The organism is Pseudorhodoferax sp. Leaf265 (assembly GCF_001422365.1).
Classification (GTDB): domain Bacteria; phylum Pseudomonadota; class Gammaproteobacteria; order Burkholderiales; family Burkholderiaceae_C; genus Pseudorhodoferax.
Map to the genome: position 1 here is coordinate 54,802 of NZ_LMMT01000004.1, position 112,722 is coordinate 167,523.

Consider the following 112,722-nt stretch of genomic DNA (forward strand, 5'->3'; position numbering starts at 1 on the left):
CGCTGTTCGCGCGCCAGCCACGCGCGGTACTCGGGACTGGGGGGCTTGGCACTGGACGGGGTCTTTGCGGCGGATGGGGCGAGCGGCGCCGCGATGCCGCTGTGCGTGGTGCTTGTCATGATGGATCAGCCTTCGACATGGACATCCAGTTCATCCCACAGGGTCCTGAAGTAACGGTTGAACTCCGGCAGGCCGCGCACCGCGAACGGGCCGGGCCGGCTGCTTTCGTGGCCGGCAAAGCGCATCAGGTGCTGCGACTTGATGCGGCCGGGCCGACGCGACAACACCACCACGCGGTCGGTCATGGCGATGGCCTCGCCGATGTCGTGCGTGACCAGCACCACGGACTTGCCCTCGCTGCGCAGCACCTCGACGACCTCGTCGGCGATCGCCAGCCGGGTCTGCGAGTCGAGCGCGGAGAACGGCTCGTCCAGCAGCACCACGTCCGGGTTGGTGACCAGCGTGCGCGCCAATGCCACGCGCTGGCGCATGCCGCCCGACAGCTGGCGCGGGTAGTGGTGCAGGAAGTCGCCCATGCCGCACTTGTGCAGCAGGTGCGCAGCGCGCTCGCGCGCCTGGCGCAGGTCCAGGCCCTGGATCTCGGCACCGAGCACGGCGTTGTCCACGATGGTGCGCCACTCGTACAGGTAGTCCTGCTGCAGCATGTAGCCGATGCGCGGCGACGGGCCGGTCACGGGCTTGCCGTCGACGTGCACCGTGCCCGACGACGCAGGCAGAATGCCCGCGATGATGGACAGCAGCGTGCTCTTGCCACAGCCGGACTGGCCGATCAGGCTCACGAATTCACCGGCTGCGACATCCAGCGAGATGCGCTCCAGCGCCTGGGTCTCGCCCGCGTGGGTGAAGTAGCGCAGCGACACGTCACGCACCTCGATGCGCGAGGGTTTCAGCACAGGGGCCGACACGGTGCCGGCGCGGGGGCGTTCGAGGACTTCGCTCATCACTTGGCCTTCGCGGCGAACTCGGTCACGACGAACTGCTCGTACGGCACGCGCTTGGCGGACTCCAGCACGCCGCTGGCCACCAGCATGTCCTGCAGTGCATCCATGGCGGCCTTCTCGACCACCGGGTTGGTCTTCCACAGCCCGATGCCGCGGTAGCGTTCGATGGCGGCCACCAGTTCGGCCTGGCCCATGCCGGGGAAGAACTCGGCGATCTGCCGGGCCAGATCGGCCGCGGGTGCGCCGGCGACGTGCCTTTGCGCGCGCACGATCACGTTCGCCCAGGTCTGTGCGATGGCCGGGCTCTTCTTGAGGAAGGCGTCGGTCGCCGTGAACACGGTGTAGTCGACCGGCCCGACTTCGCGGCCGATGGACGCCACGGCATAGGCTTGGCCGGCCTTTTCGAGCGCGGTCGCCTCGGGTTCGAGAAAGATTGCGAAGTCGGCCTGACCGGCCGCCCAGGCACCGGCGCGCGCGGCCGGCCCGATGTTGTTGACCAGCTTCAGGTCCTTCTTCGGGTCCAGGCCTTTCTTGCGCAGAGCCGCCTCCAGGAACACGTCGGGATTGGACCCGGGCCTGAACGCCATGACGGTCTTGCCCTTGAGCTGGTTCCAGTCGAACTTCTCGATCTTGCTGCGCGACATCAACAGGAAGCCATCGGTGGCCGTCAGGCCCGCGAAGATCCGGGGCTTGACCGGTGACTCGCTGTTGGCCACGTAGACCGAGGCCTCGGGTCCGATCAGCACGACATCTGCGCTGCCGGTCAACAGCGCTGCCATGTCCTTGTCCGTGCCCTGGGAGGTCTTCATGCCGACGTCCAGGCCGGCCTCCTTGAAGAAGCCCTGGCTCAGCGCGACGTACATGGGCACGTACAGCACCGAGCGCACGACTTCTTCATAGCGCACCTTGACCGGTGCCGCAGTCTGCGCCCACCCAGGCAGGGCAAGACCCGCACCAGCCAAGGCGGGCACAGCCCTCAGGACACGACGGCGAGAAAGGAGCGGAGGGCGGGGCATCGGGGATCTCCTGGAAAAGCGGTTGAATGGCAAGAAAACATACAGTATGCAATTCGCATACCCGATCCGCCGCCGGCACGGCGAGACGGGCGCGCGAACGGCACCAGCCTGGGGAAACCGCTCGCAGATTAATTGGGATACTGTATTCCTACACCTGGGAGTTACCCAGGCTTTTGGACTGGCAATCTCAGCCAACGCAGGAGAAACGCCTCGCCCAGACCCCGTTTTGGAGCACGCAGCGCACCAAAACCATGCAATCCAAGGACAGGCGACCGCATCAGCAGCCGTTCATCCGGATTCAAGGGCTGTTCTACGGGTTCGCCCCAGGTACGCAACTTGCGTCATGCATCACTCTTGGAATACTGTATTCCAATACCCCGCGTGCTATTTGAAGGAGTGCCCATGAGTCCTGTTGCCCCCGTAGAAGCCGCCCATTGGGTGTACCTGGCCGGCGTCGCCGTCATCGTTCTCACGATGATCCTGCGTGCCAATGTGGTCGTCCCGTCCATCGTCGCCACGTTCTGCGTGGCGCTGGCGTGGACGGGAAGCCCGATCTCGGCACTCGGCAGCATCTTCAACGCGAGCTTCGTGGCCGCGAAGGAGTTGTTCAACATCTTCCTGGTGATCGCGCTCATGACCGCGCTGCTCAACGCACTCAAGACGCTGCAGTCGGACATCCGCATGGTCGAGCCGTTTCGCGCCGTCATGAAGAACGGCCACACGGCCTACTTCGTGCTGGCCGGCATCACCTACGCGATCTCGCTGTTCTTCTGGCCCACGCCGGCCGTGCCGCTGGTCTCGGCCGTGCTGCTGCCGGCCGCCATCGCCGCCGGCCTGCCGCCGCTGGCCGGCGCCGTGGCCATCGCCATCGCAGGGCAGGGCATGGCGTTGTCGTCGGACTACGTGATCGGCGTGGCGCCCGGCATCAGTGCCAAGGCCGCCGGTGCCGTGGCCTCGGTGGTGGCCGACCGCGCGCTGGTGCTGTCGCTCATCACGGGCAGCGTGGCGCTGCTGATCGGCTACTTCTCGCTGCGCGGCCAGATCGTGCCGGCGAGCAACGCCTTGCTCGCGCGTTGGCAAGCCCAGTCGTCCAGCAACACGCCCGCCGTCGAATCGGCCGGCACCTTCGACAAGGCAGAGCTCGCGCGCGGTACCAGCCGCGACGCGCCTTTGCTGAGCGCCGCACAGATCAGTTCCGCGCTGGGCGCAGACGCAGGCCGCGTGATGTGGTCCAAGGTGTTCGCCGTCGTGACGCCGCTGGCCTTCATGGCCGTGATCACCGCCATGGTGCTGCCCAAGGTCATGACCTCCATGCCCGACCTCAAGGGCGGGGCCGCCGCCACGCTGGTGGGCGGCATGGCGGCCATGCTCATGATGCTGGCCACGCTGGCGGCCGAAGGCCCGCGCAGGATGCTGGACACCAGCGCCGAGCACATCACCGATGGCTTCGTGTTCGCCTTCAAGGCCATGGGCTCGGTGCTGCCCATCGCGGGCTTCTTCTTCATCGGAGCGGGCGAGACCTCGGGCGCCATCCTGGGCGTGGCCGATGGCGTGAAGCCGCCGCACCTGTTGTTCGAGCTGATCCAGAGCGCGCAGCACCTGATCCCCAAGAGCCACGCCTTCGTTGCGTTCGGCGTGCTTCTCGTGGGCATGATCACTGGCATCGACGGCTCGGGCTTCGCGGGCCTGCCGCTGACGGGCACCCTGTCCGGCGCACTGGCGCCTGCCGCCGGCATGCAGGCCGAGACGCTGGCTGCCGTCGGCCAGATGGGAGCCGTCTGGACCGGCGGCGGCACGCTGATCGCGTGGTCGTCCTTGATCGCGGTGGCCGGCTTTGCGCGGGTGCCGGTGCTCGATGCCGTGCGCGCGTTGCTGATTCCGGTCCTCTCGGGCCTGGTGGTTGCCACCATTTGCGCGGTGCTGCTCTGGAGCTGAGCACGGCGCGCCTGCGCGGACCCTGAGTTCAGTCAGCCGCGCCGGCAACCACGCCCTTGTCGTGCAGCCGGCCGATGGCGCTCGCGTCCAGCCCCAGCACCTCGGCCAGCACCTCGTCGGTGTTGCTGCCGATGTAGGGCGCGGGCCGCGTCGGCGCGCGCTCCATGGCCGGTGCACGCACGGCGCTGCCGGCCACCAAGTGCTCGCCCATGCCGGGCGTGGTGGCGCGCTCGAACACCGGGTTCTCGCTGCTCACACGCCTGTCGCTCGCCAGCAGTTCGCCCACGGTCTTGTAGCGGCCCCAGCAGACCTTGTTCGCCTGCAGTTCGCGCTCGACCTCCGCCGTGCCGCGCGCAGAAAACCAGGGCGCGACCAGTTCGGCGATCGCGTCGCGGCCTTCGTAGCGCTGGGCCTCGTCGTCGAAGTCCAGCCCCAGGCGCTGCTGCGTGGCGGCCACGGCCTCGGCGATGCCGCAGGCCTTGACGAGGGAGCGCCATTGCCCGGCCGAGATCGCCGCGACCATGATGCGTTCGCCATCGGCCGTCGCGAAGTCGCGGCCGAAGGCGCCATAGATGTGATTGCCGATGGAGGGCCGCTCGGCGTGCAGCAACTCGGCCTCGGCCAGCACACCGAGGTTGGACAGCGTGGCGAACGCCACGTCGGACAGCGCCAGCTTGAGTTCCGCGCCCAGGCCCTCGCGCTGGCGCCGGTTCACGGCCGCCACGATGGCGAAGGCGGCCTGGTAGGCGCAGGCCACGTCCCAGGCCGGCATCACGTGGTTGACGGGCCGCGCGCGCGAACCGCCGCCGGTGGCGTACGGATAGCCCGTGGCGCAGTTGACCGTGTAGTCCACCGCCGTGCTGCCGTCGGCATTGCCCTGGATGGTGCAGCTGATCACGTCGGCGCGGCGCTGGGCGAGCACCTCGTGCGCGAGCCAGGGCGTGCCGATGTTGGTCAGCAGCACGCCCGCGTCCGGGCCCGGCGCCGTGGCCAGGGCCTGCACGAGCTCGCGGCCTTCGGGCTTGCGGATGTCGATGGCGACCGAGCGCTTGCCCTTGTTGAGCCCGGCCCAGTAGATGCTGCGCCCGCGCCCCTCGGGGTGCGGCATGCGCGGCAGCCGCGCGTAGTCGATGCCGCCGCCGGGAATGTCCACGCGGATCACGTCGGCGCCGAACTGCGCGAGCGTGAGGCCGGCCAGCGGCGCGGCGATGAAGGCGGAGCTTTCGACCACGCGCAGGCGGTTCAGGAAGGGATAGGTCATGTCAGTCGTCTCTGGTTGGAATGCGGTGCCCCGTCACCGAGCCGGAACACGGCCACGGTGCGCACCAGTTCGTCGGCCTGCTGCTGCAGGCTGCCGGCCGCGGCGGCCATCTCTTCGACCAGCGCAGCGTTCTGCTGCGTGGTCTGGTCCATCTGCACCACGGCCTCGCCCACCTGGGCCACGCCGGCGCTCTGCTCGGCGCTCGCGCTGCTGACATCGGCCAGCAGGCGCGAGACGCGGCCGATGGCAGCCACCACCTCCTGCATCGTCCTGCCGGCCTCGTCGACGAGGGCGGTGCCGGCCTCCACGCGCTGCACGCTGGAGCCGATCAACGCCTTGATCTCGCGCGCGGCCTGGGCCGAGCGCGTGGCCAGGTTGCGCACCTCGCCGGCCACGACCGCGAAACCGCGGCCCTGCTCGCCAGCGCGCGCGGCTTCCACGGCAGCGTTCAGCGCGAGGATGTTGGTCTGGAACGCAATGCCGTCGATCACGCCGATGATGTCGGCGATCTTGCGCGAGCCGGCGTCGATGTCGCGCATGGTGGCCACCACGCGCTCGACCGTGGCACCGCCCTGCTGCGCGATCTGGCTGGCGCTGCGGGCCAGCTGGTCGGCCTCGCGCGCGTGGGTGGCGTTCTGCGTGACGGCGGCACCCAGCTGCTCCATCGAGGTGGCCGTCTGCTGCAGCGCACTGGCCTGGCTCTCGGTGCGGCTGGACAGATCCTGGTTGCCGTGCGAGATCTCCGCGCTGGCATTGGCCACAGCCTCGGCGCCACGCCGCACGCGCGCGACCACGCCGGCCAGATCGGCCTGCATGCGCGCGAGTTGCGCCATCAGGCTGCGCTCGTCGCGGCCCTGCACGTGCACGGCCTGGCCCAGGTCGCCTTCGGCCACGCGCGCGCTGATCGCCGCGGCCTCGGCCGGCTCGCCACCCAGCGGCCGCAACACCAGACGCTGCAGCGCCACCGCCAGACCCAGCGACACCAGCATGACCGAGATGCCACCCAGCACCAGCGCCGTCCAGTTGAGCCGGCGCACCTCGGCCAGGATGCGGTCCTCGGGCACCGTGGCGACGAAAGACCAGGGCGTGCGCACGCTGCCCACCTGCACCGGCACGTAGATGCGGGTGGCGGGGCTTTGCAACCGCTCGTGGAAGGCCGTGGTCTCGAACGGCTTGCCCTCGCGCACGGCCGCCTGGGCATCGCCATGCGCGCCGGTGGAGGGCTGGCCCACGTTGGCGGCATCGCGGTCACCCACGTAGAGACCACCATTGGACAGCAGGCTCGCGTAGCCGTCGCCATAGATGCTGATCGCGCCGACCTTCTGCTGCAGCTCCGCCAGCGCGATGTCGACACCGGCCACGCCCAGCACACGGCCGTCCACGACGATGGGCGCCACCGTGCTCGTGATCAGCACCTCGCGACCGGCCACGGTGTACTTGTAGGGCTCGATGAGGGTCTCGACCTTGCCGTTGCGCGCCAGCAGGTAGTAGTCGCCCGGCCCGGGCTTGTCGTAGTCCACCAGCGGCTCCACGGCCAACTGGCCGCTGCCGCGGTTCCAGTAGGGGATGTAGCGGCCCGTGGCATCGTGGCCCGGCTGGCCGGCGAACTCGGCGTCGCGGTTGTCGAAGGCATTGGGCTCCCAGGCCGTCCACACGCCCAGGAAGCGCGGGTTGCCGCCCAGCACGCCCTTGAGCAGCGCATCGGCCGCCGCGCGGTCGGCGTGGCCCCCGGCCTGCAGGCCGCCCAGGGCCTGCGACACGGTGCGTGCGGCGAGCATGGCCTCGTCGAGATCGGCCTCGACCTGCGCGGCGTTGCGCGCGGCCAGCTCCTCGGCATAGTGCAGCGCGGTGCTGCGCTGCAAGGCCCCGGCCTGGCGCGTCAGCACCGTGACGGTGACGGCAAAACCCAGCAGCACGACGCCGCCAACGAGCAGCAGAAGTTTCGTGCGCAGGGGCATGGACGACGCGGGGGATGCGGGCATCGGTTCTCCGGTTTCGGCAAGTGGGAATGGCGCGCCCATTTGACCAGCCCGCCTCCCCGGCCCGCCCCGTAGCCACGTCAGTCTCAGGACATCCTTAGGCGATCTCCGCCTGCGCCTGCATGGCCAGCGCGCCTTCGTGGTCGCGCGCCCACAGCGTGAGCTTGCCACCGCCTTCGTCGCGGCCGCAGACGCTGAAACGGTGGATGTCGAAGATCGGCCGCACGGCCTTGAACGAGAAGCTGCGCACGTTCTGCCCGGGCCGCTCGCGCCGCACCAGGTCCAGCAGTAGCGTGGCGATCAGCGGGCCGTGCACGATCAAGCCGGGATAGCCCTCGACCTCGGTCACATAGCTGCGGTCGTAGTGGATGCGGTGGCCGTTGAAGGTCAGCGCCGAGTAGCGGAACAGCAGCACCGGGTCGGGCACGATGGCGCGCTCGAACTGGGCATCGGCCGGTGCGGCCTGCGGCGCCGGGGCCGGTGCGCCCGGCTGCGGCGCGTCGCGGTAGACGATGTCGTGCTGCTCGGTCAGCGCCACGCCGTCGGCATCGCCATAGCTGTGCTCGACCGTCACGAACACCAGCGAGCCGCTGCGGCCGCTCTTGGTGCTCACGTCCAGGATGCGCGAATGGCGCTCCACGCTGGCGCCCAGGCGCAGCGGGCGGTGGAACTGCAGCCGGCCGCCAGCCCACATGCGGCGTGGCAGGGGCACGGGCGGCAGGAAGCCGCCGCGGCGCGGATGGCCGTCCTCGCCGATCTCGCGCGCGGGCGCCAGCGGCAGGAAGTACAGCCAGTGCCACAGCGGCGGCAGCGCGTCGCCGGCAGCGGGGGCCGGGTCGTCGCGGTCCAGCGTGGCGGACATGGCGGCCACGGGCTGCAGCGTGAACTGGTCGTGGCGCGATTCGCTGCGGCCGATCCAGCCGCGCAGGTGGTCCAGGTCGGTCGAAGAAGAGGGCGTGGTGGTGCTCATGCCGCGATGGTGCGCGATCTGCGCACCGTCGGCCATCAGCTTTTGGCGAAGGGGCTGTTCGCCGCGCGACACGCGGCCACGGCGTCCAGGAAGTCCTTGAGCATGGCGGCGTCGTCGATGGTGTCCGAGCCGGGCTGGTGGAACTCGGGATGCCATTGCACGGCCGCAACATAGCTCTTGGCCGGATCCTTGCGCCGGATCGCCTCGATGATGCCGTCGCTGACGCTGAAGGCCTCGGCCTCGAAGGTGTCGGCCAGGCGCTTGATGGCCTGGTGGTGGATGCTGTTGACACGCACGCGCTCCACGCCCGGGTACAGCCGCGACAGCCGCGAGCCCTGCAGGATGTTGACGCTGTGGTAGTTCAGGTCGTAGGTGACGGCGTCGCGGTGCACGAAGGAATCGGGCACCTGGGTGTTGATGTCCTGGTACAGCGTGCCGCCGAAGGCCACGTTGAGCAGTTGCAGGCCGCGGCAGACGCCGAAGATCGGCTTGCCCACGGCCTCGAAGGCGGCCACCAGGGCCTTGTCGTACTCGTCGCGGATGCGGTCGCCGGCCCAGTTCTCGTGCAGCGGCTCCTCGCCGTAGCTGCCGGGCCAGACATCGGCGCCACCGTGCATGACCAGGCCGTCCAGCCACTGCGCATAGTGCTCGTAGGTCACGTCGCCGCGCTGGGTGCTGCCCGTGGGGCAGGGCACCATGACCACCATGGCGCCTGTGGACATCAGCCAGTGCGCGATGGACTGCTCGACGTACTGCAGCGTCTTGCCCGTGAACAGCGAGCGCGCGTGGTCGGCGTGGGAGAAGCAGGCTGACAGGCCGATCTTCAGGCGGCTGTGGACGGTGCTCATGGCGGCGCTGCGCAAAAGAAGGTCATTCTGCCCACGCAGGCGCCGCCGGTCACCTGCGCCCCGCAAGCCCTGGCGCGGGGCACGGGTTCGCTCAGGCGCGCCGACGCCAGGCCAGCAGCGCCAGGGCCCAGAGCGCGGCGCCCCACCACCAACTGCTGGCGCCACCGCCACCGCCCCCGCCGCCGCCGCTGCTGGAGCTGGCGCTGGCCGTGACGGCCAGGTTGGCCACGTCGCGCCGGCCGGCGTTGTCTGTCACGGTCAGGCTGAACACATAGGCACCCGCCACGGGCAGGGTCGCGCTGGTGTTGGCCGACGCGGCGTTGGCGATGGTGGCATTGGCCGGACCGGAGACCTGGGCCCAACGGTAGGCGACGATGCTGGCGCCCGCGCTGGCCGTGCTCGCGTTGCCGTTGAGGGCCACGGTGCTGCCCGCCGGCGCCGTGGCCACGGGCGCAGCCACGGCCTGGGGCACCAGCGACGAGCTCGCGGCCAACACGGCGCGCGCGCCGTCCAGCAGGCCGGCCCCGCAGGTGCTGGTGTCGCAGTTGCACGGCACGGTGCCGCTGGTGCTGCACCGCAGTGCGCCGGCCACCGCCACGTGCGGCCGCGCCGCATCCTGCATGCGCACGACGAGTTGCGCCGGTGTCAGCGCCGGGTTCACGGCCAGCATCAGCGCGGCCACACCGGCCGCCTGCGGCGACGAGAAGCTGGTGCCCAGCTTCAGGCCATAGGTGTCCACGCCCGGCGTGGTCGTGCCCCGGTTGTCCAGGGAATAGATGGCGCGCGTGTTGGTGCCGCCAGGCGCCACGATGCCGACGCGCGCACCGTAGTTGGAGTAGGCCGTCTTGCGCCCATCCTCCTGCACCGCACCGACGGCCAGCACGCCGTTGCAATCGGCTGGCCGGCCCACGGCACCGGCCTCGTTGCCGGCAGCCACCACCAGCAGGGCACCGGCCTCGGTGATCTCGTCGATCACGTCCTGGTAGCTGGCGCTGCAGGCCGCATCGCCGCCGAAGCTCAGGTTCAGAATGCGCGCCGGCGTGGTGTTGGTCGGCGCGCCGTCCACCGCCAGGCCGGCCGCCCAGCGCATGCCGTCCAGCAGGTCGGACAGCAGTGCGCCGCACTTGCCGGCGATGCGCACCGGCAGAATCTTCGCCTGCCAGTCGATGCCGGCCACGCCCAGGCCATTGTTGGTGGCAGCGGCGATCTGGCCAGCGATGAAGGTGCCGTGCCAGGAGCTGTCCTCGATGTCGCAGGTGGAGAACAGCGGCGAGCGCTTGTCGGCCGCATTGACCCAGTCGCCCGGGTCGCTCGGGTCGGCGTCACGGCCGTTGCCGTCGTTGGAATACTCGACCTCGCTCACGAAGTCGTAGCCTGCCACCAGGCGGCCGGTGAGGTCGGGATGGTTCAGGCGCACGCCCACGTCCAGCACGGCCACCACCACCGAGGCACTGCCGGTCGTGACATCCCAGGCAGCCGGCATGTTCATCGCCGCGGCATAGGTCGTGGGCGGCTGCAGATGCCACTGCTGGGCGTAGTCGGGGTCGCTCGGCATGGCCAGACGGCGCACGCGCACATCGGGTTCGACGTCCAGCACGTCGGCGTTCAGGCGCAGCCGGCGCACGGTGGCCTCGAGCTCGGCGCCCGACTGTGCGGCCGGCATGCGCAGCAGCCGGTGCTGCCGGCCGACGGGGCGCTCGTCCTCGAAGCCCACGCCCGCGCTGGTGGCCACGGCGCGCAGGCGCTCGCGCGCCGCCTGCGGCGCCTCGCGCGCCGACGCCGTGGACTCGGCCTGCGGCTTGAGCCGCACGATGAGGTTGCGGACCGGCTCCTGGCTGGCCTGGGCCGGCGCGAGCAACGGAACTGCGAGCAATGCAGCAGCAATGAATTTCAGCATGCGCGGCGTTGTAGCACGGCTTCGCGGCACTCCGCGTGGGAAATCGATGACGCCGCATGACGCCGCACCGGCTTGCACGACAATCGGCGCCCTCGCGCGCCCGCGCCATTCGACACCGCACCGCCATGAAGATCAGCAAAGACACCGCCGTCACCCTGCACTACAGCGTGACCGAAGCCAATGGCAAGCCGCTGGCCAGCCGCGAAACCACCGACTACCTGCACGGCGGCTACGGCAACACGCTGCCCAAGATCGAGGAAGCGCTGGAAGGCCAGGAAGCCGGCTTTCGCGTGACGCTGGAGCTGCAGCCCGAAGACGCCTTCGGCCGCCGCGAGGAGGCGCTTGCGCGCAGCATCTCCAAGAAGGACTTCCCGCCCGGCGTGAAGGTCGGCGGCCAGCTGCGCGGCATGACCGAGGACGGCCGCGAGCAGGTCTTCACGGTCATGAAGATCAAGGGCGACCAGGTGCTGCTGGACGCCAACCACCCCTGGGCCGACAAGGCGCTCAAGTTCACGCTGCAGGTGGGCGGCGTGCGCGCGGCGACCGCGGAGGAAATCCAGCACGGCCACGTGCACGGCGGCCACGGCCACCACCACTGATCAGCGCCGGCGCTGCTCCCGGTGCAGCATGTGGCGCGTGTAGACCGCGTCGCGGCTGGACGCCATCAGCGCCATCTTCTGCACCAGCCCATGGGTCTCGGCGGGCTGGCTGATCTGCGGCATCAGGCCCAGCATGCCGGCCAGCGCCATCGGCACCCAGCGCTGGCGCAGGCGCAGCGTGCGGCCCGCTGCCCAGGCGATCGGCAGCGCCGCCGCCATGGCGCCCAGCGCAAAGCCGGCCACGACCTCCGACACCGAGTGCGCCTTCAGCACCACGCGCGAGACGCTGACGAGCAGGCCCACCAACAGGCCGGCGACGATGCCCAGCACCTGCAGGCGCCGCGACCGGTCGGCCACCGCCAGCCAGACGCCCATCGTGAACACCGCGGTCGAGACCGTCGCATGGCCGCTGATGCCCGTGAAATCCAGCGCGGCGCTGCCGATGCCCCAGCCCATGAAGGCCAGCTTGGTGGCCAGCACCAGCAGCACGGCCGTGCCGAACGACAGCCCCCAGGCCAGCGCCAGCGGCGCGTGCCGTGTCTTGACCAGCCACAGCGCCAGCACCAGCGCGGCGGGCAGCAGCAGCGCGGAGTTGCCGAGGTGGGTGACGGTGGGCCAGAAATGCAGGGGCACCTGCCGATTGTGCGGTGCCGCAATGAAGCCCGCCCCGGCGCAGGGCTACAGGCCGCGTTCCACCATGTCGAGCAGGCGTTCGCGCAGCACTTCGGCCTGCGCGGACGGCAGGCCGCGCAACGGGCCGTCCAGCAGCAGCAGCGCGAGCCCGTGCACGGTGGACCAGGCCAGGAATTCGGCACCGGGTCGGCGCGCGGGCGGCAGCGCGCCAGCCGCCACCAGCGCGTCCAGCGCGGCGCCGAGGTGGCGGAACGGATCCAGGCCTGACCGTCCGGCCTTGGCCGGATCGGGTGTGGCAGCGAGCGCGAAGCGCCCGCCGAACGCGGTGCGGAACAGCCCGGTGTGCGCCTGCGCGAAATCCAGGTAGCCCGCGCCCACGGCGCGCACGCGCGCACGGGCCTGCGCCACGGCATCGCCCTGCGTGGGCAGCTGCGCCATGCGCACCTCCATCGCCTCGGCCACGGCGGCCACGGCGGCGGCGCGCACGGCATCGAGCAGGTCCTCGCGGTTGGCGAAATGGCGGTAGGCCGCGTTGGGCGCCACGCCGGCGCGGCGCGTGGCCTCGCGCAGCACCACGGCATCGGGCCCGCCCTCGGCGGCCAACGCCAGGCCGGCCTCCAGCAGCGCGCGGCGCAAGTCGCCATGCCGGTAGCGGCCGCGTGCAGGCAGGGTCCGGGTGCGGGAGGAGGATGTGTTTTCTGCCATGTGGACAGCGTCCATTATTGCTGCCAGAATATTTGTGAACACTGTTCACATTCATCCACAGGAGACACGCCGTGCAAGTCCAAGCCTATCTTTCCTTCGAGGGCCGCTGCCAGGAGGCGCTCGACTTCTACCGCGACCAGCTCGGCGCCCAGATCGGCCTCGTGATGCGCTTCAAGGAGGCGCCGCCCATGGACCAGCCCCCGCCCGAGGGCTGCGCTGGCGGTCCGCCGCCCGACGGCGAGAAGATCATGCATTCGGAACTGCGCATCGGCGATTCCACGCTGATGGCCACCGACGGCATGGCCAGCGGCAAGCCCAGCTTTGCCGGCATCTCGCTGTCGCTGCTGGTGGCCGACGAAGCCGAGGCGAAGCAGCGCTTCGACGCGCTGGCCGATGGCGGCCAGGTGCAGATGCCGCTCGCCAAGACCTTCTTCAGCCCGTCCTTCGGCATGGTGGCCGACCGCTTCGGCGTGCAATGGATGGTCGTGGCGCAGGATCCCAACCAGGCCCCCCGATGAGGAGCAGACACCGATGGAACCCACCAAGCCCCTCGAACAACACCGCTGGCTGCAGCAACTGGTCGGTGAATGGACCATGGAAGGCGAGGCCGACATGGGCCCCGGCGAGCCGACCAGCCACAGCACGGGCACCGAGAGCGTGCGCATGCTCGGCGAACTCTGGGCGGTGCTGGAAGGCCAGGCCCAGATGCCCGCCGGCGGCGACACCGGCCACATGCGCATGACGCTGGGCTACGACCCGGACCGCCAGGCCTTCGTCGGCAACTGGGTCGGCTCGATGATGACCCTGATGTGGGTCTACCAGGGCCAGCTCGACCCCGCCGGCAAGGTGCTCACGCTGGACACCGAGGGCCCGAGCTTCGCCGGTGACGGCAGGACCGTGCGCTACCAGGACGTGATCACGCTGGTCGACGCGAACACGCGCACGCTGCATTCGCAGACGCTCGGCGAGGACGGCCAGTGGAAGCGCTTCATGACGGCGACCTACAAGCGACAGTAGCCGCGCGCGGGCTCGGGTAGGCTCGCGCCCGCCATGTCCACGCCCCCTCTGCTTTCTCCGCGCGCCGCCTGGCCCATGCTGCTGGCGCTGACGGCCGCTTTCGCCATGAGCCAGGCCTTCCGCACGCTGGCCGCCATCCTGGCGCCGCCGCTGCAGGCCGAGTTCCAGATGTCGCCGCAGCAGCTCGGGCTGTTCGCGGCGAGCTTCCACTTCGCGTTCGGCGCGCTGCAGCTGTTCATCGGCATCGGCATGGACCTGCACGGCCTGCGCCGCACGGTGCTGGCCGCCTTTCCGCTGGCCGTGGTGGGCGCGGCCGTGTCGGCCACGGCCGGCGGCCAGGGCCAGCTGATCGTGGGCCAGGTGCTGATCGGCGTGGGCTGCGCGCCGGCCTTCCTGGCCTGCACCCTGTTCATCGCGCAGAACTTCCCGGCCGAGCGCTTCGCCATGCTGTCGGGCCTGGTGCTGATGCTGGGCGGCACCGGCATGCTGTTCACGGGCACGCCGCTGGCCTGGCTGATCGAGGCGCATGGCTGGCGCTGGGGCATGTGGCTGCTGGCGGCCGGTTCGGTCGTGGCCTGGGGGCTGGTGTGGTGGAAGGTGCCGCACCAGACGCCGGCCGGCGCCGCCGGCGGCGCCCCACGCGAATCGCTGGGCCAGGCACTGCGCGGGGTCAAGGCGCTGTTCCTGATGCCGCACACCTGGGGCATCGTCTGCATGGCGGCCGTCAACTACGCCTCGTTCCTGACGCTGCGCGGCCTGTGGCTGGGGCCCGTGCTGGTCGAGCGCCACGGCCTGTCGCTGCTCGTCAGCGGCCATGTGGCGCTGCTGGTGTCGGTGGTTTCGCTGGTCAGCCCGCCGCTGTTCGGCCGCTTCGATCCCGGTGGCATCGCGGCGCGGCGCCGGCGCATCGTCCGCTGCACGCTGGGGATGGCGGCGCTGTTCGTGGCGATGGCCTTGCTGCGCGGGCTGGTGGCCGACGTGCTGCTGGCCGTGGCCGTGGCCTGCCTGTCGGGCTACATGGTGCTGCAGTACGCCGACGTGCGTGCCGCCTACCCGCCGGCCATGATCGGCCGCGCGCTGTCGGTGTTCACCATGGCCATGTTCATGGGCGTGGCGTTCATGCAATGGGGCACCGGCTGGGTCGCCGCACAGGCCGCCGGCTGGGGCGTGGAGACCTTCACGGCGCCGCTGCTGGCGATCGCGGCGGCGCTGCTGCTGGGCGCGCTGGCCTACCGCAGGCTGCCGCAGCCACCTGGCGCCTGAAACTCAGGCGTGGCCGACCTGCAGGTCGGCATACGACACCGCGTACTTGACCAGGGCCGCTTGGCCATCGATGCGCAGCTTGCGGCGCAGGTGCAGCCGGTGCGTCTCCACCGTGCGCACCGAGGCGCCCAGCGCGTCGGCGATCTCGCGGTTCGAGCAGCCATCGGCCAGCAGCGAGAGCACGGCCGACTCCTTGGGCGTGAGGTGGCCCCAGGCGCGCGTGACGGGTGGCGGCGCCGGCTCGGTCGGCAGCGGCAGGCCGGGGCTGAAGTAGCGCTCGCCCGCGTGCACGGCGTCGATGGCCTCGACCAGGTGGTGGCCCGGCCCGTCCTTGAGCACATAGCCGCGCACGTCCAGCGCCACGGCGCGGCGCACGTACTCGGCGTCCTGGTGCATGGACAGCACCAGCAGGCGCAGGCCCGGAAAGCGGTCGCGGAACTGGGTCGCCAACTGGATGCCGCTGGCATCCGGCATGCGGATGTCGGTGACCACCAGGTCGGGCTGCAGCGCGGCGGCCAGCGCCTCGGCCTCGCGCACGCAGCCGGCCTCGCCCACCACGCGGATGTGGGGCGTGGCGTGCAGGCGCATGCGCACGCCGTCGCGCAGCAGCGGATGGTCGTCGACAAGCAGCACGCGGATGGGGGCGGGGTCAGGGGTCATGGAGCGGAACGGGCAATGGCGATGGGATGCGGTGCGCGCGTGGATACGGGTGCCGGCGCGGCGGCCTGTGGCAAGGGCAGCCAGGCGGCGAGACGCGTGCCATGGCGGCCGGAGTCGATGGACAGCGTGCCGCCCAGGCTCTCGGCACGCTCGCGCATGTTGCGCAGGCCGATGCCGCGCGTGCCGTCCCCGGACACCCCGCGCATGTCGAAGCCTTGCCCGTCGTCGATGACCTGCAGGCCCACACCATGGCGCGTGCCATGCAGCACGAGTTCCACCCGCGTGGCCTGGGCGTGGTTGCGGCAGTTCTGCAGTGCCTCCTGCGCGATGCGGAACAGCACGGTGCCGTGCTCGGCCGGCAGCTGGCCCGGCACACCCTGGCGCACCAGGCCGACGGGGAAGGCCCCGCTTTCCTGCACCTGTTGTGCCAGCAAGGCGAGGGCCGGCTCCAGCCCGAGGTCGTCCAGCAAGGCAGGGCGCAGCCCGTGCGACACGCGCCGGATTTCCACCAGCGCCGTGCCCAGCCGCGCCAGCCCCTGGTCCAGCGCCTGGCGCGGCGCCGCGGGCGTGGCGGCGCCCGGATCGGCCAGCTGCAGCTGTGCCGTCTCGAGCAGGAACTTGGACGAGGCCAGCACCTGCACCACGCCATCGTGCAACTCGCGGGCCACGCGCACGCGCTCGTCTTCCTGCGAACGCACCACGCGACGCGCCAGCCGGCGCAGCTTGTCGCTGGAAACGCGGTGGTCCTTGAGGTTGAGCGCCAGGCCGCCCAGGCCGATCAGCACCACGCAGACCGCGGCGATGGCGTACAGGCGCTGGCGCGTGGCCTCGATGTTGGTGCGCGCGCCGGTCTCGATGGCCTGCAGCGCGCCCTGCACGTCGTCCAGGTAGATGCCGGTGCCGATGACCCAGTTCCAGCCCGGCACCGTCAGCACGTAGCCCAGCTTGGGAACGACCGACTGGGAGCTGGGCTTGCTCCAGCTGTAGCGCACGACGCCGCCGCCGTGGCGTGCGACCTTGAGGATGCGCTGCGCCGAATCGGCGCCCGCCGGATCGTTGGGGTCGCAGAACGCCACGCCCTGCATGGGCAGCGTCTTCGGGTCGATCAGCAGCTGGCCGTGCTGGTCGTAGACGAAGAAGTACCCGTTGTCGCCGAACTGCATGCGCGCCAGCGTGGCCAGTGCCAGTTCCTTGCGCTCGCCGAGCCCGCCCGGCCCTTCGGCGATGCGCACGAGGGTGTTGCGCGCCAGCTCGACATAGTGCTTGAGTTCGGCCTCCTTGCTGTGCATGAAGGCTTGCTGCACGAGGGCCTGTTCCTCGCGCACGAGCTTGTAGGTCTGCTGCTGCATGGTGGCCCCCATGAGCAGCAGCGCGACCACGATGGGCACGCCCGACAGCAGCACCAACTTGAGGCGGAGCTGCATGTCAGCGCCCCACTCCGGGGTCTGTCTGCACCAATGTTCTGGAATGTGTTGCGGTGTGCATGGCGGGCCTGAATGTGCAGAGCAATCCCGATGCCAGCCAGTGACGTTTCATTTTGAAACACTGCTGCAGTGCGGCGAAATCGGCGGCCCAAAGGCTCCGCTGCGTACTACCACGTAAGGGAAATGAAACCGTCACACACCGTGATGCCATTCCTAGAATTCATCGCAAGTTAGACCGCATTGCACTGCAGCAAACATCCCGGGAGGGTCTGGCTTCTTGTCGCTCCGCATGGCCGAAATGCCGTGCGTGGTTCTTGATTCCAGAAGAAGGAAAGGTGGCTCCATGCCCAACCATATCTGTGCCGGCCGCTTCACCAAGGTGGTGGCCGGCTGCGCTGCAGCATTGCTCATGACAGCCTGCGCCATGCCCGCCAAACGCACGGTACTGTCCACCACCGGCGTGCCGCCGGCGATCGGTCCGTACTCGCAGATGGTCTCGCACGGCAACACGCTGTACCTCTCGGGCGTGATCCCGCTCAACGAGGCCGGCAACGCCGTCGTCGGCGGCACCATCGAAGAGCAGACGCATGCCGTGCTGCGCTACATCGGCACCATGCTCCAGTCGCAGGGACTGGACTACACCGACGTGCTCTCGTCCTCGGTGTTCATGAAGGATCTCAACGAGTTCGCCGCGATGAACAAGGTCTACGGCGAGTACTTCAAGCCGGGCAACGCGCCGGTGCGCGCCACCGTCGAAGTGGCACGTTTGCCGCGTGACGTGAAGGTCGAGATCGCCGTCATCGTCGGTCGCCGTTGAACCATCCCGGAGTACAGACACCATGCAAGACCAACAGATCCTCACCGCCCGCGCCGCCGAGCTGAACGCACTGGCCGCGACCGACACCACGCGCTGGCCGTCCAAGCGACGCGACTTCCTGCGCATGCTGGGCTACGGCGCCGGTGCGGCTGCCCTGGGCCCGGCCCTGATGGCCTGCGGCAGCAGCAACTCGGCCACGGCGGCCGCCGAACTGCGCGCGCAGCTGGTCGCCGACGAGGCCTTCTGGACGAACGTGCAAGGCATGTTCACGCTCGACCCGGCGCGTACCTTCATGAACATCGGCACGGCCGGCTCCATGCCCAAGGTGGCACTGGACCTGTTCGACACCGAGAACCGCAAGAAGGCCAGGGAGTCGGGCAACGGCTACTCCGACCACAACGCGCTGCGCGCGCTGGTGGCGCCCGCCTTCGGCGTGGACACCGACGAGCTGGCCTTCTCGGCCAACACCTCCTCGGGCATGTGCCACGCGATCCTGGGCATCCCCTGGCAGGCCGGCGACGTGATCGTCACGACCAACCACGAGCACGGCGGCGGCAACACGCCGCTGAACATCGCGGTGGACCGCTACGGCGTGGAGATCTCGCGCATCGAGATGCCGACCGGCAACAACCAGACTGCGGCAACCTACCAGAACCTGTTCGACGAGCGCATCCGCGCGCTCAAGAACGCGGGCAAGCGCGTGCGCGCCGTGATGTGGTCCTCGCCGACCTACGTGACCGGCACGCTGCTGCCGATCGCCGAGATCATGGAGGTGGTGAAGACGCACGGGCTGATCAGCATCGTCGACGGCGCCCACCTGCCCGGCATGATGCACTACGACTACGGCGCGCTGGGCATGGACTTCATGTCGGGCGCCGGCCACAAGTGGCAGTGCGGCCCGGGCTCCACCGGCATCCTGATCATCCGAAACAAGATCCGCGCCTCCAACCCGCTGCCGTTGCCCAAGTGGTACCCGGTGCACACCAGCACTTATTCCACGCGCGAACGCACGACCAACGGCACGGCCACCTACGACATCGCCGCCAGCGTGACGAGTTGCGGCAGCACGCACACGCCGCTGTTCCAATCGCTGGTGAGCGCATGCCAGCTGTGGGACCAGATCGGCCGCAAGAAGATCGAGACCTACGACCTCACGCTGTCGGCCTACCTCAAGGAGAAGATCGTCGAACGCTGGGGCGTGGATTCGCTGTACTCGCCCAAGGACGACCCCAAGCTGGTGTGTGCGCTGACCTCGTTCAACGTGTTCCGCAACAAGGACGACGCGATGAACTCGGCCAAGGCCACGCAGTTCGTCTCGCGCCTGCAAGCCGAGTACCCGCAGGGCCTGGTCATCCGCAACGCCAGCTTCCCGGTGATCGGCGCGGCGTCGAACCACTACGCGATGCGCATCTCCACACACCTGTGGCACGACGCCAACGACATCGACGCGCTGGTCGATGCCATGTGGGACCTGTCGGGCAAGATGGCCTGATGGTCTCAGGCGCCCGGGCTTCAGCCCAGCTCGGGCGCCAGTCCCGGCGCCTTGTCCATGTCGGCCCCGTTGTACAGCTTGTGCTGGGCAGCGGGGCTGCCCACGTCGGACACCACCGCCAGGCGCCACTGCGGATCGCGCCGCGCGAAGGCGCGCTCCTCCGCTGTCAGCGCATAGCCGGTCGCGCCCGTGGCCGTGCCCTTCACGACGAGCTTGAGCAGGGTCTTGCCCTTCTTGTCGCGCACTTCCGCGGCGTAGCCCGGATTCGGCGTGTCCAGCATTTCGGTCTTGTAGCCGTAGCCTGCGAAGTGGCGCGTCAGGTGGTCCAGCGCGGCCGACTGCAGGTCGCCGCCACCGACGGCGATGGCTGCGGCATCGGGCGCGGCATCCACGATGCCGGCACGCGCGCGGGCGGCCTGGATCTCGGCCTCGTTCGGAACCCAGCCGCGCGGGCCGCGCACCAGCACCACATGGCGCTGCTCGGGGCTCCAGACGGCCACATGCCATTCCTGCTCGTCGGGCACGCGCACCGACATGCGGGCGGCCTTGTCGGTCTCCAGGTCGGCAATCGCCACGCGGTTGGTCTGCAGCACGGCGCGCACGCCCTGGTCGGCGTCGAGCGCGCGCTTGATGAGCTGGATCCGATCCTTGGTGCGCTGGATGCGCAGGTCGGTGCGTTCGCCGCCGCCGATGCGGTGCAGCGGATCGAGCGACTCGAGCAGGAACCAGCGCCCGCCCTCGCCGACGCTCACCAGCTCGGCCCAGATGGTCACGATGATGTTGTCGCCGCTGGCCAGCCAGGCCATGTCGGAAGCCTTGTCGCGCGCGTCGAACACGCCCATCTTGGTGATGATCTCGACCGGCGTGCGCTTGTCGCCCGACAAACGCTTCTCGTTGATGACCGCCAGGACGGCGGGTGCGACTTCTTTGTCCATGGAAAGCAGGAGGGCCGGTCTCGACCGGCCCTTTTTCGTGGGATGGAAAGGATGCGGCTCAGCCGCGCGGTACCGGCGCGGCCGCCTTGTCCAGCGCGGTGTTGACCTCGTCCAGCGTCTCGGCCGACTTGGTCAGCGTCTTCTCGACGGCACCGGTGTGGCCCAGCGCCTGGTCGACCTCGCGCGTGCGCGCTTCCTCGCTGAGGTGGGTGTCGAGCACGGTATTGGCCACGGCCAGGTCGTCGGCCGCCTGACGGATGTCGGCGGCGACCTCCTTGGCCTTTTCGATCGCCTGCTCCAGGTGCTTGGCGGCCTGGGCATCTTTGGAAGGCTGGGACATGTTGGAACTCTTGCGAGACAAGGCGGGCGCCCATCGTAGCGCGCCCAGGGGCACCCGCAAGCGCCGGGCAAGTCACCCGGCCCTCTTGCGCAGCGCGTTTACTTGGCGACGACGCGGACCATCTCGAGCACCTTGTTCGAGTAGCCCCACTCGTTGTCGTACCAGGAGACGAGCTTGACGAAGGTGCCGTCCAGCGCGATGCCGGCTTCGGCGTCGAAGATCGAGGTGCGGGCATCGCCGCGGAAGTCGGTGGCGACGACCTTGTCCTCGGTGTAGCCCAGCACGCCCTTGAGCGCGCCTTCGGACTGGGCCTTGAACTCGGCGCAGATCTCCTTGTAGCTGGCTTCCTTGACCAGTTCCACCGTCAGGTCGACCACCGACACGTCGGAGGTCGGCACGCGGAAGGACATGCCGGTCAGCTTCTTGTTCAGCTCGGGGATCACGACGCCCACAGCCTTGGCAGCGCCCGTGCTGGAGGGAATGATGTTTTCCAGGATGCCGCGGCCGCCGCGCCAGTCCTTGTTGGACGGGCCGTCCACGGTCTTCTGCGTCGCGGTGGCGGCGTGCACGGTGGTCATCAGGCCACGCTTGATGCCCCACTTGTCGTTCAGCACCTTGGCCAGGGGAGCCAGGCAGTTGGTGGTGCACGAGGCGTTGGAGATGATGGCCTCGCCCTTGTAGGTCTTGTCGTTCACGCCGAAGACGAACATCGGGGTGTCGTCCTTGGAGGGGGCCGACAGGATGACCTTCTTGGCGCCGGCGTCGATGTGCTTCTGCGCGGTTTCCTTGGTCAGGAACAGGCCGGTGGACTCGATCACGATGTCGGCGCCGACTTCGTTCCACTTCAGCGCAGCCGGGTCACGCTCCTGCGTCAGGCGGATCTTCTTGCCGTTGACGATCAGGGTGTTGCCGTCCACGGCGATGTCGCCCTTGAAGCGGCCATGCACCGAGTCGTACTGCAGCATGTAGGCCAGGTAGTCCGGCTCGAGCAGGTCGTTGATGCCCACGACTTCGATGTCGGAGAAGTTCTGCACCGCCGAACGCAGCACGTTGCGGCCGATGCGGCCGAAGCCGTTGATACCGATCTTGATCGCCATTGCTTTTTCTCCTGAGGTTGAAACTTACTTGGACAGAACCTTGCGCACGGTCGCAGCCACGTTCTCGGGCGTGAAACCGAAGTGCTTGAACAGCACGGGCGCGGGGGCCGACTCGCCGTAGGTGTCGATGCCGACCACGGCCGCGCAGCCGTACTTCCACCAGCCGTCGGTCACGCCCATCTCGACCGCGATGCGCGGCAGGCCTTCGGGCAGCACGGCCTTCTTGTAGGCCAGGCTCTGGCGGTCGAAGGTGGTGGTGCTGGGCATGGAAACCACGCGCACGGCGATCTTGGCCGCGGCCAGCAGCTTCTGCGCAGCCAACGCCAGCTGCACTTCGGAGCCGGTGGCGATGATCACGGCGCGGGCCTTGCCCTTGAGGCCCACGTCGGCGGGTTCGCTGAGCACGTAGGCGCCATTGGCGATGTGGTCCAGCGCGTCTTCGCTCTTGGGCGCGTAGGGCAGGTTCTGGCGCGACAGCAGCAGCGCCGTCGGCCGGTTCTTCTGGGCCAGGGCCACGGCCCAGGCGATGGCCGTCTCGGCCGTGTCGGCGGGGCGCCACACGTCCAGGCCCGGGATCAGGCGCAGGCTGGCCGCATGTTCGATCGACTGGTGCGTGGGACCGTCTTCGCCCAGGCCGATGGAGTCGTGCGTGAACACGTGCACGATGCGCTGCTTCATGAGCGCGGCCATGCGGATGGCGTTGCGGCTGTAGTCGCTGAACGTGAGGAAGGTGCCGCCGTAGGGGATGTAGCCGCCGTGCAGCGCGATGCCGTTCATGATGGCGGCCATGCCGAACTCGCGCACACCGTAGTTGATGTGGCGGCCGATCACGCCGTGCGGCGGTTCTTCCACCGGGGCGGCCTTCTCGTCCTCGGCACCGGCCTTGCGGTCCGGCGCGGCGCCCAGCACCACAGCGCCGGTCTCGGCGTCGAAGCGCAGTGCCGGCGTATGGCTGGTGTTGGTCAGGTTGGAGCCGGTCAGGTCGGCCGAGCCGCCCAGCAGTTCGGGCAAGGCCGCCGTGAAGCCTTCCAGCGCCAGCTGGCTGGCCTTGCGGCTGGCCACGGTGGCCGCCTGGTCATGGGCTTCGGAGGCGATGCGCGCGGCAGTCTCGGCGAAGCTGGCGGGCAGCTCGCCCTGCATGCGGCGCGTCAGCTCGGCGGCCAGCTGCGGGTGGGCCGCCTTGTAGCCCGCGAACAGCACGTCCCAGTCGGCCTCGGCGGCCAGGCCCTTGGCCTTGGCGTCCCAGCCGGCGTAGACGTCGGCGGGAATCTCGAACGGCGCAGCGTCCCAGCCCAGCGCTTCGCGCGTGAGCTTGATTTCCTCGGCACCCAGCGGCTCGCCGTGGGCCTTGGCCGTGCCGGCGCGGTTCGGCGAACCCTGGCCGATGGCGGTCTTGCAGATGATCAGCGTGGGCTTGCCCTTCGAGGCCTTGGCCTCCTCGATGGCCTTGGACACGGCTTCGGCATCCTGGCCGTCGACCGGGCCCAGCACCTGCCAGCCGCTGGCGACGAAGCGCAGGGCCGTGTTGTCGATGAACCAGGGCGCGACCTTGCCGTCGATGGAGATGCCGTTGTCGTCGTACAGCGCGATCAGCTTGTCCAGCTTCCAGGCGCCGGCCAGGGCCACGGCCTCGTGGCTGATGCCTTCCATGAGGCAGCCGTCGCCCAGGAACACGTAGGTGCGGTGGTCGACGACCGGGAAGTTCGGGCGGTTGAACTCGGCCGCCAGCAGCTTCTCGGCCAGCGCCATGCCCACCGCGTTGGTGATGCCCTGGCCCAGCGGGCCAGTGGTGGTTTCCACACCGGGCGTGATGCCGTGCTCGGGGTGGCCGGCCGTCTTGCTGTGCAGCTGGCGGAAGTTCTTCAGTTCGCCGATGGGCAGGTCGTAGCCCGTCAGGTGCAGCAGCGCGTACAGCAGCATGGAGCCGTGGCCGTTGGACAGCACGAAGCGGTCGCGGTCGAACCAGGCCGGGTTGCGCGGGTTGTGCTTCAAGTGCTGGCCCCACAGCGCCACGGCCATGTCGGCCATGCCCATGGGAGCGCCAGGGTGGCCGGAATTGGCCTGCTGCACGGCGTCCATGGCCAGCGCGCGGATGGCGTTGGCCAAGCGGCTGGCGGGCGCGGCGGCCTCTGCGACGGGGGTGGAAGAGGCCAGCGTGTCAGTGTTCGCCATGGGTGGGCAGCTCCGGTCGGAATCGGGGGAAACCCGGGATTTTAGCGAGGCGGGCCGCACCCGTCCTTGGTCTACAGTCGCCGGCAGCACATGGCCGCCATCGAACTCCCCCCCGGCGTCGCGCTGTTCGAGCGCGGCTGGCTCTCCTCCAACAACCTGTTGCTGCGCGATCCGCAGGGCACCGGGCCCACCGCGCTGGTCGACTCTGGCTACTGCACGCACGCCACGCAGACGCTGGCGCTGGTGGGCCAGGCCCTGGGTGAGGCGCCGCTGGAGCGGCTGCTCAACACCCACCTGCACAGCGACCACTGCGGCGGCAATGCGGCCTTGCAGCAGCAGTACCCGCAGCTGCACTCGGCCATCCCGCCCGGCCAGGCGCAGGCCGTGCGCGACTGGGACGCCGACGCGCTGAGCTACGCGCCCACGGGCCAGCTCTGCCCGCGTTTCGGCATCGACGGCCTGTTGCAGCCGGGCCAGGAGGTCGCGCTCGGGGCCGGGCGCTGGCAGGTGCATGCGGCGCCGGGCCACGACCCGCATGCCGTGCTGCTGTTCGAGCCGGCCTGGGGCCTGCTCGTGGCCGGCGACGCGCTCTGGCAGAACGGTTTCGGCGTGGTGTTTCCCGAACTCGAGGGCGAGTCGGCCTTTGCCGAGGTCGGCGCCTCGCTGGATCTCATCGAACGGCTGGCGCCGCGCCTGGTCGTGCCGGGCCATGGCAGCGTGTTCGACGACGTGGGGCCGGCACTCGAACGCGCGCGCCGCCGGCTCGAGGGCTTCGTCGCGGCGCCACGCAAGCACGCGCTCTACGCGGCCAAGGTGCTGCTCAAGTTCAAGCTGCTGGAGTTGCAGTCCATCGCCGAGGTCGACCTGCTGGCCTGGGCCCGGCGCACCCCTTATTTCCAGACCCTGCATGCGCGGTATTTCGCCGACGCCGGGGCCATCGCTGCCTGGGGCGAGGCGCTGGTCGAGGATTTGCTGCGCTCTGGTGCGGCCGCGCGCGAGGGGGCGCTGCTGGTCAACCGCTGAGGTCACGCGGCTGTCATCTGGGGCCATCAGGCTCGCGGGCTTGTCTTTTCACCGAGCCGACAACGCATGTTCCGCCTGACCCTCGCCGCGCTCGCCTGCGCCGCCACCCTGTCCCCCGCCGCATACGCCCAGCAGGCCTACCCCGCCACCCTGGCCGGCCACGCCGTGCTGCCCGCCCTCACGCTGATCGCGCCGCCCGCCGACGCGCCGGCCGACCTGCGCATGGCCGGCAAGTTCACCACGGCCCAGCGCACGGACAAACCCGGCGCGGTGATGGGCCTGTCGGGTGGCCGGCCCACCGGCATCGGCCTGCCGTTCGAAGGCCAGCCCGCGCAAGGCCATTCGGGCATCAAGCGCATGGCCGACGGCAGCTTCTGGGTCCTCACGGACAACGGGGCCGGCAGCAAGGCCAACTCGCCGGACTTCATGCTCTACCTGAACCACTACGCGGTGGACTTCCAAAGTGGCCGCTTCGAGCGCAAGAAGACCGTGTTCCTGCACGACCCGGACCGCAAGCTGCCGTTTCGCATCGTCCAGGAAGGCAGCGAGAAGCGCTACCTGACCGGAGCGGACTTCGACCCCGAGAGCTTCCAGTTCGCCGGCGGTGCGCTGTGGATCGGCGACGAGTTCGGCCCCTGGCTGATCCAGGCCGACCTGGACGGCAAGGTGCTGGCCGTGTTCGAGACCCAGGCGGACGGCAAGACCGTGCGCTCGCCCGACCATCCCGCCATCGCCATGCCGGGCGCACCCGACGCCGCGCTGCCGGCCTTCGAGGTGCGCCGCTCCAAGGGCTTCGAGGGCATGGCGGCCTCGCCCGACGGCAGCAAGCTCTACGCGCTGCTGGAAGGCCCGCTGTGGAACGCCGCTGCCAAGGCCAACGAGACGGTGGACGGCAAGACCGCCCTGCGCGTGCTCGAGTTCGACGTGCAGAAGAAGGCCTGGACCGGCCGCCACTGGAAATACCCGCTGGAAGCCGGCCACTACGCCATCGGGGACTTCAACATGGTCGATGCCACCACCGGCCTCGTCATCGAGCGCGACAACGGCGAAGGCACGGCGGACAAGGCCTGCCCGGCCGGCGAGAAGCGCAGCGATTGCTTCCACGACCTGGCGAAGTTCAAGCGCGTCTACAAGATCGACATGACGGAAGCCAACGTGGGCCAGGCCGTGCGCAAGGTCGGCTACATCGACCTCATGGCCATCCAGGACCCGAACAAGCTGGCGAAGAAACCACTGACCAACGGCGTGCTGACCTTCCCGTTCTTCACGATCGAGAACGTGGACATCGTGGACGCCACCCACATCGTGGTCGGCAACGACAACAACCTGCCCTTCAGCAGCAGCCGCGTGCCCAGCCAGGCCGACGACAACGAGCTCGTGCTGCTGGAGGTGGGCGAGTTGCTGCGCGCGAAGTGAGGGCCTTCATTCAAAAGGCTTGAACGCTGCCTTCACCTTTGGGTGGGGCGCAGCGGGGGTGGCCGCACCAACAATGCAGCCATCCCTTTCCATCCAACAGGAAGTCAACATGGCCAAAGTCCTCGTTCTCTACTACTCCACCTACGGTCACATCGAGACCATGGCCGGCGCGATCGCCGAAGGCGCGCGTGCTGCGGGCGCCCAGGTGGACATCAAGCGCGTGCCCGAGACCGTGCCCGAAGAGATCGCCAAGAAGAGCCACTTCAAGCTGGACCAGGCTGCGCCCGTGGCCACGGTCGAGGACCTGGCCAACTACGACGCCATCGTGGTCGGCACCGGCACGCGCTTCGGCCGCATGTCCTCGCAGATGGCGGCCTTCCTCGACCAGGCCGGCGGCCTGTGGGCCCGCGGCGCCCTGAACGGCAAGGTCGGCGCGGCCTTCACCTCCACGGCCACGCAGCACGGCGGCCAGGAGACCACGCTGTTCTCCATCATCACCAACCTGCTGCACTTCGGCCTCGTGATCGTGGGCCTGCCGTACAGCCACGGCGGCCAGATGACGCTGGACGAGATCGTCGGCGGCGCGCCCTATGGCGCCACCACCATCGCCGGCGGCGACGGCTCGCGCCAGCCCAGCGAAATCGAACTGGCCGGCGCCCGCCACCAGGGGGAACTGGTGGCCAAGACGGCTGCCAAGCTGTTCGGCTGAGGCTGGCGCCGGTCCCGATAATCGGGACCATGCCTTCCCCGACCTCCCCCGCGCAGCCCGTCCGCTGCGCCATGGTGCTCGCCGCCGGCCGCGGCGAGCGCATGCGGCCGCTGTCCGACCGCACGCCCAAGCCGCTGCTGCCGGTGCACGGCAAGCCCATGATCGTCTGGCACCTGGAGGCGCTGGCGCGCGCGGGCGTGCAGCGCGTGGTCGTCAACACAGCCTGGCTGGAAGAGCAGATCCCGGCCGCGCTCGGCGACGGCAGCCGCTGGGGCCTCACCATCGATTACTCCATGGAAGGCCGCGACCACGGCGGCGCGCTGGAGACGGCCGGCGGCATCGCCAAAGCGCTGCCGCTGCTGGACGAGTGCTTCTGGCTGGTCTCGGGCGACATCCATGCGCCCGATTTCGCCTATGACGCCGCGCGCGCCGCCGCCTTCGTGGCGCAGCCCGGGCGCCTGGCCCACTTGTGGCTGGTGCCCAACCCGGACTTCCACCCCGCAGGCGACTTCGGCATCGCAGCCGACGGATTGGCCCTGGCCGACGCCGGCCCGGATGGCCGGCGCTGGACCTATGGCAACTTCGCATTGATGCGCAAGGCCCTGTGCGCCGGTGTGCCCGTCGGCCAGAAGGCCGCGCTGGGCCCGCTGCTCCAGGCCGCGGTCCGCGACCGCCAGGTCGGCGCCGAGGTCTACCGCGGCGCCTGGCACAACATCGGCACGCCGGCCCAACTGGCCGCGCTGGACGGAGCCGCGCCGTGAACGTGCTGCTGGCCGGCGCCACGGGCCTGGTCGGCCGCGAAATCCTCGCGCTGCTGCTGGCCGACCGGGGCGTGGCCGCGGTCCACACGCTGGGCCGGCGCGCGCCGCCCACGCCGCACGCCAAGCTGCACCACCACCCCTGCGACCTGCGCAGCATCCCGGCCCTGCCGCCGCTGCACACCGCCTTCATCGCGCTGGGCACCACGATCAAAGTGGCCGGCAGCCAGGAGGCCTTCCGTGCGGTCGACCACGACGCCGTGCTGGCCGTGGCACGCGCCGCGCGGGCCGCAGGCGCCCGGCGGCTGGGCCTGGTCAGCGCCATGGGAGCGGATGCCGGCTCGCGCGTGTTCTACAACCGGGTCAAGGGCGAGGTCGAGCAGGCGATCGCGCAGATCGGCTTCGAAACCCTGGTGATCGCCCGGCCCTCGCTGCTGGTCGGCGACCGCGGCCCGCTGGGCCAGCCCGCGCGCCGCGGCGAGATCGTGGGCAAGGCCATCAGCCGCTGGCTGCGGCCGCTGATCCCGGCCAACTACCGCGCGATCCGCGCCGGCGACGTCGCCCATGCACTGGTCTCTACCGTCGCGCGCGGCGCGCCGGGCCGCAGCCTGCTGCTGTCGGGCCAGATGCAGCGCGGCGCGCGGCGGTAGGATCGTGGCATGACCACGCCCTACGCCCAACGCCGCGCCGAAGTCGCCCGCCAGATCGGGCGCGACGGCATCGCCATCGTCCCGACCGCGCCGGAGCGCCAGCGCAACCGCGACAGCGACTTCCTGTACCGGCACGACAGCTACTTCTACTACCTGACCGGCTTCACCGAGCCCAACGCCTGGCTGGTCATCACCGGCGACGGCAGGAGCACGCTGTTCTGCGCGCCCAAGGACCTGGAGCGCGAGATCTGGGACGGCTACCGCCTGGGGCCCGAGGCGGCGCCCGAAGCGCTGGGCGTGAGCGCCGCCCACTCCGTCGCCCAGCTGGACGCCCAACTGCCGAAGCTGCTGGAGAACCGCGGCACGGTCTGGTTCCCGTTCGCGATCCACAAGGGGCTGGAGTCGCGCATCGACGGCTGGCTGTCCTCGGTGCGCGCGCGCGTGCGCTACGGCGCGCTGTGCCCCGAATCGCAGCGCGACCTGTGCGGCGTGCTCGACGAGCTGCGCCTGGTCAAGGACGCGCACGAGCAGGACATCATGCGCCGCGCCGCGCAGATCAGCGCCGAGGCCCATGTCCGCGCCATGCAGACCAGCGCGCGCATGCTGCGCGCGGGCCAGGAGGTGCGCGAGTACCACCTGGACGCCGAGCTGCTGCACGCCTTCCGCATGGGCGGCTCGCAGTACCCGGCCTATGGTTCCATCGTGGCGGCCGGCGCCAACGCCTGCGTGCTGCACTACCGCGCCGACGCCGCGCCCGTGCGCGACGGCGAGCTCGTGCTGATCGACGCCGGCTGCGAACTCGATGGCTACGCCAGCGACATCACGCGCACCTTCCCGGCCAACGGCCGGTTCACGGGCCCGCAGCGCGCGCTGTACGACCTGGTGCTGGCCAGCCAGGACGCGGCCGTGGCCGCCACGCGCGCGGGCAAGCGCTTCAACGACCCGCACGAGGCCACCGTCCAGGTGCTGGCCCAGGGCATGCTGGACCTGGGCCTGCTGGACAAGAACAAGGTTGGCCACGTCGACGACGTGATCGAGAAGCGCGCCTACTTCGCCTACTACATGCACCGCACCGGCCACTGGCTGGGCATGGACGTGCACGACTGCGGCAGCTACGTGGAGCCCAGCGAGATCGGCAACGGCAGCGAGCGCAAGGACGCGCTGTCGGGCGAGACCATCCTGGACCGGCCCAGCCGCATCCTGCGCCCCGGCATGGTGCTGACCATCGAGCCCGGCATCTACGTGCGGCCCGGCACCGCGGCGCCGGAACAGTTCCACGGCATCGGCATCCGCATCGAGGACGACGCCATCGTCACCGCCGATGGCTGCGAGCTGATCACGCGCGGCGTGCCCGTGAAGGCCGACGAGATCGAGGCGCTGATGCGCTGAGTCCGGCAGGCGGCGTAGGCGTGCGCTGACATATGCGGGACGTCAGAAGAGGAAGATGAAGTCCATGCGTACAACCAAACGCCGCCTGACCAAGCTCGCCTTCGCGCTGTACGGCTTGGGACTCGGCGCCTCGGCGGGGGCGCAGACCATGCCATTGCAGCCCGGCCGCGGGGCGCCCCAGCAACGCGTGTCCACGGCCGTGGACACGCGCTGGAAGGAGAGCTTCGACGCCTTCGCCGCAGCCGACCTCAAACAGGCGCCGCAAACCGGCGGCGTGCTGTTCGTCGGCAGTTCCTCGATCCGGCTCTGGGACGACCTGGAGATCCAGTTCGACAAGATGCCCGTGATCAAGCGCGGCTTCGGCGGCTCGCGCATGCTCGATGTTGCCGCCCACGTCGAGCAACTGGTCGTGCCTTACAAGCCACGCCTGATCGTGGTCTACGCTGGCGACAACGACCTGGCCGAAGGCCGCACGCCCCAGCAGGTGCTGGACAGCTTCGTGGAATTCGTCGAGCGCGTGCTCGCCGAACTGCCCGACACGCGCATCGCCTACCTGTCGATCAAGCCCAGCCCCTCGCGCGTGGCGCTGTTGCCGCAGGCCATGCAGGCCAATGCACTCATCGCGGGCTACAGCGCGAACACGCCCAACCTCGATTTCATCGACATCTACTCGCGCATGCTGGATGCCGAGGGCAAGCCGCGCACCGACCTGTACTCGGCCGACGCGCTGCACATGAACCCTGCCGGCTACGCGATCTGGAAGACCACGATCACGCCCCACCTGCTGCCGCAGCAGCCCCAGGCCGCCGGGCTCAACGCGGCAGCGCTGCAGAAGACGGCGGTGTCGGCCCGGCCTGCACCTTGACCTGGCCCGCCGCGCGCGCCTTGCGCCGCGCGGCCGCCTGCCGGTCCAGCTCCTGGCTCAGCAGCGCCACGCCGTACAGTGCGGCGAACGAGACCACCACGATGCCCACGTCGATCCACGCGCTGCGCGCGGGCGTGGGCGCACCGAACAGCGCCAGCGCCAGCAGCGCCAGCACCAGGTGCGCGCAGAACACCGGCAGCGAGGCCGCACCCAGCGTCTCCAGCGCGCGCACGCGCGGCAGGTGCGTGGCCAGCCAGGGCGCGAAGTGCATGGCCAGCACCAGCAGCGCAAACAGGTTGAACAGCCGCAACGGCGCCAGCTGCCACTTGTCGAACAGCATGTTGAGGCCAGCGTCCTGCGGGATCGGCACCTGGCCGACCACGTGGCGCCAGACGAAGCACACCGCGGCATAGACGATGGCGGTCTGCAGCAGCCAGCGCGGAAACACGACGGGCGGGCGCTGCGCCGTGCGCTCGGCCCCCAGCCACAGCCCCATGATCCAGAGGAACTGCCAGGCCAGCACGTCGAACGCGCCGGTTTGCACCAGCGGCACGCGGATGCCAGCGGCGGGCGCCAGCGCCTCGTAGAGCCAGGCGCCGACCTTGAACTGCGCCACCAGCCACAACGCCACGCTGCAGGCCAGGATGCCGCCCCAGCCGTGGCGCAGGCCGTGCAGCAGGACCATGGGGCTGATCAGCATGAACAGCACGTACAGCGGCAGGATGTCCAGCAGCGGCGGGCTGTAGATCAGCAGCAGCGCGCCGACCAGCGCGTGCAGCGGCTCGTGCAGGTAGTACTTCATGAGGCCGGTGATGGCGTCCTCCTGCAGCACCACGGCGATCAGCGCCACCACGCTGAACAGGAACACCAGCATGGCGGCCTGGCACAGGTAGATCTTGACCACGCGCCGGTAGAAGGCCGCGCGCATGCGGTCTTCGCCCTCGCGCTGCTCGCGCGCCGCGTAGACCATGCCGGCCATGAAACCCGAGAGCAGCACGAAGCCCTCGGCCGCCGAGACGAAGCCGAAGGGCTGGCCCGTGGGCGAGGCGAAGAGCGTGGGCAGGTGCGTGAAGGTCATCAGCACCAGCATCAGGCCGCGCAGCGCATCGATCTGCCACAGGCGCTGGCTGGACTGGCCAGGAGAAGGCGCTGTCATCCGGCGAGCCTACCCGTGCGAGGCGCGCGGCGTCCGAAAACCCGCAGCCGCGGCGGGTTCACCGCTGCCCAGCCGCTCGAACTCGGCGATCACCTGCGCACCGAGCAGCAGCAGCGCCGCCGCGAGCTCCAGGCTCAGCAGCACGGCAATGGCCGTGGTCAGCGAGCCGTAGACCTGGCCGATCTGCGACAGCGTGGCCATGTACCAGACCAGCACGCGGCGCGAGATCTCCCACAGCGCGGCCGCGGCCACCGCGCCCAGCAGCGCGTGCGTGGGCTTGAGCCGCCCCACCGGCAGCACCATGTAGATGGCGGTCAGCACGAACACCTCGCCGGCGAAGCCCAGCAGGTACAGCAGCACGGTGGAGACATGGTCCAGCGACCAGTTCAACCACAGGAAATGCAACTCCTCGCGGCCGATGGCCTGCAGCGCGCCCGACACCAGCGTGACCACGAGCAGGCCGGCGCCCAGCGTGAGGATGCAGACATAGGGCAGGGCGGCCGAGACGACGACATGCCGCCGCCGGATCGCCACGCGGTGGTGGAACACCACCGACATCGCGTTCTCCAGCACCGTGAAGGCCAGCGAACTGAAAAACAGCATGCTGGCCAGCAGCACCCAGCCCAGCACCTCGCGGTGCGCGAGGAAGTTGCCCAGCTCGGCCACGATGGCACCCGACTGGCCCGGCAGCAGCCAGGCCAGGTAATGCCGCAGCGTGGCCAGCAGCGCGGCCTCGTCGATGAAGTGCGAGAGCGCGATGACCGTCAGGATCAGCATGGGCACGATGGACAGCAGCGCGTAGTACGCCACCGCACCGGCCAGCAGCAGGCCCTGGTTGGCCTTGAAGGCCTTGAGCACGCCCCAGAGGAAGCCGGCGGGATCGGCCAGCAGCAGCGCGAGCCGGTCGGGCGCGGCTTGCGCCTCAGGGCCCGGGCTGCTGCGGCGCATCGGCGTCGGGCTCCGCAGGCCGGCCGGGCTCGGGCGCGCCGTCGCCCGGCTCCACGGGCATGCCGCCCGGTTCGGGCTCGCCGTCGTCTTCACCGTGGCGGCGTGGGGGGCGGTGGGACAGGGTCATGGCGCTCTCGGGGTTCAGGCCGCCATGTTCGGCCGCTGGCGCGCCGGTGCCGCCCGGCCGCTGCCGCGAAGCGCTGTAGTCGCGGACCGACAGCGGACGGCCTGGCTCGCCACAACCCGCTTGCGCGCACGGCGCCAGCGGTCATCTGGCGTCAGCGCCAGACTTCGGTCACAAGGTCGCGCAGCGCGGCGATCGCGGGCTCCTCGTGCGGCGTGTCGCGCTGCAGCCAGCACAGCCACGTGGCGCCTTGCCAGTGCGGCCAGATGCGCAGTTCGCCGGCACGCTCGGCGGCTTCGGCCTGGTCGCGCCGCAGCAGGCCGAGGCCAAGGCCGCTGGCGACCATGCCGCGCACCGCGCTTTCGGTTTCGGCCATCAAGCCCTGTGGCAGCTCGCGCGACTGGGCACCGAACAGCGCCTCCATCGCCGGTCGCAGGCCGCAGTCCGGCGGCGTGGCGATCCACGGCAGCGCCAGCAGCTGCCCCAGGTCCCGCGGCCAGGCCGAGGCCGCAAGCCGCGTCGGCAGGACGACGGCCAGCGCGAGCTGGCCCAGGCGCTGGATCCGCACGCCTTCGACCGCGTCCTGCCCGTTGAGGACATAGGCGCAATCGACGTCCCCCCGCTTGAGCGCCTGCACGCTGTGCAGCGACAGCCGCTGGTGCAGTTGCAGCGCCACCTTGGGATGGCGCTCGGCGAGGCGCACCATCACCTCGCCCAGGCGCAGCGAGATGGGATCGCTGACCGTGCCCATGCGCAGCACGCCCTCGACTTCGCCCCGGATCTGCGCCGCCGCCTGCCGCAGGCGCTGTGCAGCGTCGAGCGTGCGGCGGGCCTCGTCGGCCAAGCGCTCGCCGGCGGGCGTCAGCGACATGCCCCGCGAGCTGCGCTCGAACAGCTGGATGCCCAGTTCCTCCTCGAGCGCCTTGATCTGGGCGCTGACAGCGGGGCCGCTGGTGAAGACCTTCTCGGCGGCGCGCGTGAGGTTGCGCTCGGCCACCACGGCCAGGAAACTTTTCAGCTGGTAGAGCTCCATGGCGGCGATTGTGTGGCGCGGCAGCCCGCGCTGCATTCGGATTCCTCGAACGCCCGTTCGAAACAAACGCATGGCCGGCGCGGGGCCTGCGCGGGAGACTGCGCAGCCTTCCGTCTCCTCCTGCCACCACCTCCGCCATGGATTCCACCCCTGTTCGCACCACGCCGGGCATCGCACCGGTGCTGGCCCTGCTTTTCGCCGCCTGCTCGTGGGGCAGCATGTTCCTGGTCAGCAAGCCGGTCGTCGCGCACGTCTCTCCCCTGTGGTTCACCACGCTGCGCTACGCCATCGCGGTGCTGCCGCTGTCGCTGCTGCTGTGCTGCCTGGGCGAGCAACCCTGGCGCAAGCTGCGCCAGCACTGGCCTGGCCTGTCTGTCCTGGGCTTGCTGGGCTACGGTTTTTTCGGGGTGGCCACGATGACGGGCCTGTCGCTCTCGCAGCCTTCGCACGGCGCCGTGCTGATGGCGACGGTGCCCCTCACCACGCTGCTGCTGCGCTGGGTGCTGGACGGCCAACGGCCCGGTCCGCGCGTGGCCGGCGCGGCGGCGCTGGCGTTGGTCGGCGTGGTGCTGGTCTCCGGGCTGGCCGGAGGCGCCGCGACCACACGCCGCGCAATGGCGGGCGACGCGATCATGCTGCTGGGCACCGTCGGCTGGGTGCTGTACACCCGCGGCGGCGCCCGATGGCCGGCCTTCAGCACGCTGGAGTATTCGGGGCTGACGGCGGTGACGGCGGCGCCGGTGCTGCTGCTGGTCGCGGCCAGCGCCACGGCGACCGGCGTGGTGGATGCGCCGCGCTGGTCGGACCTGTCCGCCGTGCTGCCGCAGCTGCTGTACATCGCGGTGATCCCCACCGTGGCCGCGGTGCTGGCCTTCAACTACGGCGTGCGGCAGCTGGGCGCGGCGCGGGGCTCGCTGTTCCTCAACGGCGTGCCGGTCTCCGCGCTGCTGATGGGCGCCGCACTGGGCCAGCACCCGGCGGCACAGGAGTGGCTGGGCGCCCTGTGCGTGATGGGCGCCCTGACCTTGAGCAACCGCGCCAGCGCCCCGGCTCCCCGCCGGGCCTAGAGGGCGGCCGCTGCCGGCCGCTCAGGCCTTGACTTCGACCACCTGCTCGAACCCGCCGAAGATCATGCGCTTGCCGTCAAAGGGCATCGGCGGGTTGCCCGGCGCGGACGGGTCCATGCGCGGGTCTTCCATCATCTTCTTCATGCCGGCGTCGCGCGTGGCCTTGTCCGGCCATTCGACCCAGGAGAACGCCACCGTCTCCTCGGCCGTGGCCTGCACGGCACGGTGGAAGTCGGTGAGCTTGCCGTGGGGCACGTCGTCGCCCCAGCCCTCGATCACGCGCAACGCGCCCAGCTCCAGGAAGATCGGATCGAGCTGGCGGGCATGTTCGATGAACTTCTGCTTGTTGGCGGTGGGGACTGCGATCACGAAACCATCGATGTAGGACATGTCTTCACTCCGGTTGGTTGATGTAGCGGCGCGCCCATCCAGGAACGCCCCGTCCCCATCGACGAACGACGGGACGCCGGATCGACATGCCCCGCGCGTTCAGCGCCGCGCCGCCACCAGTTTCATGCCCGGCATGAGTTCGGCCGCCAGCTCGGGCCGCTCCAGCGCGTAGTCCAGGTTCATGCGCGCGATCTCCACATGCTCCTCGCCCAGGGCCTGGGCGCGGTAGCCCTGGCCCTTCTCGATGGCCTGCACCATGGCGTGGTGCGTGCGGTGCGCCTGCTGCATCCACTGCTGGCCCTCCTGCATGGACGACTGCATGGGCAGCATGGCGCTGGGCGCGGCGAAGGGCTGGCTGTCCAGCATGTCCATGATGCGCTTGACGGCCGCGTTGCCGCAGCCCTCCACCACCAGGCGGTGGAAGCGGTCGTTCATCTCCACGTAGCCGGCGTAGTCGTCCAGCTCCATGGTGGGCTTGCCCACCACCTTGTCGCCCTCGTCCAGGCAATCGTGCAGCTCGCGCAGCAGCTGGCGCGGCGCACCGTCCTCGGCCAGCAGGCGCAGCGCCAGGCCCTCGATCACGCCGCGCACGCGGATCGCGTCGGCGATTTCCTGCGAGGTGAAGCGCCGCATCTGGTAGCCGCCAGCTGGCGAGGGCTCGATCAGCCCCTCGTGCTCCAGGCTGGCCAGTGCCAGCCGCACGGGCGTGCGCGAGGCGCCCAGTTTCTCGGCCAGCGGGATCTCGGCCAGGCGTTCGCCGGGGCCGAATTCGCCCTTCAGGATCATGTCGCGCAGCTGGACGAGCACGCGGGATTGTTGGGAGTCCATGGAAGAGCCTCGTTGCATGCAGGAGTCGGCGGCGAATTGTAGAAGCCCGCTTCGCTGCACGCATCAGAAACGCATTGGCCCGATTTCTGCATGCATATGTTGCAAATTGCAGTGAACCAAGCCGGCATGCACTGTTTTGATGTCGGACAAACCCCTAGATGGCCGGCAAATCCCGAGCAATACAGTGTGGCAAAGCTTTGACACAGGTCAGAGGATACCGACAATGAATCCAATTGCATGCAACGGCGTGCAGACCTGCAATCACCCCTGGAGCTCACGATGATCAGCGCCGAACAGAACGACTTCATCACCCGCGTTGGCCGCGGCACGCCAGCCGGCACGCTGCTGCGCAAGTACTGGCAACCCGTGGCCCTGTCCGAGGAACTGCGCGGCCCGCGCCCGCTCAAGCCGGTGCAGCTGATGGGCCAGCACTTCGTGCTGTTCCGCGACGAGAGCGGCCGCGCCGCCCTGCTCGACCGCGACTGCCCGCACCGCGGCGCCGACCTGGCCTACGGCCGGCTGGAGAACGGCGGCCTGCGTTGCGCCTTCCATGGCTGGCTGTTCGACGCCAGCGGCCAGTGTCTGGAGACGCCGGCCGAACCCACCGGCAGCAAGCTCTGCACGCGCATCCGGCAGGGCGCCTACCCGGTGGTGGAGAAGAGCGGCACCGTGTTCGCCTACATCGGCGAGGGCGAGCCGCCCGCCTTCCCCGATTTCGACTGCTTCGTCGCGCCGGACAGCCACACCTTCGCGTTCAAGGGCCTGTGGGAATGCAACTGGCTGCAGGCGCTGGAGGTCGGCATGGACCCGGCCCACGCCTCCTTCCTGCACCGCTTCTACGAGGACGAGGACACGGCGGAGAGCTACGGCAAGCAGTTCCGCGGCGCCTCGGCGGACTCGGACCTGGCCATCACCCAGGTGCTGCGCGAGTACGACCGGCCCGAGATCCGCGCCGAGGCCGCGCCCTACGGCATACGCCTGACCACGCTGCGCACGCTGTCGCCCGAGCAGACCCATGTGCGCGTGACCAACGTGGTGTTCCCGCAGGCCTTCGTGATCCCCATGAGCACCGAGATGACGATCTCGCAGTGGCACGTGCCCGTGGACGACCACCACTGCTACTGGTACGCCATCTTCACGAGCTTCACGGGCCCGGTGGACAAGGAGCAGATGCGCGCGCAGCGCTTGAAGACCATCGACCTGCCCGACTACACCTCGCGCAAGAACAAGCGCAACCAATATGGCTACAGCGCCGAGGAACAGCGCACCAAGACCTACACCGGCATGGGCGAGGACATCAACGTACACGACCAGTGGGCCTGCGAATCCATGGGCAGCATCCAGGACCGCACGCGCGAGCACCTGGGCACGACCGACAAGGGGATCATGCTGTACCGCCGCCAGCTCGTGAAGGCGATCGAAGCCGCGCAGGCTGGCGAGCCCGTGCCGATGCAACCGACGGCCGCGGAGGCTCGCAGCTTCACCGGCCCGCCCTCCATTGACGGCGTGGCCGCGGCAGACAAGACCGACAGCTACTGCGTCGACGCCGACCTGGCGCGCCGCCGGGGTTCCGACTGGGCCAGTGCCCGTCTGGCCGCAGCCTGAGGCGCCACGCGATGAGCACTTTCGCCGAACGCTTCGGCCTCTGGAGCGCCGAACAACAGGCCCAGGCCACCGACATCATCGGCCGCATCGACGCGGGCGAACTCGACGTGCTGCGCTTCGCCTGGCCCGACCAGCACGGCGTGCTGCGCGGCAAGACCCTGGTGGCCGAGGCCGCGCGCGGCGCGCTCGCACGCGGGGTCAACCTCACGAGCACGCTGCTGGCCAAGGACACCTCGCACCGCTCGGTGTTCCCGGTGTTCTCCGCCGGCGGCGGCTTCGCGCTCGAAGGCCTGCAGGGCGGTGCCGACTTCGTGGTGCTGGCCGACCCGTCCACTTTCCGCATGCTGCCCTGGGCACCGCGCACGGGCTGGGTGCTCTGCGACGCCTACATGAAGGACGGCCAGCCCTGCCCCTTCGCCACGCGCCGCATCCTGCAGCGCGCGATCGACCGGCTCGGCACGCGCGGCCTGGAATTCGTGGCCGGCCTGGAGGTGGAGTTCCACGTCTTCAAGCTCGACCAGGCGCACATGGCGCTGGCCGACGCGGGCCAGCCCGGCACGCCGCCCGCCGTCTCGCTGCTCACGCACGGCCACCAGTACCTGACCGAGCTGCGCTACGACCGCGTGGACGGCCTCATGGACCTGCTGCGCACGCAGTTGCAGGCGCTCGGCCTGCCGCTGCACTCGCTGGAGATCGAGTTCGGCCCCAGCCAGTTCGAACTCGTGTTCGGCCCCACGGTCGGCATGGCGCCGGCCGACACCATGGTGCTGCTGCGCAGCGCCATCAAGCAGATCTGCCAGCGCAACGGCTACCACGCCACCTTCATGTGCCGGCCGAAGATCCCCAACGTGATGTCCAGCGGCTGGCACCTGCACCAATCGCTGCAGCATGCGAAGGGCGGCGGCAACGCCTTCATGCCCGAGGCCGGCGGCAGCGTGCTGAGTCCGCTCGGCATGCACTACCTGGCGGGCCTCAAGGCGCACGCCGTAGGCGCCGCCGCGCTGGCCAGCCCCACGCTGAACGGCTACCGGCGCTACCGGCCGTTCTCGCTCGCACCCGACCGCGCGATCTGGGCCCAGGACAACCGCGGCGCCATGCTGCGCGTGCTGGGCGCGCCGGGCGACAACGCCTCGCGCATCGAGAACCGCGTCGGCGAGCCCACGGCCAACCCCTACCTGTACCTGGCCTCGCAGCTGTTCGCCGGCCTGCACGGCATCGCCGAGCGCCTGGACCCGGGTCCCTCGGCGGATGCACCCTACGAGACCCCGGCCGAACAGCTGCCGCGCTCGCTCGACGCGGCACTGGCTGCGCTGCAGGCCGACGCCGTGCTGGTCGAAGGCCTGGGCAAGCCCTTCGTCGACTACTACTGCCACATCAAGCAGGCCGAAATCGCACGCTTCAACCTCGAAGTCACCGAGTGGGAGCACCGCGAATACTTCGACATGTTCTAGGAACACGCCATGCCCACGATCCACTACATCCTCAAAGACGGCAGCACGCGCAGCGTCGAGGCCAAGCCTGGCGCCAGCGTGATGGAGACCGCCATCCGCCACAACATCCGCGGCATCGACGCCGAATGCGGCGGCAGCTGCTCCTGCGCGACCTGCCATGTCTACGTCGACGAGGCCTTCCTCGCCAAGCTGGTGCCGCCCGACGCGATGGAAGACGAACTGCTGGACGGCACGGCCAGCGCGCGCGCCGCCAACAGCCGGCTCTCCTGCCAGATCACCGTGACGGCAGACCTCGACGGCCTCACGGTGCGCGTGCCAGAGACGCAGGTCTGATGGCCGAGGCACTCGTCATCGTCGGCGCCTCCTACGCGGGCGTGCAGCTCGCGGCGTCCGCACGCGAACTCGGCTTCGACGCACCCATCGTGCTGCTCGGCGACGAGACGCATGCGCCCTACCAGCGTCCGCCACTGTCCAAGGGCCTGTTGACCGGCAAGACGGCCGTGGACCAGCTCGCGCTGCGCGGCCCCGACTTCTTCACCGAGCAGAACATCGACCTGCGCCTGGGCACGCGCGCCACGGCGCTGGACCTCGCGGCCCAGCGCGTGCAGCTGGCCGACGGCAGCCACCTGGACTACGGCTGGCTGGCCCTGGCCACGGGCGCGCGCTGCCGGCCGCTGACCGTGCCCGGCGCATCCCTGCAGGGCGTGCACGAACTGCGCACGCTGGACGACGCGCTGGCCGTGCACGCGGCCGTCTCCAGCGCCAGCCGGGGCACGCGCGCCTGCGTGGTCGGCGGCGGCTTCATCGGCCTGGAAGTTGCGGCCGCGCTGACGGCCGCCGGCGCCCAGGTCACCGTGCTCGAAGGGCAGACGCGCCTGCTCGCGCGCAGCTTCCCGCCCGCCATGTCGGACTACGTGGCCGCAGCGCACCGCCAGCGCGGCGTGGCGCTGGAGCTGGGCCGTGGCGTCCAGGCCCTGCTGGCCAACGCGGCAGGCCATGTCGAGTCGGTCCTGCTCGACGACGGCCGCCAGCTGGCGTGCGACCTCGTCGTCCTCGGCATCGGCGTGCTGCCCAACGTGGAGCTGGCCGAGGCGGCCGGCATCGCCTGCGCGGGCGGCATCCTCGTCGATGCCTGCGGCCGCACCGGCGCGCCGAACGTCCTGGCCGCCGGCGACGTCGCCAACATGGAACTGCCCCATGGCCGCCTGCGCCTCGAATCCATCCAGGCCGCCAACGACGGCGCGCGCGCCGCAGCCTCGGTGCTGGTCGGCCAGCCGCAGCCGCTCTCGGCCGTGCCCTGGTTCTGGAGCGAGCAGCACGACCTCAAGCTGCAGATGGCGGGCATCCCCGCCCATGGCGACCAGACCGTGTTGCGCGGCGACATGGCCGACGACCGCTTCACGCTGTTCTACCTGCGCGACGGCGTGGTGGTGGCCGCACACTCGGTCAACCGGCCGGCCGAGCACATGCTGGCGCGCAAGCTGATCGCCGGCCGGGCACAGATCCCCGCCGAGGCCCTGGCCGACCCCGCGGCCGACCTCAAACCGTTTTCCATCCTCCAGCCTCGCGGCTGATCCTTCCCACGGAGTTCCCCACGATGACGATGACCAAACGCTCCCTCCTCGCCGCCTCCGCCATGGCGGCCCTGGCCTGCATCGCCGGTTCCGCCCATGCCCAGGATGCGCTCAAGATCGGGCTGATCGGCACCTACTCCGGCCCCTACGCCGACTACGGCCGCCAGTTCGACGCGGGCGTGGCGCTCTACCTCAAGGAGCACGGCGGCAAGATCGCGGGTCGCACGGTGGAGGTGGTCAAGAAGGACACGGGCGGCGCCAACCCAGACGCCTCCAAGCGCATCGCCCAGGAGCTGATCGTGCGCGACAAGGTGCAGATCCTCACGGGCCTGGACTTCAGCCCCAACGCCTACGCCGTGGCCGCCGTCGCCACCCAGGCCAAGATTCCGACCGTGGTGATGAATGCGTCCTCCTCGGGCATCACCGCCGCCTCGCCCTACGTGGCGCGGCTGTCGTTCACGGTGCAGCAGGTCTCCGACCCGATGGCGCGCTGGATGCTCAAGAACGGCACCAAGGAGGCCTATGTGGTGGTGGCCGACTACGCGCCGGGCACCGATTCGCTGACCGCGTTCAAGAAGGCCTTCGAGCAGGGCGGCGGCAAGGTCGTCGGTGAGCTGAAAACGCCCATGAGCAATCCGGACTTCTCGGCCTACGTGCAGCGCATCAAGGACGCCAAGCCGCAATCCGTGTTCTTCTTCTTCCCCTCGGGCGTGATGCCGCCGGCCTTCCTCAAGGTCTGGAAGGAACGCGGCATGGACGAGGCCGGCATCAAGCTCTACGCCACCGGCGAGGCCACCGACGACAGCTACCTGGACGCCACCGGCGACGTGGCGCTGGGCCTCGTCACCAGCCACCACTACTCGTTCGCCCACCCGTCGGCCAAGAACCAGAAGTTCGTGAAGGACTTCGAGGCGCAGTTCGGCAGCACGATGCGCCCGAGCTACTTCGCCGTGACGGCCTACGACGCGATGGCGGCCATCGACCTCGCGCTCAAGAAGACCGGCGGCGACGCCAGCGGCGACAAGGTGATGGAAGCGCTCAAGGGCCTGCAGTTCGAAAGCCCGCGCGGCCCCATCGAGATCGACGCCGCCACGCGCGACATCGTGCAGACGGTCTACATCCGCAAGACCGAGAAGGCCAATGGCAAGCTCGTGAACGTGGAGTTCGACAAGTTCGACCGCGTGAAGGACCCGGCCAAGGAAGCCAAGTAAGGCGACGCGGGACAAGTTTCGCGAGTGCGCGCGCCCTGGATCGGGATGAGATGCAAGGCGCAAACCGCAGCGATAGCCCAAGCTATCGCGAGGATTTGCAACGAAGCAGATCGCCCGATCCAGGGATGCGCGCGCCGCGAGGACTTGTTCAGCGTTGCCTTCCGCCTGCGCGCAAGGCGCTGACCTCGGCACGCGGCGCCCCTTCGGGCGCCGCGTGCCCCGCATCGGGAATCCCATGGGCATCGTGTTATTCGATGGAGCGGCCTACGGCATGCTCCTGTTCCTCATGGCGGTGGGCCTGTCCATCACCATGGGCTTGATGAACTTCGTCAACCTCGCGCACGGCAGCTTCGCAGTGGTCGGTGGCTACACGGCCGCGGTGCTGATGAACCAGCTCGGCCTGCCGTACGCGGTGGCGCTGGCCGCGGCCTTCGTGGCCGCCGCGCTGCTCGGTGCCGTGCTGGAGTTCGCGTTCTACCGCCGGCTGTACCGCGCACACCCGCTGGACCAGGTGCTGCTGTCCATCGGCGTGGTGTTCGTGTCGATCGCGGCGCTGACCTGGTTCTTCGGCCCGACCATGTTGCCGTTCAACCTGCCGCCGGCGCTGCAGGGCCAGTTCGGCGTTGCGGGCCTGGAGCTGAGCCGCTACCGCGCCTTCCTGATCGTCTGCGGCGTGGCCGTGCTGGTGCTGCTGATGCTGGCCATGGGCCGCACGCGCTACGGCGCCATGGTGCGCGCCGCGGTGGACAACCAGCGCGTGGCGGGCGGCACGGGCATCCATGTGCAGCGGCTGTTCTTCCTGACCTTCTCGCTGGGCTGCGGCCTGGCCGGCCTGGGCGGCGCGCTGAGCCTGGGAATGCTGGGCCTGGAGCCCTCGTTCCCGCTCAAGTACATGGTGTACTTCCTGATCGTGGTCTGCGTGGGCGGGGCCGGCACCATCACCGGGCCCTTCATCGCCGCGCTCTTGGTCGGCATCGTCGACGTGGCGGGCAAGTACTACCTGCCCGAAGCCGGCGCCTTCCTGGTCTACGTGTTCATGATCGCCATGCTTCTGCTGCGGCCCAACGGCATCGTGCCCAAGAAGGGGATTGCATGAAACCCGTCACCCTGAGCCCGGGCCAGCTGCGCGCGGCCGAGGTTCTGTTCTGGCTCGCGCTGGCATCCAGCTTCTTCCTCGCGCCCGACCACCTCACGCTGCTGTCGCAGATCCTCATCTTCGGCCTGTTCGCGGTGGCGCTGGACATGGCCCTGGGCTACGCCGGCATCCTGACCGTGGGCCACGCGGCCTTCTTCGGCGCAGGTGCCTACACGGCGGGCCTGCTGGCCAAGCACGGCTGGGGCGAGCCCTTCAGCGGCCTGCTGGCCGCGCTGGTGGTGGCCGGCGCGCTGGGCTACGCGCTGAGCTACCTGATCGTGCGCGGCGCCGACCTCACGCGGCTCATGATCACCATCGGCGTCTGCGTGCTGCTCTACGAACTCGCGAACCGGCTCTCGTCCATCACGGGCGGCAGCGACGGGCTGCAGGGCATGAACGTGTCGCCGGTGTTCGGCGTGTTCGCGTTCGACCTGTTCGGCAAGACCGCCTTCCTCTATGCCTTCGGTGTGGTGCTGGCCATGTTCCTGCTTGTGCGCCTGGTGCTGCGCTCGCCGTTCGGGCTGGCGCTGCGCGGCATCCACGACAACCGCAAGCGCATGCTGGCCATCGGCTCGCCGGTGGAGGCGCGGCTGCGCATGGCCTACGGCTTCTCGGCCGCGGTGGCCGGCGTGGCCGGTGCGCTGCTGGCGCAGACCACGCAGTTCGTGGGCATCGAGTCCATCGGCTTCAACCGCTCGGCCGAGGTGCTGATCATCCTGGTGCTGGGTGGCACGGGCCGGCTGTACGGCGGCCTCGTCGGCGCCATCGTCTACATGCTGGTGCACGACTGGTTCGCCGACATGAACCCCGAGTACTGGATGTTCTGGCTCGGCATCTTCCTGATCGCGGCCGTCATGCTAGGCCGCGGCGGCATCATGGGCGCGCTGTCGCGCCGCATCCGCACCAAGGAGCACGCGACGAGCACCGCCGGGCCGCCCCAAGGTGCTCGCACCGCAGGCCGTCAGGCTGGAGGTTCTCTATGACTACCGCTTTGCAGACGCAGGGCCTGGGCATCAGCTTCGGCGCCTTCCATGCCGTGGCCGATGTGAACCTCTCGCTGGCGCCCGGCGCACGCCAGGCGCTGATCGGCCCCAACGGCGCCGGCAAGACCACGCTGATCAACCTGCTCACGGGCATCTACAAGCCCAGTGCCGGCAGCATCCGCATGAACGGCGAGGACATCACCGCCTGGCCAGCCGACCGGCGCGCGCGCAGCGGGCTGGCGCGCACCTTCCAGATCAACACGCTGTTCCCCAGCCTCACGCCGCTGCTGTCGGTGGTGCTGGCCATCCACGAGCGCGAGGGCCAGGGCGCGACCTGGTGGCGCCCGTTCGGCCGCAGCAAGGCCGCCTTCGACGAAGCCCACGCGCTGCTGGCCCGGCTGCGGCTGGACGCGCTGGCCAACGTGCCCGTGGCCGAACTGGCCTACGGCAAGCAGCGGCTTCTGGAGATCGCGCTGGCCCTGGCCGCGCGGCCGCGCATCCTGCTGCTGGACGAGCCGGCCGCCGGCGTGCCAGAGGACGAGAGCGGCGAACTCTTCGACGTGATCGCCGAGCTGCCCGACGACATCAGCGTGCTGTTCATCGAGCACGACATGAAGCTGGTGTTCCGCTTCGCGCGGCGCATCTCGGTGCTGGTGGCCGGCCGCATCCTGACCGAAGGAACCCCCGCCGAGATCGGCCACGACCCGCGCGTGCGCGAGGTGTATCTGGGCAAGACCCACGTCAGTATCCGCAAGGAGGCCACCCATGTCTGAACTGCTGGCCTTCGATGGCGTGACCGCCGGCTACGGCAACGCCGTGGTGCTGGACCGCCTGGGCTTTTCGCTGCGTGCCGGAGAGAGCCTGGCCATCCTCGGCCGCAACGGCGTGGGCAAGACCACCACGCTCGAGACGCTGATGGGCAACACGCGCGTGACAGGCGGCGCGATCCGCTGGCGCGGCCAGGACATCACCAGGCTGCCTGCCCACCAGCGTGTGCGCGCCGGTCTGGGCTGGGTGCCTCAGGAACGCGAGGTCTTCCCCTCGCTGACCGTGGAAGAGAACCTGACCGTGGTCGCCCGCCCCGGCGCCTGGAACCTGGACCGCGTGTACGGCCTCTTCCCGCGCCTGCGCGAGCGCCGCGGCAACTACGGCAACCAGCTCTCGGGTGGCGAGCAACAGATGCTGGCCATCGCCCGCGCGCTGATGACCAACCCGCTGCTGCTGCTGCTCGACGAGCCCATGGAGGGCCTGGCGCCCATCATCGTGGAGGAACTCGCCGAAGCGATCCGCCGGCTGTGTGAGAGCGAAGGCCTGGCCTCCATCGTGGTCGAGCAACACCCGGTGCTCGCACTGGAGATGACGCACCAGGCCATCGTGCTGGAGCGCGGCACCGTGGTGCACGCCGGCCCCAGCGCTGCGCTCGCCGCAGACCAGGCCTTGCTCGACAAGTTCCTCGGCGTCGGCATCGAAGAAGAGCCCGCCTGATCCCCCTTCCAAGGAGTCCTCCATGTTCCACCGTCGCCACCTGCTCGCCGCCAGCGCCCTCGGCCTGGCCCTGCCACGCGCCTTCGCTGCGCAGGACCCCATCCGCATCGGCCTCATCGCCGAGATGTCGGGCCCCTTCGCCGAGTTCGGCCGCCAGATGCAGGCCGGCATCGCGGTCTACCAGAAGCAGTTCGGCGACAGCGTCGCGGGCCGCAAGGTCGAGGTGATCGTCAAGGACGTGGCCGGTCCCAACCCCGAACTGGCCAAGCGGCACGCGCAGGAACTCATCGTGCGCGACAAGGTCAGCGTGCTGGCCGGCTTCGGCTTCACGCCCAACGCGCTGTCGGTCGCGCCGATTGCCACGCAGGCCAAGGTGCCCATGGTGGTCATGAATGCGGCCGCGGCCAAGTTGACCGAGAAGTCGCCCTTCATGGTGCGCACCTCGTTCGACTACCCCAACACGGTGCCGCCGATCGCGCAGTGGGCCGCGCAGAAGGGGTCGAAGAAGGCCTATGTCATCGTGGCCGACTACGCGCCCGGCCACGACGCCGAGGCCGCCTTCCTGGCCGCTTACAAGGCCGCGGGCGGCGAGATCGTGGGCAGCGTGCGCACGCCGCTGGTCACGCTGGACTTCTCGCCCTACATGCAGCGCGTGAAAGACGCCAAACCCGACCTGTTGTTCGCCTTCGTCAACGGCGGCGACGTGGCGCCCGCCTTCATCCGCGAGTACCGCGAGAAGGGTCTGGAGCAAGCCGGCATCCAGCTCGTGGGCACGGGCGACATCGTCGACGAGGCCATCATCGAGACCATCGGCGAGCGCGCGCTGGGGCTGACCACGGTCTACCCGTACTCCATGCACCACAAGTCGGAGCTGAACGCGCGCTTCGTGCGGGACTTCAAGGCCCAGCGCGACGCCAAGGCCCGGCCGACCATCATGGCCGTGGCCGCCTACGACGGCATGGCGGCCATCTACGCCGCGCTCCAGAAGACCGGCGGCAAGAGCGACGGCGCCGCGCTGCGGCAGGCCATGCAGGGCCTGCAGCTGGACAGCCCGCGCGGGCGCATCGCCATCGACGCGAAGACCCGCGACATCGTGCAGGACCAGTACATCCGCCGCGTCGAGAAGGTCGGCGAGGTGCTTGCCAACGTGGAGTTCGAGACCTATCCAGCCGCAAAGGGATGAGCGCCGTGCCGGGCCGCCCCAAACAAGCTCGCTCCCGCCTGGCGGGACAGGCCGCAGGCCGAAGGGTGCACCAGTGAGCGCGCAAGCCCTGAAGCTCGACATCGGCGGGCTGACCGCCGCCTACGCACGCGGCGTGCACGAGCCAGTGGCCGTGCTGCAGGCCTTGCTGGCCGAGGTGCATGTGGACACGCGAGGCCTCAACGCCTTCTGCCACCTGGACGGCGAAGGCGCGCTGGCCCAGGCGCAGGCCTCGGCCGCGCGCTGGCAGGCCGGCCGTGCGCTCGGGCCGCTGGACGGCGTGCCGGTCTCCATCAAGGACCTGCTGCCCGTGGCCGGCTGGCCCACGCGGCGCGGCTCGCTGTCCACGGCCGGCGACCCGCCCGCCACGCAGGACGCACCGCTCGTGGCCCATCTGCGCGCGGCCGGCGCCGTGCTGTTCGGCAAGACCACGACCACCGAGTTCGGCTGGACCATCGCCAGCCACAACCCGCATGCCGGCACCACGCGCAACCCGCGCGATGTCACGCGCGGCGCGGGCGGCTCCAGCAGCGGCGCGGCCGCGCAGATCGCCGCCGGCTGGGGCCCGCTGGCCGTCGGCAGCGACGCGGGCGGCTCGGTGCGCATCCCGGCCGCCTGGTGCGGTGTGGTCGGCTTCAAGCCCACGTTCGGCGCGATCCCGGCCGCGCCGCAGAGCGCCTTCGCCGAGTTCGCGCACTTCGGCCCGCTCACGCGCAGCGTGGCCGACTGCGCACGCGCCATGGCCGTGCTGGGCCAGCCCGACCCGCGCGACCCGGCCTCGCTGTACCCGCGCATGCCCGCGCAGCGGCCCGCCCAGCTGCGCATCGGCTGGAGCCTGGCGCTGGGGGCGCCCACCGTGCTGGACCCCACCATCGCGCAAGCCATGCAGGCGCTGCTGGAACGCCTGGCCGCGGCCGGCCACCAGCTCGTGGCACTGCCGGCGCTGGGCCTGGACGCGGACCAGGCCATGTGGACCGTCTGGCAGTCGCGCGTGCACGAGTCCTTCGTCGACTGGAGCGACGCCCAGCGCGCCACGCTGGACCCGGCGCTGCAACGCCTGTGGGAACAGGGCGCCGACCTCTCGCCCACGCGGCTGGCGCGCGCCCGCGCCCAGCTGCGCGGCCTGGCCGGCGCGTTGTCGCAGCAGTTCGCCGGCATCGACGTGCTGTTGACACCGACCGCGCCGACCGTTGCACCGCCGCTGCCAAACGTTCAGGAGGCGCCGGACACGCAGCCGCGCAACTGGTTCGCCGGCAACGGCTACTGCTACCCGTTCAACCTCACGCAGCAGCCGGCGCTGAGCCTGCCGCTGGGCCGCGACGCGCAGGGGCTGCCGTTCGGGCTGCAGGTGGTGGGGCGGCGCTATGCGGATGAACTGGTGTTGCATGCGGGGCGGCTGGTCGAGGGGATGCTGGCGGCGGGGTGAAACGGACTGGCGGGAGGCCGGTGGATGACAATCCCACCATGCGTCCCCGCCAGCCGGCATCCAAGAATCCTGTTGCAGTTGCGACTCCACCCGTGGAGTCGGCCTTCGCCGAAGTGGTGCGGCTGATCGAACAGGCGCGCCAGCGCGCCTACCAGGCCGTCAACACCGAGCTGGTGGGCCTGTATTGGCAGATCGGGGAGTACATCAGCGGCAAGCTGGCCGCCGCCGAATGGGGCGAAGGCGTGGTGGACAAGCTGGCGGCCCACCTGGCGCGCACGCTGCCCGGACAGCGCGGCTTCACGCGCCGCAACCTGTTCCGCATGCGCCAGTTCTTCGAAACCTACCGCGGCGACGAAGTGGTGTCAGCACTCCTGACACAACTTCCGTGGACGCACAACCTTCTCATCCTGAGCCAGGCCAAGCGCGCGGAAGAGCGCACCTTCTACCTGCGCATGGCGATCCAGCAACGCTGGGGTAGCCGCGAGCTGGAGCGGCAGCTGCGTCTGGGCGCTTTCGACCACGCGGTGCTGGCGCCACCAAAAGTGTCAGCGGCGCTGACACAAATACACGGAGATGCAGCGGTCAGTGCATTCAAGGACGCCTACGCCGTCGAGTTTTTGAACCTGCCCGCCGGCCACACCGAAGCCGACCTGCACCGCGGCCTGCTGGCCGAGTTGCGCAGCTTCCTGACCGAGCTGGGCCGCGACTTCTGTTTCGTCAGCTCGGAATTTCCCCTGCAGGTGGGTGGGCGCGACTTCGCACTGGACCTGCTGTTCTTCCACCGCGGCCTGATGCCTGGTGGCCATCGAGTTGAAGGTCGACCGCTTCGAACCCGAACACCTGGGCAAGCTCAACTTCTACCTCGAAGCGCTGGACCGCGACGTGAAGAAGCCGCACGAGAACCCGGCCATCGGCCTGCTGCTGTGCGCCAGCAAGGACAGCGAGGTCGTCGAGTACGCCCTGAGCCGCACGCTGTCGCCTGCGCTGGTGGCGCAGTACCAGACACAGCTGCCGGACCGGCAGATGCTGGCGGCCAAGCTGCACGAGTTCTATGCGCTGAGTGCGCCTGAAACGGCGCCGCCGGCCGATCCGCCCTCAAAGCGTCCGAGAAAGCGGCGCTCGCCCTGACCGCCGCACCCTGCAGAGCCTGAGCGCAGCGCAAGCCGATCCCAGCAGCGCCACAATCGCGGCCCGCACCTCGTCTCTGCTGGCCCGCCCAGCCGCCTCCCGCATGTCCGCCGCGCCCGCCCCCCCGTCCGAGTTCTCCTTCCGCCGCATCGCCATCCCCGCCTTCGGCCCCTCGCTGCTGTTCGGCCTGGGCGAGGGCGCGATCCTGCCCATCATCCCGCTCATGGCGCGCGAACTCGGCGGCTCCGTGCCCATGGCCGCGCTGATCGTCACGCTGATCGGCCTGGGTTCGCTGCTGTCCAACATCCCGGCCTCGCTGATCACCATGCGCTGGGGCGAGCGCGGCGCCATCGTCGCCGCGGGGCTCTGGAGCGCCGTCGGCATGGCGATGTGCGTGTTCACGGGCCACCTCGCGCTGTTCGCGCTGGGCTGCTTCATGGTGGGCATGTCGCAGGCGGTCTACAACCTGGCGCGCCAGAGCTACATGACCGAGGCCGTGCCCATGCAGTACCGGGCGCGCGCACTGTCCACGCTGGGCGGGGTCATGCGCATCGGCATGTTCATCGGGCCCTTCCTGGGTGCGGCGGCCGTGCACGCCTTCGGCCTGTCGGGCGCCTTCGGTGTCGGCATCGCGGGCGTGCTGGCCGCGGCCGCCCTGGGTTCGCGCGTGCCCGACCTCGCCGTGCCTGCGCCCGCGCCCGGCCAGGCCGCACCGGCGGCCACCAGCATCGCCTCCACGCTGCGCGACCACCGCCGCACCTTCCTCACGCTGGGCCTGGGCGTCACGCTGCTGAGCGCCGTGCGCGCCTCGCGCCAGGTCGTGATCCCGCTGTGGGCCGACCACCTGATGCTGGCACCGGCCGTGGCCTCGCTCGTCTACGGTCTGGCCGGCGGCATCGACATGCTGGTGTTCTACCCGGCCGGCAAGCTCATGGACCTCAAGGGCCGGCGCTGGGTGGCCGTGCCGTCCATGGTCATCATGGGCCTGGGCCTGCTGGCGATGCCGTTCACCACGGGCTTCAGCACGCTGCTGGTCGCGGCGCTGGCCATCGGCTTCGGCAACGGCATCGGCTCGGGCCTGATCATGACGCTGGGCGCCGACCACTCGCCACGCCACGGCCGCGCGCACTTCCTGGGCGTGTGGCGGCTGATGGCCGACATCGGCTCGTCCAGCGGGCCGGCGCTGCTGTCCTTCCTGGCCGGCGCGCTGTCGCTGGGCTGGGGCATCGGCGCCATCGGGCTGGTGGCCTTCGCGGCGGCCGGCGTGCTGTCGCACTTCATCCCGGCGCGCGTGCCACGCTAAGGCCGTACCGCATCAGCGCTCGCGCGACTGCGCGCGCAGCATCTGGACGAAGGCCTGGGCCGCTGGCGACAGCGCGAGGCTGCGGCGCTGGTAGACGAAGAACTCACGGTTCAGCGCCGGCGCGCGCAACGGCAGGAAGCGGATGCCGAAGTTGGTGGCGAAACTGCGCGCGTAGTCGGGCACCATGGCAACGCCGAGCCCCGCGCCGACCAAGGCCAGCGCGGTCGTGAGATAGCGCACCTCGGTGGCGGTCTGCATCGAGAGCGAGGCGTCGTGTTCCTGCAGGCGCTGCTCCACATAGCGGCTGAAATCGCCCGAGTACACCACCCAGCGCTCGCCCTGCAGTTCGCGCCACTGCACGGCCTCGCGGCCGGCGAGCGGGTGCGCAGCGGCGCAGACCAGGCGCATCGGCACGTGCATGAGGAAGCTGCGCGTGACGTCCTCGCCGATGGCGCGCTCCGGCCCGATGCCCAGCTCGGCGTCGCCGCGGCGCACCGTGCCCACGATGTCGTCGGCCGAGCCGTCGACGATGCGCAGGCCCACCTGCGGGTGCGCGCGCTCGAACCGCGCCAGCGCACCGGCCACCCAGGTGCAGGCCATGAGCTGGGGTGCCACCACGCGCAGCACACCGCTCTTGAGTGAGCGCAGGTCGCCCGCGCCTTCCTCGATCTGGCGCAGGTCGTCGAGCATGCGGCGCGCCAGCGGCAACAGCTGCTGGCCGGCCTCGGTCAGCGTGACGGCGTGGCGTGTGCGGTCGAACAGTTTCACGCCCAGCTCTTCCTCGAGCTGCTGCACCAGCATGCTGACGGCCGACTGGGTGAGGTGCAGCTGGCGCGCGGCCAGCGTGAAGCTCGCGCTGCGCGCCACGACCGAGAACGCACGCATCTGGCGGAGGGTGATGTTCATGGCTGCACCATTGTGGCGCGGACGCGGCCCACGAATCAGAGAACCTGATGCACAAATCAAATGAATTCGTTGGCCTGATGCGCACGCTCCCCGCACAATCCGCCGCCTATGCATGTCGTCGTCATCGGGACCGGCATCGTCGGCACCTGCACCGCCGCCTGGCTGCAGCGCGACGGTCACCAGGTCACCTTCTTCGATCCGCTGGAGCCTGGCGAAGCCTGCTCCTTCGGCAACGCGGGCTCGCTCTCGCCCAGCGCCTGCCTGCCCGTGGGCATGCCGGGCATGTGGAAGCGCGTGCCCAATTGGCTGCTCGACCCGCTGGGCCCGCTCACCGTGCGCTGGCGCCATGCGCCGCTGGTCCTGCCCTGGCTGGTGCGCATGCTGCGGCATTCCTCGCGCGAGGAGGTCACGCGCATCGCCACCGCACTGCGCAGCCTGCTGGTGCCCATCTTCGACTGCTACGGCCCGCTGCTCCAGGACGCCCAGGCGACGGACCTGGTGCGCCGCAGCGGCTGCCTCTACGTCTACTCCTCGCGCGAGAAGGCCGCGCAATGGGCCTGGGGCATGCAGCTGCGCCGCTCGCTGGGGGTGCAGATGCGCGAAGTAGAGCAGGACGAGCTGGAGCAGCTGGAGCCCGACCTCAAGGGCCGGTTTCGCTTCGGCATCCTGGCGCCCGAGAACGGCTCCACCACCGATCCCTCGGCCCTGGTCAAGGCCCTGTACGCGCACTGCATGGAGCAGGGCGCCGTGCACCTGCGCAAGCGCGTGGCCGGCTTCGAGCGCCAAGGGCGCCGCATCACGGGCGTGCGCACCGACGAAGGTGCCAGCCTGCCCGTGGACGGCGTGGTGGTGGCGGCCGGTGCCTGGTCGGGCCCGCTCGCGGCACAGCTGGGTTCGCGCGTGCCGCTGGAGACGCAGCGCGGCTACCACGTCACGGTGCGCAGCTCCAACCTGCAGCTGCGCCACACCGTGATGGCCGTGGAGAACAACCTCATGGTCAACCCCATGGCCATGGGCCTGCGCCTGGCCGGCACCGTCGAGTTCGCAGGCCTGAAGGCCGCGCCGCGCTACGAGCGCGCCCAGGCCCTGCTGCGCCTGGGCCAGCAGCTGTTCCCGCACCTGGACACCAGCGAAACCACGCAGTGGATGGGCCACCGGCCCTGCCTGCCCGACAGCCTGCCCGTGGTCGGCCGCGCGCGCCACGCCGACAACGCCTGGCTGGCCTTCGGCCACGGGCACATGGGCATGTGCATGGGCGCGAGCACGGGGCGCGAGGTCGCGCACCTCGTGGCGGGCCGGCCCACGCAGGTCGATCTCACGCCGTTCCGGCCGGACAGGTTCTGAGATGCCGGACATCGCGCTGATCTGCACCGCAGGCTTCGCCGACGTGTTGACCCTGGCACGGCAGAACCGCGCCGACCCTTACGCGCTGCACGTGCCGGCCTCGCCCTGGCCGCAGCTGCTGCCGGCCGCCTGGCGCATCGAGGCGCGCGGCCGCATCGACGCCGCCGGTGCCGAGGTCGAGGCGCTGGACCTGGCCGGCGTGCTCAACGCGCTGGCCGCGCTCCCGCGGCCGCCTGCCGGCATCGCGGTCTGCCTGCTGTTCGCGCAGCGCAACCCCGCGCACGAACTGGCGCTGGCGCAACGCATCGCGCAGCTGTGGCCCGATCTGCCCGTGGTCTGCTCGCATGCGGTGCTGGCGCAGGATGGCGAGTACGAGCGCACGCTGGCGACCGTGCAGGCGCTGGGCCTGCACGCGCCAGCGTCGGCCGCAGAGTCTGCGCGCGACGACGGCCTGCCGCAGCAGCTGGAGGCTCTTGCCGACCGCATGCAGCAGCGCCTCGTGCAGGACGCCGTCTCCAGTGTGGTGCGCGAGGCCATGGACTGCGCGGCCGCGGTGTTCCTGCCCGACGGCCGGCTCGTCGCCCAGGCGCGCACGCTGCCGCTGCTGTTGGGCAGCCTGTCGCCGGCCGTGGCCGGGCTGCTCGCGCTGTACCCGGCCGCCAGCATGGCCGAGGGCGACGGCTACCTGCTCAACGACCCCTGGCATGGCGGCACGCACCTGCCCGACCTCACGCTCGTGCGGCCGGTCTGCGTGGCCGGCCGCACGGTGGCGCTGCTGGCCTGCGTGCTGCACCACCAGGACGTGGGCGGCATCGCGCCGGGCTCGGTGCCGACCCACGCCAGCAGCATCCAGCAGGAGGGCCTGCGCATCCCGCCCACGCCGCTCTACCGCGCAGGGGCGGTCGACGCCGCGCTGCTGCGCCTGCTGCGCGCCAACAGCCGCATGCCCGACAACCTCGCGGGCGACCTGGCCGCGCAGTGGACCTGCCTCGCACAGGGCGCGCAGGAACTCTCGGACCTGTGGCAGCGCACACCCGATGCGGCCGCGGGTTGCGGGGCGGCACTGGCAGCATCGGAAGCCGCGGCTCGCGCCGCGCTAGCGGCCGCACCCGATGGCGACTACGCCTTCGAGGACGCGCTGGACGGCGACGGCATCACCAACGCGCCCGTGCGCGTGGCGGTCTGCATCCGCAAGCGCGGCGACCGCGCCGAGCTGGACCTGACCGGCTGCGCCGACCAGACCCAGGGCCCCGTGAACGCCGCGCGCGGTGCCGTGCAGGCCGCAGTGGCCTACTTCGCGCGCATGCTCGCGCCGCAGGCCGCCCCGAACGACGGCAGCCTTGCAGCGCTCACGCTGCGCACGCGCCCTGGCAGCATCGTCGACCCGGCCTTCCCGGCCGCCGTCAATGCGCGCACCAACCTCGTCAAGCTGCTGGCCAATGCGCTGCTGGGCGCCTGGGCCCAGGCCCTGCCGGCGCGCATGCCGGCCCCCAATGCGGGCGAGGCCGTGGTGCTCTCGCTGGGCGGCTCGCGGCCCGATGGCACGCCCTGGCTGCTGACCGAGATCATCGCTTCGGCCGCGGGTGGCGCGCCCACGGGCCCGGGTGGGTCGGGCGTCTCCACCGATGTGGGCAACGCGCGCAGCACGCCGGCCGAGGCCATCGAGGCCCAGGCGCCGCTGCGCGTGGAACGCGTGGCGCTGCGCGCGGGCTCGGGCGGCGCGGGCCGCCACCGCGGCGGCGATGGCGTGGTCCGCGTCTACCGCCTGCTGCATGGCAGCGGCAGCATCTCCTACCGTGGCGAGCGCCACGGCATCGCGCCCCAGGGCGCGGCCGGTGGGCTGCCCGGTGCCTGCGCCGCGGCGCGCATCGAGCGTGCCGACGGCCGCGTCGACCTCCTGCCCGCCAAGGCGCGCGCGCAGTGGCAGGCCGGCGACCGGCTCGTCGTCGAGACCGCGGGCGGCGGCGGCTGGGGGCCGCCAGCGCCCGAGCACACCGCATGACACCCGCCCTGCACGTTTCCTGCATGGCCGCCCTGGTTTCCTTCCATCTCCGAAAGTGCCCATGACCCAGCCCCTCTCCCGCCGCCAGTCCCTGCGCCGCCTGGCCGCTGGCACCGCCCTGGCCGCCGCGCCGCTGCTGTCCCGCGCCCAGGCCGGCAAGACCTTGCGCATCGTCGTGCCCTTCCCGCCTGGTGGCAGTACCGACCTGCTGGCGCGCCGCATCGGCGAGAAGCTGTCGGTGGCGCTGGGGCAGACCGTGATCGTGGAGAACCGCGCGGGCGCGGGCGGCACGGTGGGCGCCGACTACGTGGCCAAGTCCGCGCCCGACGGCATGACGCTGCTGATGGGCGTGACCGGCAGCAATGCGATCGCGCAGGCGCTGTACCCCAAGCTGCCCTACGACGTGGTGAAGGACTTCGCGCCCGTCTCCATGGTCGTGAGCTCGCCGCTGGTGGTCACCGTGAACCCGACGGTCAAGGCCGAGACCCTGGCCGAGTTCATCGCGCTGGCCAAGGCCAGGCCCGGATCGATCAGCTACGGCTCGGCCGGCAACGGCACCTCCATGCATCTGACGGGCGAGATGTTCAAGCAGGCCACCAGGACCTCGATGGTGCACATCCCCTACCGCGGCAGCGCCGGCATGCTGCAGGACCTCATGGGCGGGCAGATCGAAGCCACTTTCGGCGACCTGTTGGTGGTGATGCCGCAACTCGAAGCCGGCAAGCTGCGTGCGCTGGCCGTGACCTCGAAACAGCGCCACCCCATGCTGCCCAAGGTGCCGACCGTGGCCGAGAGCGGCTACCCGGGCTTCGAGGCGCTGTCCTGGCAGGGTCTGTTCGCCCCGAGCGCCACGCCGGCCGAGCTGGTCGAGAAGATCAGCGTCGAGGTCAACAAGGCCATCAAGACGCCGGAGATCGCGGACTTCTTTGCCTCGCGCGGCTTCCTGATCGATGGCACCTCGCCGGCCGCCTTCAAGGGCCTGATCGAGGCCGAGGTGAAGAAGTGGGGCGCCATCGTCAAGACCTCGGGCGCCAAGGCGGACTGATGGACGCGCCCATCGAACGCATCGGCGCCGTGGTGCGCGCCGGCCAGCGCCAGCCGATCTCGGCCGCCGTGGCCTGGGACCGGCTGGTGTTCGTCTCGGGCCAGGTGCCCATGACGCCGGCCGGCCCGGCCGCGCCCGACATCGCGGGCCAGACCCACGCCACACTGGACCACATCGAACGCATCCTGCGCGAAGCCGGCTGCACGCTGGAAGACGTGGTCAAGACCACCGTCTGGCTCACCGATGCGGTGGACTACCCGGCCTTCAACGCGGCTTACGCGGAACGCTTTCCGGCCGAACAGGCGCCCGCGCGCTCGACCGTGATCGCCGGCCTCATCGCGCCCGTGAAGGTGGAGATCGAGGCCGTGGCGGTGCGGCCCGCCACCTAGGCCGGCAGACGCCAGGCCTGGGTCCAGGCCCACAGCCCATCGAGCAACTCTTCCATCGCCTCGTCGTCGGTGCGCCCGCTGCGCCGCAGCACATGGAAGCCGTGGTCGGCCTCGGCGATGGCCAGGTGCGTGGCGATGCCACCCAGCTGCCCGACCAACTCCGCATAGGGGCCGGCCTCTGCCAGCGCGTCGCGCGTGCCGCGGACGAACAGCATGGGCAGGTCGATCTGCGCCAGGTGCGCGGCGCGCTCCGCCCCGGGCCGGCCGGCCGGGTGCAGCGGAAAGCCCAGGAAGACCAGGCCCTCAACGCCGGGCAGGGCTTCGGCGGCCTGGGCCTGCGAGCTCATGCGTCCGCCGAAGGACTTGCCGCCCGCCAGCAGCGTGGCCCCGGGCCAGCGGGCCTGCGCCCAGGCCACCGCGGCACGCACCGTGGCCTGCGCGACCGGCGCCGCGTCCACCCGGCGCGAACCCGCTTGCATGTAGGGGAACTGGTAGCGCAGGCAGGCGATGCGGCGCTCGGCCAGTCCCTGGGCGACGCTGGCCATGAAGGGATGTGCCATGCCGGCGCCAGCCCCGTGGGCGAACACGTAGGCGGCATCGACAGCGTCCGGCGTCGTGGCGATGGCATCGACGCGGTGGCCGAGCGCCGTGGTGAGGGTGAGGGACTCGGTCTGCATGCCCACCGCATTCTGCGCGTCCGCGTGCTCAACGTGGCCGGCGTGGTGTCTTTTCGGCACAGAGCGCGTGCAGCGTCTCGCGCAGCCAGCGCTGGCCGACATGGCCGTGGTTGCGCTCGTGCCAGACCATGCCGACCGCAAAGCCCGGCACGGCGAACGGCGGTGCCACGGTGCGCAAGGGCTGCTCACTGCCCGCGGCCAGGCGGCGCGGCACGAGTGCCACGAGGTCCGATGCGGCGACCAGTTGCGGCACCAGCAGGAAGGAGGCCGCAGACACCGCCACACGGCGCTGCAGGCCCAGCGCCGCCAGCGCATCGTCCACCGGTGTGGCGAAGTCTCCACCGCGCAGCGCCACCACCACATGTTCCAGCTGCGCATAGGCCTGCGCGTTCAGGCCCCTGCGCAGGCGCGGATGCCCCTGCCGGCCGATCAGCACGTAGTCCTCGTCGAACAGGTGGCGCGTGCGCAGGCTGGGCGGTGCCGCCGCGGGCGTCATGAGCGCGAGGTCCACGTCCCCGCGCGCCATCTGCGCGTCCAGGGTCTGCAGCTCCAGGTGGCACATGGCCACCCGCACGCCCGGCGCACGCTGGCGCAAGGCCAGGCACAGCGGTTGCACCGCCACCGCCTGCAGGTAGTCGGTGCAGGCGATCGTCAGCGTGAGTTCGGCGCGCGCCGGATCGAAGTTCGCCTTCTCGGCCACGGTGGCCCGCACCTGGTCGAGCGACTGGCGCAGCGGTGCCAGCAGTTCCAGCCCCTTCGCGGTCGGCGTCATGCCACGCTGCGCCGGCACCAGCAAGGGATCGTCGAACAGCACGCGCAGCCGCGCCAGCTGTGCGCTGACGGCCGGCTGGCTCAGGTGCAGGCGCGCGGCCGCACGGGTCACGTTCTGCTCGACCAGCAAAGCCTCCAGCGTCACCAGCAGGTTGAGATCCAGCCGCTTGCCATCCATGGCGTCGATGGTAGGGCAGAGATCACGCGATTTCACAGATGGCAGGCCAGCGGCCAGACTGGCGGCTTCTCCTTTCCACAGCGCCAATCGCCATGTCCAAGAACATCCTCATCGTCCACGCCCATCCCGAGCCGACCTCCCTCACGCGGCAACTGGTCGAGGTGTCGCGCGACAGCCTGCGCGCCCAAGGCCACACCGTCGTGGAGTCCGACCTGTACGCGATGCGCTGGAAGGCCGTGTTCGACGCCGACGACTTCCCCGCGCGGTCGGATCCCAAGCGCCTGTCCTTCATCGGCGAATCAGGCCACGCCTACCGCAGCGGCCGTCAGACGCCCGACGTCGCCGAAGAGCAGCGCAAGGTGCTGGCCGCCGACGCCGTGCTGTTCCAGTTCCCGCTGTGGTGGTTCGGCATGCCCGCCATCATGAAGGGCTGGATCGACCGGGTCTGGGCCCATGGCCTGGCCTACGGATACCGGGATGCGGGCAACCTGCACCGCTACGGCGATGGCGCCTTCCGTGGCAAGCGCGCGCTGCTGTGCGTCGCCGCGGGCGGACCGGCCGTGGACTATTCGCCGCGCGGCATCAACGGTCCGATGGAGCAGTTGCTCTTCCCCATCACCCATGGGTCCCTGTTCTTTCCCGGCTTCGACGTGCTGCCCACGCACGCTGTCTATGGCGCTGGCGGACTGGATGCGCAGGCGCTGGACCGGGTGCGGCAGGACTGGCAGGGTCGTGTGCAGTGCCTCTTCGAGCAACCCCCCATCGCGTTCCGGCGCCAGAACGGCGGCGACTATCCCGATCGCCACGTGCTGGCGGCGCATGTCGCCGTGGGCCGGGCCGGGCTCGTGGCGCACATGGCCGGCGATCCGTGCGCCACGAGCCCGGCAACAGCCTGCGCCTACCAGCCGATCTGACCGCGGCCCGTGTCCATGACCATGCGCGCGGCCAGGTAGAGCCGCGGCCCGACGTTGGACACCAGCACGTACTCGTCGTCGTTGGAATGTGCGCCGAAGCCGCGCAGGCCGAAACTTTCCAGCACGCCGCCGCGCGGGCGCAGGCCGGCGAAGGCGGCATCCGTGCCGCCGCCGGTGGCACGCTCGCGGATCTCCAGCGGCATGCCCAGCCCGCCGTACAGACCCGTGGCGTGCTGGGCCAGCGCGCGCGAGGCCGCGTTGGACACGAAGGCCGGGCGGCTGCGGTAGAAGCTCAGGTCGATCTTGGTGTCCGGAATCAGCTTGTCCTCGATGGACTTCTTCAGCGATGCTTCCATCAGGTCCAGGTCGGCGTTGGTCAGCGAGCGCACGTCGGCGATGGCCGTGGCCTCGGCCGGGATCACGTTGCGCGAGTTGCCGGCATTGGCCACGGTCCAGTTGATCTGCAGGCCCTTGGCCGGGTCGCCGAACTGCCGCGACTTGAGCATCTGGTGCGCGAGCTCGTACAGCGCGTTGCGGCCCTGCTCGGGCGCCGCGCCGGCATGGCTGGCCTTGCCGGTCACCTTCATCTCGACGATGGCGATGCTGCTCGTGGCCAGGCGCACCATGTCGCCGCCCCGGGCCGTGGCACTGCCGCCGCCCTCGAACGAGAACACCGCGTCGTAGGCGCCGCCCAGCTCCGTGAGGAAGGGGCCGGAGCCCGGCGAGCCGACCTCCTCGTCGCCGTTGATCAGCACGCCGAGTTCGGCGTAGTCGTTGAAGCCATTGCGCGCCAACAGTTCCACCACGTGAAGGATCAGCGCCACGCCCTGCTTGTCGTCGGCGATGCCGAGGCCATAGGCGCGGTCGCCGTCGATGCGGAAGGGCTGCTTGGCGCCCATGCCGCGCGGGTAGACCGTGTCCATGTGGGCGATCAGCAGCACCTTCTTGGCGCCTGTGCCCTTGCGCGTCGCATACACCATGCTGCCCAGCTCCGCGCCCTTGAGCTGCGGGTGGAAGCCCGGCGCGCGCGTGGGCCTGGTCTCCACCTGCATGCCGGCTTGGCGCAGCCGCTCGGCCACGGTGCCGGCGAGCTGGCGCAGGCCCTCCAGGTCGCGGCTGCCGGACTCGATGCCGACCAGCGTCTCCAGCGTCTTGAGGTAGGGGCCGACCTCGGCCTGCGTCTGCGCACGCAGCGCGGCGTCCACGGGCAGGGCTGCCTGTGGGGGCGGGCTGGCGGGGGCCGTCGCATTCGGCGCCATCGGCGCGCAGGCGCCGAGCAGCAGCGCCGAAGCCAGCGCGCCGGCCAGCAGGGAGGGGCGACGCAGAGAAACGAGAGACATCAGGAACTCCTGGAACCGTGAAAGGCGCGCAGTGTAGGACGCAAGGCGCTCATGCGAACGTGCGCCGCAGCCGCTGCACGCGCCACAGCAGCATGGCCGTGATGCCGAGGTTGAGCAGGTTGAAGGCGATGCCGTTCAAAAAGGCCGCGTGGTAGCTGCCCGTGAGGTCGAACACCTTGCCCGACATCCAGCCGCCCAGCGCCATGCCGAACAGCGTGGCCATGATGACCGTGCCCACGCGCGCCCCGGCCTCCTGCGGCGGGAAGTACTCGCGCACGATGATGGCGTAGGACGGCACGATGCCGCCCTGGAACAGGCCGAACAGCGCCGAGATCACGTACAGCGGCACCAGACCGTCGAAGGGCAGGAACAGCAGCAGCGCCACGCCCTGCAGTGCCGAGCCCAGCAGCAGCGTGCGCAGGCCGCCGATGCGGTCGCAGATCCAGCCCGAGACCAGCCGGCTGACCACGCCGAAGCCCAGCATCAGCGCCAGCATCTCGGCACCGCGCGCCGCGCCATAGCCCAGGTCGCCGCAGTAGGCCACGATGTGCACCTGGGGCATGGCCATGGCCACGCAGCAGGCCAGGCCGGCCACGCAGAGCAGGCCCTGGGCCGAGCCCAGCGACAGGCCGAACGGCCGCCCGGTGACCAGCGCCGCCGCCGCGGCCGCGGCCGGCCCCTGTGGCGCCACGGCCACCGCGGGCGGCCGCTGGCGCATGCACAGCGCCAGCGCGCCCACCGTGAGGCTGCAGAACACGGCCATGCCCAGGTAGGTCTGGCGCCAGCCCACGGTCTCGATGAAGTGCTGGGCCACCGGTGGCCACACCGTGCCGGCCAGGTAGTTGCCGCTGGCGCACACGCCCACGGCCATGCCGCGACGGCGCTCGAACCACAGGGCCGTGTCGGCGATCAGCGGCGCGAAGCTGGCCGAGCAGCCCAGGAAGCCGACCAGGAGGCCTTGCGCGAGCGCGAAGCCGAGCAGGCTGTCGGCCGTGGCGCTCGCCCAGTAGCCCAGGCCCAGGCACAGGCCGCCCAGCAGCAGCGGCCAGCCGATGCCGAAGCGGTCGGCGAGCTTGCCCATCAGCACGCCGCCGACACCGAAGCCCAGCATCAGCAGCGTGTAGGGCAGCGAGGCATCGGAGCGGGCCACGCCGAACTCGGCCTGCACCGCAGGCAGCGCGACCGACACCACGTACATGCCGCCGTTGCCCACGGCCATGAGCAAGAGCGCGATGCCCAGGCGGAACAGCGCGTAGCGCGAATCCACGCCGGGGGCCGGCGGGTGGTGTGTCTCCATGGCTTGTTCTTTTGGGTTCGAGCGAAGCCCGAACCCTACACCAAGCCGCCAGCTCTCACAGGCCCAGCAGCCCCAGCGCCAGCCGGTGCGCACGCGCGGCCGGGTCGGCCAGCTCGTGCAGCACGTTCATGTGGTTGCGGCCCGGCACGGTCTCGCAGACCGGCACCGCGGCCTCGCCCCAGCGTTCGCGGATCAGCGCGTTCTGGCGCTGGAACTCGGCACTCTCCTCGCCACCGACGAGGGCCAGCAGCGGCCCGGCGGGCGCCGGCATCCAGGCCGGGCTCAGCTGCAGCGCCGATGCCTCGGTCAGCTTGAGGTCGGGCGCCAGGAAGGGCGCATGGCGCAACGGCTCCAGTTCATAGAGGCCCGACAGCGCCAGCGCGCCGCGCAGCGGCTGCGCCGGCATGCGCCGCTCGACGTCGCGCCAGTTGCAGGCCAGCAGCATCGCCGCCAGGTGGCCGCCCGCGCTGTGGCCGGCCAGCGCGATGCGCTGGCGGTCCACGCCGAGCGCATCGGCCTCGCGCCAGATCCAGGCGACGGCCTTGACCATCTGCTGCACGATCTGCGCGATGCTGGCATAGGGCGCCAGCGCGTAGTTGGGCAGCACCACCGAGACGCCGGCCGCGACGAAGGGCTCGGCCACAAAGCTGTGGTCGCGCTTGTCCAGCGCGCGCCAGAAACCACCGTGGATGTAGACCAGCACCGGCGCGTTCGGCTGCGCGGCCGGGAACAGGTCCAGCGTCTCCTTGGTGCCCTCGCCATAGCGCAGGTCGAGCTTGCCGCGCAGCTTGCCGCGCGTGGCCTTGGACGCATCGGTCCAGTACTGCAGGATCTGCGGGTGCTCGGGGATGGCGGCACGGGTGTGGTACTGGGCGTCGTACCAGGCGGGGTCGTGTTCGGGCATGGGCGTCATTGTGCGGGCTTCTTCTTCGCCGCAGCCGGCGAGCCGGCCTCGCGCAGGGCGGCATCGACCATGGCATCGGCCATCCACAGCGCGGTGCGCTCGACCTCGCGGTCGCTCACGCCCCAGATGTCCTTGAGGATCACATAGGGCTCGATGCCGTAGATCACCGACAGCGCGCGGTGCAGCCGGTCGTAGACGGCCTGCGGCAACTGCGGCGCGAGCGGCTCGAGCGCGTGCTCGAGGATGCGCACGCGGTGGCCGCGGCGGAACGGCTCCTCCTCCAGCAGGCCGGCACGCTCCTGCGCCCACTGCTCCAGCGACAGCAGCGCGGCGGCGCGCAGCTGCGGCTCGAACTCCTTGAAGCGCGGGAAGGTCTTCTTGAACAGCTCGTGCAGCCGCGCATGCCCGTCGGGCAGGTCGGACGCGTGGCTGCGCACCGGTCCCAGCGAGGCCTCGATGACGGCCGTCAGCAGCGCGCTGCGGCTCTTGAAGTAGCGGTAGGCCGTGGCGCGCGACACCTTGGCGCGCACCGCGGTCTCGGCCACGGAGGGAATGTGGCCACCGTCCTGGATGATGGCCATGGCCGTCTCCAGCAGCAGCTTGAAGGTGGCCGCCTTGACGCCGCGTTCGGGCGGCTGCGGTGGAGGACTGTGCGGGAACTTGGGGCGCGCCATGCGGGTTTGTCCGGGTCTGGGTGTGTTGTTTGTGTCTTGCGCGGCGAGACCCGCTCATTATGATGCGCCCATCCCGTTGTGAGACACCCGTCTTAAAACGGACATTCGATCTCACAGCCAGGGCAAGGCCCTGCGACATGTGCGGCACCAGGAGACAACCAGATGCGGCTTGCCAGCTGGCGTTGGGGTGGTACGGACCACGTGGGGCTGATCTCGCCCGATGGACGCGAGGCCACGCCGCTGGCGTGCGCAGACGCCAGCCGCGGCGTGCAGCCACTCATCGAGGCACTGGTCGAAGGCCGGCGCTTGCCGCGCGAAGCCGGCACGCGCCTGCCGGTCTCGGCCATCAGCTTGCGCGCGCCGCTGCCGCGCCCGCACCGCAACCTGTTCTGCGTGGGCCGCAACTACCGCGCCCATGCGGCCGAGCTCGCCGGCACGGTGTTCCGCGACAGCCTGCCCAAGGAAGACGACTGGCCCATCGTCTTCACCAAGACGCCGCAGACCGTGATCGGCCCCTTCGACACGGTGCGCCTGCCGGGCCGTGCCGTCACCGAGCAGATCGACTACGAAAGCGAGCTGGCCATCGTCATCGGCCAGCCCGGGCGCGACATCCCCAAGGGCCGCGCCATGGCGCATGTGCTGGGCTACACCGTGGTCAACGACGTCAGCGCGCGCGACGTGCAGACGCGCCACCAGCAGTGGGACCTGGGCAAGAGCTTCGACACCTTCTGCCCCATGGGCCCGTGGATCGTGACGGCCGACGAACTGGACGGCCGCAGCACCCGCGTGCGCGGCTGGGCCAACGGCGAACTGCGCCAGGACGGGCGGACCGAAGACATGATCTTCGACATCCCCACGCTCATCGAGACCTGCTCGCGCGGCATCACGCTGCTGCCCGGCGACATCATCGCCACGGGCACGCCCTCGGGGGTGGGCATGGGTTTCAAGCCGCCGCGCTGGCTGAAGGCGGGCGATGTGTTCAAGGTCGAGATCGATGGCATCGGCGCCATCGAGAACAGGTTCCAATGAGCACGCTCCTCACCATCGAACGCATGGTGGCCGAGGACGAAGGCGAGGGCGATGCTGTCGTCTGCATCCACGGCCTGGGCGGCAGCGCCAACACCTTCGGGCCGCTGCTGCCGGCGCTGCAGCGCCACCGCGTGCTGCGGCCGGACCTGCCGGGCAGCGGGCGCTCCCAGCGGGCCGAGGGCGCGCTGTCGATCGGCCGCTACGTGGATGCCGTCCAGGCCTTCTGCGACCGCGCTGGCATCGCGCGTGCCCACGTGGTCGGGCACTCCATGGGCACCATCGTGGCCCAGCATCTGGCCGTGCGAAACCCCAAGCTCGTGCGCAGCCTCGCGTTGTTCGGCCCGCTGATCACGCCACCCGATCCCGCGCGCAAGGCCATGCGCAGCCGCGCCGACAAGGCGCGCGAAGGAGCTGCCGGCCTGCACGAGATCGTGGACCAGCTGACCCAGGTGGCGGTGTCGTCGGAAACGCGGCAGAACCATCCGCTGGCCGTGGCCTTCGTGCGCGAGAGCCTGCTGCGCCAGGAGCCCGAGGCCTATGCGCGCAGCTGCGAGGCACTGGCCGGCGCCGAGGCGGCAGCCGTGGACCGCATCGCCTGCCCGGTGCTGCTGGTCACGGGCGACGAGGACGGCGTGGCGCCACCGCAGAACGTGCGCGCGATGGCCGAGAAGATCGCCGGCGCACGCGCGCTGGTGCTGCCGCGCTGCGGCCACTGGACGCCCGTGGAGAAGCCCGAGGACTGCCAGCGCGCGCTGCGCGACTTCCTGGCCAGCGTGAGGAACTGAGCATGGCGGATGTCCACTTCACCAACGTGCGCATCTTCGACGGCGGCGGCGAGCAGCCCTTCATGGGCGAGCTGATGGTGTCGGGCAACCGCATCCACCGCGTCGTCAAGACGGGCTTCGGCCAGCGCAGCCAGCCCGTGGCCGGCGCCACGGTGATCGACGGCGGCGGTGCGTTCCTGATGCCGGGCATGGTGGAGGCGCACACGCACTTCAGCTGGAACGACCAGCCCAGCCTGGACGCGATCCAGCGCATGCCGCCGGAAGAGCACATCCTGTGGTGCGCCGAGGTGGCCAAGCGCTACCTGGACATGGGGTGGACGAGTTGCGTGGGCGCGGCCTGCGCCAAGCCGCGGCTGGACGTGGTGATCCGCAACGCGATCAACGACGGCACCATCGTGGGCCCGCGCTACCTCGCCGCCAGCCAGGAGATCACGGTCCCCGGCGGCCTGGGCGACACCACCCAGCCGCATCTGCCGCAACCGGAGTTCGCGTTCGGCGCGGTGGTCAGCGGGGCCGAGGAGATGCGCCGTTGCGTGCGCATGTTCGCCAAGTACGGCGTGGATTCGCTCAAGATCAACCTGTCGGGCGAATCCATCACGGGCATGTCGTCCGAGATGAGCCAGTTCACCGAGGAGGAGATCCGCACCTGCGTGCAGGAGGCCAAGGCCTGGGGCAAGCGCGTGGCCGCGCACGCGCGCAGCACCTGGGCCATCAAGCAGTGCGTGAAGCAGGGCATCGAGGTGATCTACCACGCGAGCTTTGCCGACGAGGAAGCACTGGACCTGCTGGAGGCGCACAAGTTCGAGCACTTCGTCGCGCCCGGCCTGGCCTGGCTGATCCGCACCGTGAACAACGCGAGCGAGTACGGCCTCACGCCCGAGGTCACGAAGAAGATGGGCTACCACCGCGAGCTGGAGGCGGCGATCGCCAGCATGCAGGCCATGCGCAAACGTGGCATCCGCATCCTGCCAGGCGGCGACTACGGCTTTGCCTGGACACCGCACGGCACCAATGCGCGCGACCTGGAGTACTTCGTCAGGCACGTGGGCATGAGCACCATGGAGGCGCTGCTGTCGGCCACGGCCTGGGGCGGCCCGATGATGAAGATGGGCAAGCAGATCGGCTACCTGCGCGAAGGCTGCCTGGCCGACATCCTGCTCATCGACGGCGACCCGCTGGCCGACATCACCATCCTGCAGGACAAGGCGCGCATCCTGGCCGTCATGAAGGACGGCGAATTCCACCGCGCGCCGCCCGTGCGCGAAGGCACGGGCGGCGCCTACCTGCGCGAAGTGCGCCCGATGAACCGCTGGGCGGCTTGAGGAGACGACGATGGCTGAAGTCCTGTTCACCAACGTGCGCATCCTCGAAGGCGGCACGCAGCAACCCTACCAGGGCAGCGTGCGCGTCAGCGGCAACCGCATCCGCGAGGTCGGCCGCAGCCTGGCGCCCGTGGGCGGCTTCAACAGCGGCGTGCAGATCATCGACGCGGCCGGTGCCACCTTGATGCCGGGCATGTGCGAGGCCCACACGCACTTCAGCTGGAACGACGCCGCCACGCTGGCCGCCATCCAGGCCATGCCGCTGGAAGAACATGTGCTGTGGTGCGCCAAGGTGGCGGGGCGCTACCTGCAGGCGGGCTTCACCTCCTGCGTGGGAGCGGCCTGCGCCAAGCCGCGGCTGGACGTGGTCACGCGCAACGCGATCAACAAGGGCCAGATCCCGGGCCCGCGCTACCTGGCCGCGAGCCAGGAGATCACGGTGCCCGGTGGCCTGGGCGACGAGACGCTGCCGCACCTGCCCTTCCCCGAGTTCAGCTTCGGCGTGAACGTGAACGGCGCCGAGGACATGCGCAAGGCCGTGCGCCGCTTCCTGGCCTACGGCGTGGACTCCATCAAGCTCAACCTCTCGGGCGACAACTTCACGCCGCAGTCGCCGGCCGGCACCACCTGGATGACCGACGCCGAGGTGGCCGCCGCCATGCAGGAGGTCAAGATGCGCGGCAAGCGCGGCGTGGCCCATGCGCGCTCGGCCGACAGCGTCAAGCAGGCGCTGCGCCACGGCATCGAGCTGATCTACCACGCCAGCTACACCGACACCGAGACGCTGGACCTGCTGGAGGCGGCCAGGGACCAGGTGTTCGTCGCGCCCGGCATCGCCATCCTCTACGCCATGCTGCACGAGGCCGAAGCTTTCGGCATCACGCACCAGATGGCGGTGGACATGGGCTACCAGGACGAGTGGGACAACGCCATCGAATCATTGAAGGCCATGCACAGGCGCGGCATCCGCGTGCTGCCGGGCGGCGACTATGGCTTCGCGTTCACGCCCCACTGCCAGAACGCGCGCGACCTGGAGTTCTTCGTCAAGTACCTGGGCATGACGCCGCTGGAGGCGATCCGCTCGACCGCCGAGTTCGGCGGCCCGGTGATGAAGATGCCGCACGACCTGGGCCTCATCAAGCCCGGGTACCTGGCCGACCTGCTGCTGGTCGACGGCGACCCGCTGGCCAACCTGTCGATCCTGCGCGACCCCAAGCGCATCCTGGCGGTGATGAAGGATGGCGTGTTCGCGAAGCTGCCACCGGTCGCCAGCGAACGGCGTTGGGAACGCGCGGCATGAGCAGGACAGGCCGCATCCTGCTCGGGCTGCTGGTCGGCGGCCCCATCCTCGTGTTCTCGCTCTGGGCGCTGTTCGACAACGCGCGCCTGTACGTGGTCACCATGCTGAACGGGTTGACGCTGGCTTCGCTGTACTTCATCGTCGCCAGTGGCTTCACGCTGGTCTTCGGCCTCATGCGCAACGTGAACCTGGCCCACGGCTCGCTGTACCTGCTGGGCGGCTACGTGGGCTACGTGGTGGCCGACAAGACGGGCTGGTGGCTGCTGGCGCTGGCCGCGGGCTTCGCCGCGGCCGCCGTGGCGGGCCTGTTGATCCAGGTGCTGGTCCTGCGCCGCATGCAGGGCCAGGACCTGCGCCAGACGCTGGTGACCATCGGCCTGTCCATCGTGATCGCCGATGTGCTGCTGTGGATCTTCACGGGGCAGGTGCACCAGATGGAAGCGCCCGCGTGGCTGCAAGGTCCGATCCGCGGCCTGCCCCTGATCAACGCCTACGGCGCCTTCCGGCTGAGCCTGCTGGGCTTCGGCCTGGCCATCGGCCTGGGTCTGTGGTGGCTGCTGAACAGGACCCGGGTGGGCGCGATGATCCGTGCCGGCGTGGACGACCGCGGCATGCTGGCCGCGTCCGGCGTCAACGTGAACCTGGTGTTCGCCATCACCTTCATGCTGGGCGCCGGGCTGGCCGGCTTCGGCGGCGTGATCGGCGCAGTGGAGCTGTCCATGGTGCCGGGCGAAGACATCCGGCTGCTGCTGGCCTCGCTGATCGTGGTGATCGTGGGCGGCATGGGCAGCGTGGTGGGGGCCGCCATCGGGGCCGTGATCCTCGGCCTGGCGGAAACCTATGGGCTGGCCTACGCGCCGACCTACAGCGTGGTGTTCACCTTCGTGATCCTGATCCTGGTGCTGGCATTCCGGCCCAGGGGGATCATGGGGAAGGCTGCTTGAAATGCGGATGCAGGCATTCCAGCCATGCGGAGGTGGCGCCCAACCACGCCGACGGTGTACTCCACTCCGCGAATGTCCCCCGCCCAGGGCCGCAGGCGGCCCAGGGCTCCTCCTTTATTTCGCTGCGTGGAACACACCATCGTCGTGGTCCGGAGCTGTCGTGTCGCACGACACAGCGCGACGCGGCGTTCCCAGGCCGAGGACATCGGGTGGCCTCTGCAGCGAAATAAAGGAGGAGGCCGCCAGGCCGGGGGACATTCGCGGAAGAGGCTACCCGGTGGCGTCGGCCCACGCACCAAGCGTTGCAGGGGACCACTGAAATGAGCGCATCCCAATGGCGTCGCGCCATGAACCGCCAGCCGATGGCACCAGTGGCGCGGCCACGTCCCGGTGCAGCGCCTGTGACAAGCGCACCACCTGCACGCGCGGCCTGGGCCCGTCTGCGCCCGCGCCACGGCATCGTGCTGATCCTTGCCCTGCTGTTCCCCTTCGTCGCCACGCCCTTCTTCACCTACCAGGTGGCAGCCCAGTCGCTGGTGCTGGGCCTGATCGCGCTGTCGCTGACCTTCCTGGGCGGCTACGGCGGCATGGTCTCGCTGGCGCAGATGACGGTGGCCGGCATCGCGGGCTACGCCATGGCCGTGCTGGGCACCAGCAGCAGCGCGGCCATCAGCCTGGGCTGGCCCTGGTGGGTGGCAGCGCCGTTCGCGCTGCTGATCGCGGTGGCCTGCGCCGCGCTGATCGGCTGGCTGTCGGTGCGCACCGAGGGCATCTACACCATCATGATCACGCTGGCCATCGGCGTGGCGTTCTACTACCTGGTGCTGCAGAACTACAGCATCTTCAACGGCTTCCAGGGCCTGCGCGAGCTGCACCCGCCCGATGTGTTCGGCGTGGACTGGCGCAAGCCGGTGCCGTTCTATTTCCTCGCGCTGGGCTGCGCGCTGGCGGGCTATGGCGCCGTGAAATGGATCGTGCGCGCACCCTTCGGCATCGCGCTGCAGGGCGTGCGCGACAACCCGCGCCGCATGGCCGCGCTGGGCTACAGCGTCGTCGCGCACCGCGTGGCGGCCTATGCCTTCGCCGGACTGCTGGCGGCCGTGGGCGGCATCCTGCTGGCCTGGTACAACGGGCTCATGACCCCGGGATCGGTCGGCACCAGCTGGCTCATCAACATCCTGGTCGTCGCAGTGCTGGGCGGCATGCGCCACCCGATCGGCGCCTTCGTCGGCGCGGTGCTGTTCGTGCTGCTGCAGACCTTCGCCATCGACCTGGTCGACCGCGAACGCTTCAACCTCGTGATCGGCGGCGTGTTCCTCGCCATCGTGCTGTGTTCCCCCGACGGCCTGCTCGGACTGTGGGCGAAGGCGCGTGCGCGCTTCGCACCCAGGCAGACCATGACAACGCCAACCCCAAGGAGACAAGCGTGAACCTCAAGCAAACCCTGCTGGCCGCTGCGGCCACCTGCGTCGTGACCGGTGCCTGGGCCCAGGGCGGTCCCATCAAGATCGGCCTGCTGGCCACGCTGGAAGGCCCGTTCGCGGCCGGCGGCGCGGACGGCATGCGCGGTGCGGAGCTGGCCGTCAAGGAGCGTGGCGGCATGGTGGCGGGCCGCAAGATCGAACTCGTCAAGGCCAGCTCGGACGCCAAGCCCGACGTGGCCGTCAACGCCACGCGCAAGCTGGTGGAACAGGACAAGGTCGAGATCATGGTCGGCCCGCTGTCGGGCGGCGAAGGCATCGCCGTGAAGGACTACTCCAAGACCCAGCCGCAGGTGACCTTCATCAACGGCGCCTCGGGCGCGCAGGGCACCACGCTGGACAGCCCCAGCCCCAACTTCTACCGCTTCAACACCGAGGGCGCGCAGTGGATGGTGGGCCTGGGCCAGGCCGCGCTGGACAAGGGCTACAAGCGCGTGATGGTGATCGCCGAGGACTACGCTTTCCCGTATTCGCAGGTGCAGGGCTTCATGTCGGAGTTCTGCGCCAAGGGCGGCAAGGTGCCGGTCAAGGCCTGGGTGCCGCTGGGCGGCAAGGACTACAGCTCGGTCATCGCGCGCATCCCCAAGGACGTGGACGCGCTGCTGGTGGTGCTGGGCGGCGCCGACGCGGTGAACTTCCTCACGCAGTACGAGAACGCCGGCGGCGACAAGCCCATGCTGGGCGGCTCCATCACCGTGAGCCAGGACGTGCTGAACTACCGCGGCAAGCGGCGCGATTCGCTGGTGGGTACCTTGTCGGCCGGCCCGGTGGCCGACAGCTACGACGGCGCCGGCTGGAAGGCCTTCGTGGCCGACTACCAGAAGACCTACCCTGTTTCTTCCGGCGCTTTCCCCAGCCCCAGCCTGTTCGCCTACGTCTACTACACCAACATGAAGGCCGCGCTGGACGGGCTGGACGCGGTCAAGGGCGACCTCTCGGGCGGCCAGGCCAAGTACCGCGAGGCGCTGCAAAAGATGGTGCTCAAGACGCCCACCGGCGACGTGCGGCTGGACGGCAACCGCCAGGCCATCGGCACCACCTTCGTGACCGAGGTGGTCAAGGACGCGCAGGGCAACCTGACGACCAAGGTGGCCAAGAAGGTCGACAACATCGACCAGCTGCTGGGCATGAAGAAGGAAGATTTCAAGATGGGCACGCGGGACGTTCCCGCCTGCCCCTGAGAAGGGCTGAACGCGTGGCCACCGTCACCTCGCTCCGCCCTCCCACGGCCCGCGCCGGCGCCGCGCCACGCGCGCTGGCCTCGGGCGACGCGCTCGCGCTCGAAAGCGTCACGCGCGCCTTCGGGGCGCTGCGCGCCGTGGACGACGTGAGCTTCTCGGTGGCGGCCGGCCAGCGCTACGCCGTGCTGGGCAGCAACGGCGCGGGCAAGACCACGCTGTTCAACGCCATCACGGGCGACTTCCCGCCCACCAGCGGGCGCATCCGCTTCTTCGGCGAGGACATCACAGCGCTGCCGCCGCACGAGCGCATCCGCAAAGGACTGCGGCGCACCTACCAGTCCTCGCTGCTGTTCCGCGAACTCAGCGTGCGCGACAACCTGTTCCTGGCGGTGCGCGGCGTGGCCAACGGGCGCTTCAGCCTTCGGCGTGCTGGCGCCGGCCACGGCTCCACGCAGGCGACGGACGAGCTGCTGGAGCGCGCACGCCTGGCCCACATCGCCGACACCCTGGTGGCCGACCTGGCGCACGGCCAGCAGCGCCAGCTGGAGATCGGCATGGCGCTGGCCGGCGCGCCGCGGCTGATCCTGTTCGACGAACCGGCCGCGGGCCTGTCGCCGGCCGAACGCCGCGAACTGGTGGCGCTGCTCAACGCACTGCCGGCCCACATGGGCTTCGTGATCATCGAGCACGACCTGGACATCGCGCTGCGCGTGACCGAGAAGGTGACCGTGATGCACAACGGCCGCGTGCTCAAGACCGGCACGCCGGCCGAGATCGAGAACGACGCCCAGGTGCAGGCCATCTACATGGGCGGGAGGCATTGATGGACGCACCGCTGCTGCAGATCGACGGCCTGGACGTCTACTACGGCCGCGCCCATGCGCTGCAGGGCGTGAACCTGGGCCTGGACCGCGGCGTGCTCGGCATCGTCGGCCGCAACGGCATGGGCAAGACCACGCTGTGCAACGCCATCTGCGGCCTGCTGCCGCCCGTCGGCCGTGCCACCGGCAGCGTGCGCCTGCTGGGCGAGGAGATGCTGGGCCTGCCGCCCGAGCGGCGCACCAAACGCGGCATCGCCTACGTGCCACAGGGTCGGCGCGTGTGGCCGTCGCTGACGGTGGACGAGACCTTGCGGCTCGTGGCACCGAAACGCCGCGACGTGGACAAGGTCTACGCCATGTTCCCGCGCCTAGCGGAACGCAAGGGCAACGGCGGTGCGCAACTCTCTGGGGGCGAACAGCAGATGCTGGCCATCGGCCGTGCACTGTTGCTGGAGCCGCGGCTCCTGGTCATGGACGAGCCGACCGAGGGCCTGGCCCCGGTCATCGTGGAGCAGGTCGCGCGGGCACTGCGCGACCTGGCGGCCGACGGCAAGATCGGCGTGCTGCTGATCGAGCAGAACCTGGGCGTGGCCATCGAGGTGGCCGACCGCATCGGCGTGATGGTCAACGGCCGCATCGCGCAGCTGATGCCCGCGGCCGAGCTCGGAGCCGACCGCGCGCTGCAGGAGCGGTTGCTGGGCGTGCGCACCGGGCCGGACGAAGAGACCGAAGTGCCGCAAGCGGCGCAGAGCCGGCCCACCACCGTCCTCACGGTGGCGCGCATGCACGGCGACGGCGCGCCCTCGCTCGATGCGCTGCTGCCGCGCACGGTGCGCGGCTTCAACCGCTGGAACAGCGGCGACACCGCCGCGCCCGTGACCGACATTCCACGCGTGGCACCGCCAGCGCCCAGTCCCGTGACCGCGCCGGTACAGCGCGCCGCCCAGGTGCTGGAGTTTCCTGTCGCCGCCAGCAGCGAACGCTGTGCCTACGTGGCCGGCACCTTCGACACCAAGGGCCGCGAACTCGCCTACCTGCGCCAGTGCCTCGAAAAGCTGGGCCTGCGCGTGGTGACCGTCGATCTGGCCACCAGCGGCAAACCCTCGCCCGCCAGCGTGCACCCGCGCGAGGTGGCGCGCCACCACCCGCAGGGTGAGTCGGCTGTGTTCAGTGGCGACCGCGGCACGTCCGTCACCGCCATGGCACTGGCCTTCGAACGCTACGTGCTCACGCGCCGCGACCTGGGCGGCCTGATCTCGGCCGGCGGCTCGGGCGGCACGGCGCTGGCCACGCCGGCCATGCGCGCGCTGCCCATCGGCGTGCCCAAGCTCATGGTCAGCACGGTGGCCAGCGGCGATGTGCGGCCCTACGTGGGGCCCAGCGACATCTGCATGATGTACTCCGTCACCGACGTGCAGGGCATCAACCGCATCAGCGAGCGCGTGCTTGCCAACGCTGCCCACGCGCTGGCCGGCATGGTGACGCACCCCATGCCCGAGGGCGAAGCGCGCAAACCCGCGTTGGGCCTGACCATGTTCGGCGTGACCACGCCCTGCGTGCAGATGGTCACCAAGCAGCTCGACGAGGCCTACGACTGCCTGGTGTTCCACGCCACCGGCACCGGTGGCCAGAGCATGGAGAAGCTGGCGGACTCGGGCCTTTTGGCTGGCTGCATCGACGTCTCCACCACCGAGATCGCCGACGAGATCGTGGGCGGCACCATGTCGGCCGGTCCCTCGCGGCTGGACGTGTTCGCACGCCAGGCGCTGCCCTGGGTCGGCTCGGTCGGCGCACTGGACATGGTGAACTTCGGCGCGCGCGACACCGTGCCCGAGCGCTTCCGCGCACGCCGCTTCTACCAACACAACGCCGGCGTGACGCTGATGCGCACCACGCCCGACGAGTGCCGCGCCATCGGCGCCTTCCTGGCCGCCAAGTGCAACGCCATGCGCGGGCCGGTGCGGCTGCTGCTGCCCGAGGGCGGCGTCTCGGCCATCGACAAGCCCGGCCAGCCCTTCCACGACCCCGAGGCCAACCGTGCGCTGTTCGACACGCTGGCCCAGAACTTCCGCAGCAGCAGCGACCACCAGCTGGTCCGCCTGCCGCACCACATCAACGACGAGGCCTTTGCCGACGCGCTGGTCGCCGCCTGGCGCGCCGTGGCCCGCAACGAGGAACGCACCCATGCCACGCATCGCCAGAGATGAACTGCTGCGGCGCTTCCGCGCCAAGATCGCCGCGGGCCGGCCACTGATCGGCGGCGGCGCCGGCACCGGCCTGTCGGCCAAATGCGAGGAAGCCGGCGGCATCGACCTGATCGTGATCTACAACTCGGGCCGCTACCGCATGGCCGGGCGTGGCTCGCTGGCGGGCCTCTTGGCCTACGGCAACGCCAACGAGATCGTCTGCGACATGGCGCGCGAGGTGCTGCCCGTGGTGAAGGACACGCCGGTGCTGGCCGGCGTGAACGGCACCGACCCCTTCATGATCCCCGAGCAGTTCCTGCGCCGGCTGATCGACCTCGGCTTCTCGGGCATCCAGAACTTCCCCACCGTGGGCCTGATCGACGGCAGCTTCCGCGCCAACCTGGAAGAGACCGGCATGGGCTACGGGCTGGAGGTGGAGATGGTGCGCCGCGCCCGCGCGATGGACCTCCTGACCACGCCCTACGTGTTCTGCGAGGCCGATGCGCGCGCGATGGCGCAGGCCGGTGCCGACATCGTGGTCTGCCACCTGGGCCTGACGACTGGCGGCAGCATCGGTGCCGAAACCGCGCTGCAACTCCCGGACTGCGTGGCCCCCATCAAGGCCTGGGCGGCCGCCGCCAAGGCCGTGAACCCCGACCAGCTGGTGCTGTGCCACGGCGGCCCCATCGCCACGCCCGAGGACGCGCGCTGGATCCTGGGCCAGTGCCCCGAGTTGCACGGCTTCTACGGCGCCAGCTCCATGGAGCGGCTGCCCACCGAGATCGCATTGACTGAAACCACCCGACGCTTCACGGAGATCGCACTATGACCGGCGCTGAATTCGGCAGCTTCCTTCTCGGCCTGATCGTGGTGGTCATCGCCGTGGCCATCGTGGTCTGGCTGTTCCACTGGCTGTACCTGCGCAGCAGCAAGGAGCGCGCCTTCGTGCGCACCGGCATGGGCGGGCAGAAGGTGGTGCTGGGTGGTGGTGCCTTCGTGCTGCCCATCGTGCACGACGTGATCCCGGTGAACATGAACACGCTGCGGCTGGAGGTGAGCCGGGGCCGCGACAAGGCCCTGATCACCAAGGACCGCATGCGCGTGGACGTGATCGCCGAGTTCTACGTGCGCGTGGCCGCCGAGCCCGAGGCCGTGGCCGCCGCCGCGCAGACGCTGGGCCTGCGCACCATGGAACCCGAGCAGCTCAAGGAACTGGTGGAAGGCAAGTTCGTCGATGCGCTGCGCACCGCCGCGGCCGAGATGACGATGGAGGAACTGCACGAGAAGCGCGGCAGCTACGTCAAGCGCGTGCGCGAGGCCGTGGCTGGCGACCTGACCATGAACGGCCTGGAGCTCGAAGCCGCCTCGCTCACGCAGCTGGACCAGACGGCGATGGAGTACTTCAACCCCAGCAACGCCTTCGACGCCGAGGGCTTGACGCGCCTGACCGAGCAGATCGAGCGCCGCAAGAAGCAGCGCAACGATGTGGAGCAGGACACGCTGATCGCGATCCGCAACAAGAACCTGGAAGCCGAGAAGCTGAGCCTGGACATCGACCGCGAGGCCGAGCACGCGCGGCTGCACCAGCAGCGCGAGGTTGAGATCGCCCGCGCGCGCCAGCGTGCCGAGCTGACCAGCGAGCGCGCCCAGAGCGAGCAGAACGCCGAGGGCGCGCAGATCACCGCCAAGCAGGCCATCGACATGGCCCGCATCCGCAGCGAGCAGAGCCTGGAGCAGGAGCGCATCACCAAGGAACGCACGTTGCAGGCGGCCGAGATCGCGCGCCGGCAGTCGCTGGAGCTGGCCGAGCAGCAGCGCGCGATTGCCGTGGCGCGCGAGAGCGAGGCCCTGTCGAACGCGCAGGCCGGTGCCGAGGCCGCCCGCGCGCTGGCGGTGGCGGCGGAAGAGAAGGTGTTCACCGCGCGCGAGGTCGAGATGGCCGAGCGCAAGAAGGCCATCGACCTGATCGGCGCCGCGCAGGCGGCCGAGCGCGAGGCGCTGCAGCTGACCACCGCGGCCCAGGCCGAGAAGGCCGCCAGCGCCGACCGCGGCGCCGCCATCCGCGCCCAGGCCGAGGCCGATGCCGACGCCGACCGCATCCGCGCGCTGGCCGTGCGCGTGCGCGCCGAGATCGAGGCAGAAGCCCAACGCTGGATGAACGAGGCGCAGAACGTGCTGTCGCCCGACGCCCGCACCTCCGCGCTGCGCATGCGGCTGGTGGAGAAGGCCGAGGGCATCATCCGCGAGTCGGTGCGGCCGATGGAGCGTATCGAGGGCATCAAGATCCTGCACGTGGACGGCCTGGGCGGTGGCGGCGGCTCCGCGGGCGGCGATGGCGGTGGCGGCGGCTTCGCCGACGGTGTCGTGAACTCGGCGCTGCGCTTCCGTGCCCAGGCACCGCTGGTGGACCAGCTGCTGCGCGAGATCGGGCTGGACGGAAGCGACATCCAGCGGCTGGCCGGCGCGAGCTCGGGCGCCAATGCGGCGCTGCCACCGGCCCAGCAGAAGTCTGAAGCATGATCCGCCTGTACGTTTCCAGCGTGGTCGAGGCCAGCGCCGACAACGTCTGGGCGCGCATCCGCGACTTCAACGGGCTGCCCCAGTGGCACCCGGGCATCGCGGACAGCCGCATCGAGAACGGCGAGCCCGCCGACCGCGTGGGCTGCATCCGCCATTTCCACACCCGCGACGGCGGCACCATCCGCGAGCGCTTGCTGGCCCTGTCCGACTTCGACTACACGCAGACCTACGAGATCCTGGAAAGTCCCATGGGCGTGGACCACTACGTGGCCACGCTCAAACTCACCCCCGTGACCGACGGCAACCGCTGCTTTGCGGAATGGAGCGCGGAGTTCGGCTGCGACGAAGGACGCGAGCAGGAACTGACGCGGACCATCGCCGACGGCGTGTTCCAGACGGGCTTCGACGCCCTCAAGCGTCTGTACCGATGACGCTGCAGAAAGTCGTCCGCTCCACGGTGATCGACGCGCCCATCGAGCGCGTCTGGGCCGTGCTGCGCGACTTCAACAGCCACGACCAGTGGCACGACGTGGTGGCCGAAAGCCGCATCGAAGGGGGAGAGCGCAGCGACCAGGTCGGCTGCGTGCGCAGCTTCTCGCTCAAGGACGGCAACCGCATCCGCGAGCAGCTGCTGACCTTGGACGACCGCCAGTACAAGAGCACCTACTGCATCGTCGAGGCGACCGTGCCGCTGCTGCGCTACGCCGCTACCGTTACGCTCAAGCCCGTGACCGACGGCAACCGCACCTTCTGGCATTGGGAATCGACCTTCGCCACACCGCCCGGGCGCGAACGCGAACTGCGCGACATGGTGGCGCAGGGCGTGTACGAGGCCGGCTTCGCCAACCTGCGCCGGCACCTGCAGCGCGGCGGCGACCTGCGCGCGCCGGGGCAGGCCGCGATGCCGGTGGCCATCGCGCTGCCCACACGGCACGTGCGGCTGCAAGGCTATGGCGACGCAGCCCAGCTGCGGACCGAAGACACCGAGGTGCCACCGCCCGCACCCGGCGAGGTGCGCATCCGCCAGCGCGCCATCGGCCTGAACTTCATCGACGTGTACCAACGCCGCGGGCAGATCCCTTCAATGCTCGCGCCCGGCGGCACGCCCGGCATGGAGGCGGCCGGCAGCGTGCTGGACTGCGGCGAGGGCGTGCATGGTTTCCTGGCCGACGAACGCGTGGCCTACCTGTGCCCGCAGCCGGGTGCCTACACGGGCGTGCGCAACGTGCCAGCCCCATGGCTGGTGCGGCTGCCGCCCGCGGTGGACGACGAGGTGGCTGCCGCATTGCTGCTCAAGGGCCTGACCGCCGACGCATTGCTGCACGACGTGGCGCCTGTGCAGCCCGGCGCGCGCTGGCTGGTGCATGCCGCCGCCGGCGCGCTGGGCCAGGTGCTGTGCCAATGGGCCAGCCGCCTGGGCGCGCAGGTCATCGGCACCGTCTCGACCGAGGCCAAGGCCCGCATCGCGCGCGCCCACGGCTGCGCGCAGGTGATCGTCACATCCGACTACCGATTCGCCGACGCCGTGCAGGCCCTGGGCGGTGCCGATGTCATCGTCGACGGCCTGGGCCAGCAGGCCCAGCAGGAGAACCTGGCCGCGCTGGCCCCCTGCGGCCACTGGATCAGCCTGGGCCAGGCCAGCGGCCCGCTGGCGCCGCTGGACCCGGACGCACTGCTGATGAAGTCGGCCACGTTCTCGCGCCCCATCGTGTTCGCCTACGTGGCGCAGCCGCAGACCCTGGCGCGCCGTGCAGCACGCGTGTGGGCGGCGCTGGCCGATGGCAGCATCACCATGCCCACCATCGAACGCTTCACGCTGGAGAGCGCGGCCCAGGCGCACGAGCGGCTGGAATCGCGCGAGCGCAGCGGCGCCCTTGTCCTGATCCCCTGAAGGAGCCTCGACCATGATCCTCGGCATGAACCACTTCACCGTGATCGCGGAGGACCCGCAGGCCACGATGGATTTCTACACCGGCATGGTGGGGTTGACGGAGGGCTTCCGGCCCGACTTGGGCTTCCCGGGTGCCTGGCTGTACGGCGAAGACACCAGGCACGCCATCCTGCACATCTACTTCGACCGGCCCGTGCCGGCCCAGCGCGCGGGCGTGATCGACCACATGGCGTTCACGGCCAAGGGCCTCAAGGAAGTCAAGGCCCGCTTCGACGCGGCCGGCTGGAAGTACGACCTGCGGCGCCAGGCCGGGGCGCTGTGGCAGCTGTTCTGCCACGACCCGAACGGGGCCAAGGTGGAGCTGGATTTCGACAAGGCGGAGGAGCCGTAACGCGTCCGGGTGCGGGGAAGGCGGGCGCAGCGAGAATCGCCCCTCGCGCGCGCCACTCCAGGCCGGCGCAACGGGCCCACGCCCTGCCACCCGACCCATGATCGACACCATCAAGAAAACGCTTTGGGCCACCGCCGACAAGCTGCGGGCCAACATGGACGCCGCCGAGTACAAGCACCTGGTGCTCGGCCTGATCTTCCTGAAGTACATCTCCGACACCTTCAGCGCCAAGCATGCGGAACTGACGCAACGCCTGGCCGACCCTGACGACGAATACTTCTATGGCGACGCCGCGCCCGAGGACATTGCGGCCGAGCTGGAAGACCGCGACTACTACCTGGAGGCCAACGTCTTCTGGGTGCCCGAAGCCGCCCGCTGGGAGGCGGTGCGTTCCAACGCCAAGCAGACCGACATCGGCAAGCGCATCGACGAGGCGCTGAGCCTGATCGAGGCCGAGAACCCCAAGCTCAAGAACATCCTCGACAAGCGTTTTGCCCGCGCGCAATTGCCCGACGGCAAGCTGGGCGAGCTGGTGGACCTGGTGTCGACCATCGGCTTCGGCGCCACGGCCAGCGAGGCGCGCGATGTGCTGGGTCAGGTGTACGAGTACTTCCTGGGCATGTTCGCCAGCGCCGAGGGCAAGCGCGGCGGCCAGTTCTACACACCGCGCAGCATCGTCAAGACGCTGGTGGCCATCCTCGCGCCACACCACGGCAAGGTGTACGACCCGTGCTGCGGCTCGGGCGGCATGTTCGTGCAGAGCGAGGAATTCATCGAGGCCCATGGCGGAAAGCTGGGCGACGTGGCCATCTACGGCCAGGAGGCCAACCCCACCACCTGGCGCCTGGCGGCGATGAACCTGGCCATCCGCGGCATCGACTTCAACCTGGGCCGCGAGCCCGCCGACACCTTCACCCGGAACCAGTTCCCGGACCTGCGCGCCGACTTCATCCTGGCCAACCCGCCCTTCAACATCAGCGACTGGTGGCACGCCAGCCTGACGGGGGATGCGCGCTGGGTGTACGGCGACCCGCCGCAGGGCAACGCCAACTACGCCTGGCTGCAGCACATGCTGCACCACCTAAAGTCCGGCGGCCGCGCTGGCATCGTGCTGGCCAACGGTTCCATGAGCAGCAGCCAGAACAACGAAGGCCAAATCCGCGCGGCCATGGTCGATGCCGACGTGGTGGAGGTGATGGTCGCGCTGCCGGGGCAGCTGTTCTTCAATACGCAGATCCCGGCGTGCCTGTGGTTCCTGGTGAAGGAGAAACGGCAGCGGCGCGGCGAGGTGCTGTTCATCGACGCGCGCAAGCTGGCGACGATGATCAGCCGGGTGCAGTGCGAGCTGACGGATGCGGTCATCGAGCGCATCGCGGTCACGGTGGCGGCCTGGCGTGGCGAGGCTGGTGCGGGCGAATACGCCGACGTGGCGGGCTACTGCCGCAGCGTGCCGCTGGCCGAGATCGCCGAGCACGGGCATGTGCTGACGCCGGGGCGGTATGTGCGGGCCGAGGCGGTGGCGGATGACGATGCAGGCTTCGAGGCCAAGATGCAGGCGCTGACGGAGAAGCTGGGAGAGCAGATGGCGAAGGGGGCGGAGCTGGATGTGGTGATTCGGCGGAAGCTGGGAGGGCTCGGGTATGAGTACTGATTGGCCGCTAGTCTCGGCTGACGAGGTGTGCGAGCTGATCGTTGACTGCGTGAACAAGACAGCTCCGGTTGTCGACGGACCAACCCCGTACCGAATGATTCGCACGACCAATATTCGAAACGGAAGAATTGATCTGAGCGATTGCCGCTTTGTCGACGAGGCAACCTACACCAAGTGGACGCGACGTGCAGAACTACGGGGCGGCGACGTATTGCTCACGCGAGAGGCGCCGATCGGTGAGGTGGGACTCGTAGTTGAGCCGGAGGGGCTGTTCTTGGGGCAGCGGGTCATGCAGTACCGCGCCGACCCACGCATCGTCGCGCCTCGGTTTTTGCTGTACTCCTTTCTGTCACCGGATCTGCAACATCAGTTCGGCAGCCACGAGGGATCGGGGTCGGTCGTCAGCCATATTCGTGTTGGCGATTGCTTCAAGTTCAAGTTAAGGCTCCCCCCGCTGGCTGTACAAGTTGAAATCGCAAATTTGCTGGGCGCCCTCGACGATCGCATCGCCCTCCTGCGCGAAACCAACGCCACCCTCGAAGCCATCGCGCAGGCGCTGTTCAAGTCGTGGTTCGTCGACTTCGATCCCGTTCGCGCCAAGATCCAAGGCCTGCCGCCGGCCGGCATGGACGAAGCCACGGCGGCCTTGTTTCCGGATGGGTTCGAGGAATCGGCGCTTGGGTCAGTGCCCACAGGATGGGCCATTCGCCCCATCGGTGATGCCGTCGAATGCATAGGCGGGGCTACGCCCGACACAAAGGACCCGAGCTACTGGAACCCGGAAGAGCACGCATGGACCACTCCCAAGGATCTTTCAGGCTTGCCAGCGCCCGTGCTACTGAAGACCGAGAGGCGACTATCGGCCAAGGGACTGGCGAAAATCGGCTCCGGACTGTTGCCCGCTGGGACTTTGCTGTTGTCGTCACGCGCTCCAATCGGGTATCTCGCGATCGCTCAGATGCCGGTAGCCATCAATCAAGGCTATATCGCCATCCCCCCGGGCGGCCTGTTGCCGCCGCTCTACGTGCTCTTCTGGTGCCAGCAAAACATGGAAGGCATCAAAGCGCGGGCCAATGGATCGACCTTCATGGAGATCAGCAAGAAAGCGTTTCGGCCAATTCTCACGTTGGTGCCCTCGCCACCCGTGATCGAGGCCTTTCTCGCTATCGCGTCCCCGCTGTTTAGTCGCTTGGTTTCGAATGAACAGCAGGCTCAAACCCTCGCCACCCTCCGCGACACCCTGCTCCCCCGCCTGATCTCCGGCCAACTGCGCCTGCCCGAGGCCATCGCCGAAGTGGAGGAAATCGCCTGATGGCCATCCCCGACACCACCGCGCTCCACCGCCTGCTTGACCAACTGGACGTCTGCATCGCCGACGACCTGGAAAGCGAGTTTCTGGACTTCAAGCCCTGGCAGGGGCCGAGGGAAGACCTGAAGCTGGCCTGCGAGTACGCGGCCTGCTTCGCCAACGCGGCAGGCGGCATGGTGGTGTTCGGCGTGGCGGACAAGGTGCGGGGCCGCGCCCAGGCCATCCACGGTGTGCGGGGCTACGACCTGGATGTGTTCCGGCGCGGCATCTTCGACGGCACCCGGCCGGGTGTGTCCGCCGAGGTGTTCGAGATCGAGGTGCCCGAGGGCACGGGCAAGCTGCTGGTGGTGCGCGTGCCCGAGGGCGCCAGCAAACCGTATGGCACAGCGGCGGGCCTGTTCAAGCAGCGCGTCGGCAAGAACTGCATGCCGCTGGACCCGATGAGCTTTCAGCACGCCCAGGTGCGCAGCGCGGCGGTGGACTGGAGCGGCGCGCCCGCACTGGGCTTGCGGCTTCAGGATCTCGACCCGCTGCAGATCGAGCGTGCACGCCAGGTGCTGCGCAGCAAGTCGCCTTCGTCCGGCCTGCTGGAACTGCCGGACCCGGCGTTTCTCAGCGGACTGGAGGCCATGCGCAACGGGCAGGTCACGCACACCGGCCTGCTGTTGTTCGCGCGCCGCGAGGTGCTGGCGCAGCATTGCCCGCAGGCGCAGTTCCACTACGTATTGCACGACGGCGAGACCAGCGTGGCCCGCAACGACATCGACCGGCTGCCGCTGCTGGAGGCGGTGGAGCGCATGGAGCAGGTGTTCACGGGACCGTTGAACCCGGAGAAGGAAGTCGACCTCGGGCTGTTCAAGCTGCGCATTCCGCAGTTCCCATTGGAGGGCGTGCGCGAAGCCGTGCTGAACGCGCTGACGCACCGCGACTACCTGAACCCGGGCGAGGTGCTGGTGCGCCACTCCGACAAGGAACTGGTGGTCACCAGCCCCGGCGGCTTCGTGGCGGGCATCACGCCTGAGAACATCCTGCGGCACGAGGCGGTGCCGCGCAACCGCACGCTGGCCAACGCGCTGGTGAAGCTGCGACTGGTGGAGTCATCCGGCATCGGGCGGCGGCGCATTTTTCGATCCGCGTTGGTGTTCGGCAAACGCCGGCCCGAGTACCAGACGGACGGGCATTCGGTCACGCTGCGCATGTTCAACCGCGAGGCCCATGACGCACTGGCAAGGTTGGTCGCCGGCCTGGACGCGCAGGGTGCCGAGGTGGCACTGGACCACATGCTGGTGCTCGATGCGCTGCTGACGCAGGACTTCATCGACGCCGCTCAGGCCGCCGAGGTGCTGCAACTGCCAAGGGACGACGCCCGCCGCACTCTGGATGCCATGTGTCTGCCGCCATTGGGTCTGCTGGAACGCAGAGGCCATACGTCCGCAGCGACCTTCCACCTGGCCAAGGGCGTGGCCAAGGAATTGAAGGGCAAGGCGGCCTACACGCGGACCCGCGGTTTGAACCCGATCCGTTATGCGGAAATGGTGCGGGAGTACCTGCGCGACCACCAGCGCATCGAGAACGCCGAGTTGCGCGAATTGCTGGGGCTGGGCAATTCACCCTCAGCGCAGGTGGAAGCGTCGCGGTATCTGAAGAAATGGAGCCAGCCCGACGGATTTCTGGACAGGCAGAGGGTCCGCGATACCTACGTCTACTCGCTGCGATCAAGGGCTTAGCAAAGTGCTTAGCAGATCGTGCATGCCAAGTCAGCATCTGGGAAAGCCTTTTCCAATCATTGACTTAGCGCTTAGCTTGTTAAGCGATCTGCTAAGCGCCGCGAGTCAAAAAGCGAAAAGCCCCGATGAACCAACCGAGGCTGTAGCGCCGACCAGGAACCCCCAATCCACTTGGAGCCGGAGTGTACGGCGCGCCCCGCGGCCATCCTCACACGCAAGCGTTCTTTCGTACGGTCGCGCCACATGCAAGCGTTCTTCAATTGCACGGGCACCGTAGCCATCCAGAAAACCGAGATTTCTATGCAGATCAGGGGCGACATGTATAGAAAATCGCGTTTTCCTTGCACATCACGGGTTCTATTCCCATTGGGGATGGCACCAGCCCGGCCAAAGGCAGCATGACCGAAAGCCAACTCGAACAGGAATGCCTCACCTGGCTGGCCAACGTGGGCTGGCAGCCGCTGCACGGCCCCGACATCGCCCCCGACGGCGCCACGCCCGAGCGCGACAGCTACCGCCAGGTGCTGCTGCTCGGCCGCCTGCGACAGGCCGTGGCCACGCTGAATCCAGGCGTGCCCGCGGCCGCACGCGACGACGCCATCCGCCAGGTGCTGGACCTGGGCACGCCGGTGCTGCTGGCCGCCAACCGCCAGTTCCACCGCCTGCTGGTGGGTGGCGTGCCCGTGCAGTACCAGAAGGACGGCGAAACCCGGGGCGACTTCGTGCGGCTGGTGGACTGGGCCGACCCGGCGCGCAACGCGTGGCTCGCGGTCACGCAGTTCTCCATCACCGGGCCGCACCACACGCGCCGGCCTGACATCGTGCTGTTCGTCAACGGCCTGCCGCTGGTGCTCATCGAGCTGAAGAACCCGGCCGACCTGAACGCCGACGTGTGGAAGGCGTTCCACCAGATCCAGACCTACAAGGCGCAGATCGCCGATGCCTTCCAGACCAACGAGCTGCTGGTGATCTCGGACGGCACGGACGCGCTGCTGGGCTCGCTCTCGGCCGACAGCGAGCGCTTCATGGCCTGGCGCACCATCGACGGCGTAACGCTCGACCCGCTGGGGCAGTTCAATGGGTTGGAAACGCTGGTGCGCGGCGTGCTGGCACCGGCCTATCTGCTCGACTACCTGCGCTTCTTCGTGCTGTTCGAAGATGACGGCAGCGGCCTCGTCAAGAAGATCGCCGGTTACCACCAGTTCCACGCCGTGCGTGCGGCCATCGCGCAGGTGGTGGCCGCGTCGCGCCCCGACGGCCCTGCCAGCCTGCGTGGAAAGGGCGGCGTGGTCTGGCACACCCAGGGCAGCGGCAAGAGCATCACCATGACCTGCTTCGCAGCGCGGGTGATGCAGGAGCCGGCGATGCAGAACCCGACCATCGTCGTCATCACCGACCGCAACGACCTGGACGGGCAGCTGTTCGGCGTGTTCTCGCTGGCGCAAGACCTGTTGCGCGAGCAGCCGATGCAGGCCCGCACGCGGCAGGAGCTGCGCGCACTGTTGGGCAACCGGCCCAGCGGCGGCATCGTGTTCGCGACGATCCAGAAGTTCATGCCGGGCGAGGACGAAGACCACTTCCCGCTGTTGTCGGACCGGCACAACGTGGTGGTGATCGCCGACGAGGCGCACCGCACGCAGTACGGTTTCGAGGCCAAGCTGAAGACGGCCAAGCCACCCCGGCGCGATGCCGGACCCACGGTGCTGACCACGGGCAGCGGCGAGCCGACGCCGTACAAGGTGGCGCTTGCGCCGCCGGCTGACCGCTACCAGGTGGGCTATGCACAGCACCTGCGCGACGCGCTGCCGCACGCCACCTTCGTGGCCTTCACCGGCACGCCGGTGGCCAGCGAAGACCGCGACACGCGTGCCGTGTTCGGCGACTACATCAGCGTCTACGACATGCAGCAGGCCAAGGAAGATGGCGCCACCGTGGCCATCTACTACGAAAGCCGGCTGGCCAGGCTGGGGCTCAAGGCCGACGAACTGGCCACCATCGACGACGAGGTGGACGAACTCGCCGAAGACGAGGAAGAAAGCCAGCAAGCCAAGCTCAAGAGCCGCTGGGCCGCGCTGGAGAAGGTGGTGGGCGCCGAGCCGCGCATCACCAGTGTGGCGGCCGACCTGGTGGCGCACTTCGAGGAGCGCGACAAGGCCCAGCCCGGCAAGGCGATGGTGGTGGCCATGAGCCGCGAGATCTGCGTGCACCTGTACGACGAGATCACGCGGCTCCGGCCCGACTGGCACAGTGCCGACCCGGAACAAGGCGCCATCAAGATCGTGATGACGGGCTCGGCCAGCGACAAGGCGCTGCTGCGCCCGCACATCTACAGCACGCAGGTGAAGAAGCGGCTGGAAAAGCGCTTCAAGGATCCGGCCGACCCGCTGCGCATCGTGATCGTGCGCGACATGTGGCTCACCGGTTTCGACGCACCCTGCGTGCACACGCTCTACGTCGACAAGCCCATGAAGGGCCACAACCTGATGCAGGCCATTGCGCGCGTGAACCGCGTGTTCAAGGACAAGCAGGGCGGGTTGGTGGTGGACTACATCGGCATCGCCAACGAGCTGAAGTCGGCGCTCAAGGAGTACACGGCCAGCCAGGGCCGCGGCCGCCCGACCGTGGACGCGCACGAGGCCTGGAGCGTGCTGGCCGAGAAGCTGGATGCGTTGCGCGGCATGCTGGCCGGAACGAACGGGCACGGGTACGACTACAGCGGCTTCCTGACCGGCGGGCACAAGACACTGGCCGGCGCCGCGAACCATGTGCTGGGCCTGAAGGACGGCAAGAAGCGCTTTGCCGATCTGGCGCTGGCCATGAGCCGGGCGTTCACGCTGTGCTGCACGCTCGACGAGGCCAAGGCCGTGCGCGAGGAGGTGGCCTTCTTCCAGGGCGTGAAGGTGATCCTGACCAAGCGCGACATCAGCGCCACGAGGAAGACCGACGAGCAACGCGAGCTGGCCATCCGCCAGATCATCGGTTCGGCGGTGGTGTCGGAGGATGTGGTCGACATCTTCCACGCGGTGGGCCTGGACAAGCCGAACATCGGCATCCTGGACGACGCCTTCCTGGCCGAGGTGCGCAACCTGCCGGAACGCAACCTGGCGGTGGAACTGCTGGAACGCCTGCTGGAAGGCGAGATCCAATCGCGCTTTGCCAGCAATGTGGTGCAGAACAAGAAATTCTCCGACATGCTGACGAACGTGGTGCAGCGCTATCAGAACCGCTCCATCGAAGCCGCCCAGGTGATGGAAGAACTGGTGCAGATGGCGAAGAAGTTCCGCGAGGCGGCCGGCCGTGGCGAGCAGTTGGGCTTGAACGAGGACGAGGTGCGCTTCTACGACGCCCTCGTCGACAACGCCTCGGCCGTGCGCGAGCTGACCGACGAGACGCTGAAGAAAATCGCCCACGAACTCGCGGACAACCTGCGCAAGAACCTGACGGTGGACTGGTCGGCACGCGAAAGTGTGCAGGCCAAGCTACGGCTGATGGTCAAGCGCATCCTGCGCAAGTACAAGTACCCGCCGGACCAGCAGGATACAGCGGTTGAACTGGTTCTGCAGCAGGCCCACGCGCTCGGCGAAGCGTGGGCCTGATGGTTTCGCTCAAACGATGTCGAAGCGGTCCAGCTCCATGACCTTGGTCCAGGCCCGGGCGAAGTCGGCCACGAACTTCTGCTGCGCGTCCGCGCTGGCATAGACCTCGGCCAGCGCACGCAGCACGGCGTTGGAGCCGAACACCAGATCAGCGCGCGTGGCGGTGTACTTCAAGGCGCCGCTCTGGCGGTCGCGGCCCTCGTACACGCCGGCCTCGGCGGCCGGCTTCCAGACCGTGCCCATGTCCAGGATGTTGGCGAAGAAGTCGCAGCTCAAGGTGCCCGGCCTGTCGGTCAGCACGCCATGGGGACTGCCACCGGTGTTGATGTTGATCGCGCGCAGGCCGCCGACCAGCACCGTGAGTTCGGGCGCCGTCAGCGTGAGCAGCTGGGCCTTGTCGACCAGCGCCACCTCGGCCGGCGTGTCGGCGCCTGCGGCCACGTAATTGCGGAAGCCGTCGGCCGCCGGCTCCATGGCCTCGAAGGAGCCGATGTCGGTCTGTGCCTGCGAGGCGTCGGCGCGGCCCGGCGTGAAGGGCAAGGTCAGCGCATGGCCGGCCGCCTTGGCCGCCTGCTCCACGCCGGCGTTGCCGGCCAACACGATGAGATCGGCCAGCGAGACCTTCTTGCCACCCGTGGCCGCCACATTGAACACGGCCTGGATGGTCTCCAGTGCCGACAGCACCTTGGCCAGCTGGACCGGGTCGTTGGCGGCCCAGTCCTTCTGCGGGGCCAGCCGCACGCGCGCACCGTTGGCGCCGCCGCGCTTGTCGCCGCCGCGGAAGGTGGCGGCCGACGCCCAGGCCGTGGCGACGAGTTCGGACACCGTCAGCCCCGCGGCCAGCACCTGGGCCTTGAGCGCGGCCTGGTCCTGCGCATCGATGAGCGGGTGGTCCACCGCGGGCACGGGGTCCTGCCAGATCAGTTCTTCCTTGGGCACTTCGGGACCCAGGTAGCGCGCCAGCGGGCCCATGTCGCGGTGCGTGAGCTTGAACCAGGCGCGCGCGAAGGCTTCGTTGAAGGCCTGCGGGTCGTTCAGGAAGCGGCGCGAGATCTTCTCGAAGCCGGGGTCGAAGCGCAGCGTGAGGTCGGTCACCAGCATGGTGGGCTTGCGCTTCTTCGCTGGGTCGAACGGGTCGGGGATCAGTTCCGGCGCGTCCTTGGCCTCGAACTGGATGGCGCCGGCCGGGCTGCGCGTCTGCACCCAGTCGTACTTGAACAGGTTCTCGAAGAAATGGTTGCTCCACTGCGTGGGCGTCTGCGTCCACACCACCTCCAGGCCCGAGGTGATGGCGTCGGCACCGACGCCGCTGCCGTGGCCGCTGACCCAGCCCAGGCCCATGTTCTCGATGGCGCCGCCTTCGGGGTCCGCGCCCACGTGCGAGGCCGCCGCCGCGCCGTGCGTCTTGCCCAGCGTGTGGCCACCGGCGATCAGCGCGACGATCTCCTCGTCGTCCATGGCCATGTTGCCGAAGGTGGCGCGGATGGCGGCCGCGGCCGAGGCCGGGTCGCCGCTGGCGTTGGGACCTTCGGGGTTGACGTAGATCAGCCCCATCTCGGTGGCCGACAGCGGGCTCTTGGCCAGCGTCTCGGGGTCGCGGTGGGTCAGCCAGGCGCTCTCGCCGCCCCAGTTCACGTCCAGGTCGGGTTCCCACACGTCCTCACGGCCGGCGCCGAAGCCGAAGGTGCGAAAGCCGCTGTTCTCCAGCGCCACGTTGCCGGCCAGGATGATGAGGTCGGCCCAGGAGATCTTCTGGCCGTACTTCTGCTTGACCGGCCACAGCAGCCGGCGCGCCTTGTCCAGGCTCACGTTGTCGGGCCAGCTGTTCAGCGGCGCGAAACGCTGCTGCCCGCGGCCACCGCCGCCGCGGCCGTCGGCGATGCGGTAGGTGCCCGCGCTGTGCCAGGCCATGCGGATGAACAGGCCCGCGTAGGTGCCCCAGTCGGCCGGCCACCAGCTCTGCGAATCGGTCAGCACCGCCTTGATGTCGCCCTTGAGCGCGGCGTAGTCCAGCGACTGGAACGCGGCGCGGTAGTCGAACGCCTCGCCCAGCGGGTTGCTGCGCTCGGAGTGCTGGTTCAGCAGGTCCACGCGCAGCTGCTGGGGCCACCAGTCGCGGTTGCTGCGGCCACTGCCGGCCGTGCGGTGGAAGGGGCATTGGGCGGGGGCGTTCTGGTCGGTGCTCATGGGCTTTCTCCTTGTGGGTGCGAACGGGAAGCGGCATTCTGGTGCGAAAACCGTGTCGCCCGGATTGCCATTTCCGATGCCTGCGATAGGGTCGGCGCGCGGCATGGTGGGTCGCCGCGCAGGGGGGCACGCCTCGCTCGGCACAGAACGCCTCGCCGCCCGCCCCGACGGCCGCGGCCTCAGCCGCCGGCCCACTCCCGCGCCAGATCCTCGACCGTGTGCTGGCCCAGCGTGGGCGCCGGCCGGCGCACGCTGCCCGGCGTGCGCGAGAACGCGGTCGGGATGCCCAGCATGCGCAGCGCGCCCTCGCTCGGATGCGCATGCGGTGCGAACATGCCGGTCTGTTGCAGGGGCGGGTCGGCGGGCAGGTCCTTCAGCGCGAGCACCGGGGAATTCGGGATGTCGTCGAAGGCCGGCCGGCCCGCGTAGGGCCCGCGCTCGGAGAAGCCGTAGGCGCCGCAGGTGACGAGCCGCGGGTTGCATGCGCGCAGGCTGGCATCGTCCAGGCCCAGGCGGGCCATGGCCGCGGGCCGCGCGTTGGAGACGAACACGTCGGCATGGCGCGCGATCTCGCGCAGCTGCTCGGCCTGGTCGGGCTGCTTCAGATCCAGCACGATGTTGCGGTTCAGGTTCAGGAAGGGCGCGCCCATGCCGGCATGGCGGGCCGGCGCCACGTGGCGGAACACGTCGCCGCCCCGGGCCTCGAACTTGACCACATCGGCGCCCATGTCGGCCAGGATCCGTGTGGCGCAGGGGCCATCGCGACCGAGGTCAGGTCGAGCGCGCGCACGCCAGCGAGCGGGCCGCTCACTGCGGAGCCCCCAGCAGCTGCACGGCGCGCGCCACACCCGGCCCGTGCGCGATGCCGCTGGCCTGCAGCGCCGCCTCCACGCCGGCCAGGCAGCCCAGCACCATGGGCGCGTTGAGGTCGCCCAGGTGGCCGATGCGGAAGATGCGGCCGGCAAGTGCACCCAGGCCACCGGCCAGGCCGATCTGGAAGCGCTCGCGCGCCAGCCGGCGCAGCGCCTCGGGGTCGATGCCGCGCGGCACCGCGATGGTGGTGACGGAGACCGAGCGCACGGCCGCGTCACGCACGAAGAAGTCCAGCGCGCCGCCCTCGGCCCAGCCGGCCACGGCCGCCTGCACGGCCTGCGCCAGCAGCCGGTGGCGCGCGAACACGTTCGGCAGGCCTTCGGCCTCGACCAGCGCCAGCGCGGCGTGCAGGCCCATCAGCAGGTTCTGCGGCGCCGTGCCGCAGAACTTGCGGTAGTTGAGCGGGCTGCGCCGGCGCTGCCAGTCCCAATAGAAGCGCGGCGCCGGGTTGCGTTCGGCCACCTGCAGCGCGCGTGCACCGGCCGCCACGAAGGACAGGCCCGGCGGCACCATCAGCGCCTTCTGCGCCGCGCCGATGGCCACGTCCACGCCCAGCGCGCCCATGTCGAAGGGCGTAGCCGCCAGCGAGGCCACCACGTCGACCACCAACAGGGCCGGGTGGCCCGCCGCGTCGATGGCCGCGCGGAAGGCGGCAATGTCGTTGGTCACGCCACTGCCGGTGTCGGTGTGCACCACGAACACCGCGAGCACGGCCTGCGCGCGGTCGGCACGCAGCAGTTCCTCGACCGCGCCTGCATCGGCCGCGTGACCTTCGGGCCACGGCGTGCGCTGCACCTGCACCCCCAGGCCCTCGGCGTGCACGGCCCAGGCCTCGGCGAAGGGGCCGCTGCCGGCCACCAGCACGCACTGGCCTGGTGCCACCAGGTTGGTGATCGCCGCCTCCCAGGCGCCGTGGCCGTTGGCCGCGTAGAGGAACAGCTCGGTGCCGGGGCCGGCACCGAACAGGCGCGCCAGGCCCTGCTCGCAGTTGGCGATCAAGCCGTCGAGTGCGGGGTCGCCGAGCTCCATGGGCTGGGTGCCCAGGGCCTGGGCGACAGAGGGCGGCAACCGTGTAGGGCCAGGCGCATGCAGGAAGGCGACGCCGGGCTGGCGGGGGGATGGGTTCACGACAGGCTCCAGAAACAGGCGCGCCTGGAGCGCGCCACCGTGATCGCTTCACGCCAAGGTGAGCACGAAGTTTGCTTAGAAGAATCGTATCGCAATTTATATGTATTGTGAAACGATACTTTTAAGCCATCATGCACCAATTCAAGGCAACGTACCCCAGGGTTTCCACGCATCTCGCGCACGTTGCAAGGCGCACCCAAACGTGGAACCATATTTAAATGCAATATTCACAAATCGCTAAACAATACTTTTTGGAGTGGGTGGCATGAGCGTGCTGACCGCATCCGACTACGCCGCACTCGACGGCATGGCCATGGCCCAACTGCTGGCCCAGCGCCAGACCACGCCGGCCGCGCTGCTGGACGCCGCCATCGCCGCCGCCGACCGCCACAGCGCGCTCAACGCGCTGACCTACCCGCGCTACGAGGAAAGCCGCGCCCTGGCGCGCGACTGGACGCTGCGCGGCCCGTTCGGCGGCATCCCCTTCCTGCTCAAGGACTCCGGCCTGGCGTCCACACGCTTTCCGTCCAGCATCGGCTCGCGCCTGCTCGACGACACCGGCTACAGCTTCGACGCCACGCTCACGCAGCGCTTCGAACAGGCCGGGCTGCTGGCCTTCGCACGTTCCACCGTGTCGGAGCTGTGCATGGGGCCCTCGACCGAGGCCGTGCGCAACGGCGGCCCCACGCACAACCCCTGGGCGCCGGGCCGCTCGGTCGGCGGCTCCAGCGGAGGCGCGGCCGTGGCCGTGGCGGCCGGCATCGTGCCGGTGGCGCATGGCAGCGACGGCGGCGGCTCCATCCGCCTGCCGGCCTCCTGCTGCGGCGTCTATGGCCTCAAGCCCTCGCGCGGCCTGGTGCCCATGGGCCCGGCGCGCGGCGAAGGCTGGGGCGGCATGGCCGTGGACGGCGTGCTCACGCGCACGGTGCGCGACACGGCCGCCGCCATGGATGCGATCAGCGGCTACGCGGCCGGCGCGCCCTACGCCGCACCGGCCCAGCCCGCCAGCTACCTGGCGCTGACCGCGCGCGACCCGCAGCCGCTGCGCATCGGTGTCTGGCGCGAAGCCTGGAACGGCATCCCCATCGCGCCCGAATGCCTGGCCGCCGTCGAACGCACGGTGGCGCTGTGCCGCGACCTGGGCCACACCCTCGTCGAGGTGCCGCTGCCCGACATCGACTACGCCGGCTTCGTGCGCGCACACGGCACGGTGCTCGCCTCCAACATCGTGGTGGCCGTGGACAACCGCGTGCGCCTGCGCGGCCGCCCGCTCGCACCCGAAGACCTCGAGGAGACCATCCACGACGGCTATGCGGTCGGCAAGGGCCTGTCGGCCACGCAGTACGTGGACGCGATCCAGCGCTTCCACGCCATCGGCCGCGCCTTCGAGACCGCCATGGCCGGCTGCGACCTGGTCATCACGACCACGCTGGCCCAGCTGCCCCGGCCGCTGGGCGAACTCGCGCTGACGGGCGGCTTCTGGGACTTCCGCGCCAAGGTCTCGCGCTACGCGACCTTCCTTGCGGTCGTCAATGCCTCGGGCCAGCCGGCCGCCACGCTGCCGATGAACTGGACCGCCGAGGGCGTGCCCGTGGGCACCCAGTTGATCGGCCACTTCGGCCGCGAAGACCAGGTGCTGGCGCTGTCGGCCCAGCTCGAACGCGCCCTGCCCTGGGCGCAGCGCCGCCCGCCCCCCGCGGCCTGAACCGCCGATCCATCCCCTTTCACCCCGCAACCTTAAGGACACGCATGAAGAAGAACCTGCTCCTCGCCGCCCTCGCGCTGTGCACGGCCCTGGCGCTGCCCGCGGCCGCCCTGGCCCAGAACAACGTCAAGGTGGTCATGCACGCCCCGCTGCGCGTGCTCGACCCGGTGTTCACCAACGCCTATGTCACGCGCAACCACGGCTACCTGGTGTTCGACACGCTGTTTTCGCTCGACATCGACGGCAAGCCCCAGCCGCAGATGGTCGGCGACTGGAAGCTCTCGGCCGACAAGCTGGCCTACAGCTTCACGCTGCGCCCCGGCCTCAAGTTCCACGACGGCACGCCGGTGACGGCGGAGGACGTGGTCGCCTCGCTGCAACGCTGGGCCGCGCGCGACGTGCTGGGCCAGCAGCTCATGGCGGCGACCGAGAAGCTCGCGGCGGTGGACGCCAACAGCTTCACGCTGCAACTCAAGAAGCCCTTCGGCCTGGTGCTGGACGCGCTGGCCAAGCCCGGCTCGCCCGTGCCCTTCATCATGCCCAAGCGGCTGGCCAGCACCTCGCCCAACGAGGCCATCACCGAGATGGTGGGCTCGGGCCCCTACCGGTTCGTGCAGGCCGACTTCCAGCCCGGCGTGAAGGCCACCTACCTGAAGTTCGCCGACTACAAGCCACGCAGCGAGCCGGCCAGCAACTTCGCAGGCGGCAAGCAGGTGGCCATCGACCGGCTGGAGGTCGTCAACATCGCCGACGCGCAGACCGCCGTCAACGCGCTGCGCAATGGCGAGATCGACTTCATCGAGAACGTCGCGCCCGACCTCATGCCGCAGCTGGAGGGCGTGAAGAACGTCAAGACCGAGCCCAAGGCGCGCGAGGCCAACATGTACACGCTGCGCATGAATTGGACGCAGCCGCCCTTCGACAACGTCAAGGTGCGCCGCGCCGCGCTGGCCGCGCTCTACCAGGTCGACTACCTGGACGCCGCCGTCGGCGACCCCAAGCGCTACCGCGTCTGCGGCGCGGTGCTGACCTGCGCCTCGCCCTACAAGACCGACGAGGGCGCGCCCCAGGTGCGCGAACCCGACCTCGCCAAAGCCAAGCAGCTGCTCAAGGAGAGCGGCTACAAGGGCGAGAAGGTGGTGGTGCTGCACTCCACCGACGTGCGCAGCCTCGTCAACATCGCGCCCGTCACGGCGCAGGCGCTGCGCAGCATCGGCATGAACGTGGACATGCAGGCCATGGACTTCACCACGCTGCTGGCACGCCGCACCAAGAAGGACGCGATCGACAAGGGCGGCTGGAGCATCTTCCAGAGCAGCATCGTGCTGCTGGACCTCATGAACCCCGTGGTCAACCCCAACCTGGACGCCGGCTACCCGGGCTGGAGCCAGGACGAGACCATGCAGAAGCTGCGCAACCAGTTCGCCAGCGAACCCGAGGAAGCCAAGCGCGCCCAGCTGGCCAAGGACATCCAGAAGCGCGCCTACGAGCAGGTGTTCTACGTGCCGCTGGGCGAGGTCATCGAGTACAAGGCCTATACGCCCAAGATCGGCAAGCTCGTGGACGCGCAGCTGCCGCTGTTCTGGTCGGGCAAGTGACGTGCTGAACCTCGTCTTCAAGCGGCTGCTCGCGGCCGTGCCCGTGGTGCTGATCGTGGCCACGGTGGTCTTCGGCCTGCTGCGCATGGCGCCCGGCGATCCGGCCCGCGTGATCGCTGGAGACATGGCCAGCGAGGAGACCATCGCGCAGATCCGCGCCAACCTGGGCCTGGACCAGCCGCTGCTCACGCAGTACGCCTTGGCCATGGGCGCGCTGGCGCGCGGCGACCTGGGCACATCCATCGTGTCCAAGCAGCCGGTGTCCACGTTGATCGCAGCCCGACTGGGCCCCACGGGCGCGCTGGCCACCAGCGCGCTCACGCTCACGGTGCTGCTGGCCATCCCGCTGGGCGTGCTGTCGGCCTGGTGGCACCGGCGCGCCTTCGACCGCGCGACCATGGCGCTGACCGTGCTGTGCTTCTCGGTGCCGGCCTTCGTGGTCGGCTATGTGCTGATCCTGGTGTTCTCGGTCACGCTGAACTGGTTTCCGGTGCAGGGCTACGCGCCGCTGGCCGATGGCCTGGGCGGCTTCGTGCACCGGCTCGCGCTGCCCAGCCTCACGCTGGCCACGGTGTTCGTGGCGCTGATCACGCGCATCACGCGCGCCAGCATGCTCGACGTGCTGGGCGAGGACTTCGTGCGCACCGCGCGCGCCAAGGGCGCGCCCGAGCGCACCGTGCTGTTCCGCCATGCGCTGCGCAACGCGGCCGCGCCCATCGTCACCGTGGTCGGCGTGGCCATCACCACGCTGATCTCGGGCGTGGTCGTGACCGAGACCATCTTCAACATCCCCGGCGTGGGCAGCCTGATCGTGGACGCCGTGCTGGCACGCGACTACCCCGTGGTGCAGGGAACGATCCTGTTCTTCTCCTTCATCTACGTATTCGTGAACCTGGCGATCGACCTGGTCTATGTCCTCCTCGACCCCCGCATCCGGTACTGAACCCATCGTGCGCATGTCCGCCACCCTCCCCACCCCACCCACCGCCGCGCCCTCGCGCTGGCGTGCCGCGCTGCGCGTGCTGCGCACCGACCGCGTGATGCTGTTCTCGCTGGCGCTGCTGTTGCTGCTGATCGCGGTCTCGGTGTTCGCACCGCTGCTGGCCGCGCACGACCCGGCCGCGCTGACGCCGCGCAAGCGGCTGCAGGGCATGTCCGCCGACTACTGGCTCGGCACCGACTCGCTGGGCCGCGACCTGTTCGCGCGCATCCTGTACGGAGGCCGTCTGTCGATCCTGCTTGCCTTGCTGGTGGCCGCCAGCTCGGTCGCGCTCGGCCTGGTGCTGGGCATCGTGGCCGGCTACTTCCGCCGGCTCGACGGCATCGTCATGCGGCTCATGGACGGCGTGATGGCCATCCCCGGCCTGCTGCTCGCCATCGCCATGGTGGCGCTGGGGGGAGCGCAGATCTCCACCATGGTGCTGGCCATCGCCATCCCCGAGGTACCGCGCATCGCACGCCTGGTGCGCAGCGTGGTGCTGTCGGTGCGCGAGGAGCCCTATGTGGAGGCCGCCTTCGGCATGGGCTCCTCGGTGCCCAGCGTGCTGGTGCGCCACATCCTGCCCAGCACCATCAACCCGCTCGTGGTGCAGGCCACCTTCGTCTGCGCCGCCGCCATCCTGACCGAGGCCGTGCTGGGCTTCCTGGGCCTGGGCTTCCCGCCCGAGGTGCCCAGCCTGGGCAGCATCATCGCCGAGGGCCGGCCCTACTTCCAGCGCGCGCCCTGGATCATCCTGTTCCCCGGGACCTTCCTGGCGCTGCTAATCCTGGCCATCAACATGTTCGGCGACGCGCTGCGCGACCGCCTGGACCCCCGCCTCGCCCGCAAAGGGAGGAACTGACATGGGCGCCCCCATCCTCGAAGTGCGCGGCCTGCACGTGCGCCTGCCCGGCAGCGGCGACCGCGTGTACGCCGCGCAGGACATCGGCCTCACGGTCGCGCCGCGCGAGATCGTCTGCATCGTCGGCGAGTCCGGCTCGGGCAAGTCGGTCACGGCGGGGGCCGTCATGGGCCTCCTGCCCAAGGACGTGCTGACGCTGGAGCGCGGGCAGATCCTGCTCGAAGGCAAAGACATCACCCACGCCTCGCGCAGCGCGCTGCGCACGCTGCGCGGCGACCGCATGGCCATGGTCTTCCAGGAGCCCATGACCGCGCTGAACCCGCTCATGCGCGTGGGCGACCAGGTGGCCGAGGTGTTCGAGTTCCACCAAGGCAGCATGGCCCGCGCCGACGTGGCCGCGCGCGTGCTCGCGCTGCTGACCGACGTGCGCCTGCCCTCGCCCGAGACGCTGCGCAACGCCTACCCGCACCAACTCTCGGGCGGCCAGCGCCAGCGCGTGATGATCGCGATGGCGCTGGCCATGGAGCCCGCGCTGATCATCGCGGACGAACCCACGACGGCGCTGGACGTGACCTCGCAGGCCCAGGTGCTGCGCCTGCTGCACGAGCTGCGCGACAAGCACAGCAACGGCGTGCTGTTCATCACGCACGACTTCGACGTGGTGGCCGAGATCGCCGACCGCGTCATCGTGATGCAGGCCGGCCGCATCGTCGAGAGCGGCCCGGCCGCCGAGGTGCTGCGCAACCCGCAGCAGCCCTACACGCGCAAGCTGCTGGCAGCCGTGCCACGCGGCAGCTTCGGCGCGGCGCCGCGCGCCGCCTCGACCGACCACGTGCTGGAGGTGCGCGACCTGGCGCTGCGCTACGAGACCAAGAGCCTGTTCTCGGCACGTCGGCGCGTGGTGAATGCGCTCGATGGTGTGTCGCTGGCGCTGGCGCGTGGCGAGACGCTGGGCATCGTGGGCGAATCGGGTTCGGGCAAGACCACGCTGGGCCGCTGCCTCGCGCACATGGCCCAGCCCACGGGCGGGCGCATCCTGCTCGACGGCATGGACGTGACCGGCCTGCCACGCGCCCAGTGGCGGTCTCACTGCAAGCGCGTGCAGATGGTGTTCCAGGACCCGTTCCGCTCCTTCAACCCGCGCATGAAGATCGGCGATTCGCTGGCCGAAGGCCCCATGAACTTCGGCGCCACGCGCGCCGAGGTCGACGCACGCATGCTGCGCATGCTGGCCCTGGTGCAGCTGGACGCCAGCGCGCTGCAGCGCTTCCCGCACGAGTTCTCGGGCGGCCAGCGCCAGCGCCTGTCGATCGCGCGCGCGCTCATGATGGAGCCCGAGGTGCTGATCGCCGACGAGGCCGTCTCGGCCCTCGACGTCTCGGTGCAGGCGCAGATCCTGGACCTGCTGGAGGACATCCGCGAACGACTGGGCCTGTCCATGGTCTTCATCACGCACGACCTGCGTGTGGCCGCGCGCCTGTGCCACCGCATCGCCGTGATGCAGCGCGGCAAGGTGGTGGAACTGGGCAGCGCGCGCCAGGTGTTCGAGCGGCCGCAGGCCGCCTACACGCGCGAACTGCTGGCCGCCATCCCCGGCCGGCAGATTGGCGCGGCCGAGGAGGCCCTGGCATGACGCGCGTCGCCCTCATCAGCCAAAGCGCCAAGCTCGACTACTTCGTCCCGCTGCTGCGCGAGGCCGCGCCGGAGCTGGAGGTGGTGGTTTGGCCCGACCCCGCCTTCCGCGAAGCCGAGGTCGCCATGTGCTGGAACGCACCCGCGGGCGTCTACGCCCAGATGCCGCGCCTGCGCCTCGTGCACAGCATCGCGGCCGGCGTGGACAACGTGGTGGCCGGCCAGGATCTGCGCGGCCTGCCCGTCTGCCGCGTGGTCGACCCCAAGCTGGCCGAAGGCATGGTGCAGTACGTGCTGTGGTCTGTGCTGCACTTCCACCGCCGGCTGGACCTGGCCCAGGCCAACCAGCGCGCGCGCATCTGGCAGCGCCCGCCCTTGCAGGCGGCCAGCGAATGCTGCGTGGGCCTGATGGGCCTGGGCCAGCTCGGCACGCCGATCGCGCGTGCGCTGCTGGGCCTGGGCTATGCCGTCAACGGCTGGTCGCGCAGCGCGCATGCGCTGGACGGTCTGACCCTGTACCGGGGCGCCGAGGCACTGCCCGCGTTCCTGGCCGCCACCGACGTGCTGGTCTGCGTGCTGCCGCTGACCGAGGCCACGCGCGGCATCCTGAACCGCGACACCTTCGCGGCGCTGCCGCGTGGCGCAGCCATCGTCAACTGCGGCCGCGGCGAGCACCTGGTCGTGCCCGACCTGCTGGCGGCACTCGACCGCGGCCAGCTGCGCGGCGCCGTGCTCGACGTGTTCGCACACGAGCCGCTGCCGGCCGACGACCCGCTGTGGGCCACGCCCGGCGTGGTGGTCACGCCGCACATGGCGACCATGGCCTCGTCCAGCGTGGTGGCCCAGCAGGTGGCGCAGAACGTGCGCCGGCTCATCGCTGGAGAGCCGCTCGTGAACCAGGTCGATCCCGGTCGAGGCTACTGAGCATGCACTACGACGCCATCGTCGTCGGTCTGGGCGCAGTCGGCGCCGCCACGCTGTGCCAGCTCGCGCTGCGCGGCGCGCGTGTGCTCGGCATCGACCGCTTCGCGCCGCCGCACGACCAAGGCTCCTCGCACGGCGAGTCGCGCATCACACGGCTGGCACTCGGCGAGGGCGAGGCCTATGCGCCGCTCGTGCAGCGCTCGCACGCGCTGTGGCGCGATCTGGAGACGCGCACCGGCCGCCAGCTCATGACGACCACAGGCGGCCTGGTTCTGGGCCCGCGCGACAGCGCCTTCCTGGGCCGCACCATCGGATGCGCACAGCGCTTCGGCATCGCGCACGAACTGCTAGATGCCGCCGTCCTGCGGGCGCGCTTTCCGCAGTTCGCGCTGCGCGGCGACGAGCTGGGTTATTGCGAACCCACGGCCGGCTTCGTGCGGCCCGAGGAAGCCATCGCCGCCCAGCTCGACGTGGCGCGCGCGGCCGGCGCCACCGTGCAGACGGGCACGCCCGTGCTGGCGCTGGCGTCTGCCGGCGACGGCGTGCGCGTGCGCACGGCCGGCGCCAGCCACACCACCGACCGCGTGCTGGTGGCTGCCGGCGCCTGGCTGCCGGGTTTCCTGGCCGACCAGGGACTGGCGGACGGGCTGCCCCCGCTCCAGATCTGCCGCCAGACCATGCACTGGTTCGACACCGGCGCCGCGGCCGCCGACTTCGCGCCCGGCCGCTTCCCGGTCTTCATCTGGGCCTGGGGCGAGGGCGAAGGCGAATCGCTGTACGGCTTTCCGGCCACCGACATGGCCGCGCCCGCGCTCAAGGTGGCGGGCGAGCAGACCCTGCAAACGACCACGCCGGAGCAGATCGACCGCCAGGTGCAGCCCGCCGAAAGCCAGGCGCTCTACCGCGAGCGCGTGGCCGCCCGCTTTCCGCAGATCGCGGGCCGCGTGCTGCGTGCCCGCGCCTGCATGTACACGGTGGCGCCCGGCAGCCGCTTCGCCATCGACACCCTGCCCGGCCTGCCGGCCGTGCTGTTCGCCTCGGCCTGCTCGGGCCACGGCTTCAAGCACTCGGCCGGCCTGGGCGAGTCCCTGGCCGAGCAGCTGCTCGGCCGCCGTACCACCTGCGACCTCGGCCCCTTCGCCGTCGCCGGCTGACCCCATGCCCTCTTCCATTCCAACCGACACCACCGGAGATTCCATGCGTTCCGAAGACCCCGCCATCACCGTCCCGATCCCGCCGCGCACGCGGCTCGACCCGCAGGTCGAGAAGTTCGTGCGTGCCATGGACGCCGACGCGAGCCAGTTCGGCCGGCGCGAGACCGTCAGCATCGACGAGGCCCGCGCCATCGCCGAGACCGTGCGCAAGCGCTGGGTCGCGGGCGGGCCCGCCATGGCCCGCACCCAGGAGCACGAGGTGCCCACGCGCCACGGCGCCGTGCGCGTGCGCGCCTACTACCCGGCGCAGCGTGCGCTGCCCGGCGTGTTCGTCTACCTGCATGGCGGCGGCTTCGTGCTGGGCAGCATCGACACGCACGACCGCGTGATGCGCGAGTACGCGCAGCGCGCCGGCATCGTCGTCGTGGGTGTGCACTACACGCGCGCACCCGACGCCAGGTTCCCGCGCCCCATGCAGGAATGCGCCGACGTGCTGCGCTGGGTGTCGGCCAACGGTGCGCTGCTGGGCGTGGACGCAGCGCAGCTGTTCGTGGGCGGCGATTCGGCCGGCGCCAACTTCTCGATGGGCGCCAGCCTGGAGCTGCGCGACGCGGACGAGAACATCCTGCAAGGCATCGTGCTGAACTACGGCAGCATGAGCAGCAACCTGTACCGCAACTCGGTGATCCAGTACGGCGGCGGTGACTACGGCCTGTCGCTCATGAGCATGATGTGGTTCCGCGCCATGCACTGCGCCAGCGGCGCCGACCTGATCGATCCGCGCCTGGACATCCTGCGCGCTGAGCTGCACGGTCTGCCGCCCGCCTGGCTCGTGGTCGCCGAATGCGATCCCGTGCACGACGACATGATCGAACTGGAGCGCATGCTGCGCGAGGCCGGCAACCACGTGGACATGAAGGTCTACGCGGGCGCGGCGCACAGCTTCCTGGAAGCCGTGTCGATCTCCGACCTGGCGGCCGAGGCCTTCGAGGACACCGCGCGCTGGCTGCGCCTGCATTCCAGGACCTGAACATGTACCACCAGCCGGCCTACGCCGAGAACGACACCGCCGCGCTGCACGCCTGCATGCGCGCCTGGAGCTTCGCCACGCTGGTCACGCAGGGCGCGCGCGGCATCCAGTCCACGCCGCTGCCCTTCCTGCTCGACACCGAGCGCGGCGAGCATGGCACGCTGACCACGCACCTGGCCCGCCACAACCCGATCTACGAGGACCTGCGCACAGGCGCCGAGGTGCTGGTGATCTTCCAGGGCCCGCACGCCTTCATCTCGCCGAGCTGGTACGAGAACCAGCTGACCTTCCCGACCTGGAACTACACGCTGGTCCATGCGCGCGGCAAGCCCCAGCTGCACGAGGACGAGGACGCGCTGATGGCCACGCTGCGCCGCACCGTGGCACAGTACGACACGCCGCTGGCCGGCAGCTGGGACTTCGAGCGCATCCCGATGGCGCACACGGGCACGCGGCTGCGCGTGATCGGCGCCGTCGAGATTCCCATCACCCAGCTCGACGGCAAGATGAAGCTCAACCAGGACAAGTCCGTCGCCGACCGGCGCGGCGTGGTTGCCGCGCTGGAACGCCGGGGCGACGCCCAAAGCCTGGCCATGGCGCAGCTGCTGCGCGGCCAAGCCGACATGCAGGACGCCTTCCTGACCGAAAGCACACCATGAACCTTGCCGACATTCCGCTCGCCCAGCCAGGCGACACCGCCACCGCGCCAGTGCCGACCGAGGCCGACATGCGCCGCGACCTCGCCGCGCTGTACCGTTTGGTCGCGCACTTCCGCATGACCGACATCATCGACACGCACATCAGCGCGCGCGTGCCCGGGCCCGAGAACCATTTCCTGATCAACCGCTACGGCGTGCTGTTCCACGAGATGCGGCCCGAGGACCTGGTCAAGATCGACATGGACGGCCGCCCGGTGGACCCGGGCGACCCGGAGACCACCAACCGCGTGAACGCGGCCGGCTTCACGATCCACTCGGCCGTCCACATGGCGCGGCACGACCTGGCCTGCGTGGTGCACACGCACACGGCCGACGGCATGGCCGTCGCCTGCCGCAAGAGCGGGTTGCTGCCGATCACGCAGCATGCGCTGCGCTTCTACAACCGGCTCGGCTACCACGCCTACGAGGGCATTGCGCTGGACCTGGAGGAGCGCGCGCGCCTGGTGGCGGACATGGGCACGCACAAGGCCATGGTGCTGCGCAACCACGGCCTGCTGGCGGCCGGCAACACGGTGGCCGAGGCCTTCGTGAACATCTACTTCCTCGAACGCGCCTGCCAGGCCCAGGTGAAGGCCACGGCGGCCGGCGAGGAACTGGTCTACCCCTCGCCCGAGGTCTGCGAACGCACGGCACGCCAGTTCGAGCGGCCGACCGCGCCGGCCTACTGCCAGCGGGTGTGGAACGCCGCGCTGCGGCTGCTGTAGCCCCGGCGCATTTCTTCCTCGGCGGTACCGCGCAGGCGCGGTGGGGGCAAGCGATCCTGCAGAATGCAGCGGCGATCCCGCCACCACCAGCCACCCTTGCGCCGGAGATCCCATGGCCACACCCGCGACGATCGAAGTGGAAACCCGCCGGCACCAGATGTTCCCGGTGCTGGACGCGGCCGATGCGGCGCGGGTGCGTCGCTTCGGCGAGCTGCGGCACTACCCGCGCGGCAGCTGCCTGTTCCGTGCCGGCGAGCCCGGGCCGGGCCTGTACCTGGTGCTGGCCGGCCAGGTGGCCATCACGCAGCGCGACGGCCTGGGCCGGGTGACACCCGTCGCCGTGCAGGGGCCGGGCCAGTTCCTCGCGGAGGTCGGCACGCTGTCGGGCCAGCCGGCCCTGGTGGACGGCCATGCCGACGAGGATGTGCAAGCGCTGCTGGTGCCACCTGCGCAACTGCGGGCCCTGATCGTGGCCGAGGCCGACCTGGGCGAGCGCCTGGTGCGCGCGCTGATCCTGCGCCGGGTGGCGCTGATCGACGCGGGCGCCAGCGGCCCGGTGCTGATGGGCCCGCCCGATTCGGCCGACCTGGTGCGGCTGCAGAACTTCCTGCGCCGCAACGGCCATCCCTACCACGTGGTCGATGCGACCACCGACCCCGATGCCGCCACGCTGCTCGCGCAGTACGGCGAAGCCGGCCTGCTGGTGGCCTGCCCCAACGGCGCGGTGCTGGCCAACCCGAGCGAGGAGGCGCTGGCGCGCTGCATCGGCATGGTGGACACCGCCGAGCATGACGAGCTGTTCGACGTCGTCGTGGTCGGCGCCGGGCCGGCTGGGCTGGCGACGGCCGTCTACGCGGCTTCCGAAGGGCTGCGCGTGATCGTGCTGGACTGCCGCAGCTACGGCGGCCAGGCCGGTGCCAGCGCGCGCATCGAGAACTACCTGGGCTTTCCGACCGGCATCTCGGGCGGCGCGCTGGCCGGGCGGGCCTATGTGCAGGCGCAGAAGTTCGGCGCCGAGATGATGATCCCGGCCAAGGCCGTGTCGCTGGACTGCAGCGGCGCCCACACCGGCGAAGGTCTGCGCGTGGGCCTTGCAGACGGCCGGCAGCTGCGCACGCGCACCGCGGTCGTGGCCAGCGGTGCGCGTTACCGCCGGCCGCAGGTGCCGCGGCTGGCGGAGTTCGAGGGCCGCGGCGTGTGGTACTGGGCCTCGGCCATCGAGGCCCGCATCTGCGCGCAGCAGGAGGTGGCGCTGGTCGGCGGCGGCAACTCCGCCGGGCAGGCCGCGGTCTACCTCGCGCAGCACGCGGCGCTGGTCAACATCCTGGTGCGCGGGCCCTCGCTGGCGGCCAGCATGTCGCGCTACCTGATCGACCGCATCGAGGCTTCGCCCAACATCGTGCTGCGTCCCCACACCGAACTCGTGCACCTGCACGGCGATCCCGCCACCGGGCTGGACGGCGCCACCTGGCGCGACGCGCGCACCGGCGACCAGCACGACTGCCCAGCGCGCAACCTGTTCCTGTTCGTCGGCGCCGAGCCCGAGGCCGAGTGGCTGCAGGGCTGCGGCGTGGCGGTGGACCACCAGGGCTTCGTGCGGACCGGCCCCGCTGCGGGCGCGGCGGGTGCGCTGGAGACCAGCGTGCCCGGCGTGTTCGCGGTGGGCGATGTGCGCTCCGGTTCGGTCAAGCGGGTGGGCGGCGCCATCGGCGAGGGTGCGGCGGCGGTGGCGCAGATCCACGCTCACCTGGCGCAGGTGTCGGCGACGGCCTGAACAGGCCGCCTGGCTGCGCTGGCTTCAGTGCCTGGCGATCACCGGTTGGGTTGAAGGAGACCCCAGCCTTTGCAGCGCGCTTGCGGGCGTCGGCAAGGAAGGTGACACAGCGCGCAGAAGTGCAGAAGAAGGCCGTCGCATGCCGGCGCGGCCCCCGTCCCTCAGGACAGGCCGGCCTTGCCGCTCAGTGCCTTGGTCGCGCCCATCAGCATGGGCGCAAAGCGCTTGGCGAAGGCCTCGGCGTCCCAGTCGGCCAGCGAGCCCGAGATGTCGATCGCGGCGATGGGCCGGCCCTCGTGGTCCAGCACGGCGCTGGCCAGATTGATCTCGCCCAGCATGCTCTCCTCGGAGGCCACCGCATAACCATCGGCCGCGGCCTGCGCCACCAGCGCGCGGATGCGTTCGGCATCGGTGATGGTGCGCGTGGTCAGCGGCTTGGACTGGCTGCGCGCGAGGATGCTGTCGACCTCGTCCGCAGGCAGGTGCGACATGATGGCGCGGCCGCTGGCGGTGTGCACGGTGGCCAGCCGGCGGCCGATCAGCGTGGTGGTGTAGGTCTGGCGCTTGGTCTGGCGGCGCAGCGCGAAGATGATGGTCAGGTCATCGAACAGGCTCAGCTCGACGCGTTCGCCCGACTCTCTCTGTACGTCCACGATCAGCGGCGTGGCGCGCTCCAGCAGCGGCACGCTGCGCAAGTAGTCGAAGGTGCGCTCCAGGATCTTCTTGCCCGGCATGAAGCCGCGCCCGCTCACGCCGCGCTCCAGGTAGCCCAGCGTGACCAGCGTGTAGGTCATGCGCTGGGCCGCGCTGCGGTCCATCTCGCAGTACTCGGCGATCTCGTTGAGGCTCAGCGGCGCGGGGTGCTCGGCGAAGCACTCCAGCACCTTCATGCCCTTGGCGAGCGACTGGATGAACAAGGTGTCGGGGCGGGCGGACATGGGCCGAGCATACCTTACAGGTATCGCATCTCAATGCATGAAAATTGAGAAACGATATGTCCAGGCGTTTGTCCGATCTGAATCCGTCTGAAATTCACACTGCAGCTGTTACACATTAGCATTGGTTTCATACCGAATTTGGCATCTCGTTACGTAAGATGGTCTTCCCCCAAGTACCTTTCCCCGGGAGGAAAACCATGTTCTCGAACCGCCTGCGCACGCTGTGGCGCCTACTCTGCCTTGCCCTGTGCATGGTCCTGCTGCCAGCCGCCTGGGCCGGCAAGGTCAGCTATCCCGGCTTCTACGTGTTCGGCGACAGCCTGTCGGACACCGGCAACGACTACATCGTCAGCGGCAGCATGGGCATGACGCCTGCGATCCCGCCCTCGGCCACGCCCTATGCCACCTACTGGCAAGGCCGCTTCAGCAACGGCCCGGTGGCGGCCGAGTACCTCTGGCGCCTGATGGCGCGCAAGAACAACGCCGAGCTCTCGCCTTCGGTGACCGATCCCACGCTGAGCACCAAGCCGGCCTTGAGCTTCGCCTTCGGCGGCTCGGCCTCGGGCGTGTCCACACCCACGCCCATGGGCTTCACGGTGCCCGGCCTGCTGGGCCAGGTCGGCCAGTTCACGACCGCGTTGAATGGCCGCAAGGCACCCGCCACCGCGCTGTACATGGTCTGGAGCGGCTCCAACGACTACCTGCAGATGCTGACGAGCGACCCCTACACGGTGGTGGCCAACGTGACCACCGCGATCCGCGGCCTGTACGTGGCCGGCGCGCGCGACTTCATCGTGCCCAACCTGGCCGACATGGGCATCACGCCCTTCGCCGTGGCGCAGAACGCCGGCCCGCAGTTCACGGCGCTGAGCCAGCAGCACAACGCCCTGCTCAAGACCGCACTGGTCAGCCTCGGGCGCGAACTGCGCGGCGCGCGCATCGTGACCGTGGACATCTACAAGCTCGGCGCGACCATGCTGTCCACCGGGCTCATCATCGACGACGTGCCGGCCGCCGAGTTCCTGGCCCCGGGCAAGGGTGCGGCCACCTGCCTGTTCACCAACCCGGCCACCTGCGTGGACGTGACGCAGCCGGCCTTCATGCCGCCCTTCCTGTTCTGGGACGCGATGCACCCGACCACGCAGGTGCACGGCGTGATCGGCACGGCCATGTTCGCGGCGCTGCTGACGCAGCGCTGAGCTACACCCTCTCCAGCACCGTCGCGATGCCCTGCCCGCCACCGATGCATTGCGTGGCCAGGGCGTAGCGCCCCTTCTCGCGCGCCAGCAGCGCCGCCGCCTTGCCGGTGATGCGCGCGCCGGTCGCGCCCAGCGGGTGGCCGATGGCCAGGCCGCCGCCGTCCAGGTTGACGGTCTCCATCGCCAAGCCCAGGTCGCGGATGCAGGCCAGCGCCTGTGACGAGAACGCCTCGTTGATCTCCACCACATCCAGATCGGCGACCGTGAGCCCGGCGCGCGCCAGTGCCTTGCGTGTGGCCGGGACCGGGCCGATGCCCATGATGGCCGGGTCCACGCCCACCGTGGCGAAGCTGCGCACGCGCGCCAGCGGCGCCAGGCCATGGCGTTCGGCAAACACGTCGCTGGTCACCAGCACCACGGCGGCGCCGTCGGTCAGCGGCGAGGCGGTGCCGGCCGTGACCACGCCATCGGGCCGGAACGCGGGCTTGAGCCCGGCCAGCGCCTCGGCCGAGGTGGCCGGGCGGATGCAGCCATCGGCATCGACGCGCTCGCCGTCCGGCAGCTGGATCGGCACGATCTCGGCGGCCAGCCGGCCCTGTTCGCGCGCGGCGGCAGCCTTGCGGTGCGAAGCGACGGCCAGTGCCTCCTGGTCGGCGCGGCCCACATTCCAGCGCCGCGCCACGTTCTCGGCCGTCTCGCCCATGGAGATATAGGCGTCCGTGGTGGCCTGCAGCTCGGGGTGCGGCGAGAAGTTGAAGCCGCCCTGCGGCACCATGCTCATGGACTCCACGCCCACGCACAGGAAGGCGTCACCGATGCCGGCCTCGATCTGCGCGGCGGCGATGTGCACGGCCTGCATGGACGAGCCGCAGAAGCGGTTCACCGTCATGCCGCCGACCGCTTGCGGCAGGCCCGCCAACAGGCCGACGATGCGCGCGAGGTTGTTGCCCTGCGCGGCCTCGGGGTAGGCGCAGCCGAGGACGATGTCCTCCAGCAGGGCGGGATCGAGGCCGGTGCGGCGCAACAGATCCTGCACCACGGCGGCGGCCAGCGTGTCGGGCCGCACCCCGGCCAGGCGGCCCTTGCGGGCGAAGTGGAAGGGCGAGCGCGCGTAGGCGCTGATGAGGGCTTTCATGGGAGAGCTCCTGGATCGAGGGAGGTGAGGGGTTCAGGCGACCCCGTTCGGTGCAACTCAGTGCGTGGCGCGGTAGCGCGGCGCGGGGGTGTTGGTGGACAGATGGGCCGCCATGGCGCGGCGCGCAGCCTCGAAGGCGTCCCACTCCTCGGCCTGGTGCAGCGATGGGATGGTCACGCGCTCGCCGCGGTCGAAACCCAGCAACGCGGCGTCGACCAGGTCTTCGGCGCGCATCACGATGGCGGCATCCAGATGCTCCACCGGCAGGCCGCCGGTGGCCCAGAAATCGGTGGCGGTGGCGCCGGGCAACACGGCCTGCACATGGACGCCCTTGCCGGCCAGCTCGTGCTGCAGCGACTGGCTGAAGGCCAGTACGAAGGACTTGCTGCCGCCGTACACGCCGTTCAGCGTCTCCGGCGACACCGCGACGATGGACGAGATGTTGATGAGGGCGCCGTGGCCGCGCGCGACGAAGCCGGGCACTGCCGCATAGGTCAGACGCGTGAGGGCGGTGACATTGAGCGCGATCATGCGCGTCATCGCCTCCACGTCGCTCTGCAGCAGCGGCGTGTGCGTGCCGATGCCGGCGTTGTTGACCAGTAGCGTGATGCTGGCGTCCTGCCGCAGCTTGGCCTCCACGCGGGCCAGCGCGGCGGCGTCGTTCAGGTCGGCCGGGAACACCTCGACCGCGCGGCCGGTGCGCGTGCTGATGTCCCGCGCCAGCGCGTTCAGGCGCTCGCGGTCGCGGGCGACCAGCACCAGGTCGTAGCCGCGCTGCGCCAGGCGCTCGGCGTACAGCGCGCCGATGCCGGTGGACGCGCCGGTGATGAGGGCCGTGCCCTGGTGGATGGGGGTCATGTGTCGCTCCGTCGCGTGCAAGTGGGTATGGGACGGATGTTGCGCCGCGCGGCGTGTGGCGTAAATGACGTATATAGTGCGTTTTCAAGACATCGACGAAAGACCTCTTCATGCACCGCATCGGCTACGTGCTGCCGCCCGGCTTCCAGGTCATCGCCCTGGGCACCCAGGCCGTGTTCGAGTTCGCCAACCTGGTGGCCGGCGAGCCCTTCTATGCCGTGGACAACTACGCGCTCGGCGGTGGCGCGGTGCATGCATCGTTCGGCGCGTCGGTACAGACGCGCGCGCTCACGGCGCGCAGCAGGGCCGACACCTGGATGGTGGTAGGTGTGGTCAATCCGCTGGCCGCCCCCGCACCACCGGAGCTGCTGCGCCTGGTGCGCAAACTCGGCGCGCAGGCGCGCCGCACCGTCGGGCTGTGCACCGGCGCCTTCGTGCTGGCCGATGCCGGCCTGCTGGCGGGCCGGCGGGCCACCACGCACTGGGCCCATGCCGAGGCCATGCAGCAGCGCCATCCCGACATCCAGGTCGAGCCCGACCGCATCTACATCGCCGACGGCCCCGTCTGGACCTCGGCCGGCATGACAGCCGAGTTCGACCTGGCGCTGGGCCTGGTGGAGAAGGACATGGGCGCCGAGGCCGCGCGCGCCGTGGCGCACGGGCTGGTCATGCACCAGCGCCGCGCGGGTGGGCAATCGCAGCATTCCGAGATGCTCAAGCTCGCGCCCAAATCCGACCGCATCCAGCAGGCGCTGGAGCATGCGCGCCGCAACCTGGCGGGCCCACTGAGCGTGGAGGAGCTGGCCGAGGCCGCGCACCTGAGCCCACGCCAGTTCAGCCGCGTGTTCACGGCGGAGACCGGGCAGTCACCGGCCAAGGCGGTCGAGGGACTGCGGCTGGAGGCTGCGCGCCTGATGGTCGAGCAGGGCCGCCATCCGCTCGACGTGGTGGCACGCGAGACGGGCTTCCGCGACCGCCGCCACTTGCGCGAAGCGTTCTTGCGCGGCTTCGGCACACCGCCGCAAGCGGTGCGGCGCGGCGCGCGCGAGGCCGCGCACTGAGCCTACGCCGACGCGTCGGCCAGCACCCAGGCCGCTGCCTTCTCGGCCATCATCAAGGTCGGACTGTTGGTGTTGCCACTGGTGATGGTGGGCATGGCACCCGCGTCCACCACGCGCAGGCCGGCGATCACGCCGCCCCGGCCATCGCGCACCCGCAGCCGGCTGTCCAGCACGGCCCGGGGGTCACCGTCGCGGCCCATGGCCGTGGTGCCCACGGGGTGGAAGATGGTGGTGGCGATGTCGCCGGCCAGGCGCGCGAGGTCTTGGTCGCTCTGGTATTGCGGGCCCGGCTTGAACTCCTCGGGCCGGAACGGCGCCAGCGCGGGCTGGGCCGCGATGCGGCGCGTGACGCGCAGCGAATCGGCCGCCACCTGGCGGTCGGCGTCGGTGCTCAGGTAATTGGGAGCGATGGCCGGCGCGTCGCCGAAGCGCGGGCTCTTGATGCGGATGCTGCCGCGGCTCGTGGGGTTGAGGTTGCACACGCTCGCGGTGAAGGCCGGAAAGCTGTGCAGCGGCTCGCCGAAGGCATCCAGCGAGAGCGGCTGCACGTGGTACTGGATGTTGGCGTGCGGCCGGCCCGGGTCGCTGCGCGTGAAGGCGCCCAGCTGAGAGGGTGCCATGCTCATGGGCCCGCTGCGCGAGAGCAGGTACTGCAGGCCGATGCGGGCCTTGCCCGCGAGCGAGGAGGCCAGCACGTTGAGCGTGGGCGCGCCCGAGATCTTGTAGACGGCGCGGATCTGCAGGTGGTCCTGCAGGTTCTCGCCCACGCCGGGCAGGTCGGCCTGCACCGCGATGCCGTGCTGCTGCAGCAACGTGCCCGGGCCGATGCCCGAGAGCTGCAGGATCTGCGGCGAGCCGACGGCGCCGGCGCACAGCAGCACTTCGCCGGTGGCGCGCACGGTGACCAGCTCTCCACCGGTCCAGACCTCGGCCCCGGTGCAGCGTTGGCTGCCGTCGGCCTGGCGCTCGAGCAGCAGCCGCGCCACCTGGCCACCGGTCCACAGCTCGAAGTTGGGGCGGCCGTAGCAGGTCGGGCGCAGGAAGGCCTTGGCCGTGTTCCAGCGCCAACCTGCCTTCTGGTTCACCTGGAAATAGCCCACGCCTTCGTTGTCGCCGCGGTTGAAGTCGGTGCTGTGCGGCACGCCGGCCTGCTGCGCGGCCTGCGCGAACGCGTCGAGGATGTCCCAGCGCAGGCGCTGCTTCTCCACACGCCACTCGCCGCCGTGGCCGTGGTAGGCCGAGAAGTCGGCGTCGCGTGCGCCGGCTTGCGCCGCGTCGCCCAGGTAGTGGTCCTCGTGCTGCTTGAAGGCCGGCAGCACGTTCTCCCACTGCCAGGTGTCGTCGCCCGTGGCCGCAGCCCAGCTGGCGTAGTCGCGCGCCTGGCCGCGCATGTAGATCATGCCGTTGATGGACGAGCAGCCGCCCAGGGTCTTGCCGCGCGGATAGCGCAGCGTGCGGCCGTTCAGCCCGGCATCGGGTTCGGTCTGGTAGAGCCAGTCGGTGCGCGGGTTGCCGATGCAGTAGAGGTAGCCCACCGGGATGTGGATCCAGTGGTAATCGTCGCGGCCGCCGGCCTCGATCAGCAGCACGCGCCTGCGCGGGTCCTGGCTCAGGCGGTTGGCCATCAGGCTGCCGGCCGTGCCCGCGCCGATGACGATGTGGTCGAAGGTATTGCTGCCGCTCATGCTGGTGTCTCCCTGGGGGCGCGAGTGTCGCCTGCACGCACCAGCGAAGCCAATGAGTTCTGACCCCTACTGGTATAAGCAGCGCAAATATGAACCCCGCCCTGCTCGACCTGCACCTGCTGCGCGCCTTCGTCACCGTCGCGCACGAAGGCAGCGTCTCGCGCGCGGCCGCGCGGCTGCACCGCACGCAGCCGGCGCTGAGCCTGCAGCTCAAGAAGCTGGCCGAGGCCAGCGGGCTGGAACTGTTCCAGCGCGGAGCGCACGGCATGGCGCTGTCGGCCGACGGCGCGGCGCTGCTGCAACTGGCCGAACGCACGCTGGCCGCGGCCGATGACTTCGCGCGCGGCGTGGAGCGACTGCACGGCAGCGCGCGCGGCCTGCTGCGCATCGGCACCATCCTCGACCCCTCGTTTCTGCGCCTGGGCGACTGGCTCGGCGCGCTGGTGCGCGCGGCGCCGCAGATCGCCACCGAGCTGCGCCACGGCATCAGCGGCAGCGTGCTGGCGCAGCTGCAGCAGGGGCAGCTCGACGTGTGCTTCTACCTGAGCCCCAGCCTCGCCGCGACCGAAGCCTTGCAGCTGGCCGGGCGCACGCTCACGCGCTTCGACTACCGCGTGGTGGCGCCCGCCGGCTGGGGGCCGCAGGTGGCCGGGCGCGACTGGGAAGCGCTCGCCACCCTGCCCTGGCTGGAGACTCCGCCCGAATCGGCCCACCACCGGCTGCTGCAGGGCGTGTTCGGCCCGCGCGGCCTGGCGCCACGGCGCGCGGCACTGGTGGACCAGGAGGCCTCGATGCTGGACCTCATCAAGTCCGGCGTGGGCCTGTCGCTGGTGCGCGATGCGATCGCGATCCGCGAGAGCCAGACGCATGGCCTGGCCGTGGCCGACCGCGTGCGCATTCCCTGCGAACTGCAGTTCGTCTGCCTGGCCCCACGGCAGGGCGATGCGGTGGTCCAGGCGGCATGGCGGGCGCTGGAGCAGGTGTGGGGCGCCGCCGATGGTCCGACGGAGGGCTTCGGGTTTTCCCCGTGACGCTGTTAAAGTGGCGCCGGACCGCGGTGCCTGCACCGCTTCGTCCCCCATGACTTCGGAGCAGTGAAGCTCCCAACGGCCCACCACGTGG

101 protein-coding genes and 3 pseudogenes (1 of these 104 only partly in view) are annotated in these 112,722 nt (G+C 70.1%); 67 read left to right on the forward strand and 37 right to left on the reverse strand.

The window, feature by feature from the left end; translation table 11 throughout:
• The 3 genes in view from ASF45_RS06515 to ASF45_RS06525 are tightly spaced (at most 30 nt apart) and all read right to left on the reverse strand, a layout consistent with a single transcriptional unit that may run on beyond the window.
• On the reverse strand, positions 1-95 hold the 5' portion of the coding sequence (locus ASF45_RS06515) for an ABC transporter permease (RefSeq protein WP_156472880.1). 748 nt of this gene lie to the left of the window's left edge; only the first 95 of its 843 coding nucleotides appear in the window; the start codon lies at positions 93-95; its stop codon lies beyond the left edge, outside the window.
• 30 nt (positions 96-125) lie between these two features.
• Positions 126-962, reverse strand: coding sequence for an ABC transporter ATP-binding protein (locus ASF45_RS06520; RefSeq protein WP_156472876.1), 837 nt, complete (start codon positions 960-962; stop codon positions 126-128).
• On the reverse strand, positions 962-1,867 hold the full coding sequence (locus tag ASF45_RS06525; RefSeq protein ID WP_235580838.1) for an ABC transporter substrate-binding protein: 906 nt from the start codon (positions 1,865-1,867) through the stop codon (positions 962-964). The genes ASF45_RS06520 and ASF45_RS06525 overlap by 1 nt, the downstream gene beginning before the upstream one ends.
• Positions 1,868-2,380: 513 nt before the next feature.
• On the opposite strand from ASF45_RS06525, the gene ASF45_RS06530 reads away from it, so the two are divergent.
• Entirely contained in the window at positions 2,381-3,913 is a 1,533-nt protein-coding gene (locus ASF45_RS06530; RefSeq protein ID WP_056658952.1) for a hypothetical protein, read from the forward strand.
• A gap of 28 nt (positions 3,914-3,941) precedes the next feature.
• Here the strand turns inward: ASF45_RS06530 and ASF45_RS06535 are convergent, their stop codons facing one another.
• From ASF45_RS06535 to ASF45_RS06555, 5 genes are all read right to left on the reverse strand, one after another.
• Entirely contained in the window at positions 3,942-5,174 is a 1,233-nt protein-coding gene (locus ASF45_RS06535) for a CoA transferase (RefSeq protein ID WP_056658955.1), read from the reverse strand.
• Entirely contained in the window at positions 5,171-7,156 is a 1,986-nt protein-coding gene (locus ASF45_RS36900; RefSeq protein WP_063887589.1) for a methyl-accepting chemotaxis protein, read from the reverse strand. The genes ASF45_RS06535 and ASF45_RS36900 overlap by 4 nt, the downstream gene beginning before the upstream one ends.
• A gap of 94 nt (positions 7,157-7,250) precedes the next feature.
• On the reverse strand, positions 7,251-8,123 hold the full coding sequence (locus ASF45_RS06545) for a MaoC family dehydratase N-terminal domain-containing protein (RefSeq protein WP_056659250.1): 873 nt from the start codon (positions 8,121-8,123) through the stop codon (positions 7,251-7,253).
• A gap of 35 nt (positions 8,124-8,158) precedes the next feature.
• Complete coding sequence (locus ASF45_RS06550) at positions 8,159-8,971, reverse strand: gamma-glutamyl-gamma-aminobutyrate hydrolase family protein (RefSeq protein WP_056659253.1); 813 nt, start codon at positions 8,969-8,971, stop codon at positions 8,159-8,161.
• Between the two features lie 91 nt (positions 8,972-9,062).
• A complete protein-coding gene (locus ASF45_RS06555; protein WP_082550838.1) occupies positions 9,063-10,868 on the reverse strand; it encodes a S8 family peptidase in 1,806 nt (601 codons plus the stop codon).
• A gap of 125 nt (positions 10,869-10,993) precedes the next feature.
• On the opposite strand from ASF45_RS06555, the gene ASF45_RS06560 reads away from it, so the two are divergent.
• Positions 10,994-11,467: a peptidylprolyl isomerase gene (locus tag ASF45_RS06560; RefSeq protein WP_056658964.1), complete on the forward strand. Its 474-nt coding sequence runs from the start codon at positions 10,994-10,996 to the stop codon at positions 11,465-11,467.
• On the opposite strand, the gene ASF45_RS06565 is transcribed toward ASF45_RS06560, so the two are convergent.
• Both ASF45_RS06565 and ASF45_RS06570 read right to left on the reverse strand, forming a co-directional pair.
• Positions 11,468-12,100, reverse strand: a complete 633-nt coding sequence (locus ASF45_RS06565) for a phosphatase PAP2 family protein (protein WP_056658967.1) — start codon at positions 12,098-12,100, stop codon at positions 11,468-11,470.
• A gap of 45 nt (positions 12,101-12,145) precedes the next feature.
• Positions 12,146-12,805 carry a TetR-like C-terminal domain-containing protein gene (locus tag ASF45_RS06570; protein WP_235580839.1) on the reverse strand — a complete coding sequence of 220 codons (660 nt, stop codon included), beginning with the start codon at positions 12,803-12,805 and terminating at the stop codon, positions 12,146-12,148.
• 71 nt (positions 12,806-12,876) lie between these two features.
• Here ASF45_RS06570 and ASF45_RS06575 point away from each other — a divergent pair, with 71 nt between their 5' ends.
• Genes ASF45_RS06575 through ASF45_RS06585 form a run of 3 tightly spaced genes read left to right on the forward strand, consistent with a single transcriptional unit; the run spans position 12,877 to position 15,085 of the window.
• Positions 12,877-13,323, forward strand: a complete 447-nt coding sequence (locus tag ASF45_RS06575) for a VOC family protein (RefSeq protein ID WP_056658972.1) — start codon at positions 12,877-12,879, stop codon at positions 13,321-13,323.
• Positions 13,324-13,336: 13 nt separating this feature from the next.
• Positions 13,337-13,822: a DUF1579 domain-containing protein gene (locus ASF45_RS06580; RefSeq protein WP_056658975.1), complete on the forward strand. Its 486-nt coding sequence runs from the start codon at positions 13,337-13,339 to the stop codon at positions 13,820-13,822.
• 33 nt (positions 13,823-13,855) lie between these two features.
• Complete coding sequence (locus tag ASF45_RS06585) at positions 13,856-15,085, forward strand: nitrate/nitrite transporter (protein ID WP_056658978.1); 1,230 nt, start codon at positions 13,856-13,858, stop codon at positions 15,083-15,085.
• 3 nt (positions 15,086-15,088) lie between these two features.
• On the opposite strand, the gene ASF45_RS06590 is transcribed toward ASF45_RS06585, so the two are convergent.
• Both ASF45_RS06590 and ASF45_RS06595 read right to left on the reverse strand, forming a co-directional pair.
• Entirely contained in the window at positions 15,089-15,745 is a 657-nt protein-coding gene (locus ASF45_RS06590; RefSeq protein WP_056658981.1) for a response regulator transcription factor, read from the reverse strand.
• On the reverse strand, positions 15,742-17,169 hold the full coding sequence (locus ASF45_RS06595; protein ID WP_056658984.1) for a cache domain-containing protein: 1,428 nt from the start codon (positions 17,167-17,169) through the stop codon (positions 15,742-15,744). Before ASF45_RS06595 ends, ASF45_RS06590 begins: the two co-directional genes overlap by 4 nt.
• Before the next feature lie 343 nt (positions 17,170-17,512).
• Here ASF45_RS06595 and ASF45_RS06600 point away from each other — a divergent pair, with 343 nt between their 5' ends.
• Both ASF45_RS06600 and ASF45_RS06605 read left to right on the forward strand, forming a co-directional pair.
• Positions 17,513-17,986: a Rid family detoxifying hydrolase gene (locus ASF45_RS06600; RefSeq protein WP_082550840.1), complete on the forward strand. Its 474-nt coding sequence runs from the start codon at positions 17,513-17,515 to the stop codon at positions 17,984-17,986.
• 22 nt (positions 17,987-18,008) lie between these two features.
• Positions 18,009-19,478 (forward strand): aminotransferase class V-fold PLP-dependent enzyme, encoded by a 1,470-nt coding sequence (locus tag ASF45_RS06605; protein WP_082550841.1) that lies wholly within the window; start codon positions 18,009-18,011, stop codon positions 19,476-19,478.
• A gap of 20 nt (positions 19,479-19,498) precedes the next feature.
• Here ASF45_RS06605 and ASF45_RS06610 read toward each other — a convergent pair whose 3' ends face one another.
• The 4 genes from ASF45_RS06610 to ASF45_RS06625 all read right to left on the reverse strand — a co-directional run bounded on the left by ASF45_RS06610 (position 19,499) and on the right by ASF45_RS06625 (position 23,929).
• Positions 19,499-20,413 carry a hypothetical protein gene (locus ASF45_RS06610; protein ID WP_056658987.1) on the reverse strand — a complete coding sequence of 305 codons (915 nt, stop codon included), beginning with the start codon at positions 20,411-20,413 and terminating at the stop codon, positions 19,499-19,501.
• Between the two features lie 58 nt (positions 20,414-20,471).
• On the reverse strand, positions 20,472-20,753 hold the full coding sequence (locus ASF45_RS06615) for a hypothetical protein (RefSeq protein WP_056658989.1): 282 nt from the start codon (positions 20,751-20,753) through the stop codon (positions 20,472-20,474).
• A gap of 98 nt (positions 20,754-20,851) precedes the next feature.
• Positions 20,852-21,850 carry a type I glyceraldehyde-3-phosphate dehydrogenase gene (gene gap / locus ASF45_RS06620; RefSeq protein WP_056658993.1) on the reverse strand — a complete coding sequence of 333 codons (999 nt, stop codon included), beginning with the start codon at positions 21,848-21,850 and terminating at the stop codon, positions 20,852-20,854.
• Between the two features lie 24 nt (positions 21,851-21,874).
• Positions 21,875-23,929 (reverse strand): transketolase, encoded by a 2,055-nt coding sequence (locus ASF45_RS06625; protein WP_056659263.1) that lies wholly within the window; start codon positions 23,927-23,929, stop codon positions 21,875-21,877.
• Positions 23,930-24,112: 183 nt separating this feature from the next.
• On the opposite strand from ASF45_RS06625, the gene ASF45_RS06630 reads away from it, so the two are divergent.
• The 7 genes from ASF45_RS06630 to ASF45_RS06660 all read left to right on the forward strand — a co-directional run bounded on the left by ASF45_RS06630 (position 24,113) and on the right by ASF45_RS06660 (position 30,832).
• The gene (locus ASF45_RS06630) at positions 24,113-25,045 is read left to right on the forward strand and encodes an MBL fold metallo-hydrolase (RefSeq protein ID WP_056658996.1); all 933 of its coding nucleotides are present in this window, start codon (positions 24,113-24,115) and stop codon (positions 25,043-25,045) included.
• Positions 25,046-25,111: 66 nt separating this feature from the next.
• Positions 25,112-26,461, forward strand: coding sequence for an esterase-like activity of phytase family protein (locus tag ASF45_RS06635; protein WP_056658999.1), 1,350 nt, complete (start codon positions 25,112-25,114; stop codon positions 26,459-26,461).
• A gap of 109 nt (positions 26,462-26,570) precedes the next feature.
• Positions 26,571-27,170: an NAD(P)H:quinone oxidoreductase gene (gene wrbA / locus ASF45_RS06640; protein WP_056659002.1), complete on the forward strand. Its 600-nt coding sequence runs from the start codon at positions 26,571-26,573 to the stop codon at positions 27,168-27,170.
• Between the two features lie 29 nt (positions 27,171-27,199).
• The gene (gene murU / locus ASF45_RS06645) at positions 27,200-27,931 is read left to right on the forward strand and encodes an N-acetylmuramate alpha-1-phosphate uridylyltransferase MurU (RefSeq protein WP_056659005.1); all 732 of its coding nucleotides are present in this window, start codon (positions 27,200-27,202) and stop codon (positions 27,929-27,931) included.
• Positions 27,928-28,578, forward strand: coding sequence for an NAD(P)H-binding protein (locus ASF45_RS06650; RefSeq protein ID WP_056659008.1), 651 nt, complete (start codon positions 27,928-27,930; stop codon positions 28,576-28,578). Before murU ends, ASF45_RS06650 begins: the two co-directional genes overlap by 4 nt.
• Positions 28,579-28,587: 9 nt before the next feature.
• Complete coding sequence (locus tag ASF45_RS06655) at positions 28,588-29,967, forward strand: aminopeptidase P N-terminal domain-containing protein (protein WP_056659011.1); 1,380 nt, start codon at positions 28,588-28,590, stop codon at positions 29,965-29,967.
• Positions 29,968-30,031: 64 nt separating this feature from the next.
• Positions 30,032-30,832 carry an SGNH/GDSL hydrolase family protein gene (locus tag ASF45_RS06660; protein ID WP_082550853.1) on the forward strand — a complete coding sequence of 267 codons (801 nt, stop codon included), beginning with the start codon at positions 30,032-30,034 and terminating at the stop codon, positions 30,830-30,832.
• Here ASF45_RS06660 and opgC read toward each other — a convergent pair.
• The 4 genes from opgC to ASF45_RS06675 all read right to left on the reverse strand — a co-directional run bounded on the left by opgC (position 30,780) and on the right by ASF45_RS06675 (position 34,093).
• Positions 30,780-31,988 (reverse strand): OpgC domain-containing protein, encoded by a 1,209-nt coding sequence (gene opgC, locus ASF45_RS06665; protein WP_056659014.1) that lies wholly within the window; start codon positions 31,986-31,988, stop codon positions 30,780-30,782. The two genes, ASF45_RS06660 and opgC, sit on opposite strands and share 53 nt — an antisense overlap.
• Positions 31,989-31,997: 9 nt before the next feature.
• Entirely contained in the window at positions 31,998-32,936 is a 939-nt protein-coding gene (locus ASF45_RS06670; protein ID WP_056659017.1) for a YihY/virulence factor BrkB family protein, read from the reverse strand.
• Complete coding sequence (locus ASF45_RS35070; protein ID WP_156472877.1) at positions 32,911-33,063, reverse strand: hypothetical protein; 153 nt, start codon at positions 33,061-33,063, stop codon at positions 32,911-32,913. Before ASF45_RS35070 ends, ASF45_RS06670 begins: the two co-directional genes overlap by 26 nt.
• Before the next feature lie 151 nt (positions 33,064-33,214).
• Positions 33,215-34,093 carry a LysR family transcriptional regulator gene (locus tag ASF45_RS06675; protein ID WP_056659266.1) on the reverse strand — a complete coding sequence of 293 codons (879 nt, stop codon included), beginning with the start codon at positions 34,091-34,093 and terminating at the stop codon, positions 33,215-33,217.
• Positions 34,094-34,230: 137 nt separating this feature from the next.
• On the opposite strand from ASF45_RS06675, the gene ASF45_RS06680 reads away from it, so the two are divergent.
• On the forward strand, positions 34,231-35,160 hold the full coding sequence (locus ASF45_RS06680; protein ID WP_056659020.1) for a DMT family transporter: 930 nt from the start codon (positions 34,231-34,233) through the stop codon (positions 35,158-35,160).
• A gap of 21 nt (positions 35,161-35,181) precedes the next feature.
• On the opposite strand, the gene ASF45_RS06685 is transcribed toward ASF45_RS06680, so the two are convergent.
• Complete coding sequence (locus tag ASF45_RS06685) at positions 35,182-35,550, reverse strand: DUF1428 domain-containing protein (protein WP_056659024.1); 369 nt, start codon at positions 35,548-35,550, stop codon at positions 35,182-35,184.
• Between the two features lie 99 nt (positions 35,551-35,649).
• Entirely contained in the window at positions 35,650-36,378 is a 729-nt protein-coding gene (locus tag ASF45_RS06690; RefSeq protein ID WP_056659027.1) for a GntR family transcriptional regulator, read from the reverse strand.
• Positions 36,379-36,657: 279 nt separating this feature from the next.
• Here ASF45_RS06690 and ASF45_RS06695 point away from each other — a divergent pair, with 279 nt between their 5' ends.
• The 14 genes and pseudogenes from ASF45_RS06695 to ASF45_RS06755 all read left to right on the forward strand — a co-directional run bounded on the left by ASF45_RS06695 (position 36,658) and on the right by ASF45_RS06755 (position 50,880).
• Complete coding sequence (locus tag ASF45_RS06695; RefSeq protein WP_056659030.1) at positions 36,658-37,983, forward strand: aromatic ring-hydroxylating dioxygenase subunit alpha; 1,326 nt, start codon at positions 36,658-36,660, stop codon at positions 37,981-37,983.
• An 11-nt stretch (positions 37,984-37,994) separates the two neighbouring features.
• Positions 37,995-39,434: a glutamine synthetase family protein gene (locus tag ASF45_RS06700; RefSeq protein ID WP_056659033.1), complete on the forward strand. Its 1,440-nt coding sequence runs from the start codon at positions 37,995-37,997 to the stop codon at positions 39,432-39,434.
• A 9-nt stretch (positions 39,435-39,443) separates the two neighbouring features.
• Positions 39,444-39,767, forward strand: a complete 324-nt coding sequence (locus tag ASF45_RS06705; RefSeq protein ID WP_056659036.1) for a 2Fe-2S iron-sulfur cluster-binding protein — start codon at positions 39,444-39,446, stop codon at positions 39,765-39,767.
• Complete coding sequence (locus ASF45_RS06710; protein WP_056659038.1) at positions 39,767-41,008, forward strand: NAD(P)/FAD-dependent oxidoreductase; 1,242 nt, start codon at positions 39,767-39,769, stop codon at positions 41,006-41,008. Before ASF45_RS06705 ends, ASF45_RS06710 begins: the two co-directional genes overlap by 1 nt.
• A gap of 23 nt (positions 41,009-41,031) precedes the next feature.
• Positions 41,032-42,219 (forward strand): ABC transporter substrate-binding protein, encoded by a 1,188-nt coding sequence (locus tag ASF45_RS06715; protein WP_082550843.1) that lies wholly within the window; start codon positions 41,032-41,034, stop codon positions 42,217-42,219.
• Positions 42,220-42,454: 235 nt separating this feature from the next.
• Entirely contained in the window at positions 42,455-43,315 is an 861-nt protein-coding gene (locus tag ASF45_RS06720) for a branched-chain amino acid ABC transporter permease (RefSeq protein WP_056659041.1), read from the forward strand.
• Positions 43,312-44,337 carry a branched-chain amino acid ABC transporter permease gene (locus ASF45_RS06725; RefSeq protein WP_082550844.1) on the forward strand — a complete coding sequence of 342 codons (1,026 nt, stop codon included), beginning with the start codon at positions 43,312-43,314 and terminating at the stop codon, positions 44,335-44,337. Before ASF45_RS06720 ends, ASF45_RS06725 begins: the two co-directional genes overlap by 4 nt.
• Positions 44,334-45,110, forward strand: a complete 777-nt coding sequence (locus ASF45_RS06730) for an ABC transporter ATP-binding protein (RefSeq protein ID WP_056659044.1) — start codon at positions 44,334-44,336, stop codon at positions 45,108-45,110. Before ASF45_RS06725 ends, ASF45_RS06730 begins: the two co-directional genes overlap by 4 nt.
• The gene (locus ASF45_RS06735) at positions 45,103-45,822 is read left to right on the forward strand and encodes an ABC transporter ATP-binding protein (RefSeq protein ID WP_056659046.1); all 720 of its coding nucleotides are present in this window, start codon (positions 45,103-45,105) and stop codon (positions 45,820-45,822) included. Before ASF45_RS06730 ends, ASF45_RS06735 begins: the two co-directional genes overlap by 8 nt.
• A 22-nt stretch (positions 45,823-45,844) precedes the next feature.
• The gene (locus ASF45_RS06740; RefSeq protein WP_056659049.1) at positions 45,845-47,005 is read left to right on the forward strand and encodes an ABC transporter substrate-binding protein; all 1,161 of its coding nucleotides are present in this window, start codon (positions 45,845-45,847) and stop codon (positions 47,003-47,005) included.
• A 73-nt stretch (positions 47,006-47,078) separates the two neighbouring features.
• Entirely contained in the window at positions 47,079-48,449 is a 1,371-nt protein-coding gene (locus ASF45_RS06745; RefSeq protein WP_056659052.1) for an amidase family protein, read from the forward strand.
• A gap of 38 nt (positions 48,450-48,487) precedes the next feature.
• Positions 48,488-49,180: pseudogene (locus ASF45_RS06750) on the forward strand (PDDEXK nuclease domain-containing protein); the annotation flags it as partial.
• Between the two features lie 67 nt (positions 49,181-49,247).
• On the forward strand, positions 49,248-49,577 hold the full coding sequence (locus ASF45_RS37055; RefSeq protein ID WP_369802104.1) for a PDDEXK nuclease domain-containing protein: 330 nt from the start codon (positions 49,248-49,250) through the stop codon (positions 49,575-49,577).
• A gap of 103 nt (positions 49,578-49,680) precedes the next feature.
• Entirely contained in the window at positions 49,681-50,880 is a 1,200-nt protein-coding gene (locus tag ASF45_RS06755) for an MFS transporter (RefSeq protein WP_056659054.1), read from the forward strand.
• Between the two features lie 12 nt (positions 50,881-50,892).
• Here ASF45_RS06755 and ASF45_RS06760 read toward each other — a convergent pair whose 3' ends face one another.
• Positions 50,893-51,786 (reverse strand): LysR family transcriptional regulator, encoded by an 894-nt coding sequence (locus ASF45_RS06760; protein ID WP_056659057.1) that lies wholly within the window; start codon positions 51,784-51,786, stop codon positions 50,893-50,895.
• A gap of 108 nt (positions 51,787-51,894) precedes the next feature.
• On the opposite strand from ASF45_RS06760, the gene ASF45_RS06765 reads away from it, so the two are divergent.
• From ASF45_RS06765 to ASF45_RS06780, 4 genes are all read left to right on the forward strand, one after another.
• A complete protein-coding gene (locus tag ASF45_RS06765; RefSeq protein WP_056659059.1) occupies positions 51,895-53,130 on the forward strand; it encodes an FAD-binding oxidoreductase in 1,236 nt (411 codons plus the stop codon).
• A 1-nt stretch (position 53,131) separates the two neighbouring features.
• Entirely contained in the window at positions 53,132-55,132 is a 2,001-nt protein-coding gene (locus tag ASF45_RS06770) for a hydantoinase B/oxoprolinase family protein (protein WP_082550845.1), read from the forward strand.
• A gap of 61 nt (positions 55,133-55,193) precedes the next feature.
• Entirely contained in the window at positions 55,194-56,177 is a 984-nt protein-coding gene (locus ASF45_RS06775; protein ID WP_056659062.1) for a tripartite tricarboxylate transporter substrate binding protein, read from the forward strand.
• Complete coding sequence (locus tag ASF45_RS06780; protein ID WP_056659065.1) at positions 56,177-56,566, forward strand: RidA family protein; 390 nt, start codon at positions 56,177-56,179, stop codon at positions 56,564-56,566. The genes ASF45_RS06775 and ASF45_RS06780 overlap by 1 nt, the downstream gene beginning before the upstream one ends.
• Here ASF45_RS06780 and ASF45_RS06785 read toward each other — a convergent pair.
• Both ASF45_RS06785 and ASF45_RS06790 read right to left on the reverse strand, forming a co-directional pair.
• On the reverse strand, positions 56,563-57,243 hold the full coding sequence (locus tag ASF45_RS06785; RefSeq protein WP_056659067.1) for an alpha/beta family hydrolase: 681 nt from the start codon (positions 57,241-57,243) through the stop codon (positions 56,563-56,565). The two genes, ASF45_RS06780 and ASF45_RS06785, sit on opposite strands and share 4 nt — an antisense overlap.
• A gap of 28 nt (positions 57,244-57,271) precedes the next feature.
• Positions 57,272-58,192 carry a LysR family transcriptional regulator gene (locus tag ASF45_RS06790; RefSeq protein WP_056659071.1) on the reverse strand — a complete coding sequence of 307 codons (921 nt, stop codon included), beginning with the start codon at positions 58,190-58,192 and terminating at the stop codon, positions 57,272-57,274.
• A 92-nt stretch (positions 58,193-58,284) separates the two neighbouring features.
• Here ASF45_RS06790 and ASF45_RS06795 point away from each other — a divergent pair, with 92 nt between their 5' ends.
• Positions 58,285-59,106: an NAD(P)H-dependent oxidoreductase gene (locus ASF45_RS06795; protein WP_056659074.1), complete on the forward strand. Its 822-nt coding sequence runs from the start codon at positions 58,285-58,287 to the stop codon at positions 59,104-59,106.
• On the opposite strand, the gene ASF45_RS06800 is transcribed toward ASF45_RS06795, so the two are convergent.
• Genes ASF45_RS06800 through ASF45_RS06815 form a run of 4 tightly spaced genes read right to left on the reverse strand, consistent with a single transcriptional unit; the run spans position 59,091 to position 63,321 of the window.
• Complete coding sequence (locus ASF45_RS06800; protein WP_056659077.1) at positions 59,091-60,446, reverse strand: glutamate carboxypeptidase; 1,356 nt, start codon at positions 60,444-60,446, stop codon at positions 59,091-59,093. The genes ASF45_RS06795 and ASF45_RS06800 overlap by 16 nt on opposite strands.
• 49 nt (positions 60,447-60,495) lie before the next feature.
• Positions 60,496-61,743, reverse strand: a complete 1,248-nt coding sequence (locus ASF45_RS06805; protein ID WP_056659081.1) for an MFS transporter — start codon at positions 61,741-61,743, stop codon at positions 60,496-60,498.
• A gap of 55 nt (positions 61,744-61,798) precedes the next feature.
• On the reverse strand, positions 61,799-62,647 hold the full coding sequence (locus tag ASF45_RS06810; protein WP_056659275.1) for an alpha/beta hydrolase: 849 nt from the start codon (positions 62,645-62,647) through the stop codon (positions 61,799-61,801).
• A gap of 5 nt (positions 62,648-62,652) precedes the next feature.
• On the reverse strand, positions 62,653-63,321 hold the full coding sequence (locus ASF45_RS06815; RefSeq protein ID WP_056659083.1) for a TetR/AcrR family transcriptional regulator: 669 nt from the start codon (positions 63,319-63,321) through the stop codon (positions 62,653-62,655).
• Between the two features lie 162 nt (positions 63,322-63,483).
• On the opposite strand from ASF45_RS06815, the gene ASF45_RS06820 reads away from it, so the two are divergent.
• From ASF45_RS06820 to ASF45_RS06905, 19 genes and pseudogenes are all read left to right on the forward strand, one after another.
• On the forward strand, positions 63,484-64,350 hold the full coding sequence (locus ASF45_RS06820; RefSeq protein ID WP_056659086.1) for a fumarylacetoacetate hydrolase family protein: 867 nt from the start codon (positions 63,484-63,486) through the stop codon (positions 64,348-64,350).
• A complete protein-coding gene (locus ASF45_RS06825; protein ID WP_056659089.1) occupies positions 64,347-65,135 on the forward strand; it encodes an alpha/beta fold hydrolase in 789 nt (262 codons plus the stop codon). Before ASF45_RS06820 ends, ASF45_RS06825 begins: the two co-directional genes overlap by 4 nt.
• Before the next feature lie 2 nt (positions 65,136-65,137).
• Complete coding sequence (locus ASF45_RS06830; protein WP_063887591.1) at positions 65,138-66,457, forward strand: amidohydrolase family protein; 1,320 nt, start codon at positions 65,138-65,140, stop codon at positions 66,455-66,457.
• Positions 66,458-66,467: 10 nt separating this feature from the next.
• On the forward strand, positions 66,468-67,757 hold the full coding sequence (locus ASF45_RS06835) for an amidohydrolase family protein (protein WP_056659092.1): 1,290 nt from the start codon (positions 66,468-66,470) through the stop codon (positions 67,755-67,757).
• Positions 67,754-68,701 (forward strand): branched-chain amino acid ABC transporter permease, encoded by a 948-nt coding sequence (locus tag ASF45_RS06840; RefSeq protein ID WP_056659095.1) that lies wholly within the window; start codon positions 67,754-67,756, stop codon positions 68,699-68,701. Before ASF45_RS06835 ends, ASF45_RS06840 begins: the two co-directional genes overlap by 4 nt.
• Before the next feature lie 320 nt (positions 68,702-69,021).
• Positions 69,022-70,131, forward strand: a complete 1,110-nt coding sequence (locus tag ASF45_RS06845; RefSeq protein ID WP_200932124.1) for a branched-chain amino acid ABC transporter permease — start codon at positions 69,022-69,024, stop codon at positions 70,129-70,131.
• On the forward strand, positions 70,128-71,363 hold the full coding sequence (locus ASF45_RS06850; protein ID WP_056659098.1) for an ABC transporter substrate-binding protein: 1,236 nt from the start codon (positions 70,128-70,130) through the stop codon (positions 71,361-71,363). Before ASF45_RS06845 ends, ASF45_RS06850 begins: the two co-directional genes overlap by 4 nt.
• A 14-nt stretch (positions 71,364-71,377) precedes the next feature.
• Complete coding sequence (locus tag ASF45_RS06855; RefSeq protein ID WP_056659102.1) at positions 71,378-72,187, forward strand: ABC transporter ATP-binding protein; 810 nt, start codon at positions 71,378-71,380, stop codon at positions 72,185-72,187.
• Positions 72,187-72,657 (forward strand): annotated as a pseudogene (locus tag ASF45_RS36805) (ABC transporter ATP-binding protein); the annotation flags it as partial. The gene ASF45_RS06855 and the pseudogene ASF45_RS36805, both read left to right, overlap by 1 nt.
• A gap of 477 nt (positions 72,658-73,134) precedes the next feature.
• Positions 73,135-74,391, forward strand: coding sequence for a Tm-1-like ATP-binding domain-containing protein (locus ASF45_RS35980; protein WP_235580841.1), 1,257 nt, complete (start codon positions 73,135-73,137; stop codon positions 74,389-74,391).
• The gene (locus ASF45_RS06865) at positions 74,369-75,199 is read left to right on the forward strand and encodes a phosphoenolpyruvate hydrolase family protein (RefSeq protein WP_056659109.1); all 831 of its coding nucleotides are present in this window, start codon (positions 74,369-74,371) and stop codon (positions 75,197-75,199) included. The genes ASF45_RS35980 and ASF45_RS06865 overlap by 23 nt, the downstream gene beginning before the upstream one ends.
• The gene (locus ASF45_RS06870) at positions 75,196-76,890 is read left to right on the forward strand and encodes a flotillin family protein (protein WP_056659113.1); all 1,695 of its coding nucleotides are present in this window, start codon (positions 75,196-75,198) and stop codon (positions 76,888-76,890) included. The genes ASF45_RS06865 and ASF45_RS06870 overlap by 4 nt, the downstream gene beginning before the upstream one ends.
• Entirely contained in the window at positions 76,887-77,321 is a 435-nt protein-coding gene (locus tag ASF45_RS06875) for an SRPBCC family protein (protein WP_056659116.1), read from the forward strand. Before ASF45_RS06870 ends, ASF45_RS06875 begins: the two co-directional genes overlap by 4 nt.
• Positions 77,318-78,781, forward strand: coding sequence for an SRPBCC family protein (locus ASF45_RS34280; protein ID WP_056659119.1), 1,464 nt, complete (start codon positions 77,318-77,320; stop codon positions 78,779-78,781). Before ASF45_RS06875 ends, ASF45_RS34280 begins: the two co-directional genes overlap by 4 nt.
• 13 nt (positions 78,782-78,794) lie before the next feature.
• Positions 78,795-79,172, forward strand: coding sequence for a VOC family protein (locus tag ASF45_RS06885; RefSeq protein ID WP_056659122.1), 378 nt, complete (start codon positions 78,795-78,797; stop codon positions 79,170-79,172).
• Between the two features lie 97 nt (positions 79,173-79,269).
• Positions 79,270-80,823, forward strand: a complete 1,554-nt coding sequence (locus ASF45_RS06890; RefSeq protein ID WP_056659124.1) for a class I SAM-dependent DNA methyltransferase — start codon at positions 79,270-79,272, stop codon at positions 80,821-80,823.
• 94 nt (positions 80,824-80,917) lie between these two features.
• The gene (locus ASF45_RS06895) at positions 80,918-82,135 is read left to right on the forward strand and encodes a restriction endonuclease subunit S (RefSeq protein WP_235580840.1); all 1,218 of its coding nucleotides are present in this window, start codon (positions 80,918-80,920) and stop codon (positions 82,133-82,135) included.
• Entirely contained in the window at positions 82,135-83,859 is a 1,725-nt protein-coding gene (locus tag ASF45_RS06900) for an RNA-binding domain-containing protein (protein ID WP_056659130.1), read from the forward strand. Before ASF45_RS06895 ends, ASF45_RS06900 begins: the two co-directional genes overlap by 1 nt.
• Before the next feature lie 398 nt (positions 83,860-84,257).
• Positions 84,258-87,455, forward strand: a complete 3,198-nt coding sequence (locus ASF45_RS06905; RefSeq protein WP_056659134.1) for a type I restriction endonuclease subunit R — start codon at positions 84,258-84,260, stop codon at positions 87,453-87,455.
• Positions 87,456-87,464: 9 nt separating this feature from the next.
• On the opposite strand, the gene katG is transcribed toward ASF45_RS06905, so the two are convergent.
• From katG to ASF45_RS06920, 4 genes and pseudogenes are all read right to left on the reverse strand, one after another.
• On the reverse strand, positions 87,465-89,642 hold the full coding sequence (gene katG, locus ASF45_RS06910) for a catalase/peroxidase HPI (RefSeq protein ID WP_056659137.1): 2,178 nt from the start codon (positions 89,640-89,642) through the stop codon (positions 87,465-87,467).
• Between the two features lie 179 nt (positions 89,643-89,821).
• Positions 89,822-90,028, reverse strand: coding sequence for a CoA transferase (locus ASF45_RS36315; protein ID WP_235580842.1), 207 nt, complete (start codon positions 90,026-90,028; stop codon positions 89,822-89,824).
• A 12-nt stretch (positions 90,029-90,040) separates the two neighbouring features.
• A pseudogene (locus tag ASF45_RS36320) lies at positions 90,041-90,402 on the reverse strand (CoA transferase); the annotation flags it as partial.
• 47 nt (positions 90,403-90,449) lie between these two features.
• Positions 90,450-91,643: an alanine--glyoxylate aminotransferase family protein gene (locus ASF45_RS06920; RefSeq protein ID WP_056659143.1), complete on the reverse strand. Its 1,194-nt coding sequence runs from the start codon at positions 91,641-91,643 to the stop codon at positions 90,450-90,452.
• 265 nt (positions 91,644-91,908) lie between these two features.
• Here ASF45_RS06920 and ASF45_RS06925 point away from each other — a divergent pair, with 265 nt between their 5' ends.
• From ASF45_RS06925 to ASF45_RS06975, 11 genes are all read left to right on the forward strand, one after another.
• A complete protein-coding gene (locus ASF45_RS06925; RefSeq protein WP_056659144.1) occupies positions 91,909-93,348 on the forward strand; it encodes an amidase in 1,440 nt (479 codons plus the stop codon).
• A gap of 44 nt (positions 93,349-93,392) precedes the next feature.
• Positions 93,393-94,946 carry an ABC transporter substrate-binding protein gene (locus ASF45_RS06930; protein ID WP_056659147.1) on the forward strand — a complete coding sequence of 518 codons (1,554 nt, stop codon included), beginning with the start codon at positions 93,393-93,395 and terminating at the stop codon, positions 94,944-94,946.
• A 1-nt stretch (position 94,947) separates the two neighbouring features.
• A complete protein-coding gene (locus ASF45_RS06935; protein WP_056659150.1) occupies positions 94,948-95,889 on the forward strand; it encodes an ABC transporter permease in 942 nt (313 codons plus the stop codon).
• A 13-nt stretch (positions 95,890-95,902) separates the two neighbouring features.
• Positions 95,903-96,787 carry an ABC transporter permease gene (locus ASF45_RS06940; RefSeq protein ID WP_056659153.1) on the forward strand — a complete coding sequence of 295 codons (885 nt, stop codon included), beginning with the start codon at positions 95,903-95,905 and terminating at the stop codon, positions 96,785-96,787.
• A gap of 1 nt (position 96,788) precedes the next feature.
• Positions 96,789-98,420, forward strand: a complete 1,632-nt coding sequence (locus tag ASF45_RS06945; RefSeq protein WP_056659156.1) for an ABC transporter ATP-binding protein — start codon at positions 96,789-96,791, stop codon at positions 98,418-98,420.
• Entirely contained in the window at positions 98,417-99,343 is a 927-nt protein-coding gene (locus ASF45_RS06950) for a glyoxylate/hydroxypyruvate reductase A (protein WP_056659158.1), read from the forward strand. Before ASF45_RS06945 ends, ASF45_RS06950 begins: the two co-directional genes overlap by 4 nt.
• 2 nt (positions 99,344-99,345) lie before the next feature.
• Positions 99,346-100,497, forward strand: coding sequence for an N-methyl-L-tryptophan oxidase (solA, locus tag ASF45_RS06955; protein ID WP_056659161.1), 1,152 nt, complete (start codon positions 99,346-99,348; stop codon positions 100,495-100,497).
• A gap of 43 nt (positions 100,498-100,540) precedes the next feature.
• Entirely contained in the window at positions 100,541-101,527 is a 987-nt protein-coding gene (locus tag ASF45_RS06960; protein ID WP_056659164.1) for an alpha/beta hydrolase fold domain-containing protein, read from the forward strand.
• A gap of 2 nt (positions 101,528-101,529) precedes the next feature.
• Positions 101,530-102,186, forward strand: coding sequence for an FMN-binding negative transcriptional regulator (locus ASF45_RS06965; RefSeq protein WP_056659166.1), 657 nt, complete (start codon positions 101,530-101,532; stop codon positions 102,184-102,186).
• A complete protein-coding gene (locus ASF45_RS06970; RefSeq protein ID WP_082550848.1) occupies positions 102,183-102,950 on the forward strand; it encodes a class II aldolase/adducin family protein in 768 nt (255 codons plus the stop codon). Before ASF45_RS06965 ends, ASF45_RS06970 begins: the two co-directional genes overlap by 4 nt.
• A gap of 112 nt (positions 102,951-103,062) precedes the next feature.
• Complete coding sequence (locus ASF45_RS06975; protein WP_056659170.1) at positions 103,063-104,724, forward strand: FAD-dependent oxidoreductase; 1,662 nt, start codon at positions 103,063-103,065, stop codon at positions 104,722-104,724.
• A 161-nt stretch (positions 104,725-104,885) separates the two neighbouring features.
• Here ASF45_RS06975 and ASF45_RS06980 read toward each other — a convergent pair whose 3' ends face one another.
• Entirely contained in the window at positions 104,886-105,662 is a 777-nt protein-coding gene (locus ASF45_RS06980) for an IclR family transcriptional regulator (protein WP_056659173.1), read from the reverse strand.
• Between the two features lie 197 nt (positions 105,663-105,859).
• Here ASF45_RS06980 and ASF45_RS06985 point away from each other — a divergent pair, with 197 nt between their 5' ends.
• The gene (locus tag ASF45_RS06985; RefSeq protein WP_056659176.1) at positions 105,860-106,861 is read left to right on the forward strand and encodes an SGNH/GDSL hydrolase family protein; all 1,002 of its coding nucleotides are present in this window, start codon (positions 105,860-105,862) and stop codon (positions 106,859-106,861) included.
• 1 nt (position 106,862) lies between these two features.
• On the opposite strand, the gene ASF45_RS06990 is transcribed toward ASF45_RS06985, so the two are convergent.
• Together ASF45_RS06990 and ASF45_RS06995 are read right to left on the reverse strand one after the other, a co-directional pair.
• On the reverse strand, positions 106,863-107,996 hold the full coding sequence (locus ASF45_RS06990; protein WP_056659178.1) for a thiolase family protein: 1,134 nt from the start codon (positions 107,994-107,996) through the stop codon (positions 106,863-106,865).
• Between the two features lie 57 nt (positions 107,997-108,053).
• A complete protein-coding gene (locus ASF45_RS06995) occupies positions 108,054-108,854 on the reverse strand; it encodes an SDR family oxidoreductase (RefSeq protein ID WP_056659181.1) in 801 nt (266 codons plus the stop codon).
• Between the two features lie 110 nt (positions 108,855-108,964).
• On the opposite strand from ASF45_RS06995, the gene ASF45_RS07000 reads away from it, so the two are divergent.
• Entirely contained in the window at positions 108,965-109,915 is a 951-nt protein-coding gene (locus ASF45_RS07000; RefSeq protein ID WP_056659184.1) for a GlxA family transcriptional regulator, read from the forward strand.
• Positions 109,916-109,917: 2 nt separating this feature from the next.
• Here the strand turns inward: ASF45_RS07000 and ASF45_RS07005 are convergent, their stop codons facing one another.
• The gene (locus tag ASF45_RS07005; RefSeq protein WP_056659187.1) at positions 109,918-111,600 is read right to left on the reverse strand and encodes a GMC family oxidoreductase; all 1,683 of its coding nucleotides are present in this window, start codon (positions 111,598-111,600) and stop codon (positions 109,918-109,920) included.
• A gap of 89 nt (positions 111,601-111,689) precedes the next feature.
• Between ASF45_RS07005 and ASF45_RS07010 the strand changes: the two genes are divergently transcribed.
• The gene (locus ASF45_RS07010; protein ID WP_056659189.1) at positions 111,690-112,631 is read left to right on the forward strand and encodes a LysR family transcriptional regulator; all 942 of its coding nucleotides are present in this window, start codon (positions 111,690-111,692) and stop codon (positions 112,629-112,631) included.
• The last annotated feature ends 91 nt before the right edge of the window (positions 112,632-112,722 follow it).

Excerpts from the sequence above, each read along its gene's own strand:
- ASF45_RS06520 (WP_156472876.1), bottom strand. The coding sequence starts at position 962 with ATGAGCGAAGTCCTCGAACGCCCCCGCGCCGGCACCGTGTCGGCCCCT.
- ASF45_RS06530 (WP_056658952.1), top strand. The coding sequence starts at position 2,381 with ATGAGTCCTGTTGCCCCCGTAGAAGCCGCCCATTGGGTGTACCTGGCC.
- ASF45_RS06535 (WP_056658955.1), bottom strand. The coding sequence starts at position 5,174 with ATGACCTATCCCTTCCTGAACCGCCTGCGCGTGGTCGAAAGCTCCGCC.
- ASF45_RS36900 (WP_063887589.1), bottom strand. The coding sequence starts at position 7,156 with ATGCCCGCATCCCCCGCGTCGTCCATGCCCCTGCGCACGAAACTTCTG.
- ASF45_RS06545 (WP_056659250.1), bottom strand. The coding sequence starts at position 8,123 with ATGAGCACCACCACGCCCTCTTCTTCGACCGACCTGGACCACCTGCGC.
- ASF45_RS06550 (WP_056659253.1), bottom strand. The coding sequence starts at position 8,971 with ATGAGCACCGTCCACAGCCGCCTGAAGATCGGCCTGTCAGCCTGCTTC.
- ASF45_RS06555 (WP_082550838.1), bottom strand. The coding sequence starts at position 10,868 with ATGCTGAAATTCATTGCTGCTGCATTGCTCGCAGTTCCGTTGCTCGCG.
- ASF45_RS06560 (WP_056658964.1), top strand. The coding sequence starts at position 10,994 with ATGAAGATCAGCAAAGACACCGCCGTCACCCTGCACTACAGCGTGACC.
- ASF45_RS06570 (WP_235580839.1), bottom strand. The coding sequence starts at position 12,805 with ATGGCAGAAAACACATCCTCCTCCCGCACCCGGACCCTGCCTGCACGC.
- ASF45_RS06580 (WP_056658975.1), top strand. The coding sequence starts at position 13,337 with ATGGAACCCACCAAGCCCCTCGAACAACACCGCTGGCTGCAGCAACTG.
- ASF45_RS06585 (WP_056658978.1), top strand. The coding sequence starts at position 13,856 with ATGTCCACGCCCCCTCTGCTTTCTCCGCGCGCCGCCTGGCCCATGCTG.
- ASF45_RS06590 (WP_056658981.1), bottom strand. The coding sequence starts at position 15,745 with ATGACCCCTGACCCCGCCCCCATCCGCGTGCTGCTTGTCGACGACCAT.
- ASF45_RS06595 (WP_056658984.1), bottom strand. The coding sequence starts at position 17,169 with ATGCAGCTCCGCCTCAAGTTGGTGCTGCTGTCGGGCGTGCCCATCGTG.
- ASF45_RS06600 (WP_082550840.1), top strand. The coding sequence starts at position 17,513 with ATGCCCAACCATATCTGTGCCGGCCGCTTCACCAAGGTGGTGGCCGGC.
- ASF45_RS06605 (WP_082550841.1), top strand. The coding sequence starts at position 18,009 with ATGCAAGACCAACAGATCCTCACCGCCCGCGCCGCCGAGCTGAACGCA.
- ASF45_RS06610 (WP_056658987.1), bottom strand. The coding sequence starts at position 20,413 with ATGGACAAAGAAGTCGCACCCGCCGTCCTGGCGGTCATCAACGAGAAG.
- ASF45_RS06615 (WP_056658989.1), bottom strand. The coding sequence starts at position 20,753 with ATGTCCCAGCCTTCCAAAGATGCCCAGGCCGCCAAGCACCTGGAGCAG.
- gap (WP_056658993.1), bottom strand. The coding sequence starts at position 21,850 with ATGGCGATCAAGATCGGTATCAACGGCTTCGGCCGCATCGGCCGCAAC.
- ASF45_RS06625 (WP_056659263.1), bottom strand. The coding sequence starts at position 23,929 with ATGGACGCCGTGCAGCAGGCCAATTCCGGCCACCCTGGCGCTCCCATG.
- ASF45_RS06630 (WP_056658996.1), top strand. The coding sequence starts at position 24,113 with ATGGCCGCCATCGAACTCCCCCCCGGCGTCGCGCTGTTCGAGCGCGGC.
- ASF45_RS06635 (WP_056658999.1), top strand. The coding sequence starts at position 25,112 with ATGTTCCGCCTGACCCTCGCCGCGCTCGCCTGCGCCGCCACCCTGTCC.
- wrbA (WP_056659002.1), top strand. The coding sequence starts at position 26,571 with ATGGCCAAAGTCCTCGTTCTCTACTACTCCACCTACGGTCACATCGAG.
- murU (WP_056659005.1), top strand. The coding sequence starts at position 27,200 with ATGCCTTCCCCGACCTCCCCCGCGCAGCCCGTCCGCTGCGCCATGGTG.
- ASF45_RS06655 (WP_056659011.1), top strand. The coding sequence starts at position 28,588 with ATGACCACGCCCTACGCCCAACGCCGCGCCGAAGTCGCCCGCCAGATC.
- ASF45_RS06660 (WP_082550853.1), top strand. The coding sequence starts at position 30,032 with ATGCGTACAACCAAACGCCGCCTGACCAAGCTCGCCTTCGCGCTGTAC.
- opgC (WP_056659014.1), bottom strand. The coding sequence starts at position 31,988 with ATGACAGCGCCTTCTCCTGGCCAGTCCAGCCAGCGCCTGTGGCAGATC.
- ASF45_RS06670 (WP_056659017.1), bottom strand. The coding sequence starts at position 32,936 with ATGCGCCGCAGCAGCCCGGGCCCTGAGGCGCAAGCCGCGCCCGACCGG.
- ASF45_RS35070 (WP_156472877.1), bottom strand. The coding sequence starts at position 33,063 with ATGACCCTGTCCCACCGCCCCCCACGCCGCCACGGTGAAGACGACGGC.
- ASF45_RS06675 (WP_056659266.1), bottom strand. The coding sequence starts at position 34,093 with ATGGAGCTCTACCAGCTGAAAAGTTTCCTGGCCGTGGTGGCCGAGCGC.
- ASF45_RS06680 (WP_056659020.1), top strand. The coding sequence starts at position 34,231 with ATGGATTCCACCCCTGTTCGCACCACGCCGGGCATCGCACCGGTGCTG.
- ASF45_RS06685 (WP_056659024.1), bottom strand. The coding sequence starts at position 35,550 with ATGTCCTACATCGATGGTTTCGTGATCGCAGTCCCCACCGCCAACAAG.
- ASF45_RS06690 (WP_056659027.1), bottom strand. The coding sequence starts at position 36,378 with ATGGACTCCCAACAATCCCGCGTGCTCGTCCAGCTGCGCGACATGATC.
- ASF45_RS06695 (WP_056659030.1), top strand. The coding sequence starts at position 36,658 with ATGATCAGCGCCGAACAGAACGACTTCATCACCCGCGTTGGCCGCGGC.
- ASF45_RS06700 (WP_056659033.1), top strand. The coding sequence starts at position 37,995 with ATGAGCACTTTCGCCGAACGCTTCGGCCTCTGGAGCGCCGAACAACAG.
- ASF45_RS06705 (WP_056659036.1), top strand. The coding sequence starts at position 39,444 with ATGCCCACGATCCACTACATCCTCAAAGACGGCAGCACGCGCAGCGTC.
- ASF45_RS06710 (WP_056659038.1), top strand. The coding sequence starts at position 39,767 with ATGGCCGAGGCACTCGTCATCGTCGGCGCCTCCTACGCGGGCGTGCAG.
- ASF45_RS06715 (WP_082550843.1), top strand. The coding sequence starts at position 41,032 with ATGACGATGACCAAACGCTCCCTCCTCGCCGCCTCCGCCATGGCGGCC.
- ASF45_RS06720 (WP_056659041.1), top strand. The coding sequence starts at position 42,455 with ATGGGCATCGTGTTATTCGATGGAGCGGCCTACGGCATGCTCCTGTTC.
- ASF45_RS06725 (WP_082550844.1), top strand. The coding sequence starts at position 43,312 with ATGAAACCCGTCACCCTGAGCCCGGGCCAGCTGCGCGCGGCCGAGGTT.
- ASF45_RS06730 (WP_056659044.1), top strand. The coding sequence starts at position 44,334 with ATGACTACCGCTTTGCAGACGCAGGGCCTGGGCATCAGCTTCGGCGCC.
- ASF45_RS06735 (WP_056659046.1), top strand. The coding sequence starts at position 45,103 with ATGTCTGAACTGCTGGCCTTCGATGGCGTGACCGCCGGCTACGGCAAC.
- ASF45_RS06740 (WP_056659049.1), top strand. The coding sequence starts at position 45,845 with ATGTTCCACCGTCGCCACCTGCTCGCCGCCAGCGCCCTCGGCCTGGCC.
- ASF45_RS06755 (WP_056659054.1), top strand. The coding sequence starts at position 49,681 with ATGTCCGCCGCGCCCGCCCCCCCGTCCGAGTTCTCCTTCCGCCGCATC.
- ASF45_RS06760 (WP_056659057.1), bottom strand. The coding sequence starts at position 51,786 with ATGAACATCACCCTCCGCCAGATGCGTGCGTTCTCGGTCGTGGCGCGC.
- ASF45_RS06765 (WP_056659059.1), top strand. The coding sequence starts at position 51,895 with ATGCATGTCGTCGTCATCGGGACCGGCATCGTCGGCACCTGCACCGCC.
- ASF45_RS06770 (WP_082550845.1), top strand. The coding sequence starts at position 53,132 with ATGCCGGACATCGCGCTGATCTGCACCGCAGGCTTCGCCGACGTGTTG.
- ASF45_RS06775 (WP_056659062.1), top strand. The coding sequence starts at position 55,194 with ATGACCCAGCCCCTCTCCCGCCGCCAGTCCCTGCGCCGCCTGGCCGCT.
- ASF45_RS06780 (WP_056659065.1), top strand. The coding sequence starts at position 56,177 with ATGGACGCGCCCATCGAACGCATCGGCGCCGTGGTGCGCGCCGGCCAG.
- ASF45_RS06785 (WP_056659067.1), bottom strand. The coding sequence starts at position 57,243 with ATGCAGACCGAGTCCCTCACCCTCACCACGGCGCTCGGCCACCGCGTC.
- ASF45_RS06790 (WP_056659071.1), bottom strand. The coding sequence starts at position 58,192 with ATGGATGGCAAGCGGCTGGATCTCAACCTGCTGGTGACGCTGGAGGCT.
- ASF45_RS06795 (WP_056659074.1), top strand. The coding sequence starts at position 58,285 with ATGTCCAAGAACATCCTCATCGTCCACGCCCATCCCGAGCCGACCTCC.
- ASF45_RS06800 (WP_056659077.1), bottom strand. The coding sequence starts at position 60,446 with ATGTCTCTCGTTTCTCTGCGTCGCCCCTCCCTGCTGGCCGGCGCGCTG.
- ASF45_RS06805 (WP_056659081.1), bottom strand. The coding sequence starts at position 61,743 with ATGGAGACACACCACCCGCCGGCCCCCGGCGTGGATTCGCGCTACGCG.
- ASF45_RS06810 (WP_056659275.1), bottom strand. The coding sequence starts at position 62,647 with ATGCCCGAACACGACCCCGCCTGGTACGACGCCCAGTACCACACCCGT.
- ASF45_RS06815 (WP_056659083.1), bottom strand. The coding sequence starts at position 63,321 with ATGGCGCGCCCCAAGTTCCCGCACAGTCCTCCACCGCAGCCGCCCGAA.
- ASF45_RS06820 (WP_056659086.1), top strand. The coding sequence starts at position 63,484 with ATGCGGCTTGCCAGCTGGCGTTGGGGTGGTACGGACCACGTGGGGCTG.
- ASF45_RS06825 (WP_056659089.1), top strand. The coding sequence starts at position 64,347 with ATGAGCACGCTCCTCACCATCGAACGCATGGTGGCCGAGGACGAAGGC.
- ASF45_RS06830 (WP_063887591.1), top strand. The coding sequence starts at position 65,138 with ATGGCGGATGTCCACTTCACCAACGTGCGCATCTTCGACGGCGGCGGC.
- ASF45_RS06835 (WP_056659092.1), top strand. The coding sequence starts at position 66,468 with ATGGCTGAAGTCCTGTTCACCAACGTGCGCATCCTCGAAGGCGGCACG.
- ASF45_RS06840 (WP_056659095.1), top strand. The coding sequence starts at position 67,754 with ATGAGCAGGACAGGCCGCATCCTGCTCGGGCTGCTGGTCGGCGGCCCC.
- ASF45_RS06845 (WP_200932124.1), top strand. The coding sequence starts at position 69,022 with ATGAGCGCATCCCAATGGCGTCGCGCCATGAACCGCCAGCCGATGGCA.
- ASF45_RS06865 (WP_056659109.1), top strand. The coding sequence starts at position 74,369 with ATGCCACGCATCGCCAGAGATGAACTGCTGCGGCGCTTCCGCGCCAAG.
- ASF45_RS06870 (WP_056659113.1), top strand. The coding sequence starts at position 75,196 with ATGACCGGCGCTGAATTCGGCAGCTTCCTTCTCGGCCTGATCGTGGTG.
- ASF45_RS06875 (WP_056659116.1), top strand. The coding sequence starts at position 76,887 with ATGATCCGCCTGTACGTTTCCAGCGTGGTCGAGGCCAGCGCCGACAAC.
- ASF45_RS34280 (WP_056659119.1), top strand. The coding sequence starts at position 77,318 with ATGACGCTGCAGAAAGTCGTCCGCTCCACGGTGATCGACGCGCCCATC.
- ASF45_RS06885 (WP_056659122.1), top strand. The coding sequence starts at position 78,795 with ATGATCCTCGGCATGAACCACTTCACCGTGATCGCGGAGGACCCGCAG.
- ASF45_RS06890 (WP_056659124.1), top strand. The coding sequence starts at position 79,270 with ATGATCGACACCATCAAGAAAACGCTTTGGGCCACCGCCGACAAGCTG.
- ASF45_RS06895 (WP_235580840.1), top strand. The coding sequence starts at position 80,918 with ATGATTCGCACGACCAATATTCGAAACGGAAGAATTGATCTGAGCGAT.
- ASF45_RS06900 (WP_056659130.1), top strand. The coding sequence starts at position 82,135 with ATGGCCATCCCCGACACCACCGCGCTCCACCGCCTGCTTGACCAACTG.
- ASF45_RS06905 (WP_056659134.1), top strand. The coding sequence starts at position 84,258 with ATGACCGAAAGCCAACTCGAACAGGAATGCCTCACCTGGCTGGCCAAC.
- katG (WP_056659137.1), bottom strand. The coding sequence starts at position 89,642 with ATGAGCACCGACCAGAACGCCCCCGCCCAATGCCCCTTCCACCGCACG.
- ASF45_RS06925 (WP_056659144.1), top strand. The coding sequence starts at position 91,909 with ATGAGCGTGCTGACCGCATCCGACTACGCCGCACTCGACGGCATGGCC.
- ASF45_RS06930 (WP_056659147.1), top strand. The coding sequence starts at position 93,393 with ATGAAGAAGAACCTGCTCCTCGCCGCCCTCGCGCTGTGCACGGCCCTG.
- ASF45_RS06940 (WP_056659153.1), top strand. The coding sequence starts at position 95,903 with ATGTCCGCCACCCTCCCCACCCCACCCACCGCCGCGCCCTCGCGCTGG.
- ASF45_RS06945 (WP_056659156.1), top strand. The coding sequence starts at position 96,789 with ATGGGCGCCCCCATCCTCGAAGTGCGCGGCCTGCACGTGCGCCTGCCC.
- ASF45_RS06950 (WP_056659158.1), top strand. The coding sequence starts at position 98,417 with ATGACGCGCGTCGCCCTCATCAGCCAAAGCGCCAAGCTCGACTACTTC.
- solA (WP_056659161.1), top strand. The coding sequence starts at position 99,346 with ATGCACTACGACGCCATCGTCGTCGGTCTGGGCGCAGTCGGCGCCGCC.
- ASF45_RS06960 (WP_056659164.1), top strand. The coding sequence starts at position 100,541 with ATGCGTTCCGAAGACCCCGCCATCACCGTCCCGATCCCGCCGCGCACG.
- ASF45_RS06965 (WP_056659166.1), top strand. The coding sequence starts at position 101,530 with ATGTACCACCAGCCGGCCTACGCCGAGAACGACACCGCCGCGCTGCAC.
- ASF45_RS06970 (WP_082550848.1), top strand. The coding sequence starts at position 102,183 with ATGAACCTTGCCGACATTCCGCTCGCCCAGCCAGGCGACACCGCCACC.
- ASF45_RS06975 (WP_056659170.1), top strand. The coding sequence starts at position 103,063 with ATGGCCACACCCGCGACGATCGAAGTGGAAACCCGCCGGCACCAGATG.
- ASF45_RS06980 (WP_056659173.1), bottom strand. The coding sequence starts at position 105,662 with ATGTCCGCCCGCCCCGACACCTTGTTCATCCAGTCGCTCGCCAAGGGC.
- ASF45_RS06985 (WP_056659176.1), top strand. The coding sequence starts at position 105,860 with ATGTTCTCGAACCGCCTGCGCACGCTGTGGCGCCTACTCTGCCTTGCC.
- ASF45_RS06990 (WP_056659178.1), bottom strand. The coding sequence starts at position 107,996 with ATGAAAGCCCTCATCAGCGCCTACGCGCGCTCGCCCTTCCACTTCGCC.
- ASF45_RS06995 (WP_056659181.1), bottom strand. The coding sequence starts at position 108,854 with ATGACCCCCATCCACCAGGGCACGGCCCTCATCACCGGCGCGTCCACC.
- ASF45_RS07000 (WP_056659184.1), top strand. The coding sequence starts at position 108,965 with ATGCACCGCATCGGCTACGTGCTGCCGCCCGGCTTCCAGGTCATCGCC.
- ASF45_RS07005 (WP_056659187.1), bottom strand. The coding sequence starts at position 111,600 with ATGAGCGGCAGCAATACCTTCGACCACATCGTCATCGGCGCGGGCACG.
- ASF45_RS07010 (WP_056659189.1), top strand. The coding sequence starts at position 111,690 with ATGAACCCCGCCCTGCTCGACCTGCACCTGCTGCGCGCCTTCGTCACC.